This is a genomic window from Aeromonas sp. 3P, from assembly GCF_051919745.1.
Taxonomy (GTDB): domain Bacteria; phylum Pseudomonadota; class Gammaproteobacteria; order Enterobacterales; family Aeromonadaceae; genus Aeromonas; species Aeromonas veronii.
In genome coordinates, this window is sequence record NZ_JBQBED010000001.1 from 1,267,803 (window position 1) to 1,383,145 (window position 115,343).

Annotated in this window: 91 protein-coding genes and 11 pseudogenes (2 of these 102 cut by a window edge); 41 read left to right on the forward strand and 61 right to left on the reverse strand. The window is 49.8% G+C overall.

The genetic code is table 11. The annotated features are described in order from the left end of the window. Together ACTG19_RS05635 and ACTG19_RS05640 are read right to left on the reverse strand one after the other, a co-directional pair. On the reverse strand, window positions 1–71 hold the 5' portion of the coding sequence (locus ACTG19_RS05635) for a YeeE/YedE family protein (RefSeq protein WP_021231150.1). It extends 343 nt beyond the left edge of the window; 71 of the gene's 414 nt are visible here — the first part of the coding sequence; the start codon lies at window positions 69–71; the stop codon falls past the left edge of the window. After that, window positions 71–385 carry an ArsR/SmtB family transcription factor gene (locus tag ACTG19_RS05640; RefSeq protein WP_005338008.1) on the reverse strand — a complete coding sequence of 105 codons (315 nt, stop codon included), beginning with the start codon at window positions 383–385 and terminating at the stop codon, window positions 71–73. Before ACTG19_RS05640 ends, ACTG19_RS05635 begins: the two co-directional genes overlap by 1 nt. An 88-nt stretch (window positions 386–473) precedes the next feature. Here ACTG19_RS05640 and ACTG19_RS05645 point away from each other — a divergent pair, with 88 nt between their 5' ends. From ACTG19_RS05645 to ACTG19_RS05660, 4 genes are all read left to right on the forward strand, one after another. Beyond that, on the forward strand, window positions 474–659 hold the full coding sequence (locus ACTG19_RS05645) for a YgaP family membrane protein (protein ID WP_113738805.1): 186 nt from the start codon (window positions 474–476) through the stop codon (window positions 657–659). 54 nt (window positions 660–713) lie between these two features. Beyond that, complete coding sequence (locus ACTG19_RS05650; protein WP_106842554.1) at window positions 714–1,985, forward strand: NAD(P)/FAD-dependent oxidoreductase; 1,272 nt, start codon at window positions 714–716, stop codon at window positions 1,983–1,985. Between the two features lie 381 nt (window positions 1,986–2,366). After that, window positions 2,367–2,771, forward strand: coding sequence for a hypothetical protein (locus ACTG19_RS05655; protein ID WP_005359258.1), 405 nt, complete (start codon window positions 2,367–2,369; stop codon window positions 2,769–2,771). A 218-nt stretch (window positions 2,772–2,989) separates the two neighbouring features. After that, entirely contained in the window at window positions 2,990–3,718 is a 729-nt protein-coding gene (locus tag ACTG19_RS05660) for an MgtC/SapB family protein (protein ID WP_005350335.1), read from the forward strand. Between the two features lie 91 nt (window positions 3,719–3,809). On the opposite strand, the gene ACTG19_RS05665 is transcribed toward ACTG19_RS05660, so the two are convergent. The 8 genes from ACTG19_RS05665 to grpE all read right to left on the reverse strand — a co-directional run bounded on the left by ACTG19_RS05665 (window position 3,810) and on the right by grpE (window position 14,598). Next, the gene (locus ACTG19_RS05665; protein WP_058055966.1) at window positions 3,810–4,820 is read right to left on the reverse strand and encodes a LacI family DNA-binding transcriptional regulator; all 1,011 of its coding nucleotides are present in this window, start codon (window positions 4,818–4,820) and stop codon (window positions 3,810–3,812) included. Window positions 4,821–4,847: 27 nt separating this feature from the next. Next, window positions 4,848–6,263, reverse strand: coding sequence for a glycoside hydrolase family 32 protein (locus tag ACTG19_RS05670; protein ID WP_439988848.1), 1,416 nt, complete (start codon window positions 6,261–6,263; stop codon window positions 4,848–4,850). Then, window positions 6,263–7,627, reverse strand: a complete 1,365-nt coding sequence (locus ACTG19_RS05675; protein WP_439988850.1) for a sucrose-specific PTS transporter subunit IIBC — start codon at window positions 7,625–7,627, stop codon at window positions 6,263–6,265. The genes ACTG19_RS05670 and ACTG19_RS05675 overlap by 1 nt, the downstream gene beginning before the upstream one ends. 83 nt (window positions 7,628–7,710) lie before the next feature. Next, window positions 7,711–8,667, reverse strand: coding sequence for an aminoimidazole riboside kinase (locus tag ACTG19_RS05680; protein ID WP_439989593.1), 957 nt, complete (start codon window positions 8,665–8,667; stop codon window positions 7,711–7,713). 115 nt (window positions 8,668–8,782) lie between these two features. After that, window positions 8,783–10,288 carry a carbohydrate porin gene (locus tag ACTG19_RS05685; RefSeq protein ID WP_439988851.1) on the reverse strand — a complete coding sequence of 502 codons (1,506 nt, stop codon included), beginning with the start codon at window positions 10,286–10,288 and terminating at the stop codon, window positions 8,783–8,785. Window positions 10,289–10,552: 264 nt separating this feature from the next. Further along, window positions 10,553–11,695 (reverse strand): molecular chaperone DnaJ, encoded by a 1,143-nt coding sequence (dnaJ, locus tag ACTG19_RS05690; RefSeq protein WP_005338032.1) that lies wholly within the window; start codon window positions 11,693–11,695, stop codon window positions 10,553–10,555. A gap of 101 nt (window positions 11,696–11,796) precedes the next feature. Next, window positions 11,797–13,725 (reverse strand): molecular chaperone DnaK, encoded by a 1,929-nt coding sequence (gene dnaK, locus ACTG19_RS05695; RefSeq protein ID WP_219296589.1) that lies wholly within the window; start codon window positions 13,723–13,725, stop codon window positions 11,797–11,799. A gap of 297 nt (window positions 13,726–14,022) precedes the next feature. After that, on the reverse strand, window positions 14,023–14,598 hold the full coding sequence (gene grpE, locus ACTG19_RS05700; RefSeq protein WP_323935781.1) for a nucleotide exchange factor GrpE: 576 nt from the start codon (window positions 14,596–14,598) through the stop codon (window positions 14,023–14,025). Between the two features lie 290 nt (window positions 14,599–14,888). On the opposite strand from grpE, the gene nadK reads away from it, so the two are divergent. The 6 genes from nadK (at window position 14,889) to ACTG19_RS05730 (ending at window position 23,631) form a co-directional block, all read left to right on the forward strand. Continuing rightward, the gene (gene nadK / locus ACTG19_RS05705; RefSeq protein ID WP_005338038.1) at window positions 14,889–15,773 is read left to right on the forward strand and encodes an NAD(+) kinase; all 885 of its coding nucleotides are present in this window, start codon (window positions 14,889–14,891) and stop codon (window positions 15,771–15,773) included. A gap of 232 nt (window positions 15,774–16,005) precedes the next feature. Beyond that, window positions 16,006–17,670 carry a DNA repair protein RecN gene (gene recN / locus ACTG19_RS05710; protein ID WP_439988853.1) on the forward strand — a complete coding sequence of 555 codons (1,665 nt, stop codon included), beginning with the start codon at window positions 16,006–16,008 and terminating at the stop codon, window positions 17,668–17,670. 321 nt (window positions 17,671–17,991) lie between these two features. Further along, window positions 17,992–18,882 (forward strand): manganese-dependent inorganic pyrophosphatase, encoded by an 891-nt coding sequence (locus ACTG19_RS05715; protein WP_139733936.1) that lies wholly within the window; start codon window positions 17,992–17,994, stop codon window positions 18,880–18,882. A gap of 248 nt (window positions 18,883–19,130) precedes the next feature. Beyond that, on the forward strand, window positions 19,131–20,294 hold the full coding sequence (gene macA, locus ACTG19_RS05720; RefSeq protein ID WP_193859800.1) for a macrolide transporter subunit MacA: 1,164 nt from the start codon (window positions 19,131–19,133) through the stop codon (window positions 20,292–20,294). Further along, a complete protein-coding gene (locus tag ACTG19_RS05725) occupies window positions 20,291–22,264 on the forward strand; it encodes a MacB family efflux pump subunit (RefSeq protein WP_151285895.1) in 1,974 nt (657 codons plus the stop codon). Before macA ends, ACTG19_RS05725 begins: the two co-directional genes overlap by 4 nt. Window positions 22,265–22,266: 2 nt before the next feature. After that, window positions 22,267–23,631, forward strand: a complete 1,365-nt coding sequence (locus ACTG19_RS05730) for an efflux transporter outer membrane subunit (RefSeq protein WP_439988854.1) — start codon at window positions 22,267–22,269, stop codon at window positions 23,629–23,631. 537 nt (window positions 23,632–24,168) lie between these two features. Here the strand turns inward: ACTG19_RS05730 and ACTG19_RS05735 are convergent. From ACTG19_RS05735 to ACTG19_RS05785, 11 genes and pseudogenes are all read right to left on the reverse strand, one after another. Continuing rightward, window positions 24,169–24,579, reverse strand: a complete 411-nt coding sequence (locus ACTG19_RS05735; protein WP_005344269.1) for an H-NS family histone-like protein — start codon at window positions 24,577–24,579, stop codon at window positions 24,169–24,171. Between the two features lie 609 nt (window positions 24,580–25,188). Then, window positions 25,189–26,922 (reverse strand): PglL family O-oligosaccharyltransferase, encoded by a 1,734-nt coding sequence (locus tag ACTG19_RS05740; protein WP_201990491.1) that lies wholly within the window; start codon window positions 26,920–26,922, stop codon window positions 25,189–25,191. Between the two features lie 44 nt (window positions 26,923–26,966). Continuing rightward, a pseudogene (locus tag ACTG19_RS05745) lies at window positions 26,967–27,801 on the reverse strand (IS3 family transposase); the annotation flags it as partial. A gap of 2 nt (window positions 27,802–27,803) precedes the next feature. After that, window positions 27,804–29,222 carry an IS66-like element ISAs21 family transposase gene (locus ACTG19_RS05750; RefSeq protein WP_004576012.1) on the reverse strand — a complete coding sequence of 473 codons (1,419 nt, stop codon included), beginning with the start codon at window positions 29,220–29,222 and terminating at the stop codon, window positions 27,804–27,806. A 142-nt stretch (window positions 29,223–29,364) separates the two neighbouring features. Then, a pseudogene (locus ACTG19_RS05755) lies at window positions 29,365–29,883 on the reverse strand (IS30 family transposase). Window positions 29,884–30,145: 262 nt separating this feature from the next. After that, window positions 30,146–31,214, reverse strand: a pseudogene (locus tag ACTG19_RS05760) (IS110 family transposase). Window positions 31,215–31,417: 203 nt separating this feature from the next. Next, complete coding sequence (gene wecA / locus ACTG19_RS05765; protein WP_113738816.1) at window positions 31,418–32,473, reverse strand: UDP-N-acetylglucosamine--undecaprenyl-phosphate N-acetylglucosaminephosphotransferase; 1,056 nt, start codon at window positions 32,471–32,473, stop codon at window positions 31,418–31,420. Between the two features lie 15 nt (window positions 32,474–32,488). Beyond that, a complete protein-coding gene (locus ACTG19_RS05770) occupies window positions 32,489–33,604 on the reverse strand; it encodes a glycosyltransferase family 4 protein (protein WP_439988855.1) in 1,116 nt (371 codons plus the stop codon). Between the two features lie 282 nt (window positions 33,605–33,886). Then, a complete protein-coding gene (locus ACTG19_RS05775) occupies window positions 33,887–34,657 on the reverse strand; it encodes an EpsG family protein (RefSeq protein WP_439988856.1) in 771 nt (256 codons plus the stop codon). A gap of 10 nt (window positions 34,658–34,667) precedes the next feature. Next, complete coding sequence (locus ACTG19_RS05780; RefSeq protein WP_439988857.1) at window positions 34,668–35,738, reverse strand: glycosyltransferase family 4 protein; 1,071 nt, start codon at window positions 35,736–35,738, stop codon at window positions 34,668–34,670. A gap of 279 nt (window positions 35,739–36,017) precedes the next feature. Continuing rightward, window positions 36,018–36,953, reverse strand: a complete 936-nt coding sequence (locus ACTG19_RS05785) for a glycosyltransferase family 2 protein (RefSeq protein WP_439988858.1) — start codon at window positions 36,951–36,953, stop codon at window positions 36,018–36,020. A gap of 686 nt (window positions 36,954–37,639) precedes the next feature. Here ACTG19_RS05785 and ACTG19_RS05790 point away from each other — a divergent pair. Next, window positions 37,640–37,962 (forward strand): annotated as a pseudogene (locus tag ACTG19_RS05790) (IS630 family transposase); the annotation flags it as partial. A gap of 9 nt (window positions 37,963–37,971) precedes the next feature. Here the strand turns inward: ACTG19_RS05790 and ACTG19_RS05795 are convergent. After that, complete coding sequence (locus ACTG19_RS05795) at window positions 37,972–39,390, reverse strand: IS66-like element ISAs21 family transposase (protein WP_393923077.1); 1,419 nt, start codon at window positions 39,388–39,390, stop codon at window positions 37,972–37,974. A 101-nt stretch (window positions 39,391–39,491) separates the two neighbouring features. Between ACTG19_RS05795 and ACTG19_RS05800 the strand changes: the two are divergent. Then, window positions 39,492–40,132: pseudogene (locus ACTG19_RS05800) on the forward strand (IS630 family transposase); the annotation flags it as partial. Between the two features lie 149 nt (window positions 40,133–40,281). On the opposite strand, the gene ACTG19_RS05805 reads toward ACTG19_RS05800, so the two are convergent. The 12 genes from ACTG19_RS05805 to ACTG19_RS05860 form a co-directional block, all read right to left on the reverse strand. Then, window positions 40,282–41,310 carry a hypothetical protein gene (locus ACTG19_RS05805; protein ID WP_439988860.1) on the reverse strand — a complete coding sequence of 343 codons (1,029 nt, stop codon included), beginning with the start codon at window positions 41,308–41,310 and terminating at the stop codon, window positions 40,282–40,284. A 60-nt stretch (window positions 41,311–41,370) separates the two neighbouring features. Further along, window positions 41,371–42,567: a hypothetical protein gene (locus ACTG19_RS05810; protein WP_439988861.1), complete on the reverse strand. Its 1,197-nt coding sequence runs from the start codon at window positions 42,565–42,567 to the stop codon at window positions 41,371–41,373. 123 nt (window positions 42,568–42,690) lie between these two features. After that, a complete protein-coding gene (locus ACTG19_RS05815) occupies window positions 42,691–43,638 on the reverse strand; it encodes a glycosyltransferase (protein WP_439988862.1) in 948 nt (315 codons plus the stop codon). A 739-nt stretch (window positions 43,639–44,377) separates the two neighbouring features. Beyond that, the gene (locus ACTG19_RS05820) at window positions 44,378–45,091 is read right to left on the reverse strand and encodes a dTDP-4-amino-4,6-dideoxyglucose formyltransferase (RefSeq protein ID WP_439988863.1); all 714 of its coding nucleotides are present in this window, start codon (window positions 45,089–45,091) and stop codon (window positions 44,378–44,380) included. 15 nt (window positions 45,092–45,106) lie between these two features. Then, entirely contained in the window at window positions 45,107–46,222 is a 1,116-nt protein-coding gene (gene vioA / locus ACTG19_RS05825) for a dTDP-4-amino-4,6-dideoxy-D-glucose aminotransferase VioA (protein ID WP_439988864.1), read from the reverse strand. 30 nt (window positions 46,223–46,252) lie between these two features. Then, window positions 46,253–47,680, reverse strand: coding sequence for a lipopolysaccharide biosynthesis protein (locus ACTG19_RS05830; protein WP_439988865.1), 1,428 nt, complete (start codon window positions 47,678–47,680; stop codon window positions 46,253–46,255). Then, window positions 47,680–48,228: a dTDP-4-dehydrorhamnose 3,5-epimerase gene (rfbC, locus tag ACTG19_RS05835; protein ID WP_439988867.1), complete on the reverse strand. Its 549-nt coding sequence runs from the start codon at window positions 48,226–48,228 to the stop codon at window positions 47,680–47,682. The genes ACTG19_RS05830 and rfbC overlap by 1 nt, the downstream gene beginning before the upstream one ends. 62 nt (window positions 48,229–48,290) lie before the next feature. After that, window positions 48,291–49,169, reverse strand: a complete 879-nt coding sequence (gene rfbA, locus ACTG19_RS05840) for a glucose-1-phosphate thymidylyltransferase RfbA (RefSeq protein WP_439988868.1) — start codon at window positions 49,167–49,169, stop codon at window positions 48,291–48,293. Window positions 49,170–49,281: 112 nt separating this feature from the next. After that, window positions 49,282–50,169 (reverse strand): dTDP-4-dehydrorhamnose reductase, encoded by an 888-nt coding sequence (rfbD, locus tag ACTG19_RS05845; RefSeq protein WP_439988869.1) that lies wholly within the window; start codon window positions 50,167–50,169, stop codon window positions 49,282–49,284. Next, entirely contained in the window at window positions 50,169–51,275 is a 1,107-nt protein-coding gene (rfbB, locus tag ACTG19_RS05850; protein ID WP_439988870.1) for a dTDP-glucose 4,6-dehydratase, read from the reverse strand. The genes rfbD and rfbB overlap by 1 nt, the downstream gene beginning before the upstream one ends. Window positions 51,276–51,850: 575 nt before the next feature. Beyond that, the gene (locus ACTG19_RS05855; protein ID WP_184232417.1) at window positions 51,851–55,000 is read right to left on the reverse strand and encodes an efflux RND transporter permease subunit; all 3,150 of its coding nucleotides are present in this window, start codon (window positions 54,998–55,000) and stop codon (window positions 51,851–51,853) included. A 17-nt stretch (window positions 55,001–55,017) separates the two neighbouring features. Beyond that, entirely contained in the window at window positions 55,018–56,211 is a 1,194-nt protein-coding gene (locus tag ACTG19_RS05860; protein WP_021231193.1) for an efflux RND transporter periplasmic adaptor subunit, read from the reverse strand. Window positions 56,212–56,351: 140 nt separating this feature from the next. Between ACTG19_RS05860 and ACTG19_RS05865 the strand changes: the two genes are divergently transcribed. The 6 genes from ACTG19_RS05865 to ACTG19_RS05890 all read left to right on the forward strand — a co-directional run bounded on the left by ACTG19_RS05865 (window position 56,352) and on the right by ACTG19_RS05890 (window position 60,359). Then, the gene (locus tag ACTG19_RS05865; protein ID WP_005359187.1) at window positions 56,352–56,990 is read left to right on the forward strand and encodes a TetR family transcriptional regulator; all 639 of its coding nucleotides are present in this window, start codon (window positions 56,352–56,354) and stop codon (window positions 56,988–56,990) included. A 105-nt stretch (window positions 56,991–57,095) separates the two neighbouring features. After that, complete coding sequence (locus ACTG19_RS05870) at window positions 57,096–57,647, forward strand: hypothetical protein (protein WP_439988871.1); 552 nt, start codon at window positions 57,096–57,098, stop codon at window positions 57,645–57,647. Window positions 57,648–57,839: 192 nt separating this feature from the next. Beyond that, a complete protein-coding gene (locus tag ACTG19_RS05875; protein WP_439988872.1) occupies window positions 57,840–59,021 on the forward strand; it encodes a dicarboxylate/amino acid:cation symporter in 1,182 nt (393 codons plus the stop codon). Between the two features lie 223 nt (window positions 59,022–59,244). Next, entirely contained in the window at window positions 59,245–59,559 is a 315-nt protein-coding gene (locus ACTG19_RS05880) for a DUF134 domain-containing protein (protein WP_005338107.1), read from the forward strand. After that, window positions 59,556–60,131, forward strand: coding sequence for a NifB/NifX family molybdenum-iron cluster-binding protein (locus ACTG19_RS05885; protein WP_439988873.1), 576 nt, complete (start codon window positions 59,556–59,558; stop codon window positions 60,129–60,131). Before ACTG19_RS05880 ends, ACTG19_RS05885 begins: the two co-directional genes overlap by 4 nt. Window positions 60,132–60,173: 42 nt before the next feature. After that, complete coding sequence (locus ACTG19_RS05890; protein WP_076492298.1) at window positions 60,174–60,359, forward strand: hypothetical protein; 186 nt, start codon at window positions 60,174–60,176, stop codon at window positions 60,357–60,359. Window positions 60,360–60,522: 163 nt separating this feature from the next. On the opposite strand, the gene ACTG19_RS05895 is transcribed toward ACTG19_RS05890, so the two are convergent. Together ACTG19_RS05895 and ACTG19_RS05900 are read right to left on the reverse strand one after the other, a co-directional pair. Beyond that, window positions 60,523–61,647: an HD-GYP domain-containing protein gene (locus ACTG19_RS05895; RefSeq protein ID WP_439988874.1), complete on the reverse strand. Its 1,125-nt coding sequence runs from the start codon at window positions 61,645–61,647 to the stop codon at window positions 60,523–60,525. An 810-nt stretch (window positions 61,648–62,457) separates the two neighbouring features. Beyond that, entirely contained in the window at window positions 62,458–62,697 is a 240-nt protein-coding gene (locus ACTG19_RS05900; protein ID WP_042024897.1) for a hypothetical protein, read from the reverse strand. Between the two features lie 110 nt (window positions 62,698–62,807). On the opposite strand from ACTG19_RS05900, the gene ACTG19_RS05905 reads away from it, so the two are divergent. Beyond that, complete coding sequence (locus ACTG19_RS05905) at window positions 62,808–63,035, forward strand: helix-turn-helix domain-containing protein (protein ID WP_080768707.1); 228 nt, start codon at window positions 62,808–62,810, stop codon at window positions 63,033–63,035. A 17-nt stretch (window positions 63,036–63,052) separates the two neighbouring features. On the opposite strand, the gene ACTG19_RS05910 is transcribed toward ACTG19_RS05905, so the two are convergent. From ACTG19_RS05910 to istA, 3 genes and pseudogenes are all read right to left on the reverse strand, one after another. Beyond that, window positions 63,053–64,215 (reverse strand): IS3 family transposase gene (locus tag ACTG19_RS05910; protein ID WP_439988875.1). Its coding sequence is split into 2 segments (ribosomal slippage): window positions 63,053–63,960 and window positions 63,960–64,215, totalling 1,164 coding nucleotides; the frame shifts between segments, so codons are not numbered across the junction. Between the two features lie 68 nt (window positions 64,216–64,283). After that, window positions 64,284–64,550, reverse strand: a pseudogene (istB, locus tag ACTG19_RS05915) (IS21-like element ISAs29 family helper ATPase IstB); the annotation flags it as partial. A gap of 14 nt (window positions 64,551–64,564) precedes the next feature. Beyond that, window positions 64,565–66,106, reverse strand: coding sequence for an IS21-like element ISAs29 family transposase (gene istA, locus ACTG19_RS05920; protein WP_439988877.1), 1,542 nt, complete (start codon window positions 66,104–66,106; stop codon window positions 64,565–64,567). Window positions 66,107–66,232: 126 nt separating this feature from the next. Between istA and ACTG19_RS05925 the strand changes: the two genes are divergently transcribed. After that, a complete protein-coding gene (locus ACTG19_RS05925; protein ID WP_439988878.1) occupies window positions 66,233–67,144 on the forward strand; it encodes a putative bifunctional diguanylate cyclase/phosphodiesterase in 912 nt (303 codons plus the stop codon). Here the strand turns inward: ACTG19_RS05925 and ACTG19_RS05930 are convergent. Then, entirely contained in the window at window positions 67,127–68,545 is a 1,419-nt protein-coding gene (locus ACTG19_RS05930) for an IS66-like element ISAs21 family transposase (protein ID WP_004576012.1), read from the reverse strand. The genes ACTG19_RS05925 and ACTG19_RS05930 overlap by 18 nt on opposite strands. 107 nt (window positions 68,546–68,652) lie before the next feature. Here ACTG19_RS05930 and ACTG19_RS05935 point away from each other — a divergent pair, with 107 nt between their 5' ends. Then, window positions 68,653–68,895 carry an EAL domain-containing protein gene (locus ACTG19_RS05935; protein WP_439989594.1) on the forward strand — a complete coding sequence of 81 codons (243 nt, stop codon included), beginning with the start codon at window positions 68,653–68,655 and terminating at the stop codon, window positions 68,893–68,895. A 44-nt stretch (window positions 68,896–68,939) separates the two neighbouring features. Here ACTG19_RS05935 and ACTG19_RS05940 read toward each other — a convergent pair whose 3' ends face one another. From ACTG19_RS05940 to ACTG19_RS05950, 3 genes are all read right to left on the reverse strand, one after another. Then, window positions 68,940–69,896, reverse strand: a complete 957-nt coding sequence (locus ACTG19_RS05940; protein ID WP_042024868.1) for a GGDEF domain-containing protein — start codon at window positions 69,894–69,896, stop codon at window positions 68,940–68,942. A gap of 170 nt (window positions 69,897–70,066) precedes the next feature. Further along, window positions 70,067–70,429 carry a putative zinc-binding protein gene (locus ACTG19_RS05945; RefSeq protein ID WP_080768709.1) on the reverse strand — a complete coding sequence of 121 codons (363 nt, stop codon included), beginning with the start codon at window positions 70,427–70,429 and terminating at the stop codon, window positions 70,067–70,069. Between the two features lie 63 nt (window positions 70,430–70,492). Beyond that, on the reverse strand, window positions 70,493–71,074 hold the full coding sequence (locus ACTG19_RS05950) for a flavin reductase family protein (RefSeq protein ID WP_159143395.1): 582 nt from the start codon (window positions 71,072–71,074) through the stop codon (window positions 70,493–70,495). Between the two features lie 102 nt (window positions 71,075–71,176). Between ACTG19_RS05950 and ACTG19_RS05955 the strand changes: the two genes are divergently transcribed. Then, entirely contained in the window at window positions 71,177–71,599 is a 423-nt protein-coding gene (locus ACTG19_RS05955; RefSeq protein ID WP_080768711.1) for a MarR family winged helix-turn-helix transcriptional regulator, read from the forward strand. 58 nt (window positions 71,600–71,657) lie between these two features. On the opposite strand, the gene ACTG19_RS05960 is transcribed toward ACTG19_RS05955, so the two are convergent. The 6 genes from ACTG19_RS05960 to ACTG19_RS05985 all read right to left on the reverse strand — a co-directional run bounded on the left by ACTG19_RS05960 (window position 71,658) and on the right by ACTG19_RS05985 (window position 80,298). Further along, window positions 71,658–72,074, reverse strand: a complete 417-nt coding sequence (locus tag ACTG19_RS05960) for a hypothetical protein (RefSeq protein WP_155395964.1) — start codon at window positions 72,072–72,074, stop codon at window positions 71,658–71,660. 86 nt (window positions 72,075–72,160) lie between these two features. Next, the gene (narI, locus tag ACTG19_RS05965) at window positions 72,161–72,838 is read right to left on the reverse strand and encodes a respiratory nitrate reductase subunit gamma (RefSeq protein WP_042084594.1); all 678 of its coding nucleotides are present in this window, start codon (window positions 72,836–72,838) and stop codon (window positions 72,161–72,163) included. Beyond that, window positions 72,835–73,542, reverse strand: a complete 708-nt coding sequence (gene narJ / locus ACTG19_RS05970) for a nitrate reductase molybdenum cofactor assembly chaperone (protein WP_042024867.1) — start codon at window positions 73,540–73,542, stop codon at window positions 72,835–72,837. The genes narI and narJ overlap by 4 nt, the downstream gene beginning before the upstream one ends. Beyond that, entirely contained in the window at window positions 73,539–75,077 is a 1,539-nt protein-coding gene (narH, locus tag ACTG19_RS05975) for a nitrate reductase subunit beta (protein WP_042084597.1), read from the reverse strand. Before narH ends, narJ begins: the two co-directional genes overlap by 4 nt. Before the next feature lie 2 nt (window positions 75,078–75,079). Then, complete coding sequence (locus tag ACTG19_RS05980) at window positions 75,080–78,844, reverse strand: nitrate reductase subunit alpha (RefSeq protein WP_042024866.1); 3,765 nt, start codon at window positions 78,842–78,844, stop codon at window positions 75,080–75,082. A gap of 38 nt (window positions 78,845–78,882) precedes the next feature. Continuing rightward, window positions 78,883–80,298 (reverse strand): NarK family nitrate/nitrite MFS transporter, encoded by a 1,416-nt coding sequence (locus tag ACTG19_RS05985; protein WP_042024865.1) that lies wholly within the window; start codon window positions 80,296–80,298, stop codon window positions 78,883–78,885. A 448-nt stretch (window positions 80,299–80,746) separates the two neighbouring features. On the opposite strand from ACTG19_RS05985, the gene ACTG19_RS05990 reads away from it, so the two are divergent. Together ACTG19_RS05990 and narL are read left to right on the forward strand one after the other, a co-directional pair. Next, window positions 80,747–82,369: a histidine kinase gene (locus ACTG19_RS05990; protein ID WP_159143394.1), complete on the forward strand. Its 1,623-nt coding sequence runs from the start codon at window positions 80,747–80,749 to the stop codon at window positions 82,367–82,369. Between the two features lie 9 nt (window positions 82,370–82,378). Then, on the forward strand, window positions 82,379–83,056 hold the full coding sequence (narL, locus tag ACTG19_RS05995; RefSeq protein WP_017408671.1) for a two-component system response regulator NarL: 678 nt from the start codon (window positions 82,379–82,381) through the stop codon (window positions 83,054–83,056). Between the two features lie 78 nt (window positions 83,057–83,134). Here narL and ACTG19_RS06000 read toward each other — a convergent pair whose 3' ends face one another. The 4 genes from ACTG19_RS06000 to norV all read right to left on the reverse strand — a co-directional run bounded on the left by ACTG19_RS06000 (window position 83,135) and on the right by norV (window position 87,512). Next, window positions 83,135–84,352, reverse strand: a complete 1,218-nt coding sequence (locus ACTG19_RS06000; protein ID WP_080768713.1) for a 4Fe-4S binding protein — start codon at window positions 84,350–84,352, stop codon at window positions 83,135–83,137. 108 nt (window positions 84,353–84,460) lie between these two features. Then, on the reverse strand, window positions 84,461–84,802 hold the full coding sequence (locus ACTG19_RS06005; RefSeq protein ID WP_017408673.1) for a DUF1971 domain-containing protein: 342 nt from the start codon (window positions 84,800–84,802) through the stop codon (window positions 84,461–84,463). Window positions 84,803–84,864: 62 nt separating this feature from the next. Further along, complete coding sequence (gene norW / locus ACTG19_RS06010) at window positions 84,865–86,034, reverse strand: NADH:flavorubredoxin reductase NorW (RefSeq protein WP_042024864.1); 1,170 nt, start codon at window positions 86,032–86,034, stop codon at window positions 84,865–84,867. Beyond that, entirely contained in the window at window positions 86,031–87,512 is a 1,482-nt protein-coding gene (gene norV, locus ACTG19_RS06015; RefSeq protein WP_017408675.1) for an anaerobic nitric oxide reductase flavorubredoxin, read from the reverse strand. Before norV ends, norW begins: the two co-directional genes overlap by 4 nt. Before the next feature lie 170 nt (window positions 87,513–87,682). Here norV and norR point away from each other — a divergent pair, with 170 nt between their 5' ends. Together norR and ACTG19_RS06025 are read left to right on the forward strand one after the other, a co-directional pair. Continuing rightward, window positions 87,683–89,209 (forward strand): nitric oxide reductase transcriptional regulator NorR, encoded by a 1,527-nt coding sequence (gene norR, locus ACTG19_RS06020; protein ID WP_082037433.1) that lies wholly within the window; start codon window positions 87,683–87,685, stop codon window positions 89,207–89,209. 73 nt (window positions 89,210–89,282) lie between these two features. Next, a complete protein-coding gene (locus ACTG19_RS06025; RefSeq protein ID WP_080768714.1) occupies window positions 89,283–89,954 on the forward strand; it encodes a response regulator in 672 nt (223 codons plus the stop codon). 152 nt (window positions 89,955–90,106) lie between these two features. Here ACTG19_RS06025 and ACTG19_RS06030 read toward each other — a convergent pair whose 3' ends face one another. Then, window positions 90,107–90,550 (reverse strand): CopD family protein, encoded by a 444-nt coding sequence (locus ACTG19_RS06030; protein WP_042084603.1) that lies wholly within the window; start codon window positions 90,548–90,550, stop codon window positions 90,107–90,109. 308 nt (window positions 90,551–90,858) lie between these two features. Continuing rightward, entirely contained in the window at window positions 90,859–91,920 is a 1,062-nt protein-coding gene (locus tag ACTG19_RS06035) for a YeiH family protein (protein ID WP_052447232.1), read from the reverse strand. Between the two features lie 99 nt (window positions 91,921–92,019). On the opposite strand from ACTG19_RS06035, the gene ACTG19_RS06040 reads away from it, so the two are divergent. The 7 genes and pseudogenes from ACTG19_RS06040 to ACTG19_RS06070 all read left to right on the forward strand — a co-directional run bounded on the left by ACTG19_RS06040 (window position 92,020) and on the right by ACTG19_RS06070 (window position 100,724). After that, window positions 92,020–92,895, forward strand: a complete 876-nt coding sequence (locus tag ACTG19_RS06040; protein WP_080768715.1) for a LysR family transcriptional regulator — start codon at window positions 92,020–92,022, stop codon at window positions 92,893–92,895. A gap of 382 nt (window positions 92,896–93,277) precedes the next feature. Further along, window positions 93,278–94,243: pseudogene (locus ACTG19_RS06045) on the forward strand (IS5 family transposase). Between the two features lie 404 nt (window positions 94,244–94,647). Next, window positions 94,648–96,525: a methyl-accepting chemotaxis protein gene (locus tag ACTG19_RS06050; protein WP_042083552.1), complete on the forward strand. Its 1,878-nt coding sequence runs from the start codon at window positions 94,648–94,650 to the stop codon at window positions 96,523–96,525. Window positions 96,526–96,812: 287 nt separating this feature from the next. Then, window positions 96,813–97,562, forward strand: a pseudogene (locus ACTG19_RS06055) (histidine-type phosphatase); the annotation flags it as partial. Between the two features lie 72 nt (window positions 97,563–97,634). Next, window positions 97,635–98,722, forward strand: a protein-coding gene (locus tag ACTG19_RS06060; RefSeq protein ID WP_439988879.1) for an IS3-like element ISAs22 family transposase whose coding sequence is annotated in 2 segments (ribosomal slippage) — window positions 97,635–97,887 and window positions 97,887–98,722 — 1,089 coding nt in all. Because the reading frame shifts where the segments join, the coding sequence is not laid out codon by codon here. A gap of 33 nt (window positions 98,723–98,755) precedes the next feature. Continuing rightward, window positions 98,756–99,520: pseudogene (locus ACTG19_RS06065) on the forward strand (histidine-type phosphatase); the annotation flags it as partial. Between the two features lie 244 nt (window positions 99,521–99,764). After that, complete coding sequence (locus tag ACTG19_RS06070; RefSeq protein ID WP_080768679.1) at window positions 99,765–100,724, forward strand: sensor domain-containing diguanylate cyclase; 960 nt, start codon at window positions 99,765–99,767, stop codon at window positions 100,722–100,724. 115 nt (window positions 100,725–100,839) lie between these two features. On the opposite strand, the gene ACTG19_RS06075 is transcribed toward ACTG19_RS06070, so the two are convergent. Next, window positions 100,840–101,502, reverse strand: coding sequence for a response regulator (locus ACTG19_RS06075; RefSeq protein WP_080768678.1), 663 nt, complete (start codon window positions 101,500–101,502; stop codon window positions 100,840–100,842). Between the two features lie 330 nt (window positions 101,503–101,832). On the opposite strand from ACTG19_RS06075, the gene ACTG19_RS06080 reads away from it, so the two are divergent. Continuing rightward, window positions 101,833–102,795 carry an IS1595 family transposase gene (locus ACTG19_RS06080; protein ID WP_439988880.1) on the forward strand — a complete coding sequence of 321 codons (963 nt, stop codon included), beginning with the start codon at window positions 101,833–101,835 and terminating at the stop codon, window positions 102,793–102,795. 48 nt (window positions 102,796–102,843) lie between these two features. Here ACTG19_RS06080 and ACTG19_RS06085 read toward each other — a convergent pair whose 3' ends face one another. The 3 genes and pseudogenes from ACTG19_RS06085 to ACTG19_RS06095 all read right to left on the reverse strand — a co-directional run bounded on the left by ACTG19_RS06085 (window position 102,844) and on the right by ACTG19_RS06095 (window position 106,781). Further along, window positions 102,844–104,118, reverse strand: coding sequence for a substrate-binding periplasmic protein (locus ACTG19_RS06085; protein WP_127908191.1), 1,275 nt, complete (start codon window positions 104,116–104,118; stop codon window positions 102,844–102,846). 280 nt (window positions 104,119–104,398) lie between these two features. After that, a pseudogene (locus ACTG19_RS06090) lies at window positions 104,399–105,583 on the reverse strand (SulP family inorganic anion transporter); the annotation flags it as partial. Window positions 105,584–106,325: 742 nt separating this feature from the next. Next, window positions 106,326–106,781 carry an antitoxin Xre/MbcA/ParS toxin-binding domain-containing protein gene (locus ACTG19_RS06095; protein ID WP_308218861.1) on the reverse strand — a complete coding sequence of 152 codons (456 nt, stop codon included), beginning with the start codon at window positions 106,779–106,781 and terminating at the stop codon, window positions 106,326–106,328. Window positions 106,782–106,889: 108 nt separating this feature from the next. Here ACTG19_RS06095 and ACTG19_RS06100 point away from each other — a divergent pair, with 108 nt between their 5' ends. Continuing rightward, window positions 106,890–107,081, forward strand: a complete 192-nt coding sequence (locus ACTG19_RS06100; protein ID WP_042083548.1) for a hypothetical protein — start codon at window positions 106,890–106,892, stop codon at window positions 107,079–107,081. 595 nt (window positions 107,082–107,676) lie between these two features. After that, on the forward strand, window positions 107,677–108,084 hold the full coding sequence (locus ACTG19_RS06105) for an H-NS family histone-like protein (RefSeq protein ID WP_042024860.1): 408 nt from the start codon (window positions 107,677–107,679) through the stop codon (window positions 108,082–108,084). 397 nt (window positions 108,085–108,481) lie between these two features. On the opposite strand, the gene ACTG19_RS06110 is transcribed toward ACTG19_RS06105, so the two are convergent. Next, window positions 108,482–109,309 (reverse strand): Fic family protein, encoded by an 828-nt coding sequence (locus tag ACTG19_RS06110; protein ID WP_224212420.1) that lies wholly within the window; start codon window positions 109,307–109,309, stop codon window positions 108,482–108,484. Window positions 109,310–109,375: 66 nt separating this feature from the next. Beyond that, window positions 109,376–109,609, reverse strand: a pseudogene (locus ACTG19_RS06115) (DUF4172 domain-containing protein); the annotation flags it as partial. A 445-nt stretch (window positions 109,610–110,054) separates the two neighbouring features. Here ACTG19_RS06115 and ACTG19_RS06120 point away from each other — a divergent pair. The 5 genes from ACTG19_RS06120 to ACTG19_RS06140 form a co-directional block, all read left to right on the forward strand. Next, entirely contained in the window at window positions 110,055–110,630 is a 576-nt protein-coding gene (locus ACTG19_RS06120; RefSeq protein ID WP_439988881.1) for a CBASS cGAMP-activated phospholipase, read from the forward strand. Between the two features lie 64 nt (window positions 110,631–110,694). Next, the gene (locus tag ACTG19_RS06125; protein ID WP_439988606.1) at window positions 110,695–111,792 is read left to right on the forward strand and encodes an ISAs1 family transposase; all 1,098 of its coding nucleotides are present in this window, start codon (window positions 110,695–110,697) and stop codon (window positions 111,790–111,792) included. Then, entirely contained in the window at window positions 111,789–112,367 is a 579-nt protein-coding gene (locus tag ACTG19_RS06130) for a hypothetical protein (RefSeq protein ID WP_439988882.1), read from the forward strand. Before ACTG19_RS06125 ends, ACTG19_RS06130 begins: the two co-directional genes overlap by 4 nt. Then, window positions 112,364–113,662 carry a CBASS cGAMP synthase gene (locus ACTG19_RS06135; protein ID WP_042024857.1) on the forward strand — a complete coding sequence of 433 codons (1,299 nt, stop codon included), beginning with the start codon at window positions 112,364–112,366 and terminating at the stop codon, window positions 113,660–113,662. Before ACTG19_RS06130 ends, ACTG19_RS06135 begins: the two co-directional genes overlap by 4 nt. Before the next feature lie 103 nt (window positions 113,663–113,765). Beyond that, window positions 113,766–115,343: the 5' portion of a ThiF family adenylyltransferase gene (locus tag ACTG19_RS06140; RefSeq protein WP_439989595.1), read on the forward strand. It continues 42 nt past the right edge of the window; the window shows 1,578 of its 1,620 coding nt (coding positions 1–1,578); it begins with the start codon at window positions 113,766–113,768; its stop codon lies off the right edge, out of view.

Here is a 115,343-nt window from a genome sequence, read left to right on the forward strand (position 1 = left end):
ATCAGGATCAGGGCCGACAGCCCCGCCAGCATGCCACCGCCCAAAGAGAGCAGCCATTGGCTTTCCATCATCAAGATTCCTTATTTTCTGAGTGACAAAAATGGGTTTGCAGCGCCCCCAGCACATCAGCTGCCGCCTCGCTCACCAGCGAGTAGTAGATCTGCTGGGAGACCTTGCGCGAACGGATCAGGCCGTAGCGCTTCAATACCGAGAGTTGCTGGGAGAAGGCCGACTGCCCGAGTTGGCTATGGGCCAGCAGCTCCCCGACGCCCTTCTCCCCCTCCACCAGCTGGCAGAGCACCATCAGGCGTTCGGGATGAGCCAACGCCTTGAGCAGGGAGGCGGCGGCGGTCGCATGTCTGTTCATCTCGTCGAATTGGCTCATAAGAGTAAATTAGCAATTGCTGATATTTGTTCTATTGTATAAAACAACACTAAATTAGCAATATCTAAAGTAGATAAGGAGAAGGACCATGACAGTAGATAACGGAGTCAGAATCGTCGCGGGTTGCATATTGCTGCTCTCGCTGATCCTTACCACCTGGGTTCATCCGGGCTTTGTCTGGTTGAGTGCCTTTGTCGGGGTCAACCTGATCCAGAGCGCATTCACCGGTTTCTGTCCGGCAGCGATGATCCTCAAACGGATAGGATTTAAATAAACGGGTCGGATGACCCGGCTCACATGAGCGTGTAATAAACGCAGGAGGCTGAACATGGCAACGGTAATCGTCATCGGCGCGGGTCTCGGAGGCATGTCTGCCGCCTACGAACTCAAGGCCGAACTGGGCAAGCAGCATGAGGTGATCCTCATCAATGACAAGCCGGACTTTGAATTTACCCCCTCCAACCCCTGGATTGCCGTCCAGTGGCGGGAGCGCAAGGAGACCTCGATCCCCATCGAACCCCATGTGAAGAAAAAGGGGATCCGCTTTATCCATGCCGCCCTGACCGAGCTGCAACCGGCGGCGCAGCAGCTCACCCTCTCCGATGGCCAGACCCTGCGTTACGACTTTCTGGCGATCTGCACCGGCCCGGCCCTCGCCTTTGACGAGGTGACGGGGGCTGGCCCCGAATCCGGTGGCACCACCAGCGTCTGTACCCTCTCCCACGCCGAAGAGTGCCGCCACAGTGTCAGTGCCCTGGTCGATGAGCCCGGCCCTGTGATTGTCGGCGCCATGCCGGGCGCCTCCTGCTTCGGTCCCGCCTACGAGTACGCATTCATCCTCGATCGCCACCTGCGCGACAAGAAGGTGAGAAAAAATGTGCCCATGACCTTTGTCACCAGCGAGCCCTACATCGGCCATCTGGGTCTCAACGGCGTAGGTGACTCCAAGGGGATGCTGGAGAGCGAACTGCGGATGCGCGATGTGCAGTGGATCTGCAATGCCCGCACCGTGGCGGCGCAAGATGGCCAGATGACGGTGGAGGAGCTGGACGATGAGGGCAACATCAAGCGCACCCACACTCTGCCCTACAAACACGCCATGATGCTGCCCGCCTTTGTCGGCATTGCGCCGCTGCGGAGCATCGAGGGGCTGGTCAATCCCCGCGGCTTTGTCATCGTCGACGAACACCAGCGCAACCCCACCTTCCCGCAGATTTACGCCGCCGGGGTCTGCATCGCCATTGCCCCGCCGCACAAGACGCCGGTACCAACCGGGGTGCCCAAGACCGGCTATATGATTGAGGCGATGGTGCGCACCCTGAGCCACAACATCAAGGCGGAGCTCAGCGGCCAGCCGCCGGTGACCAAGGCAGTGTGGAATGCCATCTGTCTGGCAGACATGGGAGACACAGGCGCCGCCTTCGTCGCCATGCCGCAGATCCCGCCGCGCAACGTCGCCTGGTTCAAGAAAGGAAAGTGGGTCCATCTGGCCAAGATCGCCTTCGAGAAGTACTTCCTGCACAAGATGCAGGTGGGGGATACCGAGCCCATCTACGAGAAACTGATGCTCAAATACCTCGGTATCGACAAGACCGAATGACCCCGCAGACCCGGCCCTCGCCGGGTCTGCTTTTGGCGGCCCTGCGCGGCAAAAACGGGGCTTTCGATTATGTTTCAAGATGTTGCTGCGGGCAGCGCGGGGTTTACCCTGCCCGCCGCCTCGGCTATCATTCGAGCCTCTTATCAATAGCGGAGACCATCAGTGGGCAACTCATCAAGTGACAGTTGTAGACCGACCCTCATCGTCGGTACCAAGGTTGCGAGCTAGCCGCAGGTCTTTCTCTGCCGCAACTCGCAACCCTGCGAGAAGCGGAAATCCACTCCCCTCTTCTCCCTTTTTACACTTGACGTCTGGCAACCAGTGGCCAACCGCCACGGTCGCCATGCCTGCATAGTTTCTGCTTCCCACAAGGAGGCTGCTATGCGTTTTATCTCAATCAAACCGGCTGCGGATCGCGCGGTCGCAACAGGTTCTGTTGCTACCCGGGCTCACCCCCTGTTGAGCCGGCTCGGCCGTGGCATGCTGCCACGCTGGCTGGGCGGCAAACAGCGTCAGCACCACTATAGGCTGCAGATCCGCTGTGAGGATCGCGCCGATATGGAGCAGGTGCTGGATATGGTGAACCACACGTTGCAACCGGCTGGGCTGCAACCGATGCAATCGATGAAGCCGGGTCGCGGCGGCGGGCGAGAGCTGGTGCTCAACCTGCAGTGCACCCCGCCCCAGCGCCGCTATCTGGTGCAGTTTGTTCATCAGGTCGGGGTGGCACATCCGGTGCGCTGGCAACTGCGCCCGCGCATCGACTGCGATCCCGAGCTCAACTGACCGCTCATCTGCGTTAACCACAGTGAAAGGGGCCAGCCACGCTGGCCCTGCTTGTTGCGTCCTCTCCGAGCGTCAGGGCATCTGATGATGCTCGCGCCCCGGGACGCCGCGTTTTTGTTTTTCTGCTGGCCATCCGCGCAATCATCCCCTGATCCATCCGCCTCCCGGCGTTTCATCATGGATTGCGCCAAGCCAGCACTTATCGGAAGGAGTACGCCATGAAGATGTGGCAACAAATTGACATGATCTCCCTGCTCGACACCCTGGCCAGCCTCTTGCTCGCCTTTGTGCTCGGCAGTCTGGTCGGGCTGGAACGCCAGTACCGCCAACGTACCGCGGGCCTTCGCACCAACGTGCTGGTCGCCGTAGGGGCCGCCCTGTTCGTCAGTCTGGCCCAGCGCATCTATGACCTGCACGGCGGCAACTACAACGTGGTCCATGTGGTGGCCTATATCGTCTCCGGCATCGGCTTTCTCGGCGCCGGCGTCATCATGCGCGAGTCGGGCAATATCCGCGGCATCAACACCGCCGCCACCCTCTGGGGCGTAGCAGCGGTCGGCGCCGCCTGTGGCGCCGGGTTAGCCATGGAGGCCATTCTGGGCGCCCTGTTCGTGCTGGCCGCCAACACCCTGCTGCGACCGCTGGTCAACCAGATCAACCGTCGCCCGGTAGACAATACCGACACCGAAGTGACCTACAAGGTGACGGCCCTGACCCAGCGAGAGCATCAAAAAGAGGTGCTGCACTGGCTCGAGGAGATGCTGGAGCAGGCCAACTACCCCTTGAGCGAACTCGATATCGAGCCGTTTGGCGAGGGGGATCTGGAGATCTCGGCGGTGCTGCTGGCTACCTCCATCGATGGCGACGAGCTGGATGCCCTGATGGTGAAACTCGGCATCCACCCCCATATCAAGCAGGTCTTCTGGCGCACCAGTACCACCGACTGAGCTGTCGGTCAGAGTCATGGCTCCATCCGCCAACAGCAAAAAGCCCCGCCAGCAATGGCGGGGCTTTCTCATATGGATGGGCGAAGAGTGGCTAGCGGCGACTGCGCCAGCGCACCCTGGGGGTGATCACCTGGGCGGTCTGTGCGGGAGGATTGCCCGCAATCAGTTGCTGCATCAGCTCGAAGGCGGCGAGGGCCAGCGCCGGACAATCCTGCGCCACCGAGTCGATGCGCATGGGGATGCAGTCGAGCAGGTCGTGATCGTCGAAGGTGCACAGGCGCATCCCTGTCTCCATCAACCCCGCCTCGTTAAGGTAGCGCAGTACCCCTTCCAGCAGGGTAAAAGAGGCGGTAAAGAGCCCCCTTGGGGGCGCCCCCAGCTCGGCCACCAGCTCGGCCATCAGCTGATAACCGGAGCTCGGCTGATAGTCGCGATGGCGCACCCGGGCGGCATCGGCTTCAAAACCGGCGCGATGGAGCCCCAGCTCATAGCCCGCCAGCCGGTGACGACTGGGGGAGAGATCCAGCAGGCCGCCGAAGTAGTAGATCTCCTCGCCGCACTCGCTGGTCATGTCCCGCACCAGCTCGGCGGTGGCCTTGCAGGCATCGGAGATCACCATGGGCAGGCGCGACTCGCCAATATGGCGGTCGAGCTGCACCACCGGCAGGCGGTCGTGGATGCGGGCATAGATGTCATCGCTGTGGCCGCTGGAGGCGACAATCAGCCCATCCACCTGGCGGCTGATGAGGTTGTCCACCACCCGCTGCTCAAGGGCGGGATCATCCTCGGAACAGGCGATCAGCAGCTGGATGCCCGCCTCCCGGCAGTGGGCCTCGAGGGCACGGGCGATGCGGGCAAAACCGAAGTTGGTGAGATCGGGGATCACCAGCCCCCAGGTGTAGCTGCGGGTCTCGCGCAGGGAGCGGGCATGAAAGCTCGGCAGGTAGTGACACTCCTCCGCCACTGCCTGAATGCGCTTGCGGGTATCGTCGGCGATCCGGTACTCCGCACTCTTCCCATTGAGCACCAGACTGGCGGTTGCCTTGGACACCCCCGCCAGTTCGGCGATCTGGGCAATCGTGATCCGTTTCTTCTTCTCCACCTGGCCTCCCGGCTGACTAGAACCGGGCTATTGTACTAGGCATGCCGACAGCGGCCAGTGATTGAGGCAAATTTTGCAGCCATCATCGCCGTTACCTGATGATAGTTGTGGCTTTTCTCCGGGGAAGTAGCGCGCCGACAGGCTGTGACGCCCCTCATCGATGAAACACTCCAGACTGGAGCGATCGCACAGGACGGTGATCAGCCCGCCAGCCCATGGGCTGCTGCGGGTCTCCCACGCTCCGCTCTGCCAGTTCTGGCGCCGCAAGGTGATGCGCCACGGCTGCCAGCACAGCTCGGCCACGGCACCGAACCAGAGGCTCCCCTCACCACACAGATCCAGATCGAGCCAGGCCGAGTCGATGGCCAGCCCCGGAAACTCGCCAAGCGTCCCCTCAAAACGGGTCAACTCTCCCTTCAATGCCGCCAGCTCCGCCACCGGCCGCTGGCAGAGCCACTCATCCTGCCAGAACAGCTCCCGCGGGCAGCTCATCTGGTGGATCCAGCCGTAAGCGACAGTGGGTTGGCTCATCTCATTCTCCTCCGGCAGCCCCAGCCAACCGAACAGGAGGCGGCGACCCTGAGTGTCCAGGGTAGTTTGCGGCGCATAGAACTCGAAGCCCCGGTCCAGCTCGTGGAAAGCCCCGTGCTCGAAGCGCTCGCCGTCGAAGTTGCCAGAAAGCCAGCCGCACTGGTAGAGGTTGCGATAATCCTCGCCTGCCGGGGCAATCCCCTGCGGGCAGCTGATCAGCACATGACACTCCCCCAGCGGGAAGAGATCTGGGCACTCCCACATATAGCCAAACTCACCCAGCCCCCCGCGCCCGCTACCGGCGATGGGGCCCACCCGCTGCCAGCTTTGCAGGGTCTCGCTGCGATAGAGCAGCACTTCCCCCTTGTCATCCAGGGTGCGGGCCCCCAGCACCATCAACCACTGTTTACCGTCGTGCCACACCTTGGGGTCGCGCACGTGGCCGCTGTAGCCTGCGGGCAGATCCAGCACAGGCCCCAGCTTGGCAAAACCACCCTCACCGTCGGCCCGGGCCAGACACTGATAGGCGGCGCGGCTGCCATCCGGGTATTTGACATTGCCGGTGTAGATGAGGGTCAGACGCCCCTGCTCGTCTCTCACCGCCGAACCCGAATAGCAGCCGTGGCTCTCATAGGCTTCGGTGGGCAAGAGCGCCACCGGCTCGTGCTGCCAATGCAACAGATCGGTGGAGGTGACATGGCCCCAGCCCTTGTTGCGGTGCTCGCAGCCCAGCGGATTCCACTGGTAGAAGAGGTGGTAGCGCCCGTCGTGCTCGATAAAGCCGTTGGGATCGTTAAGCAGCCCCACCGGGGCTGCCAGATGCCAGCGGGGCCGATGGGGATCGGCCGCCGCCTTGAGCTGTCCGGCCAGCAGCGACCGGACAATCTGGTTGAGAAGATCGCTTTCCTTCATCACTCCACCTTGTACTTGAGCAGGTAGGATGCGGCGAAGGCGGCACCAAAGGCGATCACCAGCCCGATGATGTAGTGAATAAGGCTCATGGGCTGGACGATGGCCATGCCGGGAATACCGGTCAGCCCTACCGCCGTCATCCCCACCTTGGCCGCCACCACGTAGGCGCCGCCGCAGGCCCCGCCAAACAGACCGGCGAGGAAGGGTTTGATGTAGCGCAGGTTGACGCCAAAGATGGCCGCTTCCGTGATACCCAGCAGACAGGACATGGCCGCCGGCACGGTAATGGCCTTGATCTTCACATCACGAGTCTTGAAGTAGACCGCGAGGCAAGCCCCACCCTGTGCCACGTTGGCCATGGCCCAGATGGGCAGCAGGAAGTTGACGCCAATTTGCGGATTCGCCAGCAGCCCCGCCTCGATGGCGTGGAAGCTGTGATGGATGCCGGTGATGACGATAAGCGAGTAAGTGCCGCCAAACACCAGCCCCGCCAACCAGCCCGCCTGCTCATAGAGGGCACTCAGACCGAACGAGATGCCATCCCCCAGCACCCGACCCGCCGGGCCGATAAAGAGCAGCGCCACGAAACCGGTGATGATGACGGTGAGAAACGGCGTGAGGATCAGATCCAGCGCGTCCGGAATGCGCTTGCGCAGCTGTTTCTCCAGATGGGACATAAACCAGACCGCCAGCAGCACCGGGAAGACGGTGCCCTGATAGCCGATCATGGCGACATCGAGCCCGAAGAAATCCATGGTCTTGAAACCACCGGCCACGCCCCAGGCGTTGGTCAACGCCGGGTGGGTGAGAATACCGCCGAGGGTCGCCCCGAGATAGGGGTTGCCGCCAAACTCACGTGCTGCAGTAAAGCCGATGAGGATCGGCAGTATGATAAATGCCGCCGAGCTGAACATGTCGAGCATCACAAACAGGGCGCTGTCGGCATTGACCCAACCGTAGGTGCGCACCATGCCGAGCAGCCCCATCAGCAGACCCGAGGCGACGATGGCCGGAATGATCGGCACGAAGATGTTGGAGAGGGTTCGCGCCAACCGCTGGGCCACGTTGAGCTTGGCCGTCGCCATGTCGGTCAGTTCCGCCTTGCTGGCGGTGCCGGTACCGGTCAGCGCCACGAACTCCGCATAGACCTTGTTGACCAGACCGGTGCCGAAGATCACCTGAATTTGGCCCGCGTTGCTAAAGCACCCCTTGACCCCCTCCAGCTTGTCGATGGCGGCCTTGTTTACCTTGCTGTCATCGGCCAGCACCAACCGCAGCCGGGTGGCACAGTGGGCAGCGCTGACGATATTCTCCTTGCCCCCGAGCAGGGGCACCAGCTCCTTGGCTATCGCACTGATATTCATATTCTTCCTCTTATGACCCGCCACGCTGGCGGGCCCTTGTCACATGAGAGTAGGGGCTGTCGAGCCGGGCTTCTAGCCTCAGCTCAACGGCCGCTTGTGTCTGATCGCAAAAAGGCATCCAGTTCGGAGCGGGTCGGCAGCGCCGTCATCGCCCCCTTGGCGGTGGTGGCGAGCGCCCCGCAGCCGTGGGCCTGAGCCAGGATGGCGGGTAGCTCGGCCAGCGTCGGCAGCGACGAGCGCCCGGCCAGCGCCGCCAGCAGACCGGCGACGAAGGCATCCCCCGCCCCTGTGGTGTCGATGGGCGTCACTTTCTGCCCCACCCACTCCAGCAACTCGCCATCAAGGCGAGCCACCACCCCGGCCGCCCCTCTGGTCACCAGCACCAGCGCCGGGCCAGAGAGAGTTGCAAGCCCGGCAGCCAGATCATCCTCGCCACTCAGCAGTTGCAGCTCCTCAATGGAGAGCTTGACCACATCCGCCTGTGCAATTGCCTGACGCACCAGCGGCAGCATCTCGGCGGGGTTGCCCCACACCTCGGGGCGCAGGTTGGGGTCGAAGCAGACTCGCCCGCCTTCCGCCTTGATGGCTGCCATGGCCTGCAGGCAGCTGGTGCGCACCGGCTCGTTGGCTAGCGCGATGGAGCAAGTCAGCAACCACTGACCGGCATCGAAGCGGGGCAACTCATTTGGGGTGAGGAACTGGTCGGCACTGGGGCGCACCATAAAGGTGAAGCTGCGCTCCCCCTCGTCATCCAGTGCCACCAGCACGGTAGAGGTGCGATGGTCTGGATCGAGCCGCAGCGCACCGATATCCACCCCCTCCCCGCGCAAGGTGTCGGCCATAAAGCGGCCGAACGGATCGGCACCGACCCGGCCGATAAAGGCCGCATCGCCCCCCAGCCGTGCCACACCAACCGCCACATTGGCGGGCGCACCACCCGGACACTTGAGGTAGTGCAACGCCCCTTCCGGGATCAAGTCCACCACCGCATCCCCCATTACCCACACACGATTCGTCACCTTGCTACTCCACTGCTGCATCGGATCCACGGTCAAACCCGAACTCTGTTCTATTGGCTGGCATTATCAGCTAAACCGTTTTAGCCAACCAATAGATCTCGGCACCGGTTGCCATTTTTGTGATCGGGATAACGAACTAGAACCAGGTTTCCATCTGCACACCAAAGTTCCACTCGCCACCGGCGGTGAAGTTGCTCTGGCCCATGGCATCGTCGCTGGCGTAATTGTCGAGCTCGGAGGACCAGTCCATCCAGCTGGCGAACACCCTAAGCTCAGGCCGCTCGAAGAATCCGGCGGTTTGCGCCTTGAAGGTGGGGGCGAAGGTGAGTTTGGTGAAGTTGCCGTTCACCGCCTGGCGTCCCTTGTAACCCTTGGGGTCGAGATCCATGTACTGCCAAGCCGCCTCGTAGACCAGCTCGACGTTCTGGCTCAGCACCTGTGCCACCCGGGTATTGAAGGTGAGCCAGCGGTACTCGTCCCCTTTCACGTAGCGATCCTGACTTTGCTCGGCCAGCAGGGCCGGGGCAAAACGCCAGCGCGAGTTGAGATCGGTGGCGCCAAACACGGCGACCCGCACTGCATCGGCGTCCGGCAGCAGCTCGCTGTCAGAGCCCAGCCCCTTGACCTCGGCCCCCAGCCCATGACCGTACAGCACCGCCGCCTTGGCAAAACCGGGGTTGATGCCGAAAAAGCTCTCGCCGTGGTAGGCCAGCAGGGTGTGTGCCCCCTTGTCCGCCGCCTCGCTGCCCGCCCCCTTGTCATTGATGCGGGCGTCATTGTCCTTGGCCGAGAGACCGTTCACCATCCATTGCCAGTTGCCGACGCGGTTGTTCATGGTGAGGATGTAGCTCTCGATATCGGAGAGGCCACTGGCGCTGATGTCGCCGTAATCGCGACCATAGAGAGAGAAGTTGGCCTTCCAGCTGTCGGCCAGCTGCACGTCGTAGACGCCGCCGCCGGTACCGGCCAGGAACACCACGTCGGAATCGAGCCAGTGGATGTCAAAGTTGTCGCGGTCAAAGCGCTTGCCCGCCCACAGCACCGCATTCTTGAAGGGGCCGTCGAAGCTCGCCAGATTGCCGATCTCGGCAAACACCTGACGGGTATTGAGGCTCGAATCGCTGGCGGTCCAGTCGTTGCTGGTCTCCACCCCGTCCGCCAGCATCAGCTTGTAGCGGGCCCAGCTGCCATCCTCAAAGGTCTGGGTTTTCAGCAGGTTGGCCTCCATGTAGGTGTCATCCTCGTTGCCAAGGCGACCGACGGCCCCGCCCACCGAACCGGCTGGCGTGATGTAGGGGCCGCCGCGCCCACCGTTGCCATTGCTGTTGACCAACAGGCCCGAGCGAGCGTAACCGTGAAACTCGAAGCCCTGGGCACCAGCGGTCTTCTCATCCACCTTCTGGCTGCGGTTGTCGGCCACCTGCGCCTGCTCGCTGGCCGCGCTCGCCTTCACTTCCGCCTGACTGGCACGGCTCTCTGCTGCCTCGGCTCTCGCTTCAGCCGCCTGTACCCGTGCCTCCAGCGCCGCCAGTCTGGCCTCGACACTCTCACCTGCGATACTCGCCTGCGCCGCCCACAGCGGGCTGCTCATCCCCAATCCCAGCGCTACCGCCAGCGCCAACTTGCTCTTGAACATCATCATCTTCCTCACCTGTCATCTGTGGCCCGGACGGGCGCTGTTGTTATCGACAGACGGAGCATAGCTAAACCGCTTTAGCAAACTCAATATGACAACTAAACCGTTTCAGCAACAGTGTGAGCGGGATAACATTTGTACAGCAGGAATTGGCGGGAGTTGTGAGGAGGATCCCTCATCAGGATCCACTCAATAGGGCGGATCCTGGCTAAACGGCGGGCAAAAAAAGAGCCGGCACAAGGCCGGCTCTGTTTATTCGGGTCGCTGAAATCAGCTGGTCAGATCGTCGAAGAAGCGTTTCACCCCTTCGAAGAAGCCTTCCGATTTCGGCTTGTGGGTCTTGGCAGCGGCACCGCTGAAGGATTCGTCCAGCTGGCGCAGCAGCTCTTTCTGCTGCTCGGTGAGGTTGACCGGAGTCTCGATCACCACCTTGCACATCAGATCCCCTACCTGGCCGGAGCGTACTGACTTCACGCCCTTGCCGCGCATGCGGAACATCTTGCCGGTCTGGGTCTCCGGAGTGACCTTGAGCTTGACGCGGCCATCCAGGGTCGGTACTTCAATCTCGCCACCCAGCGCAGCTGCGGTGAAGCTGATGGGCACTTCGCAGTAGAGGTTGTTGCCGTCACGCACGAAAATTTCGTGCTCTTTGACGTGCACCTGTACGTAGAGATCCCCTGCCGGAGCTCCTGCTTCCCCCGCTTCCCCTTCGCCGGAGAGACGGATGCGATCGCCGGTATCGACGCCCGCCGGAATTTTCACCGACAGGGTCTTGGTGCGCTGGTAGCGACCTTCACCGTGACACTTGCGGCACGGATCCTTGATGATCTTGCCGCGGCCGTGACAGTGCGGACACGCCTGCTGCACCGCGAAGAAGCCCTGACGCATCTGCACCTGGCCGGAGCCGTGGCAGGTCGGGCAGGTCTGGGCACTGCTGCCGGTGTGGGCACCGGAGCCGTTACAGACTTCGCAGTGAACCAGAGTCGGCACCTTGATCTCCTTGGAGACCCCGCGCACCGCCTCTTCCAGCGTCAGCTCCATGGTGTAACGCAGGTCGGAGCCACGGGCCGGGCCACGACGGGCACCACCACGACCACCGCCGAAGATGTCACCGAATACGTCACCAAACATGTCGGCGAAGTCGGCACCGCCGCCAAAGCCACCGTGGCCACCGCCACCCTGGCTCGGGTCGACACCGGCATGGCCGTACTGGTCGTAACGGGCACGCAGGTTGGCATCGGTCAGGACCTCGTAGGCTTCCTTGACCTCTTTGAACTTCTCTTCGGATGCGGCATCACCCTGGTTACGATCAGGGTGATACTTCATGGCCAGGCGCTTGTACGCCTTCTTGATCTCGCGATCGTCGGCATCTTTCGCCACACCCAGTACTTCGTAGAAATCGCGCTTCGACATACTCATCCTGTGGTTACGCAGACGGGCGTTGGTTACCCAACGCCCGTGAATTCATTGACCAAGCCGATGGGCGAAGCGGACTTCGCCCATCTGGGTAGGGCTTACTTCTTGTCGTCTTTCACTTCTTCGAACTCTGCGTCGACTACGTCGTCGTCAGCCTTGGCAGAAGAGGAGGACTGACCGGCGTCTGCACCGGCGGCACCTTGTGCCTGAGCCTGCTGCTGGGCAATCTCCATCAGCTTCTGGGACGCTTCCAGCAGAGCCTGCTGTTTGGCTTCGATGGCAGCCTTGTCGTCACCCTTGATGGCGGTTTCCAGCTCGCTCAGAGCGGCTTCGATCTTGGTCTTGTCGTCGGCAGGCAGGGCTTCACCGGCTTCGGTGATCTGCTTGCGGACGGAGTGGACCAGACCATCAGCCTGGTTGCGGGCATGCACCAGCTCTTCGAACTTCTTGTCCTCGGCCGCGTTGGCTTCGGCTTCGCGTACCATGCGCTCGATCTCGTCATCAGACAGACCAGAGGAAGCCTGGATGGTGATCTTCTGCTCTTTGTTGGTCTCTTTGTCTTTCGCAGAGACGTGCAGGATACCGTTGGCATCGATGTCGAAGGTCACTTCGATCTGCGGCAGACCACGCGGAGCCGGACGGATGCCTTCCAGGTTGAACTGGCCCAGAGACTTGTTGTCGCTGGCGCGCTTGCGCTCACCCTGCAGCACGTGAATGGTCACGGCAGACTGGTTGTCTTCGGCAGTGGAGAACACCTGGGACTTCTTGGTCGGGATGGTGGTGTTCTTCTCGATCAGCGCAGTCATCACGCTGCCCATGGTTTCGATACCCAGAGAGAGCGGGGTAACGTCCAGCAGCAGTACGTCGGTCTTGTCACCGGACAGTACGGCACCCTGGATGGCAGCACCCATGGCCACGGCTTCGTCCGGGTTAACGTCTTTACGCGGCTCTTTGCCAAAGAACTCGGCAACGGTCTTCTGAACCAGCGGCATACGGGTCTGACCACCAACCAGGATCACGTCGTCGATCTCGCCAACTGCCAGACCGGAGTCTTTCAGGGCAACACGAACCGGCTCCAGAGAGTCCTTCACCATGTCTTCTACCAGGGATTCCAGCTTGGCGCGGGTTACCTTGATGTTCATGTGCTTCGGACCGGTGGCATCGGCAGTGATGTACGGCAGGTTGACGTCGGTCTGCTGGGCAGAAGAGAGCTCGATCTTGGCTTTCTCGGCGGCATCTTTCAGACGCTGCAGAGCCAGCTGGTCGTTGCGCAGGTCGATGCCCTGCTCACGCTTGAACTCGTCAACCAGGTAGTTGATAACGCGGTTGTCGAAGTCTTCACCACCCAGGTGGGTGTTACCATTGGTCGCCAGTACTTCGAAGGTGGTTTCGCCTTCGACTTCGTCGATCTCGATGATGGAGATATCGAAAGTACCGCCACCCAGGTCATATACGGCAACCTTGCGCTCGCCCTTGACCTTGTTCACGCCATAAGCGAAAGCAGCAGCAGTCGGCTCGTTGATGATGCGTTTTACATCCAGACCGGCGATGCGACCGGCATCCTTGGTAGCCTGACGCTGGGCGTCGTTGAAGTAGGCCGGAACAGTGATAACTGCTTCGGTTACCGGCTCGCCCAGGTAGTCTTCAGCGGTCTTCTTCATCTTTTTCAGCACTTCGGCAGAGATCTGCGGCGGTGCCATTTTCTTGCCCTTCACTTCAACCCAGGCGTCGCCGTTGTCAGCTTTGGCGATGGCATACGGCATGATTTTCAGGTCACGCTGCACTTCTTCATCTTCAAAACGACGACCGATCAGACGCTTGATGGCGAACAGGGTGTTTTTCGGGTTGGTGATGGCCTGACGCTTGGCCGGCTGACCAACCAGGATCTCGCCATCATCGGCATAGGCAATGATGGACGGAGTAGTACGATCGCCTTCTGCGTTCTCGATCACGCGAGCAGTGTCGCCATCCAGAATAGCGACGCAGGAGTTGGTAGTACCCAGGTCAATACCGATGATTTTACCCATTTGACGAATCTCCAAATACTTTGAATAAACTGGCGAGGAACTCGCCTTAATGCGTTAACGGCTAGGTGGGGGCTGCCTATCTGGCTTTCAAGCTCCCGGCATCAAATTTTTTGTGCCGCCGCGGCCTTGCTACCTATATGGGGTCGCCAGACGCAGCTTCAAGCCCCAACCCTAAAAAACCACACCCTTTGTCATGGTTGCGCGGTCACGTTGAGCCGTAAACCGGGCAAGATGAACAGGGGCTGCACTACGAAACAAAAAGCCCGCCACGGGGCGGGCTCGGGCACCCACAGCCAATCAGTCAACCGCTTTGGCGATCATCACCATGGCAGGACGGATCACCCGACCGTTGAGGTCGTAGCCCTTCTGCATCACGGCAATGACGGTGTTCGGGGCCACGTCAGCGCTCGGCACCATGCTCATCGCCTGGTGGGCGTTGGGGTCAAACGGCTGGTTGAGCGGGTCGAGCGCCACCAGACCAAACTTGGCCACGCCGCTCTGCATGGATTTCAGGGTCAGCTCGACACCTTCGATCATCGGCTTAAGGGCTTCGTTCTCCTTGTCGGCCAGTTCGATGGCACGCTCAAGGTTGTCCAGCACCGGCAGCAGTTCATTGGCGAACTTCTCCAGAGCGAATTTGTGCGCCTTCTCCACATCCAGCTCGGTACGACGGCGCAGGTTCTCCATCTCGGCGGCGGTACGCAGGGCGCGTTCACGCTCTTCCGCCGCTTTTTGGATGGCGGTTTCCAGCTGCGCTTCCAGTTCGGCAATGCGGGCCTGCTCGGCTGTCACTTCACTGTCTACATCGGTCGGCTCGACTGGCTGGGCTTCCACTTGCTCCATCGCTTCAACCTTTTGCTCTTCGTGGTTCATGACATCTCCAATTCCGGGGTTACTTATGAGGGCCCTGACGTCTGGTTGAGCGACCGGACGACAACAGACCGACTATGTTGGCGCTATTATGGGGATGCATCCCCGGCTTTCAAGGGGTAAAGGGCAATCAGGGTTGCTGAATAGCCGCAACCGTCGGTTATCCGGGTTACCGCTCACCGTTTAACCATTAGCCTCAAGGGGATAGCCAGCCCCGTCACACGGGAGAGCGTCACAAGCGGAGCAAAGCACTGTATACTGGCCCGCAATACCCATCCCAGATTTGACTGACTATGGATTCTCCGTTCAAAACCATCGCCCTGATTGGCAAACCCCACCATGAGGGGGCCAACCAGACGCTGACCGGCCTGCATCAATACCTGACCGCCCGCGGCTTTCGGGTTCTGGTGGAGAGCCGGGTCGCCCAGACCCTGAGCATCCTCGATGAAAACGTGATGGATCTGGTGCAACTGGGCCAGCAGGCCGATCTCGCCATCGTGGTCGGCGGTGACGGCAACATGCTGGGGGCGGCGCGGGTGCTGTCGCGCTTCGATGTGGCGGTGATCGGGGTCAACCGGGGCAACCTCGGCTTTCTGACCGATCTCTCGCCACAAGATTACCTGCTGCCGCTGGAGCAGGTGCTCTCCGGCCACTACAAGAGCGAACACCGCTTCCTGCTGGAAGCCTCGGTCTATCGCCACGGCGAGCGCAAGTCGAGCAATCTGGCGGTCAACGAGGCTGTGTTGCACCCGGGCAAGATCGCCCACATGATCGAGTTCGAGGTCTATATCGATGGCAGCTTTATGTATAGCCAGCGTTCGGACGGCATCATAGTGGCCACCCCGACCGGCTCGACCGCCTACTCCCTGTCGGCAGGTGGCGCCATCCTCACCCCCAAGCTCAACGCCATCACGCTGGTGCCCATGTTCCCGCATACCCTCAGCAGTCGCCCCATCGTACTCGATGCCGACAGCGAAGTACGGCTGCTGGTCTCGCCGGATAATCAGGACGATGCCATGCAGGTCAGCTGTGACGGTCAGGTGACGCTGGCGGTCCACCCGGGGGACGAAATCCTGATCAAGAAGAGCCACCACCAGCTTCATCTGGTGCATCCCCTCGACTACAGCTACTTCCACGTGCTGCGCAACAAGCTCGGCTGGGGCAGCAAGCTGTTCTAATCAGCTTTGACCGACAACGGCATTGCCAGAGAAGGGCGCCTGAATTGGCGCCCTTCTCTTTTCTGTCGTGGCAACGTCCCCTGCACTCTCATATCAGTACCGCATTTTCATAGCCATACCACACTGGCTCCCCCCTTCCTGTGTTAAAAATGGCTGCGCCCTCTTTACTGTATATAAGACCAGTATATACTGGATACATACACAGTAATGTTGACCTATACAGGATGAGACCATGCTGACCCAGCTGACCGTCAACAACTTCGCCATCGTCAAGTTTCTCGAACTCGATCTGCAACCGGGCATGACCTGCATCACAGGTGAGACCGGTGCCGGTAAATCCATCGCCATCGACGCCCTCGGTCTCTGCCTTGGAGAGCGGGCCGAAGCGGGCATGGTGCGACCCGATAGCGACAAAAGCGAGGTCAGCGCCCGCTTCCTGCTGGACAACAACCCGGCCGCCCGCGCCTGGCTCGCCACCAACGAGCTGGAAAACGAAGGTGAGTGTATCGTCCGGCGAGTCATCTCAGCCGAGGGGCGTTCACGCAGCTATATCAACGGCGTGCCTGTCCCCCTCACCCAGCTCAAGAATCTGGGCCAGCTGCTGGTCAACGTACACGGTCAGCATGCCCACCAGATGCTGCTCAAACCCGACTACCAGCTCGCTCTGCTCGACGGTTATGCCGGTCACCATCTGTTGCTCGACGAGGTACGCCAGCACTATCAGCAGTGGCGCCAGCTGCAAAACGAGCTCAACCGGCTCAAGGCCGAGCAGCAGCAGCGGGAAGCCCGTCGCCAGCTCATCGAGTATCAGGTGCAGGAGCTGGACGAATTTGCCCTGCAGCCGGGCGAGTTTGAAGAGATCGAGGAGGAGCACCAGCGGCTGGCCAACGGCACCGAATTGATGCAGGAGTGCGGCTTCTGCCTCGATCTGCTCTATGACAACGAAGAGACCACTATCGCTGGCCTGCTGCAATCAGCCGTCGATCGGGCCGAGGGGCTGGTCAGCATGGACAGCCGCCTCACCCCGGTACTGGAGATGCTGAACGAAGCACTGATCGGGGTGCAGGAGAGCCACAGCGAGCTGCGCAGCTATCTCGATCGGCTGGAGCTGGATCCCGAACGTTTCAACGAGCTGGAAGCCCGCCTCTCCAAGGCGATCAATCTGGCCCGCAAGCACCATGTCAAACCGGCAGATCTGGCTCAGTACCATCAGGAGCTGGCCTCTGATCTTGCTCGCCTCAACTCCGATGAAGAACGGTTAGAGGGGATGGAAGATGAGCTGGCTGAGGCCCGTCAGGCTTTTGTCCAGGCCGCCGAAGCCCTGAGTCAGAGCCGTCAGCGTTACGCCCAGGAGTTGGGCGCCAAGGTAACCAGCAGCATGCACGAACTGGCGATGCCCGATGGCAGCTTTGCCATCGAGGTGCGCCCCGATGCCCAGAGCAGCCTCTCTCCGCTGGGTATAGATCGGGTCGAATTTATGGTCACCACCAACCCTGGCCAACCGATCCAGCCGCTTGGCAAGGTGGCTTCGGGCGGTGAACTGTCGCGCATCAGCCTCGCCATCGTGGTGATCAGCGCCCGCAAGATCTCCACTCCGACCCTGATTTTCGATGAGGTGGATGTGGGGATCAGCGGCCCGACTGCCGCTGTGGTAGGTCGCCTGCTACGCCAGCTCGGGGAGTCCACTCAGGTGATGGTGGTCACTCACTTGCCTCAGGTGGCAGGCAACGGCCACCAGCATATGGTGGTGAGCAAGCATACCGATGGCAAAACCACCGAAACCCAAATGAGTGCCCTTGATGAGACAGCCCGTCTCAACGAGCTGGCACGCCTGCTCGGTGGCGACCAGATCACCGATAACACATTGGCCAATGCCCGCGAGCTGCTGCGTCGTTGAATCAGGCAATAAAGCCCATTTGCAGCGATGGCGACTGATAACGCTGACAGAACATGCTGACTGCACAGGCACGAACGAGTGCCATAGCCTGCACAGTCAGCAATAGCCAATAGCCAATAGCCAATAGCCAATAGCCAATAGCCAATAGCCAATAGCCAACTGTGAGAACCGAACTCGCGTCAGGATTACCGACCCAGATCAATAAAATGGCGAGTTAGGCGAAGCTGGCAGCAACATGGGCGTGGATCCGGTTGCCTTCATGTGGCGGATTTCGCATAGTGTTGCCCCCCTTTATGGGTATCCAATTGTGAGGCTTTGTCTATGATCCACGTTTTTGGTCACAAGAATCCTGATAGCGACAGTATCTGCAGTGCGCTGGTTATCACCGACTGGCTCAATGGCCAGGGCCGTCAGGCCACCCCATGGCGTCTGGGTGACCTGCGCACCGAAACCCGTTTTATTCTGGAGCAGGCTGGCGTCAGCGAACCCGAGTTGCTGACCAAAGATCTGACCGGTGAAGATGTCTGGCTGGTGGATTTCAGTGATCTGGAACAGGGCCCTGCCACACTGGCACAAGCCAATGTACTGGGTCTGGTGGATCACCACCGTCTCGGCACTCTGGTCACCCAGTCTCCGCTGGATGCGTGGATCCGAGCCGTCGGTTGCACCTGCACCATCGCCTTCGATCTGCTGAGCCAGCAAGGCACTGTAACCCGCAGCCAGGCTCGCCTGATGCTGGGTGCCATCATGAGCGACACCCTCTGTCTCACCTCGCCCACCACCACCGAGCAGGACAAGATCGCCTGCGAGCGTCTTGCACCGCTGGCCGAAGTATCGCTGGCCGAGTTCGGCCAACAGCTGCTGATGGCCAAAACCGACCTGAGCGGCCTGACTCCGGCTCAACTGCTGCAGCAGGATGAGAAGGCATTCCAAGCCGAAGGTCTGAACTTCATCATGAGCCAGATTGAAGTGGGCAGCGAACAACAGCTTGCCGACCAGATCGAAACCCTGCAGCAGGAGATGGCCCTGCGCGTGGAGAGCGAAGGGCTCGACTTCTTCGTGCTGATGGTGACTGACCTGACGGCCGCAGCCAGCCGTATCTACTTTACCGAGCACGCCAAAGTACCGGCCGAGTCCAGCTACCACCCGGGCTTTGTCAGCCGCAAGAAGCAGGGTCTGCCCTGGGTGATGGATCTGCTGGCCAAGGCCTGATCCTCCCTCGCCATCACCTATTCCAAAGCCCTGCCTCTGCCCAGGGCTTTTTCATCGCCACCACCAGTCGCACTCCCCCCTCTTGCTGACCATCTTGCTCACCACTGCGGTCTCTCGCTTACTCTTTTCACGGCTTATTGACAGTTAACGCCATAACTTTGCTTACATATTTGCGGCTGTTATTTATCAGGGCTTTGCTGCAGGATAATCGCCGCGCACAACCTTTTCCGTTTCCATTCAGGTGATCGATGAACATAACCCCCAAGCAGAGAACCCTGGCCATCACCATGCTGATCGCCGTGGTACTCCTCGGCTGGCTGCTCTGGCCCAGTCAACCACCCAAGGCGATGCTGACCGCTCAGGTTACCCGCGAGGATATTGCCCAAACTGTACTGGCCAGTGGTGTGCTGCAGGCCGTGGAGCAGGTGGATGTGGGGGCACAAGTCTCCGGTCAAGTCACCAAGCTGGCCGTCGAGGCTGGTGATCAGGTCAAGCAGGGAGACCTGCTGGCCGAGATCGATCCCCTGATTGCCCAGAACAACCTCAAGACGGCCGAGGCGGAACTTGCCAGCAACCGCGCCCAGCTCAAGATCAAGCAGGCACAACTCAAACAGAACGAGCTCGCCTGGCGGCGCCAGCAGCAGATGTTCAAGCAGGAGGCGAGTTCACGGGCCGATCTGGAGAGTGCCGAGGCACTGCTGGCGGTCACCCGCGCCGAACTGCAAAACAGCCAGGCCAATATCGACAATGCCCTGATCAAGGTTGATCGGGCCAAGACCGAGCTGGGCTACACCAAGATCCTGGCGCCGATGGATGGCACCGTTATCAGCATTGTGACCCGTCAGGGCCAGACCCTGGCTGCCAGCCAGACGGTGCCGACCGTGCTCAAGCTGGCCAACCTCGAGACCATGACGGTCAAGGCGCAGATCTCCGAAGCCGATGTCACCAAGGTCAAAGCCGGCATGCCGGTCTACTTCACCCTGATCGGCGATCCGGATACCCGCTATCAGGGTACCCTTCGCGCCGTGGAGTTAGCGCCTACCAACATCAACGATCAGGCCACCACAGGTACCACCACCAGCAATGCGGCTGTCTACTACTACGCCCTGTTCGATGTACCCAATCCCGACCATACCCTGCGGGTGGCAATGACCACCCAGGTGACCATTGTGCTCGGCGAGCGCAAGCAGGTGCTCACTGTGCCGCAAACCGCCCTCGGCAAGTCGTTGGGTGACAACGAGTATGAAGTCAGCGTGATCAAGGACGATGAGACAACCGAAACCCGCCATATCAAAACCGGTATGAAGGACGAGATCCGCATTGAAGTGATCAGCGGGCTGAGTGAGAAGGAGGAGGTGCAGCTCAATCACGGAGCCCCCGCCGACAATGATGAGATGGCGGTGATGCTATGAGTGAGCCCCTGAACCAGCTGCCGTTGATCCAGCTGAAAGGGGTCGAGCGACGCTACCAGAGCGGCGACAGCGAAGTCACCGTGCTCCACCCTCTTGACCTCACCATCACGGCAGGAGAGATGATCGCCATTGTCGGCGCGTCCGGCTCCGGCAAGTCGACCCTGATGAACCTGCTGGGTTGTCTCGATAGCCCGAGCAGCGGCCAGTATCTGTTTCGCGGTCAGGACACCGCCACCATGGATGGGTTGGCGCTGGCCCGGCTGCGCTGCCACCACTTCGGTTTTATCTTTCAGCGCTACCATCTGCTGCCCCATCTCGATGCCGCCGCCAACGTGGAGATCCCGGCCGTCTATGCCGGCACCAGTCGCCCGGATCGCCAGGCACGTGCGCGTCAGCTGCTGGGCAGACTAGGTCTGGCCGATCGCAGCCACCATACCCCGGGCCAACTCTCCGGCGGTCAGCAGCAGCGGGTCAGTATCGCCCGGGCGCTTGCCAATGGCGGCGAAGTGATCCTCGCCGATGAACCGACCGGCGCACTGGATAGCCAGAGCGGCAAGGAGGTGATGGCGATCCTCAAGGAGCTGCACGCTCAGGGCCACACCATCATTCTGGTCACCCACGATATGAACGTGGCCAGCCATGCCGACCGGATCATCACTCTCAAGGATGGTCGGATTGAACAAGATAGCGGCCCCTGCCAAACGGCCGTGTTGGCTCCAGCCACCGCTGTAGCCCCTCAAAAAATAGTGCCCACTAAAGGCGCCATGGGTCACGACTGGGATCGTTATCGGGAAGCGGGACGGATGGCGATCCATGCCATGCTCGCCCACCGGATGCGCACCTTCCTCACCATGCTCGGCATCATCATCGGCATCGCCGCCGTGGTGAGCGTGGTGGCGCTGGGGCAAGGGGCGCGCGCCAAGGTGATCGACCAGATCAATGCGATGGGCACCAACACCATCGAAATCTTCCCGGGCAAGGGATGGGGCGATGAGAAAATGGCCAGCATCCAGACCCTCAACAAGGGGGATCTCGATGCCCTGTTGGGGCAGCCCTATCTTGCGGGCGCCAGCCCCGAGATCGGCAGCTCCGGCCAGTTGCGCTATCGCAACAAGACCAACAGCGGCAATGTGACCGGTGTCGGTAACGACTATTTCAAGGTAAAGGGGATGACGCTGGTCAGTGGTCGCTTACTGGAGTGGCAAGATATCCAGCAGCGTGCTGCCGTTGCCGTGGTGGACAAGAAGAGCATCACCAGCCTGCTTGGCAAGGAGGACCCGGTCGGCAAGGTGGTACTGGTCGGCACCTTGCCGGTGCGGATTGTCGGTGTGGTTTCGCAGGAGACCGGCTTCGGCCCCACCAGCCAGTCGGTCAATATCTGGCTACCCTACAGTGCGGTGATGAGTCGCCTCATCTCGCAGCACCACTTCAGCCAGATCACTATACGAGTCAAGGACGGGGTACAACCGGCACTGGCCGAGCAGGCGGTGATCGAGCTGATCACCAAGCGCCACGGGGTGAAGGATTTCTTCACCTTCAGTAGCGACAGCATCATCAAATCGGTAGAGAAAACCACCGCCACCATGACCCTGATGGTCTCGGCCATCGCGGTGATCTCGCTGATCGTCGGCGGGGTGGGCGTGATGAACATCATGCTGGTGTCGGTGGTGGAGCGCACCCGCGAGATCGGCATTCGCATGGCAGTGGGCGCCCGCCAGTCGGATATTCTGCAGCAGTTCCTGATTGAAGCCGTGATGGTGAGCCTGCTGGGGGGGCTCTTCGGCGTCGGCCTCTCGCTCGGTATTGGCGCGCTCTTTTCACTGCTGGTGGACTCCATCAAGATGCAGTTCTCGCTCTTCTCCATCTTGATGGCCTTTGGCTGCTCGTCACTCATCGGGATCCTGTTTGGTTACCTGCCGGCACGCAATGCGGCGCGGCTCGACCCTGTTGTCGCACTGGCGAGGGAATAACAATGCACAAACTCTCCTGGCTGGCTCTCTCTATGGCTCTCAGCGGCTGCAGTCAGCACAGCACCTATCAAAGACCCGAACTGGCGATCGCCCCTGCATGGCAACAGGCAGAGGGCGCCCAACTGGCTGCGCAGGCAGGCCCATGGTGGCGGGAATTTCATGATCCCCAGCTCGACAAATTGGTCGAGGCGGTACTGGCCGCCAACCCGGACATGCATGTGGCGGCCCTCAAGCTCAAAAGCGCCAGACTGGGCGCCGAGCAGACCGATACCAACCTCACCCCCTCGGTCAATGGCACTATCGCAGCCAGTGGCAACAAGGATCTGAAAACCGGCAAAGGCACCAACAGTCTGGGCCCCTCGCTGAGCCTCAGTTACGAAGTGGATTTGTGGGGCAAGCTTGCCTCGGTGCGAGATCAGGCAAGCTGGGAGGCGGCGGCAAGCGAGCAGGATCTCGCCAGCATCCGACTCCTGCTGATCGGCAATACTCTGGAGCAATATTGGCAGCTCGGCTATCTCGGCTCTGCCATCGCACTCGGAGAACAGCAGCTGGCCAACCTGACGCGAACCAAGCAGCTGACCCAAACCAAATACCAGGCAGGCGCCATCACCCGACTCGATCTGGCGCAGGCACGCCAGCAACTGGCAGGCAAGCAGGCTGAGCTGGCCTCCCTCAAAGCGCAGCAGGAACAGGCTCGCAATGCCCTGCGTCTGTTGCTGGGCCGCAGCAGCGGGCCGCTGGAGTATGCACCCGCTTCCCTTGCAAAGCAGGCCATTCCTGAACTTGCGGTGGGTATTCCGGCCGATGTGCTGGCCCGCCGCCCCGATGTCAAAGCGGCCGAATTGCGGCTGCGCAAGACGCTAGCTAAAGGGGATGAGATCCGCACCAGCTTCTACCCCAGCCTGACCCTGACCGGCAGTGCCAGCACCGCATCCGATAGATTGGCGCAGGTGCTGCAAAATCCGGTAGGTACGCTGGGAGCCAGCCTCGCCCTTCCCTTCCTTGAATACAACCGCACCCAGCTCGCCATCGAAAGCTCAGAGCTGGATTACCAGATTGCTGAAACCGAGTTTCGCAAACAGCTCTACACCGCACTGGTGGAGGTTGAAGACAATCTGGCCGCACGCCACTATGGCCAGCAGCGACTCGATTATCTGCAGGAGCAGCTGAGTTATGCCCGGGAGGCCGAACGACTGGCCAAGGCACGCTTCCAGGCGGGTGCGACCGGCGTGCAAGCCTGGCTCGATGAGCAGAACCGACTGTGGGATGCCCAGCAGAGCCTGTTGGCCCAGCAAAAAGAGCAGCTCACCACCACTGCCAAAATCTATCGCGCCCTGGGTGGCAGCGATAGCGTGGCGCCCCGATAACGCTTCACCCGGCCATTCCCCGCTCAGCCGGCAGAGTGGGGAATGCCATCGCCATGGACCGCACAGCCCCCCCCTCGCCCACACGGCAACCGAACTCCATTGCCCATCATCAGGGGCAGTCATGGCAGCACTGCCAATTACATGCATCGGCGACCCAGAATATCCGGGCCATACCTTGAGGCTCTCTCTATACCTCACGCTCCCTGACCGGAGGTAACGATTACCGGATATTCCATCAGCAGAGAGCTCGACTCTTGCCGAGCGGCGCCCCGTGAATCGTGAGATGCATTTCCGAAGCTCATATCTGCACGACGCATACAAATAGCGATATCACGCAGTTAATCCTGCACGACAAAATTAATCGCAAACAGCGAGGGATATTGAGCAAAGTAACAGTGAAGTGAAACGACGGTAAAAAGGATACAAGCGAGGATGTAGATAGCAGAGCGGCAGAAGGCGGATTGGATAACGACGAGTAAAAAGGCAAAAAATAATGCCGCCCAAGGGCGGCATTATTCAATCTCTGAACCTGACGAATTAGATCAGGAAATCGTTCAGGTCTTTACCCAGTGCTACTTGAGCAGCAATGGCTTTCGGCATACGGCCTTGACCGGTCCAGGTTTTTTCCTGGCCATCTTCTTCGTACTTGTATTTAGCCGGACGCGGAGCACGCTTGCTCTTGGCAGCGCCAGTCGCAGCAGCCGGAGCTGCGGCAGTCGCCAACAGCTCGCGAGGATCAATACCAGCCTGCTGCAGCATTTCGGTGAATTCATTCAGCTTGCGCTGACGCTCTTCCTGTTCAGCACGCTCCTGTTCAACAGAATCGGCGCGCTCTTGGTAAACCAGGTCAAACTTCTCTTTAGCTTCCAGCAGTTGCTCAAACGGCAGTTCACGAATAGCCGCACGCAGACTGCGAATGTTCAGCAGAACTTTCAGAAACTCGTTCATTATTTCCTCACAAAAAAGTCGGTTACAGGGATAACTGTTTCAGAATAGCATGGACAATTCGCGAGAACATACAGTTTTTCTATATTAACGTTCTTTTTTTCTTAAATTTCACCATCAAGATTGAATGCTTGCCACTCTTAATAACAAACTGGCTGGAATGCAGCTCTTCTGGGTAGAGAGATGATTACCATCTTGTGTTCAAGAAACATCGGTATTTCAAGACTCATTAATTTCCAGTTCAGCATCCAGCAAAACTAACTCGGTAACCTGCTTTATAAGCATGAGCGCACATTTCTACCACACGTTCAACATCATGTGACAAGACTATGCCTATCTGTTTAGCAATGAACACATCTAGAACCTGTCCCTTCACCCGATGATGAGGGGGATACTCCCAATTGACTATCAACCCATTCGACACTTCCAACAAAATTACATATTAATCAATTGGTTGAGAGCGAAGCATGACATTTCAAATATGCTTTTCGTAGCCCGTTTGACAGTGGTATGCGTCCGAAAACAGACTGTTCGGATAGTGGCCGTCCAGAAGGTAAACAATAAAAAAGCCAGCCGTTTTTAAGGGCTGGCTTTCTATGTAGCCAAATAGCACTATTTATTTTTGGTTATATTCTTGCCTGATTTGTCAACACCAGTAATCACTGCCTGTGAAGCGGATCCAGTTAAAAGGGGCTCGGTTGGATAGAGCTTGAGCGCTTCCACTCGCATCGTATTGGCTTCCTCCCTACGACCCAATGCATTAAGCGCGATCACCATATTGGCGTATATGTTGGCACGCGGTGTATGGCGTACGAATGCCTGCCCCCACTCCAGATAAGCTTCCAGTTCGGTCTTGTTATTTGTCTGCAAACCCACCATCAGACGAACCGAGTTCACATCAAATTCCACTCGGGTCAACCAAGCCATGGGATTGACGATATCAAGTAGCAAAGTCGGCTCTTTATACCCACCCCGTTCATATTTGGTGACTACCCATGCGGTGTGAATTGCTGTGAGCATAAAGGGAACGACCAGCAGCGGGATAGCGATCGCCATAAATCGCAGTAACAGCCATAGGCGGCACTCCATATCCCACCATGATGAGCGACCATGACTCACCAAGTTACTTTCTTCGATTTCAGTGTCGATGCTATAAATTAGCGTCAGCAGCAACCACCATAGTACGATTGCATGGTAGAGAGGATATTCCATCTGGGTATGGAGCAATATCGGTGTAACCAGGGCAAGCAGCCCCATGGCATTAACAGGGGGGACTCCAATGAGGCGAAACAATAATGCACCGCCCATGATTACCATGCCGACCATGGGTGCAATCCCCCCCTCAACAGCCCAGTAGAGAAACTCGTTATGGGGGTGGTCAAGATTGTACTCAATCTGCACCATGGACGGATCCAGTACTTTATCAGCCATGTAGTGATGGAGAAAAATAGATTCAAAACTGCCATATCCCCAACCACTCCAGGGAGCCTGTGCAATTAGTTTTGCCGCATAAGACCAGTAAATAGAGCGCATACCACCAGATTGATAAATCTCTAATCCGCGCTTTGCTCCAGCCAGCCAATATTGTGATAACAGGCCAATCGCTACAGCCAAAATAACCAGACCCAATATCCGCCATAGCAGCTGCTGTCGATAAAGCTGAGGCATCAATAAAAACAGTGCTAGCAGACCGCCTAACTGCCCCACTCGGGATTGCAAAACAACGAGCAGCAGTGCTGCAGAAAGAATGACGCCATAGCGCAGCGCCATAAGCAAGCGCCCCCCCCCTCGGCGTAATTCCAGCCAGATAGCAAGAGCAAGGCCAGTTGCCATAAACGTCGCCATCACGTTTGGCTGTTGAAAGATCCCGTATGGACGATTGGCTTTGGTGTCATAACCAATCCAGTTACCTGGCGTTAAGAGGTAGAATTGCACTAGACCCAGCAATGCCTCCATCGCGATCGCAACCAGGATGAGATAGAGCAAGCGATCACGCTGTGCTTTATCAAAGCGCCATTGATAAAGTCCAAACAAAAACAGCAGGCCAGCAAACAACCCCAGTAATCGGGGAATGGCATAATCCTTGAAAGCAAACCCGGAATAGAGCATCGGAAGCAGCAGCAAGAGCGCCCCTATCCATAAACCCGCTTGTAATGGAGAAAAGACCAGACGCTGGCGTAACGTCACCTGCCAGAGCCCCAATCCGATAGCCAGCGAGGCAAACACCCACCCCCATGCGTTAAATGGCAGGTACAGCCCAGCACCACCTGGGTTGTGCATAAAAAAGTGCACACCCAACACCCAATAAAGTACACTTAAGCTGATCATAATTAGTTTTAAAGTCATAGTTGTGCTGCATCTAGTCGGTATATGCGTTAAAGGTGTAGTGGTCAACTAAATCCGGACACTTGGTTAGGTCGAACCTCGGCTTTTGCTGGCGGTATCCCGTCATTGTATTGATGTGGACGCCGCCAGTTGTAGTAATCCATCAGGTAATAACTGATATCCCGCTTCGCCTCTCGCAAGTTCATATATCCCATAGCCGGGAGCCACTCTGACTTCAGGCTTCTGAACAACCGCTCCATCGGGGCGTTATCCCAGCAGTTACCACGACGACTCATGCTCTGGGTCATGCGATAGCGCCACAGTCGTTGCCGAAATACCATATTGGCTGCCCTAGTCAGAGTGAAATAGTACACCGGATGGCAACCCCGCTGCTGATAGGCCAGCTCTGCATCAGGCTTATCAGACATCGCCCAGCCCACGACCCGCCGGGTGTGCAGGTCAAGAAGCACTGCCAGGTAATGCCAACGATCACCTGCCTAGACGTAGGTGATATCGCCACACCACACCTGATTGGGTTGCTGGACATCAAATTCGCGGGCCAGCAGGCCGTTCAGACTGTGCCACCTTATAGTGGTGTGCGCCCGGCTGTTTGGATACCAGCCCTGCTTCCTTCATCAAGTTACGTAATTTGAATCGGCCAATCTGATACCCCAACTCCCGCATCATCGGCATCAAGGCGCGGCTGCCTGCCGAGCCTCGGCTCTCTTTGAACAACCGGCGCAACTCGCTGCGTTGCTGTATCCGCTTACGGTTAATCATCCGCTTGCGAGCCAGATAGTAGTAAAAACAGGATGTTGGAACATCGAAAGCGCAGCAGACCAGGGTGATGGGGGCTTGCTCTCTTAATTGGTCTATCAGCGCGTACGTGTGAACGTAACCGTTCACCGGGACGGTGTTGACAGCACCAACTCCTCCGGGAACGGGTAGTCGGTTTTCTCGATGCAGGACCTGACAACTGCCCTCAGCCACTCCTGCGGGCAGCGGCCCAATCGCTTGGCCGTCTCCACCAACGATAGGATACGCTGCCTGAACTGCTCGCCTCGATGCGACCAGACGCCATAGCTTCCCTTGCGCCACAGCACATAGCCACGCAGCGCCCGCTCCGCTTCATTGTTGGTCAGCGCTATCTCGTCGTTTTCCATAAAACGCCATAGCATCTCATCGTCCTTGAGCAGTAACTGGCAGCGCCCACGGTAGCGCTTGGAACACAGTACACTGCCCCGCTCCAGCTGCCTTCGCCAGCTTTGCCGACATCGCTGCAACCTTCGCTGGTACTGCTCCCGGCTTAAGCAGCCTTGTTCATAGCCATGCCGGGTTCTGAACACCGTGTCAGCCAGCAGTACCAGCCGGGCTCCGATAGGCTGGTTGACGGCGTCGCTACTCTCGGCAATCGCCGCCACGTTGCGCAGCACATGCGCCCAGCACAGTTGGCGCTGGGCGCTGTCGATGAAGCGGTATCCCGCATACTGGTCGGTCACCAGCACCCCATCAAGCTCACTGCCCAGCAACCGCTTCGCTGCCTCCTGACCGCGGCCAAACGCCGTCATGAAGCAGACCGCGACCTTGCTCAGGGCCAGCCACATCCAGCGTCGCTCACCGCCCCGCTGGTGCCGGGTTTCATCGGCATGGATGATGGCGGCAGACTGCACTTGCTGTTTGATGGCTTGGTGGGTCGGGGTGAGCATGGCGCTGACCCGGCCTTGCGCTTCACTGATGGCGCCTCGGCTAAAGCTCAAACCGAAGTGCTGCTTGAGCTGCTGCTGTATCTTGCTGATGCTCTGGTGGAACTGACCACTCTGCAAAGCGATATAGCTCAGCAGATTAGCCCCCATCTGGCTGTGGCTCACCGTATCGGGCAGGGCTGCTTCACTGGTGGTGACGCACCCACGGCAGGTGCCCCGATACAGCTGATGCTCTGTCACCACATAGCTGACCTCGGGCAGGTCAAACACCTGATGAACCCGGTAGGGCTTGTCATGGGACACCACCTGCTCACCACAGCAGGCGCACTGCCGGGCAGGATAGTGTGGTATTGCCGTCAGTCGGTCGTCCTCAGGATGACGTTCACGCCGCTGCCCCTTGTGGCCAGGCTGGGCACCACGAGCCTTGCCGGAAGCGGGGCGCTTGCGCGCAGGCGGGGTCCCCGAGCCATCAGTGGAGGGGGGCTTGGAGGAGTTATTGCTGTTTTGGTTGAGGCGGTCTTCAAGCTCGGCGATGCGCGCCATCAGCTTGTAAATCAGCTCGTTGGCTTGCTCGAGGGTCAGCGGCAGGCCGGGTGGTGGCGTAATGGGTTTGCTCATGACGTGATGGTGCCAAGCTGGCGGGATCAGGCAAGGGGCAACAGTGGATCAAGGGATGATCGTCTCACTTTTTCCTGTCAATGCCATCTGGGTGAACAGTTACCGTGTGAACTAGTCCGCCATCAAGAGAGCAGTTGTAGATTCAACTTGTCAACGCAACACTCTTTTCAATAACTTCTTTTGGCGTTTTAAATTTCAGGATTTTCCTCAGTCTGCGGTTTAGTTGAGCTGCAACCGTATCCAGCTCTTGCTGGGAATATTGGGCAAGACATGTCTTTTTGGGGAAGTATTGTCGGATCAGCCCATTGGTATTTTCATTCGCCCCCCGTTGCCAGGGACTCTGGGGATCACAGAAGTAAACCTTCACCCCAGTGTTTGCAGTAAACCCCAAATGCTTGGCCAGTTCCATGCCGCGATCCCATGTCAGCGACTAATGCCGTTCACTATATTGATGGTCCCCCTCTCTCCCTAGCGGGTATGGCGTTTCCCATGACGCATGGCTGTGAGAACGACGTAGATGCTTGACAAGCAGATGGTGCAGTACGGTTTCACCGACATCCAGTGTACGGCTGGCTTCAGGGACAGAATATCCCTGGTCGAGCACTAGGGATGCGGCGTCGAGTTTGAATTCGGCAGTAAATGAGCGACGTAATCTTGTCATTGAACACCTCAGATCATGGTGGCAACTGTACCACCCAAATGGTGTCCGGGATGATTAGACCATATATGGACGCCCCAGGGTTGTGCAAGAACTGAACTGATACGGTTTGCGACCATATATCCGGCGTTATGATGAGATTAACTCCCTAGCAATGATGTCATCCGAGCCTTGCTTCCTTATCACTACACCAGTATATGCATACCCAAGTCTAATTCAGGCTGTTACAAGGACAGTACCCGTTTCTTCATCAGTGCCTGCAAACTTAGTAACGTAGATTTTCTAAGCAAATATCAAATGAATTTCCTGCAAAAGCTCTGCTCATACTGAAATCAACCGAGTCAGTTAGTACGCGCCAGATAATCCGAGTTAACTTATTTGCCAGGGCGACAGTGGCTTTCAAGAAGCCACGCCGCAATTCAATTGCCTTGATCCATCTCCCTAAACTGTCATCCCGTTTTTGCACACAACGCATCACCGCTCGAGCGCCATGGATGATCAAGGTCCTCAAGTTACGATTACCGTTCTTGGTCATGGATGAAAGCCGTTGTTTTCCACCTGAACTGTGCTGTCGAAGGACTAAGCCACACCAAGCCGAAAGCTCACGGCCGCTGGAAAACTGGGTGGCATCAACCTCACTGACCACCGCAGCGGCAATCAGTGGCCCGACGCCAGGAATGGTCAATAAGTGGTGATAGGCAACCTGCTGGCTGGACAGTTCAGCTAGTTCCTTATCCAAGACATCAATCCGTTCAGTGAGTATCTGCATATCTTCTCGTAACAGGCTCGGTAGTCGGCGAAGCGTGAAGGTTATCGTATTGTCTCCGTCTTCAAGCACTTCTGGCAGTTGTTGTTGCAGGCGTTGTAACCCAGCTGGAATAATGACCCCGTACTCGGCAAGTAATGCCCGTAGTTGGTTAGCCAGAGCTGTTCGCTGCTCAACTATGAGCTGGCGAGCACTACGTAACGCCTTGATATCTTGTTGCTCTGTAGTTTTAACTGATACGAAGTGGATCCCTGGTCGGCAAGCAGTTTCACAAATAGCTAATGCATCGTTGACATCATTCTTCTGGTGTCTTGCAAAGGCTTTGACATGCTGTGTGGGTATGAGTTTTACGTCATAGCCCATCGATATCAGTGTCCGTCCCCAGAAGTGAGATGTTGAGCAAGCTTCCATAGCAATCAGTGTTTGCGGTGGGAAACTGGCGCAACGTGTGGAGCAGTTTCTGGCGAGATATTTTACGACTCCAGGCAACAGAACCATCAGCCATCCATACACACACCTGAAAAACAGACTTAGCAATATCGATTCCAATTACTTTGATCGTGTTCATGTGGTGCTCCCCCAAGTTGAACGCTGTCAGCCTAAGTATGAAACTGACCACGCTGGGAGGGGGCCTCCATCACATCACTACAGCTTGATTTTTGGGCGACGAATTAGATCGCACAAACTGGACTGAAGTTCCTACCTCCGGTGAGCGATAATTCGTAACAGCTATTTAGATGGAAGGATATATAATACATGGAAAGATCTTAGTCATGAACGACTCCTCAGCCAAGAGATAATTTTCCATATGTGGCTCAACATTACATAATAGAACATTGAAATAAATAAAAACATTATCATAACCATAAAATCTGGTATACCACTATACTCCATAAATATACCAAAAATAGCGAGCAATGCTGCCATAAAAGAGATTAAAGCCAAAGATTTACCTGATGACAGGCCAGCTCTCAAACAAATATGATGCAAATGTTCTCTATCAGCTTTAAATGGCGATTGCTTCTTTTTTATTCTCCTTACCATTGTCGAAATCATGTCGATAAGAGGAATGGCAATCAACCATAAGGCCGTTACCGGCTTCATCTGAGAAGTTGCACCTTGTGTGCCCTGCAATAATATCCATACGATGGTGAATCCAAGCAGCATGCTTCCTGCATCACCCATAAATATTTTGCATCTGTCTTTTAGTATAAAACCAAGATTTAATAGTAAATACGGCACAGTGACGATAATAAAAAGCAAAGAGAACCATGCAAGATTGAACTGTTCATCTTCATAGTGTATGTAAAAAAGCCCTGCAAACGCGACTAGAGATAATGTCCCCAATAAACCATCAATACCATCAACCATGTTAAATGCATTTATTGCTCCCAAAACAGCCAGTATCGTAACGATGTAGCCAAGAGGTCCTAAAACCAATTCCGAACCAAAGAGTATATATCCTAGGCTTTTCAATGAAAGACCAGCACCAAAAATCATGAGACAAGAAACAATGATTTGAACAATTAATCTTATTCTATAATCTACGTCATACTTATCATCAATCACACCGATCATAACAAGTATTGAAGCACATAGAACATAAATATCAGAGTGCACTAGCAACTCTTGTTTCCACCAAAGAGCTAGCATTACTGATGTATAAATTGATAAACCACCGACTAACGGGACGTTACCTACGTGTTGTTTTCTTTGTGTGGGTTTGTCAACCAAGCCAAAAATATGTGCTAGCTTGCTAAAAAAAAGGGATAATAAAAATGACGCTGCGCCAATAAAAATAAAGAAAAATAATATGTTTGAATTCATGCTATTACCGTTACTTTACACTTGATATTTTGCTATGGTTTTTTTATAAAAATCAAAAACTATCTCGTTTGCGTACTTATTAGCCACATAGTTTCTTCCATTACGTCCGAGCAATACTAATTCAGAAGACTCCAATCCAAGAACATAAGTACACGTTTCGACTAAACTATCTACATTATTTGGCTCACAAAGGAAGCCGGTTTCCCCATTGATAACGACATCTTTACACCCTGGGGCATTTGATGCAATAACTACTTTCGACATGGCCGAAGCTTCAAGCAGCGTGCGAGGAATCCCCTCTCGATATGATGGTAATACAACACAGTTTGCTTTATTTATGAACGGTCTAACGTCATGCTCAAATGGTAAATAATCAATCACCCCTTCTTGTATCCAAGCCTCCAGCATTTCTTTTTCTATCGAATTAGGATTACCAGAATCAACATCTCCCATTAATATAAACTTACACTCTGGGAAAAAACATTTAATTCTTCTTGCTGCTTCAACAAATTCAAAAATGCCTTTATCTGAAAGCATTCTTGCAATCAAGAGAAATGAAAAACCTTCACTAAAAAATGGCTGAAAATGGATGTTTGAAAAATAATCAACATCAATCCCCTCACCAGGGAGTATTCTTGTTTTGTTCTTATCGACTAGCCTTAATGAAATAAAATAACTTTTATCATCCTCATTCAAAAACCAAACTTCATTTGAAAAGAACAATGCGACCTTATATAAGTAACGAGATATTGTTGATACTAAGTTATTATTTATAGCTATATAACCTAAGCCAGTTGTAACCGCTATATTTTTAATCCCCGCGAACCATGAGGCAATGGAGCCATAAATTATTGGCTTTATAGTATAGTTGAAGATAAGGTCTGGCTTAATTTCTTTTATTTTTAGATAAATTTTGAAAAGAAGCAATATTTCGTAGATTGGATTTATTCCTTTTCTCGAAAGATTTATATCTAATAACGTGCACCCAGGTATATCTTTAATCTTATTGAAGGAGTGATCATTTGGCGCCAAAATATAGACTTGATGCCCTAAACCAATAATATTTTTAATTAAATCCATTCTGAAGTTATAGAATGACCACATTGTATTGCCAATTAATAATATTTTCACATTTAAATACTCAAGATGTTTTTATATGGAAGCCAAAACAAGCCTGCGAATGGAGAGAAACATAGCCAAATATATAATAAAAAAAAGTATAGCGATAAAACAAATGTCACTGCGTGACGAAGATATTTAGAATCACGAATCCTATCTAAAACTAACATCAATAGAAGTGGTTGGAAATATATAAAGTACAAGTAAAATCTATCCACTAGTGTTGGATAGAAAAAAACTAGAATCATAGATATGCATGTAACTATGGCTCCACTTTTTAGTAAATCAGACTGTCTATCCGCAAACAAAAAAAAATGATGGCGATGGATTCACCATCAAATATAGACATAAGATAAAAATCCCCAGACCGACACGTAAAATTGCACCCTGCGAATAGACTAAATTTTTTATATATAGTTCTGATATATGATTCCAATAAAAAAGATATATATAAATCATCATTGCAATAAAAAACAACAACATAGAAAAAATAATTTTCTTATTATTAAGCCCTAATATAAACACAGGAATAAATGATAATGAAGACTTATGAAAAAGCACAGATAGCATAATAACCAGAAGTGATTTGTATACTTTTCCATCCAAGAAAAATGAAACCGCTAATAAGGACAATCCAATTGCTACAGACTGTCTAGTGTAACCCATTCCCACAACAACAATTAAGTATGGATATAAAACAGCTAAACACAACCATGGATATGGCTGCTTGGAACAAAAAATGAATATGCAACTAAAAAAAATAAGCGCACAGATAAAATTAACTATATATATAGTCCCGAATGTTCTTCCAACAATCCAGTTTATAGCCGCATATGCTGGGTCTGTATACCTGATTGCATCAAAAAATGAAAGCTTTGATATCTCAATAAAGAATTTATTATATAGAAGCCAGTCTCCACCAATAGACTCTCTCAATCCAATAAATAAACATAAAAAAACATAAAAAAGTATCCATGGGAACTTACCTCGCAATATTCCATTATGCCTAAATGTAAACAATGATAAAATAATATAAGGAAATATATATGCAATATAAGAACCCATGAAATAATGCTCAGTTGATTATTAATAACTCTTTTATCGACTTGTATTGCTGTTGAACACAATATATATTTTCGACCGCTGCACGTCCATTTTTTCCATACATTTCACGGAGAGCACTTGACGATATGAGCGTAGAACATGCAGAAATCCACTCCTCTTGTGTAGATGCTAGCAATCCTGATTTTGAGTCATTTACAATATCAACATTAACGCCTATTGGGGAAGCAATTACTGGAATGCCGACGGCCATATACTGAATTATTTTATATCCACACTTACCCTTTTCCCACTCACTGTCTATTAATGGCATGATCCCAATGTCCATTTTTTTAATTAGCTCCACTTCACTATCTGCAGACCATGAAACCAATTCAATATGATCATTCTTAAAATGACTTAAAATCTTATCACTAGCACCAACCACCAAGAGTTTTACAGAAAATTTTTCACAGATAGATGACAGAGCATTTTTCATTTCAATTAGATATTTCTCCGTTGATGGAGAGCCGATCCATCCGATATAAGAGACTTTATCTCTGTAATTGTAATTTGGAACTTGAGAATAACGACGGATATCAATCACTGTAGGTATAATCAAAACGTTTTTAGCACCGGATAACTTTGCTTTATCCGCCAAATTTCTATTTCCTGCAATAACTAGTGATGCATGCTTCATCACCTTTTCAATTTTATTTCCCAATAGAATCTTTTTTAAATTACCATGTTTATATTGTAGATACACCGCATCATCATAGTCAACAACAACTCTTTTCCCTATAAGGACAAAAAAACGTTCAAACCAACCAGGTAAATAGGGAAAGATTTCTTTTTCTACCCATATCGTGTCAAAAAAAACACATAATAAACAATGAAAAAAACGCCTTATATAACACCAAACAATATTGAGATATGATAGTTTTCTCTTTCCATTAAGAAATAGCATATACTTTGCGTTAAAGAACGATGTTACATAAAAATCATCATGGCCAGTAGTGATAAAAGGTAAGTATTGTAATAATCGCAGTCTTGAGCTAGCTCCTTCTACAGGGTAACGACTCATAATCATAATTTTTTTTCTCATTCTCGCCCCTAAAAATCAATCTAAATAAAACTCAAAATATTCGATAGTAAAAAACCATGAAATAAATTTATTACTATCTCCCATCAAATTATGGGTTCTTCTTATATAGAAGTAGAAAAATAAATAAGTTTTATTACCAACCTTTTATTTTTATTGATTGCACTCCTATTAAAAACGGCCGAACGAATTTCACTATGACAAATAGGCAAAACAGAAGCTTAGGGAAAACTGTATCTCAGTATCGAATTTCATTCGTTGATTTACCTATAGAAATTATGTTTATTGCCGAAATATCTTTTTATACGAAATAAAACAAAAGTATAAAAATGACTTTAAAAACCCCATCCTTAAACAATTATAGAATTTTAGTGATTCATTAATAGTTCCTCCTGTATGCAAAAATCCCTCTAACTCAGCAGCATCAACACTCTTATTTTCTTCTAACATAAATCGATTATAAATAGCCAGATTTTGCTTTTTAACATTGATATAGTGCTTTTCTAATAGGCTTAAATTATCCATTATACTTCTTGCCTTGAAAGCAGAAAGAAGAGAGTTCTGCTTTGCACCTATACAATTAGACTCATGTTGTCTATATAACATTGTTGGCTCTAGACAATAAGATGTTTGCCCAATAAGAGAGGCGACAGATATTAACCACCAATCATGCATAATGGCCTCGTCTGGGATAGGAAGCGCAATATCTAATAGCTTTCTATTGAAAATCATCGAGCATCCTGGAAATATGTTACTATACAAAATATTATTAGTTCGTGCATCTTGCGGTAGCTTTACACCTTTATAATTTAAAAATGATTCATGTATTACAGATAACTCACTATCAACGACCATTACATCCGTTGAAACTAAACAGGGGTAGTTTCCGTCCAATTTCATTATAGTATCAAGGCTAAGCTCAACTTTATGTGGTAGCCACACATCATCCTGATCACAGGTCATCACAAAGTCAGATGATGTTAAAGATAGTCCAAATGAAAAATTATTCTTCGCTCCACTTTTACCCGATGAGTTTTTATAAAGCTCTATGCGTGGATCTTTTTTAAGAGCCAATAACAAATAAGTTTTGTCTGTTGAATTATCATCAACAATAATGATTCTATTAACTTTATCTATAGATTGCTGAGACAATATTGAGTCTATCTGCTGTAGTAAATAAACTTTAGGATTAAACGTAGCTATAATGATATCTATCATACTGTAATACTCAACTTAAATACATAATGAAAATATCTTATTAGTCGCATTAAAACGACTGTGAAATATTGAATAGTAGTCACCAAGAGAGCATTACCAAAGATGTTTAAGTAGACGATGATGTATACTCTATACGAATATAACTATCGCCTTATACAGGCTTCAAACAAGTGCCTTTTCACAGTCTTTAGTGTGCCCTGCTTATTGCATCAATTCTTCCCTTTCAGGAACATGTTGAATATCTTATCCTGCCATCAACTGGTACTGATATTGTACTAATCATTGCAATTACCTAGACAATGACTCATCACTCTGTCTACATTTCTTCAACTGATCCATAGCAGGTCACCTTCCTTTTGATGCGAAAGTGTTCACCCCGCAAAAGTGTTGATGCCGTGCTCAATCTCCCCTCAGTTCTAGAGACTGCGTATTGGGATTATATAAGCTTGTAGATCTCGCAAATTTGCCTGACGGGATGCTATATAGCCGGATACTTTTGCAATCAAATACTGTTTACAGATACAGCATGTCAAGCATATGAGCTTACTGACGAAGGGGTTTACAACTACTAACTTTACTAAATGGCTGTTCCGAATAGTAGATCACCGGAGGAAGGGAACTCAGTCCAGTTTGTGCGATCTCATTAGTCGCCAAACAAAACAAGCCGCACCCAAAGGACTGAGTTGATGCCTATCCTACCCCCCCTGCCACGACCACAACGGCGCCGTATTCACAAAATCACCCATGTCACGAGTGATAAAGGACATGCTCGTCGCTTTATGGCACCTTGCTGTTACATGAAGGCCGCACGATCACTGATGTCCATCACCATACCGGCGCGGCTGGCCATGCCCCGGCCCTACCTGTCGCCAAGATTGCCACCTTACTGGTGCTGCTCATGCAGTTTTTTCCGCAAGATTTTGGTTATCAGCGCAGCCGCTGGTGTACCGAACTATTGGCCATCAAAATCAATCGGTTAACAGGCATTATGGCAGCCTCCACGCTCCGCAGTAACCGTTCACCGGGACGGTGTTGACAGCACCAACTCCTCCGGGAACGGGTAGTCGGTTTTCTCGATGCAGGACCTGACAACTGCCCTCAGCCACTCCTGCGGGCAGCGGCCCAATCGCTTGGTCGTCTCCACCAACGATAGGATACGCTGCCTGAACTGCTCGCCTCGATGCGACCAGACGCCATAGCTTCCCTTGCGCCACAGCACATAGCCACGCAGCGCCCGCTCCGCTTCATTGTTGGTCAGCGCTATCTCGTCGTTTTCCATAAAACGCCATAGCATCTCATCGTCCTTGAGCAGTAACTGGCAGCGCCCACGGTAGCGCTTGGAACACAGTACACTGCCCCGCTCCAGCTGCCTTCGCCAGCTTTGCCGACATCGCTGCAACCTTCGCTGGTACTGCTCCCGGCTTAAGCAGCCTTGTTCATAGCCATGCCGGGTTCTGAACACCGTGTCAGCCAGCAGTACCAGCCGGGCTCCGATAGGCTGGTTGACGGCGTCGCTACTCTCGGCAATCGCCGCCACGTTGCGCAGCACATGCGCCCAGCACAGTTGGCGCTGGGCGCTGTCGATGAAGCGGTATCCCGCATACTGGTCGGTCACCAGCACCCCATCAAGCTCACTGCCCAGCAACCGCTTCGCTGCCTCCTGACCGCGGCCAAACGCCGTCATGAAGCAGACCGCGACCTTGCTCAGGGCCAGCCACATCCAGCGTCGCTCACCGCCCCGCTGGTGCCGGGTTTCATCGGCATGGATGATGGCGGCAGACTGCACTTGCTGTTTGATGGCTTGGTGGGTCGGGGTGAGCATGGCGCTGACCCGGCCTTGCGCTTCACTGATGGCGCCTCGGCTAAAGCTCAAACCGAAGTGCTGCTTGAGCTGCTGCTGTATCTTGCTGATGCTCTGGTGGAACTGACCACTCTGCAAAGCGATATAGCTCAGCAGATTAGCCCCCATCTGGCTGTGGCTCACCGTATCGGGCAGGGCTGCTTCACTGGTGGTGACGCACCCACGGCAGGTGCCCCGATACAGCTGATGCTCTGTCACCACATAGCTGACCTCGGGCAGGTCAAACACCTGATGAACCCGGTAGGGCTTGTCATGGGACACCACCTGCTCACCACAGCAGGCGCACTGCCGGGCAGGATAGTGTGGTATTGCCGTCAGTCGGTCGTCCTCAGGATGACGTTCACGCCGCTGCCCCTTGTGGCCAGGCTGGGCACCACGAGCCTTGCCGGAAGCGGGGCGCTTGCGCGCAGGCGGGGTCCCCGAGCCATCAGTGGAGGGGGGCTTGGAGGAGTTATTGCTGTTTTGGTTGAGGCGGTCTTCAAGCTCGGCGATGCGCGCCATCAGCTTGTAAATCAGCTCGTTGGCTTGCTCGAGGGTCAGCGGCAGGCCGGGTGGTGGCGTAATGGGTTTGCTCATGACGTGATGGTGCCAAGCTGGCGGGATCAGGCAAGGGGCAACAGTGGATCAAGGGATGATCGTCTCACTTTTTCCTGTCAATGCCATCTGGGTGAACAGTTACGCTCCGCAGATGGTTACCTCGTATGGGACTTGTCTGGCGCAGGCCCGTGCCAACCTTGCGGATAAAAGACCCAGCCTATCAGGAGAAAATGGCGGATATCGACGCCACGCTGGCCCGTAGTGATGCCGATAATCCGGTGTTTTATGAGGATGAAGTCGATATAGACCTCAATCCAAAATTAGGGGCCAACTGGATGTTCAGAGCGCAGCAAAAGCGGGTTGTCACACCAGGACAGAACGCGAAACATTACCTAGCGGGCGTTCTCCATGCAGGCAAAGGAAGAATGCTTTACGTCAGTGGGATAAAGAAAAAGTTATCCCTGTTTTTCGCCATGCTAGAAAAGCTGCGTCTCCACTACCGACGAGCCAAAACCATCACGCTGACCCTCGATAACTACATCATTCACAAAAGCAAACAGACCGAGCGATAGTTGAAGAAAAATCCCAAGTTCTGCTTGGTGTTCCAGCCAGTTTACAACCCTTGGGTTAATCACATAGAACTGCTGTGGCACAAGTTACATGAAACTATCACGCGCAATCAACAATGTAGAGAAATGACCAGCCTGCTAGCCGAGTGAAACACTTCATGGATACCGTGTCTCCTTTCCCGGGGAATGGCTATGCCACAGCGAAGGTGTAGCACTATTATGATCAGTTATTTAGTTCAAATTGCATTAACAAAATGCGTTCACACCCTGACGAGCATCCCCTTAAAGCCACGCCTCGCTCAATTGAGCGGGGTAGCTAAAGATGAATAAGGTTCTAAATAGTGATAACCACGATTATATCTTACATCGAAAAATATATCGAATCAGAATTACAAGTCAATAACTTCAACCAATTAGAAACCTCACAAACCTCTAACACCTTACTTTCATCTAAAGTAAGAAAAGAACTTAACAAAAAATTATTTTGAACTATATTATTCGATTTAAATTCTGATAGTGAGATAATATGTCCTTTACTGACATTGAGTTCTGAAGAGTTAGCAACCACAAATACAGACCCATTATCTAAAGACTCTAAGTAACGCTGAGAATAACCTATCTGCTCACATTTAGAAATCTCAATAATAAATTTTGACCTTCTAAAAATATCATTATATTTTTCCTTGCATATCTTTTTATTAGTTATGATCTCATCTTCCTGTAAAAACTTGGAGTATAATTTAAAATAATATGAATATCCATTTACGTTAGCCCAAACAATTAAATCAGCCAATATACGCAATCTAAGGGGGGAATATACTCCAACAAAAAACAAATCATTTGATTTTAAGTTGATTTCATCTTTTTTAGATTTACTTGACAAATAAAAGTTTGGTAAAAACTTCCATCTCATAGACTGCGCATCTGCCTTGTCAAAAGAATAGACTACATCAAATACCTTAGATAAGGATATAGTAGATGGAAAATGTATTATGTTATCCCATTGATACAATGATTTACACTTGGCATTAATAGATTGAATCGCATTTTCAGATAAACCATACCCCTTTACAACAACTAAATTGTCATAAACCAGTTTAGTATTTATTTGGTTTAAAACCCATTTTTCAAACTTAGGAAATGCGTGAAAGGACAAAATGAAATCTCTAATTTTTATAAAAAAACTATTTTCATGCGGATTTCCCGCAACCAAAAAACTGATAATAAACAAAATAGATTTTTCGAAAAAACTCAATTTTCTTAATGAAAAAAAATCTGTTTCATCATAAAAAATGGCTGTTACACTCTTATACTGCTTAGATGCTTCTTTTTCCAAAATTTTTTCATAACCATTGAACTTAGGCATTATCAATATAATGTTATTATTCAATTTAATTTCCCAGTATTAATGTGGCCAACATCCCTCGTGGGGAAATATTAACTTTATTTGTTATTTTTTCGTTATGGCATTATATTTTAGTTTAATATCATTCACATTAAAAAGACATAGCAACATAGATATAAAGTAAATCTGAGCAATACCACTAGAACCAAAAAGATATATATCTTTAAAGTTACCAATTAATATCAGAAACAAGGAAAACAAATATACTGAAAAAACATCTTTATTTTTATGGCTTTGTAACAGAATTAAAAAATTAAGAAAAAGCATCAAAAGAAAACTAAGCACCCCTAAAACACCAAAATACCAAATAAGTAAAACATAACCACTATCAATACCTAATCCTAGCATAGAGAATATTCCTTCACCAAAAACCATATCAGAAGGAAATCTATACATACTTTTTAGCACATCTGATGATGCAGTACCAATCTCATTGCGCATTAATATATTAATAAATAACTCCAACGCCCAATCAATAAGATTTTTAAAACTCTCATAATAAAATAAAACAAGACAAGCTAAAAGAGATATTGAGAGTGCCAAAACCTTAATAACAAATAACTTACTTACTCTGGTCACACGAGCGGGCAAGATCAAAATTAAAGAAAGTGTGGCCAAAATTATAATGAATCCCATTCGACCTGAAAGAAAAATAGCTGAAATATTAAACACAATTAAAATCATATCAGTAATAATAAACTTGGCATTGGTATGTGACAGCTTATATTTAACATGAACCAATCCGATATAGACAATTAGACAATGAAACAATGACATAATAGACCCCCCGAATACAAATAACCCGGAACTTCTCATGCCTAATGCCAAATATTCTTCTGTTGTTTCATTGGTATCCACGATACTATATACGATTTGCTTTAATTCTGGACTTAATAGCACCAAAACGGCTATAACTGCATTTAAACTACCAATAAGATATAGATGTCTCAATACAACGTATTGATAGCCATCTTTATAATGGCTTCGATAACAAACCAATAAGAGAACTGAGCTAATAAAAATAAAAAAACCATAACAAATAAACACAAGGAGATCAAATGAATTAGTACCGTGAATCAACGGAACCAGAGCAACAAAAACAAGAAAAACTAGATAGATAAAAATCGATAAAATAATTTCCCTAGATAAAAACCGTGGGTTACTTTTGATAAAGTTAAAAATAAACAAAAGTAGTATTATCGGAAAAGACAAATTTGCAGAACCTATACCTAGAATCGACATAGGCATAACCAGCATTAATGTCACTAGAAAATATAATCCATGATAAAACATCCACTAATGCCTCGCACTGATAACGCTTTTATTAATAATAACATTATATTATAAACAATATTTTAAACTGTTTTATCTCCGACAAAAAACATTAACCTTTCTCGCAGTACATTTATCTTTTACTTTGTTAATGGCTAATACGAACAAATCTAACAATAAATATTTTAATGCTAAAGTAAAACTATAATCGGAGACTAACCTTTCAACCTCTCCATGTCTATTATATGCAAAGCCATTTCTCCTTAACAAAGCAGTTATTTTTCCATACCAAGCATTGGCTTTTATTTTAGATGATTCTTTAACACTTAACCTCGACTGTTTGATGCCATCAAGTCTCGCCTTATGAACTAAGTCTCCAACTAGTGTTGGCGTAGTTAAACATAGACTGCCATCGGCTCCTTTACGATAGAAGGCTAATGGAGTTTCAATATAACCTAAAAATCCACACCGAGATAAATTTATGTGTACATGATAGTCCACAATCAATTCTTTTACAGAAAACACTGCACCAATATCAGAAGAACGATAGACCATTGAACTATTATTAAGAAAATTGAACCTTTCCAATAAGAAACCTGTATTTATTTTATCGGGTATTCTTTCGACATTATTAAAACAACCAAATACACTACCATCCTCATTTACAACTGTTGCATTAGCATAAACTGCACTACAGTCACTATTATCAAGTAAATAGGAAATTTGTAAATCTAGTTTATTTTCGGCCCAATAATCATCAGCATCACAATGAGCAACAAACATTGTTTCAGCCTGACAATGTACATACTTAAAATTTTCAAGAGCGCCAATATTCACGGGATGACGAATATGTTTCACAAATGAATATTTTCTTTGGTATTCAGCACACACTTCTGATGTTCCATCAGTAGAGGCATCATCTGAAATAATAACTTGATATGAATAATTTGTTTTTTGTTGCACAATGCTATCCAGGCATTGTCTTATGTATTTAATTTGATTATAAGTGACAACACAAACCGTAAGGATTGCATCATTCATGATTTCTGGCCGCCTTAATTTATGCTATATATTTATTTATGTCATTTGAAGTCAAATATTTTGCGATTTATTTAATTTTTTCTTTTAACTCTCATAATTGCTCAATTTCAGTTGCCGAAGAACGATAACGGATGATGTTTGCAGAATTCACCCCAAAAATTGCACAAAGTGGTACATTATTAGTCACTAATGATTCATGAGCAACCATAACTCCATCTCCGATGCATTATTTTACATCAACGGCAATACACACATTTTTCTGATGTAAATTGATCAATGTAGAGGTAAATGATTTAATGACACATCCAATTTCATCATTATTTGAAATAGAGAAATTGATACTAAACCAATATGATGCTTGTCTCTAAATAAAATTTAGAAAAAATAAATACCACCTGCAATTAATCAATATTTACCTATTAATGAACATTGATGCAATAATTCCACAGCATCATGTTAGCCACCATGAATTTAGGTTCAGGCCCATACGCACCCCGAGTTGTCTTAATAGTATTATCTTTCTTTGATTTTTTTTATTTCACTACTTCATTTTTTAACTTTTAATTAAACGCTCTAACACTACACAGTTCTTTTGTTATTATCGATAACTGTTACATAACAATCCTCTCAACCAAAACAATTCTTACTTTCTATTTTTAGCAGGAACGTCGATACAAAAGTAAAACCTTTCATAGTATAAATCGTTCATAGAACCTAAATCCTCAATGCATATTTACCGTTATGTTATAACGACTTTTACGTATCTTTTGACACCATCATTATCAATATAATAAGCATTTTTAAAATCGCCATGGCTTAAGGCTCTAAGCATATCAATGTGCTCTCTAAAAGTACCGGTATGCTCAAGTTCCAAACAACATAACTGATTAAAGTCATAAATAGAATTATAGTTCCCAACCTCTTTAGGAGAATATGTTTTATAATCCTCAAATACAATACGTTCAAACCATTCAGAAAGTAACGCTAACTCAACATCCTGGACTTTCTCATATACATCTAGAGATGTATCACTTTCAGCTATGCAGACTTCTTGCTGAACAATTATATCGCCTGCATCCACGTCTTCATTCATGATATGAATTGTCGCACCTATTGGTAGCTTATTTATAATGGAAAAAACTTGTGGAAACCACCCTCTATTATAAGGATTTAATCCTGGATGGACATTTACACAAATGGTGTTGTTTACTATTTCTGCTGGAAAAATCTGCTTGCAGTGGAGAGAAAATATCACATCATAAGAACGTGCAAAATCTGCATCTTTGGTTTTTATATCTATCTCTACAGCACCAAGCTGCTGCATGGCAAATGGCTTTTTGTTTACTTTGGAATAACAAAAATCACAGCTAGCATTTTTAATGTTGGGGAGAATATGATCTTTCAGAAATAGAGACAACTTCGGATTGTCAGATACAACTAATACTTTTTTCATTATTTCACCTAGTAACTACATATCAAGTGTAGAAATACTGTTTATTACCAATGACTGCTCTAAATAATTCAAATCACTGTAAATAGGTAAACAAAGCACTTTTTCCGCCAAGGCATTAGCATGTGACAAATGTGTGGTATCGGCACTTGGCAACCCCCGATACATCGGCATATTGCTGATCAATGGATAAAAATAGCGGCGAGATAAAATCCCATTGGATTTCAGTTTTTCATATAACTCATCACGGCTGAGCGGGTAATTTTCCTCAACCAAGATAGGGAAGTATGAGAAGTTACTATTAGCGTTGCAGTCATGCTGATACATGGTAATACCTGTTACGTCTGCAAGCTCAGTGCGGTAACGCGCATCGATAGCTTGGCGCTGCGCCATGGCCCGATCAATATGTTTAAGTTGTACTAAACCAAAGGCCGCATTGATTTCACTCATTTTTCCGTTAATGCCTGGAGCAGTGACGGTGAGTTCATCGGCAATGCCAAAGTTCTTTAAGCGATCAATACGCTGCTTGGTTTTGGCATCTGGGCTGATTATAGCCCCACCTTCGAAAGTGTTAAATACCTTTGTCGCGTGAAAGCTTAAAATCGATAAGTCGCCCCATCTAAGTAAACTCTCACCTTTATAATTCACACCGAAGGCATGAGCTGCATCATAAATCACCTTCAGTCCGTAGTTATCCGCAATTTTTTGAATGGCTTCTACATCGCAAGGATTAGAGTAGCAATGTACCGGCATAATGGCAGTGGTACGTGGGGTAATCGCAGCCTCTATCTTGGCAGGATCAATATTAAAGGTGGCGGGATCAATATCGACAAACACCGGCTCTAAGCCATTCCACATGATCGAATGGCTGGTTGCCACAAACGAATAAGGAGTGGTGATCACCTCACCGTGAATACGCATTGCCTGCAAGGCGGTGATGAGTGCAATGGTGGCATTATTAAATAAAGAAACATGTTCAACACCGAGGTATTCCGCCAGCTTGGCTTCCAGCTCTTGGTGGAATGGACCATTGTTGGTTAACCAACGGTTGTCCCAAATTTTTTCAAGGTAAGGTACGAATTCATTTAACTCTGGTAAAAATGGCTGAGTGACTGGGATTGTTTTATTCATCATGTTACGCCCAAAGTGAAAATAATTAAACCGTTAGCGTAGAAAGGTGCTGCGTAATTGCAACAGCAACGGCTTTTGCGCCAGAACTAAATACATGCCATATACTATTAAGGCCACCCCCAAGTTAACCCCGACTTGCAACCAAGCTTGTGGGAAATATAACCCGGCCCCATACCCCAAGGTGGCTGCTACCACCACGGCTAGCCAGATGGGTAAAATATCTTTGCACTGCTGCCATTGGCTTAAATTGGTTAACTTGGCTGTGTAATAGGTATTAAGCAGCAAGGCTAAATAGGAAGTAAGAGTAAAACCGGTACACATTGCCAACACGCCATAAGGAATGCTAAACCATAATACCGTCACACCAATAACTTTTTTAATTACTTCAAGCTTTAAAAATAGATCGCTGCGACCAGTAACTTGCAATAAATTCAAGTTGATGGAATGAATTGGGTATAGCATATAGCCTAAACACAATACAGTGAGCAATTCTGCGGTTCCCTGCCACTGCTCACCTAATAGGCTGGTTAACAACGGCTTTGCAATTAAACCCAAACCAACAATTAACGGAAAAATAACTAACGCCGATAACTTTAACGTTTTCCGATAGGCCTTAGCCATTCTATCTTGGTCGTGTTGTAGCTGGCTAAACAACGGAAAAGTGACACGCTGAATAATACCCGTAAGGGTGGTAGTTGGCACACTAGCTAATTGATTGGCTTGGCTAAATTGCCCCACTATCGCAGGACTGAATTTTTTACCAATAACAATTTGATATAAATTGTTGTAGGTGACATCTAGCAAACCAGATAATAACAATTTGCTGCCATAACTAAACAAGTAGCTAAAGGAATTTTTAGTACTGTATCCACGCGGTAACCAAGGGGAAAAAAAGTTAAACAACAAGGTAGCACAACTGGCATTGAGCAATGCTTGCGTCACCAAGGCCCATACGCCATAACCATTAATTGCCAATATAATCGCTGTTGGCCCACTGATCATCACACTTAGCACCGATATTTTGGCTTGGGTTTTAAAGTCCATCTCCACATTAAGTTTAACTCGCGGGATTAACGTGAATGCATTGATCAGCACAGTTAAGCCCAATACTCTCAGCAGAGGTTGCAGCTCTGATCGCCGATAGAAATCGGCAACAAAAGGCGCACTTACATAAAGGGCAAGATAGCACAAACCTGCCATGGCAATATTGTAGTAAAAAGCTGTCACCAAGTCGATTTCAGTGCGATCTGTTTTCCGAATCAACGCCGAAGTAAAACCGCTATCGACAAACACATTGGCGATGGCAATAAACACTGCCAGCATACCCACCAAGCCAAAGGCAGTTGGCCCTAGTAATCTCGCTAAATATAAAGTAATCGCGAGCTGAATGCCTTGGGTTAGAAATCGCTCCAAGGCGCTCCATTGCAGGCCTTTTTTTGCTTTGGTTGCCAAATCTGACATTAAAAATACTCTGCCAGTTTAAAGATTGGTTGTTTTTGGTCTTTATCAGATAAGGTGAGATTCATACCTTCTACTGGCCATGCCACAGCTAGTTGCTCATCATTCCACGCGATGCCTCTATCACTGGCTACGCAATAGTAGTTAGTTGTCTTATACAAAAACTCCGCAGTGTCGCTCAAGGTAACAAAGCCATGGGCAAAGCCTTCTGGGATCCATAGTTGGCACTTGTTTTCGGCAGACAGATGCACACCAACCCACTGGCCAAAAGTGGGCGAGCATTGGCGAATATCCACCACTACATCAAACACTTCACCTGCAACACAACGCACCAGCTTGCCCTGGGCATGAGGAGGCAATTGATAGTGCAAGCCACGCAGTACCCCTTTTGACGATTTGGAGTGATTATCCTGCACAAAAGTCACCGGATATCCTACCGCCTCTTCAAACAACTTGTGGTTGAAACTCTCAAAGAAAAAGCCACGTTCATCACCAAATACTTTTGGCTCAAAAATAAGCACATCAGGAATTGCTGTCTTGATTACATTCATCTGTCTATCCACATTAAATTCGATCTTTATGGGGAGAACATCTTCCCTCTCCCCATATCACTTCAAACTTTGGCAACCATTCTCAGCAGATATTGTCCATAAGCATTCTTTGCCAGCGGTGCAGCAAGTTCACGCACCTGTTTAGCATTAATGAACTTCTGGCGATAGGCAATCTCTTCCGGACAAGCGACTTTCAACCCCTGACGGGTCTCGATGGTCTGAATAAAGTTGCTCGCTTCAATCATGCTCTCGTGGGTTCCGGTATCAAGCCAGGCATAACCACGGCCCATCATCGCCACCGACAGATTACCTTGCTCCAGATAGATACGGTTCACATCAGTGATTTCCAACTCACCACGGGGTGATGGCTTCAGGCTCTTGGCGATCGCCACCACGCTGTTGTCATAGAAATAGAGGCCGGTCACCGCATAGTTGCTCTTGGGCTCCAGTGGCTTCTCCTCCAGAGAGATAGCGGTACCCTCTTTATCAAATTCCACCACCCCATAACGCTCGGGGTCATGCACATGATAGGCAAAGACGGTAGCGCCGCTCTCTTTGGCCGCTGCTGCCGCCAACTGTTTCTGCAGATCGTGGCCGTAGAAGATGTTGTCGCCTAGCACCAGTGCACAGGGGTCTGAACCGATGAACTCTTCACCCAGAATAAAAGCTTGTGCCAACCCGTCCGGACTTGGCTGCACCTTGTATTGCAGGTTCAGTCCCCACTGGCTGCCGTCACCCAGCAATTGCTCAAAACGGGGGGTATCTTGCGGCGTACTGATGATCAAAATATCGCGAATCCCGGCCAGCATCAGGGTGCTGAGCGGGTAGTAGATCATCGGCTTGTCATAGATCGGCAGCAGCTGCTTGCTCACCGCCATGGTGACTGGATAGAGACGGGTGCCAGAGCCACCGGCCAGAATAATGCCTTTACGTTTGGTCATAATGCTTGTTTCTTATTTTTAAATTGCAAAAGAAAAGGGTGGCGTTAGGCCACTCCTTTCTGTTTTATCCCTGCCAGCCAGGGATGCATTCAACACATCCCTGGCCAGTGATTTACTTGCCCAGGATCTCGGTCAACATCCGCTCCACACCGACGGTCCACTCCGGCAGCACCAGATCAAAGGTGCGCTGGAATTTGCCGGTATCAAGACGGGAGTTATGGGGGCGTTTGGCCGGAGTCGGGAAAGCACTGGTTGGCACTGCATTGAGCTGTGTCACAGCCAGTTCAACGCCCGCCTCTCTAGCTTTGGCAAACACCAGCTGGGCGTAGTCAAACCAGGTGGTGGTGCCGGAGGCAATCAGATGGTATAGCCCGGCGACCTCGGGTTTGCTCTGCGCCACGCGGATCGCATGGGCGGTGCAATCGGCCAGCAACTCGGCACCGGTCGGGGCGCCGAACTGGTCATTGATGACTGACATCTCGTTACGCTCTTTGCCAAAACGCAGCATGGTCTTGGCAAAGTTGGCACCACGGGCGGCGTAGACCCAGCTGGTGCGGAAGATCAGGTGACGGGAGCAAATAGCGGCGCCTTGTTCTCCTGCCAGCTTGGTTTCACCGTAGACGTTGAGCGGGGCGGTTGCATCGGTTTCCACCCAGGGGCGCTCACCGCTGCCATCAAACACATAGTCGGTGGAGTAATGCACCAACCAGGCACCCAATACTTCCGCTTCTTTGGCTATAGCTGCCACACTGGTGGCGTTAAGCAGCTCGGCAAACTCACGCTCGCTTTCGGCTTTGTCGACTGCGGTATGGGCTGCAGCGTTGACAATCACATCCGGCTTGACCAGACGTACCGTGTCGGCCACCCCTGCCGGGTTGCTGAAATCGCCGCAATAGTCGGTGGAGTCAAAATCAACGGCAGTGATGCGCCCGAGCGGCGCCAGTGCGCGCTGCAGCTCCCAACCGACCTGACCATTTTTGCCAAACAGCAGAATATGCATCAGGCACGCTCCCCATCGTTCTTTTCAATCGCAGAATAGTGCTGCGCAATCCAGGACTGGTAGGCACCGCTCTTGACGTTATTGACCCACTGCTGGTTATCCAGATACCACTGCACAGTTTTGCGAATACCGGATTCAAAGGTCTCTTGCGGTTGCCAATCCAACTCGGCGCTCATCTTGCTGGCATCGATGGCATAGCGGCGATCGTGGCCGGGACGATCCGCCACATAGGTGATTTGCTCATGATAAGAGCCCACCTTCGGCACCATCTCGTCCAGCAAATCGCAAATGGTGTGTACCACCTCCAGATTCTGCTTCTCGTTATGACCGCCGATATTGTAGGTCTCCCCCACCAAGCCCGTGGTCACCACCTTGTAGAGCGCGCGCGCGTGGTCCTCCACATAGAGCCAGTCACGGATCTGGTCGCCTTTGCCATAGACCGGCAACGGCTTGTCATCCAGCGCATTGAGGATCACCAGCGGGATCAATTTCTCGGGGAAGTGGTACGGGCCGTAGTTATTGGAGCAGTTGGTGACGATGGTTGGCAGGCCGTAAGTACGGCGCCAAGCGCGAACCAGATGGTCGCTGGAGGCCTTCGAGGCGGAATAGGGGCTGCTGGGGGCGTAAGGAGTGGTTTCGGTAAAGAGCGGCAATGGTTCACCGACGGCTACTTCATCCGGATGGGGCAGATCACCATATACCTCGTCTGTGGAGATATGGTGGAAGCGGAAGGCCGCCTTGCGCACATCATCCAGACCATTCCAGTAGGTGCGGGCCGCTTCCAGCAACATATAGGTGCCGACGATATTGGTCTCGATAAAGTCAGCCGGGCCTGTGATGGAGCGATCAACATGGCTCTCGGCGGCCAGATGCATCACGGCATCCGGCTGGTGCAGGGCAAACACCCGATCCAGCTCGGCGCGATTGCAGATATCTACTTGTTCGAAGGTATAACGCTCGTTTGACGAGACATCGGCCAAGGATTCCAGATTGCCGGCATAGGTGAGTTTATCGAGATTGATAACGGAATCTTGAGTATCACGGATGATATGGCGTACAACAGCAGAGCCAATAAAGCCTGCGCCACCGGTAACAAGTATTTTCATTTATATGCGTTCTCTTGCGAGGAGTTGATATGGATGCGGTTGCGGGCTGAGCCAGAAATACAAGACCGCGCATAGGGGCCTTTTAACATCACCAGAATGTATATAGATGAGTGCTATTCAATCAAGTTAGCGAAAAATGCTATGGCTACCGCCCCTGGGTTACAGCCCCCAGTTTGCTGCTTTTAACCTGATTGTGCTTGCTGTTGGTCATCATGCCCTCCAGCATTGTTATGTTTTGATGGCGCATAACCATGTTTTCATTTCGTGTTAAAACGACGAAACAGAACTTTCATGGCAAAAAAACGCACAGTACCAGCCCGATAGAACGGCAGATTCTATCTCGATTCCAACAAGACTGCACACCAAAAAATGTTTCAGCATCTCGTTTTTGACCAAGATTCGATAGAACACCATGGGGGCTGTATGACCCCACTGAAAGTACGATTAAAAATTGAACTGAAATTGTGATTGGAACAAAAAATGGGGTAACCATGCTGGTTTCCCCATTTGTATTGTTGGTCAGATTGGTCTGACACTATCTTTTGGTAGCGCTGTTAACTGAGAAAACACAGCCATCAGTCATGTTTTGACTCATGGGCATGGGTCAGACGCGCTTCTTTGCTGCTGTGTTTGGTGAAGTAGCGCATCACCAACACAAAGAAGAGCGGTACGAAGAAGATGGCCAGCACGGTGGCACTGATCATCCCCCCCATCACGCCGGTACCGATGGCGTTGCGGCTGCTGGCACCTGCGCCGGAGCTGATCACCAGCGGCAGCACCCCGAGGATAAAGGCGAGCGAGGTCATCAGGATCGGACGCAGACGCAGGCGTGCAGCCTCCACCACGGCTTCACCCAAGCCCATCCCCTTGTCGTAGAGCTCTTTGGCAAATTCCACGATCAAAATCGCGTTCTTAGCCGACAGACCTATGGTAGTGAGCAGGCCGACCTGGAAGTAGACGTCGTTCTCCAGCCCGCGCAGGGTGGCAGCCACAATGGCCCCCAGTACCCCGAGCGGCACCACCAGCATCACCGAGAACGGAATGCTCCAGCTCTCGTAGAGGGCTGCCAGACAGAGGAAAACCACCAGCAAGGAGATGGCGTAGAGCGCAGGTGCTTGTGAACCGGCCTGACGCTCCTGGAAGGAGAGCCCGGTCCACTCGATACCCACCCCTTCCGGTAGCTGTTTCACCATCTGCTCGATGGCGGCCATCGCATCACCGGTACTCTTGCCAGGCGCCGCCTCACCGACGATCTCCATCGCCGGCACGCCGTTGTAACGCTCCAGACGGGGTGAGCCGAAGCTCCACTCGGTGCTGGCAAAGGCGGAGAAGGGCACCATCTGACCGGCACTGTTGCGCACATACCAGAGCTTGAGATCTTCCGGGTTCATCCGGAAGGGGGCATCCGCCTGCATGTAGACCTTCTTGATCCGGCCCCGGTCAACGAAGTCATTGACGTAGGACGAGCCCCAGGCGGTAGCCAGGGTGTTGTTGATGTCCGCGATGGAGAGCCCCTGCGCCAGCGCCTTCTCGTAGTCGATCTTGATATCGAGCTGCGGCGTATCTTCCATCCCGTTCGGGCGTACCCGCACCAAGGTGGGATCCTGCGCCGCCATGCCGAGCAGCTGGTTACGCGCCGCCATCAGCTTGTCGTGACCGATACCGCCACGATCCTGCAGGAAGAAGTCAAAACCGGTCGCCGTCCCCAGCTCCGGGATCGGAGGCAGGTTAAAGGCGAACACTTGCGCCTCCTTGATGCTGAACAGATAGCCCATGGCGCGGCCGATAATGGCATTGGCACTGCGATCCGGGCTCTTGCGCTCGCTCCAGTCCTTGAGCTTGATAAAGGCCATCCCCGCGTTCTGGCCACTACCGGCGAAACTGAAGCCAGATACGGTCAGTACAGAATCGACATTATCCTTCTCGTTTTTCAGGAAGTAGTCGCGCATGTCCGCCAGCACCACCTCGGTGCGCTGCTTGGTGGCCCCCACCGGCAGTTGCACCATGGACATGATGACCCCCTGATCCTCTTCCGGCAGGAAGGAGGTGGGCATCCGCATAAAGAGCACTGCCAACACCGCCAGCATGGCGCCGTAGATCAGGCTGTAGCGCACGCCCTGCTTGATCACCTTGCGCACACCGCTCTGATAGCGGTTGGTACCGGCATCAAAGGCGCGGTTGAACCAGCCAAAGAAGCCGCGCTTGGCACCAAACTCGCCATGTTTCATCGGCTTGAGCAGGGTGGCACAAAGGGCCGGTGTCAGGATCAACGCCACCAGCACCGACAGCACCATGGCCGAGACGATGGTCAGTGAGAACTGGCGATAGATGGCACCGGTCGAACCGCCGAAGAAGGCCATCGGCACGAACACGGCGGAGAGCACCAGGGCGATCCCCACCAGCGCGCCGGTGATCTGGGTCATCGACTTGCGGGTCGCTTCCAGCGGGGAGAGATCCTCCTCGCTCATCAGCCGCTCCACGTTCTCCACCACCACGATGGCGTCATCCACCAGCAGGCCGATGGCCAGCACCATACCGAACATGGTGAGGGTGTTGATGGAGAAGCCAAACGCCGCCATCACCCCGAAGGTACCGAGCAGCACCACAGGCACCGCAATGGTCGGGATCAGGGTGGCGCGGAAGTTCTGCAGGAACAGATACATGACGCAGAACACCAGGAAGATCGCCTCGATCAGGGTCTGCACCACCTCCTCGATGGAGATCTTCACAAACGGCGTGGTGTCGTAGGGGTAGACGATCTCCATGTTGGCCGGGAAGTAATCCGACAGCTCATTGAGCTTGGCACGCACCTTCTCGGCGGTATCCAGCGCGTTGGCGCCGGTCGCCAGCTTGATGGCAACCGCGGCGGTAGACTGGCCGTTGTAGAGCGCATCGGCGTCATAGCTTTCACCCGCCAGCTCGACCCGGGCCACATCTTTCAGTCGTACCTTGGAGCCATCCTGATTCACCCGCAGCAGGATGTCGTTGAACTGCTCCACGGTAGATAGGCGGGTCTGACCCATGATGGTGGCGGTGAACTGCTGATCTTCCACCGATGGTGTGCCACCCAGCTTGCCGAACGCTACCTGGGCGTTCTGCGCCTTGATGGCCGCCTGCACATCCCCCGGGGTCATCTGCACCCGGTTAAGCTTGTTGGGATCGAGCCACACCCGCATGGAGTACTGGCTGCCGAACAAGGTGATATCCCCTACCCCGTCCAGACGACTCAGAGGCTCCTTGATGTTAGAGACCACATAGTCCGCCAGGTCGTCGTTGTTCATGCTGCCATCGCTGGAGATGAAGGCCGCGACCATCAGGAAGCTGCTGGAGGTCTTCTGTACCCGGATCCCCTGCTGCTGAACCTCTTGCGGCAGCAGCGACATCGCTTGTTGCAGCTTGTTCTGCACCTGCACCTGGGCGATATCGGGATCGGTCCCCGGCTGGAAGGTGAGGGTCACCGACACTCGCCCCGCGGAGTCAGACTGGGAGGACATGTAGAGCAGGTGATCCAGCCCGGTCATGTTCTGTTCGATGATCTGGGTCACCGAGTCTTCCACCGTTTTGGCGGATGCGCCCGGATAGCTGGCAGAAATACCGACCGCGGGCGGCGCAATGCTCGGATACTGGGCGACCGGCAATTTGATGATGGCCAGGCTGCCCGCCAGCATGATCACCAGCGCGATCACCCAGGCAAAAATGGGTCTGTCTATAAAAAATCGAGCCATGAAGCGACTACTCCATCCTACTTGTTGGCCGGGGTGTTGGACGCGGCTTGAGCAGACGGTGCATCAGCACCTTGCTCAGCGGGATTGACAACGGCGCCCGGTCGTACTTTCTGCAGGCCAGCCACGATCACCCGCTCGCCGGAGGTGAGCCCTGACTCCACCACCCAGTTGCTGCCAACGACACGGCTCAGCTGCACGTTGCGCAGCTCCACCTTGTTATCAGCGGTTACCACCATCACGGTGGCTCCGCCGTTGGGGGTGCGAGTCACGGCAGTTTGCGGCACCAGCAGCCCTTGCGCCCGCTCACCCTCTTGCAGGGTGGCGCGCATAAACATGCCGGGCAGCAGCAGCTGGTGAGGGTTGGGCACAATCACCCGCAGGGTCACCATGCCGGAGGTCTCATCCACGGTCACATCGGAGAACTGCAACGAGCCCTCTTCGCCGTAAGTGGAGCCATCTTCCAGCTGGAAGGTCACCTTGGCCCCCTTCTGCTCGTCCTGAGTCAACTTGCCCTCGGCGACCAGTCGCTTGAGGCGCAGCAGATCGGCCGTGGACTGACGCACATCCACATACATGGGATCGAGCTGCTGAATGGCGGTCAGGCTGTCAGCCTGCTGGGCGGTCACCAGCGCCCCCTCGGTCACCGCGGATTTACCGATGCGGCCACTGATGGGGGCGGTGATGCGGGTGTAACCGAGATTGATCTCGGCAGTGCGCAGGGCCGCCTTGCTTGCCATGATCTCGGCCTTGGCCTGCTTCCAGCTCGCATCGGCGTCGTCATAGTCCTGACGGCTGATGGATTTGACCTTGAGCAGCTCCTGATAGCGCTGCGCCTTGAGGCGGGCACTCTGCTCGTTGGCCTCGGCCTTGGCCAGATTGGCCTTGGCGCTGGCGACTGCCGCCTGATAGACAGCCGGGTCGATCTGATAGAGCAGATCGCCCGCCTTCACATCGCTCCCCTCGGTAAAGAGGCGCTTGAGGATGATGCCGCTCACCTGCGGACGCACTTCGGCCACCCGCAACGGGGCGCTGCGGCCGGTCAACTCGGTGGTCAACATCAGCGGACCGCTCTGCAGGGTCACCACGTTGACCGCCGCGGGGGGCATGCCGCCCTGTCCCTGGGGTGCGCCCCCCTTGTCACCACAACCTGCCAGCAAGCCTGTAGCCAGCAAGGCAAGACCAACTGAACGAGCAAGAATATGTTTATGCATGAAACACCTGAGCCTTTGCCAGTCAATGAACAATCAGGGCCACATGGGCCCTGTTGGTAAATAGTCGAAAGATGAGGCAATATACATACATTCATAAATGTATGTAAGTGACTTTTTGCTTGCATGAGGCACAAATTTCGATGGCCAGACGAACCAAAGAAGAGGCGCAGCAAACACGCTGCCACATCATGAGCACGGCGCTGGATCTGTTCTGCTCTCAGGGCCTGGCCAAGACCAGCCTGACCGACATCGCCAGGGCGGCAGACCTGACCCGCGGGGCCATCTATTGGCACTTCAAGAACAAGGATGAACTCTTCATTTCGCTCTGGCAGGAGCTCTGCAGCCCCCTCGCCCACCAGCTCGATGCCTGCCTCAATCCAGATGAGCCGGATCCGCTGGGGCAACTGCGCCTCTTCTTTGAAGGGGTACTCCATAGCTTCATTCACAATCCGGCACAGCGGCAGATGTTCACCATCCTGTTCAATCTCGAATCGCTGGAAGGGGAAGCCATCTCACTGCGCGAGCATATCCGCAGCCAGTCCGCCAACTTCTTTCGGGACCTGGAGACCACCCTGGCCAATGCGGTACGGCGGGGCCAGTTGCCAGCCAACCTCAACCTGCAGCGCGCCGCCACCCTGCTCCACTGCACCCTGGATGGCTACATCATCAACTGGCTCCACTTTCCGGGGCGGATCGACCTGCAGGGCGAATCCGCCTTTATGATAGAGAGCATGTTCACCATGCTGGCCCAGCCCCACGGGCCTGCCTGCGGCCGCTAACCGGCTCCGGCAACGTCCTCACATCCAAATCGGGGACTGACCGCACGTTTTGGCAGTCAGGCCCCGATTTGTTACCCTGTGCGCCCCCTGCTTGAGGTAACCCCTGTGCCACACTCTGACGCCATCCCCGCTTCCCGGCTATTTAACGACCAGCACGCCCACGTTCGAGCTGCCTTTGTGGCGCGTCTCAAACCCGGTGCTCACCTGCTCAATGGTCAATGCGGTATGGGGGAGGATCTCTGCTGGCTGCGTGCAGAAGGGTATGTGGTCACCGCCTGTGAAGCTGTGCTGGCTGACGCCAAAGTTGCCTCGCAGCAATCCGGGCAAGCAGTGCGGGTCTGCCCGCTGGCGAAGATGCACTCGGTGCTCCCTTACGATGGCATCTGGCTAAGCCGCCCGCTTGATGACGACGCGGCCACCCTTGTCCCCCAGTTGCAACAGCTGGCGACCCTGCTCAAAGCGGGTGCTCCGCTCTGCTTCCCCCTACAGCCAAGCGGCAAGATTAGTCACGATGAGCTACAACAACTGGTCACCACATCCGGGATAGCGCTGCAACTGGCGCCGATGGAAGCCGTATCAGCCAGTACGTCAGATTCCTCAAGTCAAAACGCCAATCAGTACGTCATGTTGCTGCGTAGCGATCATCAGGCCACCTAACGGGCTAATTCATCACGGATTTCCCCGTTCAACGCCAAGCCGACAGCTAGTCGGCGATCTTGGCTTTCGACAATATTTAACTCGGTGTTAACGCAGAAAAGGCAGACATAACACGGCTTACGTGTTAAAAAGTGTGATTAATATCAAATTTTAATAACAAAACAGACAATACAACCAACTCCGGATTTCCTTATGAAACTTGTCCTGAAACTCATTGCTGGCATCCTTGCCGGTCTCTTGCTCGGTCTCTACGCCCCTGAGTGGGTGGCGCGCGTGCTGTTTACGGCCAAGACAGTGATAGGTCAGCTGATCACCTTCACCATTCCGCTCATCATTCTGTTCTTTATCATGAGCGGCATCGCCAGCCTGCCGAAAAACTCCGGCAAGCTGCTGGGCAAAACCGTGGCCCTCTCCTATTGCTCCACCATTCTGGCGGGGCTGTTCGCCTTTACCGTGGCTAGCCACCTTATCCCGCAGTTCACCACCGCCGCCGAGCCCACCACGGCCACGGCTATCGAACTTGCCTCCTACGTCAATCTGGAGATCCCGCCGCTGTTTGGCGTGATGTCGGCACTGGCCGCCGCCTTCGTGTTCGGCATCGGCATCAGCGCCACCCAGGCCACCGATCTGCGCCGGGTCGCCGATCAGGGTCGTGACATCATCGACCGCCTGCTGGCCAAGGTGATCATCCCGCTGCTGCCGTTCTATATCGCAGGGGTCTTTGTCGAAATGACAGTAGAAGGCACCGTGTTCGCTACCCTGAAAACCTTCGGCGTAGTGCTGGTGATGGCCATCCTGATGCACTGGATCTGGCTCTCCGTACTGTTCGTGGGTACCGGTCTGGCCCTTGGCCGCTCACCGGCCCAGCTCATCAAGAACATGCTGCCCGCCTACTTCACCGCGCTGGGGACCATGTCGAGCGCCGCCACCATTCCGGTCGCCCTGCAATCGAGCAAGAACAACGGCGTGAGCGACGGTATCGCCAACTTCACCGTGCCGCTGTGTGCCACCATTCACCTCTGTGGCTCCACCATTACCCTGGTCACCTGCGCCACCGCGGTGATGTTCCTCTCCGAGCATCTGGCCATTCCGGGCATCGAAACCATGCTCCCCTTCATCATGATGCTGGGGGTGATCATGATCGCCGCCCCGGGCGCCCCGGGTGGTGGCGTGATGTCGGCGCTGGGCCTGCTCACCTCCATGCTCGGTTTCGGTGAAGCCTCCATCGCCCTGATGATCGCACTCTATCTGGCGCAAGACAGCTTCGGCACCGCCTGCAACGTCACCGGTGACGGCGTGATTGCCCTGTGGGCGGATCGCTTCGCCAACGGTAGCGAGAGCGCAGCCCCCGTGGCCGAGGCCGAACAGGCGTAAGCTCGCCGGGATAGCCCGACCATCCTCTGCAAAACCGCAGGCCCGAACCATGTTCGGGCCTGCGTCGTTTCTGTCCCCTTTACTGCTTTTGTTAGTATTCCTCCTCCCCCTCTTTACCCCTCTCTACCGTGAACAGCACTGGCGCTACCCTCTGCATCAGACAAAATTATTGGCATATGCTACATATGAGCGTATAAATGGCTTATGCCAATTAGGAGCCACCATGCCAAGACCCAAGATTGCCCGCCAGATCTGTGGCCGCCCCGCCAACAGCTGCTTCAAACCCAACGGCCGCCCCATGCATCAGCTGGAACAGGTCACGCTGGCCCCTGATGAGTTCGAGGCACTGCGCCTCGTCGACCTTCAAGGAATGCAGCAGCAGGAGGCCGCCCTGGTGATGGGGGTCTCCCGCCAGACCCTGGCCAATATCCTGAAAAAAGGGCGCTACAAGGTGGTGGAGTGTCTGAGTCTGGGCAAGGCATTGATGATGCAACCCGCCGAGCCCGACCACCCAACCAGTGGAGAAGAGCCGACATGAATGCTGTCACAACCATGACCACCACCCTCTGCAACAGCGCCCTGATGCTGAGTCAGGGGTTGCTGGCTGGCCACTTTACCCGTGCCGAGCAGCTGCAAATTCTTAACCCCGAAGGGAACGTTATCGCCACCCTGCCCAATCCGGCCGCCGCCGAAGGTTGCCACGGCAAGCAAGCGCTGCTCGACGCCCTCGCCCATCATCAGGTAGGTCAGGTGGTGGTGCGCAATATCGGCGAGCGAATGCTGGGGCGCCTGCTGGCGGTCAATATCCGGGTGCTGCAGTGTCGCGCTGCCCGCCTGCCGCTGCCCGCGCTGCTAGCCCCCACCAATTTGCAACCTCTCACCGAGGCAAGGCAGGGCCGTCCGTCTCGTCGTCATCAGAGCAAGGCGACTATCCGTGCCATCCAGCCCGTCGGCGCAGGCCACCCCCATTGTCACGGTGGTTGCAACAGTGGCTCCGATCACTGTTGCGCCAGTAGTGGCAATCAGGCAGAGAGCCCACTGCAAGGCCATACTTGTTGCCACGGCAGTGAAGGCGCCAACCAGCAGGGCGGTTGCTGCCATCATCACTGATGCCATCTCTGTGCATGTCATCACCATCAAGGAGAAGAGATCATGTCCATCTGGTTGTTGAGCCTGCTCGCCTCGTTCGTGCTGATCCTGACCATGGGCACCATCATCTGGTGGCGCCAATACCAGCTTGCCCAGAAGCGGGAAGATAAAGAGGTGCGTCCCTGTGGCTGCTCCAGCGCCTGCGCGGATCACCTCTACCAGATCAGCGAGCCGACGCCCAAAAAGTAACCTGACCGCAAACGCCATAGCCACAGAGATAAAGTCGGCAAAATAAGGGCGCGTGGAATCGAGAGGCGCATAAAAGAGAGGGGGCACCTGCTGGTGCCCCCTCTCTATTTACTCCTCGTCATGCTTGAACCGCCTCTTTCCCCCTTATGCTCATCACACGCGCTCAACCCGGCTCGGCGCCGCTGGCCGCCACACTCGCAGAGCAGGCCGGATCCTGATACTGCTGATAGATGGCATAAAACTCGGCCTTGTTGTGCAGGGCTGCGGCAACGCAGGCGGGATCAAACTGGCTGCCGGCATGCTCCTCCAGATAGGCAAACGCCGTCTCGAACGGCCATGCCTTCTTGTAGGGGCGCTCGCTGGTAAGGGCATCAAACACATCGGCCACCGTCACGATGCGCGCCGCCAGCGGGATCGCCTCCCCCGCCAGCCCCAGCGGATAGCCGGTTCCGTCGAAGCGTTCGTGATGGCTGGCGATGATATTGGTCAGCATATCGGTGTGATGAATGCCATCGAGACCAAACTCGTTGATCATCAGGCTGATCATCTCACGCCCCTTGCCGGGGTGGATCTTCATGATCTCGAACTCTTCCGGGGTCAGCTTGCCCGGCTTGAGCAAAATGGCATCCGGCACCGCAATCTTGCCGATATCGTGCAGCTCGGAGAAGAGGTAGATAAACTCCACCTCCTCATCGCTCAGCCCGCAAGTCGGGGCCAGCGTCTTGGCAATCAGCCGGGAGTAGGCCGACATCCGGTGCAGATGGTTGGCGGTCTCCTCATCCCGATAGCGGCTGAACTCCCGCGCCGTGGTCAGCGCGCCGCCAAGGGTCTGGATGGAGAAAAACTCCACCGCAATGATGGCCGAGAGCGCCTGGGCATAGGCCGACAGCTCGCTGCGGATCGGCTCCTCGAAGTATCCCGGCTCCATGGCATCACAAAACAGAAAGCCAAACAGTTTGCTGTTGAACAGCAGCGGCTCGGTATAGCTGGAGGCATAACCCGCCTCCAGTACCTTGCGGCTGTGCTCCGACGCAGAGCCACGCAGGGCATCGAGATTGCCGAGCACCCGGGGCTGCTTGTGCTCCGCCAGATAACTCAGGGAGGGAACATCGCTCAGCTTCACCTCATACTGCACCAGCGACGAGGGCCCCTCGGTGCTATGGGCAAAGGTCTTGAGCTGATCGGTATGGGGATCGTAAATCGCGATGGCCACCCGACTCAGCTTGTCAAAGCGCTGCCTGAGCGTGGCATGTACGCTCTGCATTTTTTCGCCAAATGAACTTTCCATCGCCTTCTCCAACGGGTTCCCGTACTGGGAGTATAGTGACTCCCGGTGTTCTCCTCTCTGTCACCAAATCAATATTGAGAGGAAAATCAACAAAGCAGCATCCCCACAACCAACCCGCATGGCAGAGGCAATAGCCCTACCAAGGGCGCGTCATCACCGGCTGTTGGTGCGGCGCAATCTTGCCTGGTCGGAGATATTGTTCGGTTCTGCCATGCTGGCTGTATAGTTTTTGGTTAACCATTCCGGTAAAATCCGCGCCCTTAAAGAAGAGCCACCTAAGAGTGATTGAGCGATGTCCAACACAAAACAGGCCCCCAAAGTAGGATTCGTCTCCTTGGGTTGACCCAAAGCAACAAGACCAATCCATGGCTAATACTGTCAGTAAGGCTTGTGCTGGCGGGCTCCCATCACTGTACCGGTGCCGGAGTTGCAAGCTGTAGTACTGACATGTTGCTCAACACAGGATCATATATTCCGTTACCTAGGATGTGTTCGTCCGTTCAACCATCAGGATACGCCCGAACTCGCTCAGGCTGTGCTCGACCTCCTCAGCCGCATCGAGCATGGGATCCTGACTGAACGCCTAGGCTAGGATGTTATGTTGGGTTTACCGATATTAAAGAGGTGCTTAATGACGTCCGTCTCTATGGAGACTCATAAGGCGATAAAAACGCTAATTGGCGCCGGTTATAATCCAAAGAAGCTGAGGCTACGTTGGCATTACTTTACGAGGATGAGCTACAAATAAGTCCACCAATACAGCAAACCGCGAGAAAGACCCGAATGCCCTCCATCATGTCAGAGACTTGTTCACTTTCTTAGCTCCTGAGGTATCGGCCATTGCTGCTTAAAATCCATAAATTCGGCAACAAACGAAACCATAATGCTCTTAACAAATTCATCATATACGGATTGATTGATAGTGACATGTACGAATGACTCCACTCTCAAAGAATCTCCTACTGCGGCTAGGAAATCCGCATCTTGAAAGGTTAGTGTCACTGTGCCACTTTTTTGATTCTGGCTCAGAACGATCTGCTGATTGGACATTTTCCACCTCGAAATGATGCTTATATGCAGTGTCATTATATGCGTGTACTCACAGCCGTGTACAGCACGCCGTATAACGTAGACCATAGATCCTCTAGTGAGGAGATAAAATGGATTCTGACGAGTTTGAGCTGGCGATGCTCGCAACTGCATTCGGTAAAAATGTACGAGAGCTGCGGTCTGCACGAGGTATGCAACAGGAAAAACTAGCACTAATTGCTGGTATAGACCGTGGTCATATGGGAAAAATCGAACGTGGGGAAACTAGGGTAACCCTGGAAAAAGTTTATCAGATCGCCAAGGCCCTAGGGGTCTCGCCTGCATCATTGCTGCCATAACCATAGCTGTGTAGTGGTCAACTAAATCCGGACACTTGGTTAGGCCGTTCTTCGGCTTTTGCTGGCGGTATCCCGTCATTGTGTTGATGTGGACGCCGCCAGTTGTAGTAATCCATCAGGTAGTAACTGATATCCCGCTTCGCCTCTCGCAAGTTCATATATCCCATAGCCGGGAGCCACTCTGACTTCAGGCTTCTGAACAACCGTTCCATCGGGGCGTTATCCCAGCAGTTGCCACGCCGACTCATACTCTGGGTCATGCGATAGCGCCACAGTCGTTGCCGAAATGCCCCGCTGCCATATTGGCTGCCCTGGTCAGAGTGAAACAGCACGCCTGACGGACAACCTCGTTGCTGATACGCCATCTCAAGTGCTTTGATGGCAAGCTCTGCATCTGGTTTATCTGACATCGCCCAGCCCACGACCCGCCGGGTGTGCAGGTCAAGCACCGCTGCCAGGTAATGCCAACGACCACCTGCCCAGACGTAGGTGATATCGCCACACCACACCTGATTGGGTTGCTGGACATCAAATTCGCGGGCCAGCAGATTGGGAATGTCCGGTCGTTCAGACTGTGCCACCTTATAGCGGTGTGCGCCCGGCTGTTTGGATACCAGCCCGGCTTCCTTCATCAGGTTACGTACTTTGAATCGACCAATCTGATACCCCAACTCCCGCATCATCGACATCAAGGCGCGGCTGCCAGCCGAATCCCTGCTCGCTTTGAACAACCGGCGCAACTCAGAGCGCTGTTGCATGCGCTCACGGTTAATCGCCCGCCTACGGGCCAGATAATCGTAAAAACAGGAGGTGGGAACATCGAAAGCGCAGCAGACCAAGGTGATGGGGGCTTGCTCCCTTAATCGGTCTATCAGCGCGTACGTGTGAACTCGTCCGCCATCAAGAGAGCAGTAGCCTTTTTTAGAATGTCCTTTTCACGTTCGAGCCGGTTGATACGGGCTTCCAGCTCCTGAATTTTTTGCTGCTCCGGAGTCAGTGCTTTGCCGATTGGGGTTGTGCCAGTTCGTTCGGATTGCAGTTGCTGAACCCAGCGACGGAGCACGGTTTCACCGACATCCAGTGAACGGCTGGCTTCAGGGACAGAATATCCCTGGTCGAGCACCAGGGATGCAGCTTCGAGTTTGAATTCGGCAGTAAATGAGCGACGTAATCTTGTCATTGAACACCTCAGGTCATGGTGGCGACTGTACCACCTAAAATGGTGTCCGGGATGATTAGACCACTACAGTTTGCCACCTGTGACCGCTCTAGGTTGCGTGCAGACTGGTAGTCCACCTCTTGCACCGTGGCTTGGAGTTTGAGCCGCGCCTGCTTGACTAGCCGAGCTTGTTTACGTTGCTCCCGGCTCAGTTGTTCGTGTTCGACCAGCAGGCTTAGACGCTCGATGAAGGGCAGCCCTTCGTAGGTACTGGCCTGTTCCAGTTGTTGTTGCACTGCATCCGCCATGCCGGTCAGTTTCAGGTTTCTCAGGCGGGTCAGGGTTTGTTGGGTCATGGGGCGTATCCTCTTTAGTGGAAGCTCTGGGGGCCACGGATGTTCTCGTGCTCTTGCGGTAACTCTGGGTAGCTCAGCGGGCTTTCGGGCAGTTGGTCGCGGCCACTGGTCAGCACCGACTTGAGCTGTTTGAGTCGCACCAGTCCTTCCCGATTAGCCAACTGACAGCAGGCCTCGACCCGTGATGGCGGATACTCCCGGCTAAGACTCAGTAGCCCCAGGCAGAGTCGGTATGCCTGCTCGACATGGGCTTTCTCTTCCAGCCGTTCGCTCACCCAGCACAAGGTGCCCGGTCCGATATCAGCAGCCCACTGCTTGAGACGGCCTGGCGTCCAGCGTTGCTGCTTGCTGTGGCGTTCCGGCATGTGCTCCGGGATCGTGCTCATCCCCGGGATGGTTTTACGCGGATGGCTCGCGACCAGCTGTTGCTGGTGATAGACCTGAAGCAAAGTGTCGCCAGCATGGAGCTCCAGTTGCTGGCCCACATACTGGTGTGGCACCGAGTAGTGGTGCTGCTCATAGCTGACGTGATAGTCGATGTTGACCTTGACCGTTTTGATGGCGACATAGCGATAGGGATGCACCGGCAGTGGTCCCAGTGCCGGGCGGTCCAACTGCTCAAATGCGTCACGTCGGTTACCGGGCAGTTGCTTGAACGGACGCTCGTTGAGTTCGTTCAGCAAGGCACGGATGCACTGGTTGAGATCGGCAAGCGAGAAGAAGGTCTGATGGCGTAGACGGGCCAGGATCCAGCGCTCGACGATCTGCACACCCACCTCCGCCTTGGCCTTGTCCTTGGGCTTGTAAGGACGAGCTGGCATCACCGCCACCTGATAGTGCTCGGCCAACTGCTGGTAGCTGGGGTTGAGCTCGGGATCGTATCGGCAAGCCTTGCTGACACCGCTCTTGAGGTTGTCGGGGATCAGCAGTGCCGGTGTCCCGCCGAAAAACTCAAAGGCACGGACATGGCTTTGCAGCCAGTCCGGCAGTGACTGTGACCAGGTGGCCTCGGCAAAGGTGTAGTTGGACGCACCGAGCACGGCGACAAAGACTTGTGCCTGACGGACCTCACCCGTAGTCGGCGACACGATGGGCACCGTGGGCCCGCAGTAGTCGATAAAGAGCTTTTCCCCCGCCTTGTGGATCTGGCGCATGGAGCGCTTTTGCAACTGACACCAGGACTTGTAACGGTCACAGAACTGGGAGTAGCTGTAACAGCTATTGGGATAGCGCTGGGTGTACTCCTCCCAGAGCAGCTGTTTGGAGACCCCCTTGCGCTTGAGCTCCTGATGGACAGAGGGCCAATCCGGCACAACATGGCGGGCCGAGATGGTGGTATCGGCCTGCGGATAGAACAGGGCAGCCAGTCGGCCATCATCAAGATCGGTAGGTAAGGGCCAGGTAAGGCCGAGCGCCTGGGCACTTTTGAGGAGTTTCTGGATGGAGCCGACACTGACCTTGGTACAGATACTGATTTGGCGAACAGAGAGGTCAGCTTCCAGCCGCAGTCGCAGTACTTCACGAATTTTACGCATTGCAATCCTCTTGGCAGACATAGGCTCTTCCCTGGCAAAAGGGAGAGCGTATCAAAGGTTTTTAAATCAATGCGTTAAGGATGATTCCGGTGAATGTGAACAGTGATTCCGGGATGTTGAACACTGTTTCCGGAAAGGAGGAGCAAAGTGTTCAGGTTGAGCCGGAATGGTTCACATTGGTCCGGAAATGGTGTTCACGTTGAATCGGAATTGGTGTTCATGATCGGCCGGAATATGCAAGAGTTACTGGGGCAACTCCGTAAGCCTATTGAACTGGATGGTCAACGCCTTGACGTTGAGGGCAGTCTGGGGATCGCGATATTTCCAGAAGATGGTAATAACAGCAGCTTGCTAATGAGGCGAGCAGGTATGGCAATGCGTCATGCCAAACGCCGCCGTGACGGTTTCGCCTTTGCGTGCAAGATTGCAGATGAATCCCCCCATGAGCAATTAGCCTTGATTGGTGAAATGCGAGATGCCTTGATCAACGAGGAGTTTGTCGCCTTCTTTCAACCCAAGTTGGAGCTTGCGAGTGGCCTCGTCAAGGGAGCAGAAGCATTATTGAGATGGCAACACCCAACCAAAGGGTTGGTGCCACCTGGACGCTTTATTCCGTTTGCCGAGCAAACGGGATTTATCCGTGAGATCACGCCATGGTTATTAGCGCATGTGATATGTCAAGCGGCTTCCTGGCACCGAGAGGGACACGATATCGTCACGTCAGTCAACTTGTCTACGCTCGACTTGACATCCCCAGACCTAGTACCAAAGGTCATAAAGTCACTGCAAGAGAATACCTTACCTGCTCAGCTGCTTTGTCTGGAAGTCACTGAGAGCGCACTCATGGATGATCCTGATATTGCGTTACAGCATTTGAAAGAGCTTGCCAGCCTGGGGGTGAAGCTATCCATTGACGATTATGGTTCAGGGCAAGCCTCTCTCGCTTATGTGAAGAATTTACCTGTGCATGAATTGAAGATTGACCGCATTTTCGTGAGCGGTGTTGACCAGCATTTTAGAAATGCAGCTATTGGTAACCGTTCACCGGGACGGTGTTGACAGCACCAACTCCTCCGGGAACGGGTAGTCGGTTTTCTCGATGCAGGACCTGACAACTGCCCTCAGCCACTCCTGCGGGCAGCGGCCCAATCGCTTGGCCGTCTCCACCAACGATAGGATACGCTGCCTGAACTGCTCGCCTCGATGCGACCAGACGCCATAGCTTCCCTTGCGCCACAGCACATAGCCACGCAGCGCCCGCTCCGCTTCATTGTTGGTCAGCGCTATCTCGTCGTTTTCCATAAAACGCCATAGCATCTCATCGTCCTTGAGCAGTAACTGGCAGCGCCCACGGTAGCGCTTGGAACACAGTACACTGCCCCGCTCCAGCTGCCTTCGCCAGCTTTGCCGACATCGCTGCAACCTTCGCTGGTACTGCTCCCGGCTTAAGCAGCCTTGTTCATAGCCATGCCGGGTTCTGAACACCGTGTCAGCCAGCAGTACCAGCCGGGCTCCGATAGGCTGGTTGACGGCGTCGCTACTCTCGGCAATCGCCGCCACGTTGCGCAGCACATGCGCCCAGCACAGTTGGCGCTGGGCGCTGTCGATGAAGCGGTATCCCGCATACTGGTCGGTCACCAGCACCCCATCAAGCTCACTGCCCAGCAACCGCTTCGCTGCCTCCTGACCGCGGCCAAACGCCGTCATGAAGCAGACCGCGACCTTGCTCAGGGCCAGCCACATCCAGCGTCGCTCACCGCCCCGCTGGTGCCGGGTTTCATCGGCATGGATGATGGCGGCAGACTGCACTTGCTGTTTGATGGCTTGGTGGGTCGGGGTGAGCATGGCGCTGACCCGGCCTTGCGCTTCACTGATGGCGCCTCGGCTAAAGCTCAAACCGAAGTGCTGCTTGAGCTGCTGCTGTATCTTGCTGATGCTCTGGTGGAACTGACCACTCTGCAAAGCGATATAGCTCAGCAGATTAGCCCCCATCTGGCTGTGGCTCACCGTATCGGGCAGGGCTGCTTCACTGGTGGTGACGCACCCACGGCAGGTGCCCCGATACAGCTGATGCTCTGTCACCACATAGCTGACCTCGGGCAGGTCAAACACCTGATGAACCCGGTAGGGCTTGTCATGGGACACCACCTGCTCACCACAGCAGGCGCACTGCCGGGCAGGATAGTGTGGTATTGCCGTCAGTCGGTCGTCCTCAGGATGACGTTCACGCCGCTGCCCCTTGTGGCCAGGCTGGGCACCACGAGCCTTGCCGGAAGCGGGGCGCTTGCGCGCAGGCGGGGTCCCCGAGCCATCAGTGGAGGGGGGCTTGGAGGAGTTATTGCTGTTTTGGTTGAGGCGGTCTTCAAGCTCGGCGATGCGCGCCATCAGCTTGTAAATCAGCTCGTTGGCTTGCTCGAGGGTCAGCGGCAGGCCGGGTGGTGGCGTAATGGGTTTGCTCATGACGTGATGGTGCCAAGCTGGCGGGATCAGGCAAGGGGCAACAGTGGATCAAGGGATGATCGTCTCACTTTTTCCTGTCAATGCCATCTGGGTGAACAGTTACAGCTATTGTCCGCTCCACCATTTTGTTGTGTCAGGAACTGGGATTGTCAGTTGTCGCGGAGGGGGCCGAAACCCAGGAAGAACTTGCATGGTTGAGGGCCAATCATTGCGATACCGTGCAGGGCTATGTTGTCGCCAAGCCAATGCCCGCAGAGGAATTTGCTGGTTGGGTTACTGTCCATCATACTCAAAATAGGGAGGATGGTATTTTTCCTCACACAGTCGAACTGTATACAGAACAAAAATAAAGAAGTATTTACACCTTGTACTTATCACCTGAAAATTAAGCGGTTTATTTTTTTAGCTTGCATGAATACATTTCTTCATCGGCCAAGCACAGTAGACTGTCTAAATTAGGAGGGGTGAGAGCATCGTATACAACGATACCTAGTGAGCAAGAGAGTTGATAAGGCTTGCCGCTGGTGTGGTTAAAATTCTCTAGTGCATTATAAAATCTCTCTTTTATCCGTGAGCTATGTTCATGACCCGTGCCAGGTAAAAGAACAACAAACTCATCGCCACCTAAACGAGCCGAAATATCGGCATCTCTAAATACGCGACACAGTAATTCAGCCATCTGGCATAAAGCATCATCACCGACATTATGCCCATATGTATCATTGATCACTTTGAAGTGATTAAGATCTAAAAATAACAGCGTGACTGGATTTTTTACGCGAAATGCATATTTCAAACTTTTGTCGGCAAGGAGCATGAATCCACGGCGGTTGGTAATCCCCGTCAATTCATCGATTGTGGCCATCTGGACGGCTCTTAGCTCACTTTCGACCATTGATGCCAAATCTGCTAGCATGGCTTGGTCTTTATCACTCAATGACCTGGGCTTTCTGTCTATAATACAGAGGGTGCCCAGTTTCAGGCCATCTCCCACTTCCAATGGATGGCCCGCATAAAATCGGATGTGAGGCTCCCCAGTGACTAAGGGGTTGTCAAAGAATCTGGGGTCTTGAGTTGCATCTTCGACTACGAATAGCTCCTCGCCGAGGATCGCGTGACCACAAAATGAAATCTCTCGTGGTGTTTCCAGGACAGGCAATCCACAGCACGATTTGAACCACTGTCTGTTTTCATCAACTAACGAAACCAGCGCAATGGGTACATCAAACATATTACGAGCCATCCTGGTTATGCGGTCAAAACGCTCTTCTGCTGGGCTATCAAGTACAGCAAGACGGCGTAGCGCATCTAACCGCTGCTTCTCGTTATCTGGCACTACAGGGCTTTGCATCAACATCTCCTTACCGCGTTTGACGACATGATGATGTTAGTTTATATAGTAGAACGCTATGGTGGAAACCTTAATTTGTATGGGAGAGATTGATTGAATAAAAATTTATTCAAAATGAATGAAAACACACCAAAATAAGCGGCAACACTTTGTAATATCAGGTCACCATCTTATATTAATGAATTTGAAATATCCAGAGTAAGCCTATCAGCTTCATCATAATCAAAATCTGTTTTCTGAATTTTTTTTACACCGTACTCATTAAGTAAAATATGATGTTCAGGGATGATATTGTGAATTGATAAGCAACTTTTTACACACTGTAGAGGGCATCCATCGATAGCAATGATAGATCTACCCGACTTAGCTATTCGGACTAGATGCTTTACATTTCCACCAACACCAGCAATGCAGGACATTTCTGCGTCGCCTCGTTTATCTAGCTGAATAGCCATATAGTTTGCCATCTGCGCTGCACTTGAACAACCAGAGCATGAATAAACCAATGGTAAAGAACGTAAACATTCACTCATAAATCATCCTTTAAATATCATAGTCCTATAAAGATGCCCTTAATAAATAGGGCATCAGCGAAATCAATTATCAAATTTAAAGTTTCTACCAATAGTGTTGGTAATTCCGTGGTAACTCCTGAAACTATAAATTAGAGGGCTCCACAAATCCGCGTCAATAACGTCATATTTTTTAAGTAAAGATGCATCTGCATGCACATGAGTGGCTCGCAATTCAACGATAGCAAAATTATTGCGTTTTGTTATATGTTCAACTAAACACTCGACCTGAATTAAACATTCCTGGATACGAGATGGTTTAACAGTACAAGACGCCAACTCTGTAAATCTACCAAGACTAAATTTATCACCACAATAATTGAAACCTATCTTTTCAGATGGAACAGGATCCTTTCCGGTAAATTTGGCAATAGATTCAATTCTATCCGCAAGGTTGTCTGATGCAATATTCAATACGACTTCTGGACATGTCTCAATATTTTCGATAGCCTTTGAATTTAGACTAAGGCCGATGACAATATTGTTCGAAAGAGACCAACTTGATGATATTGGCGTAATGTTAGTTGTATCAGTATTATCGATGGTACTAAGTAGAATTACAGTATTTCCCCAATAAAGTGATTTTGGGTGAATTTGCTTATGCATTGCCATCTCCTTTGTAACAAAAACACTACAAAATAATATATCACAATGTGATATAATTGAACCTATTGTATTTCACCTGAGAAGTCAACAACCGAGTAAGCTATGCTAACAAAAGCTCAATTTGAGGCACTTTCTGAGTTTCGCTATCAGTTAAAGCGTTTCCTTCACTTCAGTGAAACCGCAGCCAAGGAGCTCGGACTCACTCCATTACAGTATTTATCCCTCCTACATATACAAGGATACCCAGGGCGTGACTGGGCAAGCGTGGGTGAGCTAGCTGAGAGACTGCAAATGAGTCATCACGCTACAGTGGCTTTACTAACGCGATGTGAGGAACTAGATCTCGTGGAACGACGTAAAAGTGAAAATGACAAGCGCAGAGTTGATGTACATTTGACAAATAAAGGAAGAGACTATTTACAACAATTGGCACAACAACATAAGGCAGAATTACAATCGCTACAAAATACATTCCAAGTAGCACGAATTACAGCACTGAACGAATATCATGTTCCTGATAAGTGAAAGACAACCATGAAAAGTATGAGCAAGCTAATTGCTCATACTTAATCATACAAAGACTCTAACTATACTCGACATTAAACTGCTTACAATAAAATATAACTTGTGAACAAATCTTATCGTGGTCTTCAAAAAGAATTAAGTCAATAGTTTCATTATCAGGAAGTATATTTAGTACTCTAGAGCCAGGCTTGCTTTCAACCAACTTAATTAAAGTTATTTGGTGCCATGAGAAAAATAGATGTTTTTTATGGCAATGAAACTCAATGCCGCTGAAGTTCAATTCCAGTTTTACTTTCCTTGCTATACAAATGTATCTTATATCTATAAATGCAGTAATAATGAATATTAGCAATGAAAATAAAATAGTATTGCGATATAACTCTTCAGTTATTGGCAAACCGGTCACTTCGGATACCAACAACAGCAGAGTTGGCCAGAAAATTGCAACAAAGAAAGGTTCGACTAACTTAGTCACAAACTGCTTATTTGATACGTGATATACCATACTACACCTGATAAATAGTAGTCGCAGTTTACACTGCGACTACTACCCTAATCATGTTACCGACGAGACCTTACGATCTGGATGCGTCTAGTTAAATATTCGAGCGGTACACTCCAAACGTGTACCAATCGACAGAATGGAAAGACAACAAACAAAGTCATACCTAAAATCATATGAATTTTGTAGATAAACGATACCCCTTCTAAATTTTTAGATGCCCCTGTTTGGAACGTTACAACATCTTGTGCCCAACTTACGAGCTTCATCATGACACTTCCATCAAGATGGAAAGCAGAAAATGGAATTGTCAGAAGACCAAGCGCTGCCTGGGAAACTAATAGCACTAAAATCAAAATATCCGCAGTCGATGATGTTGCTCTGATCCTTACGTTTGTCAGACGCCGCTTTAAGAGCAGATAACCACCGTACAACGTCATTGCACCAAAGATACCGCCAGCACACATCGCTATGAGTTGTTTTGATTGCAATGATAAGAATGACTCATATACCCAGTGAGGTGTCAGCAAGCCAAAAAAGTGGCCGAAGATGATACCAAGAATGCCAATGTGGAACAGTCCAGATGCCAGCCTCATATTCGAGTTATCAAGTAACTGGCTTGATCCTGCTCGCCAAGTGTACTGCCCATAATCGTAACGAACCCAACTACCAAGTAGAAAAATGGTAACTGCAATATATGGGTATATATCAAAGAAGAAGCTATGAATATAGTTCATTTGTTTGCCTCACCAATTTCAAGGTACTGTGGTACGACTGCATTCTTAAATCGGTTGCTATGAATCGATTGAATTGAACTGGGACATGATTCTCCTCCTAAAAACTTCACCTGCTCTTCCTCCCAAACAGCATCTAACGCAGCGGGTGTTGCATCATCAGCCTCTTTCATAACTTGTGTGCTTATAAGAGCGCTATCGTACTCTGTCATGGATAGATCAATTAGAACCCCAAATAGAACATGATATTTGCTTTCTCTTTTGAGTAGCCTCTCTTTAAGCAACCCCAAGATCGGAGTGATAAAACACAACCCCTCTATAATTTCAGCGTTATTTCTTGTTGAAAGGTATTCCAAGTAAACAGGAAGAAAATCCGGTAATTCTCTTTTGTTAAGAGAAAATCCTGCATCTTCATATTGCTTAAGCAGGTCTACCATTGCTTGTCCGCGATCACGCGACTCACCATGAACATGCTCAAAAAGAAGCAGAGAGGTGGAACGGCCACGGTCGAAGATATCACAATATATTTCTTGGAATGAAAGTAGAGAACGATCAAACGCATATGTTACAAAATCACATATTGATGATTTTTGTGCCGATGTCAGCTCATTACATTCAGCTATGCAATCAAAGATTTCATCCTTGTTTTCCCACAGATCAATATCTGGGTAGTCCAAGAGGATTGATATGATCTTTAAAGATTTCATTTTTTATCCTCACTTGGATTTGTAGATACATTAATGGCATTAATTCTCTGGCTATTAAACAGGTTGTACTTAGTGTCGCTACCTTTACAACCATCACCAAAGCTAAAGCCACACCCTTTAGCTTCAGGAAATGCTTCTCGTGCTAGCTCGCGATGACTGGAAGGAACTACAAAGCGGTCTTCATAGTTAGCTATAGCCAAATAACGATACATTTCCTGCGCTTGGTGTTCAGTTAAACCAACCTGCTCTAATGCGCTGGTATCCACCTTTTTATCTACAGTTTCAGCTCGCTTATAATGACGCATTGCCAACATACGATTCAGTGCACTCTTAACAGGTGCTATATCGCCAGCGGTCAACAGATTCGCCAAATACTGTAAAGGAATTCGCAAGCTAGAAATATCTGGTAGAACACCATCATCACCTAAATAGCCTGCATCTTTGGCTGATTGGATAGGGGAAAGAGGTGGTACATACCATACCATCGGTAACGTGCGATACTCTGGGTGTAATGGGAGTGCAAGCTTCCATTCCATCGCCATCTTGTACACAGGTGACTTCTGAGCAGCATCTAGAACATTTTGAGTGATGCCTTGCTTTAAGGCTTCTTCAATGATAGCAGGATCATGTGGATTTAAGAAAATCTCCAACTGCTTGTTGTATAAATCCTTGTCATTTTCAGTTGATGCTGCTTGCTCAATACGATCTGCATCATAAAGGATTACTCCCAGATATCTAATTCGTCCTACACATGTTTCAGAGCAGACGGTTGGTTGACCAGACTCAATTCTGGGGTAGCAGAAGATACATTTTTCAGATTTACCACTTTTCCAGTTAAAGTAAATCTTCTTGTAGGGGCAACCAGTAAGACACATACGCCAACCACGACATTTGTCTTGGTCAATAAGGACAATGCCATCTTCTTCACGTTTATATATTGCCCCACTAGGGCAAGTAGCCACACATGCAGGATTCAAGCAATGCTCACAAAGCCGAGGGAGATACATCATGAACGTATTTTCAAACTGTCCATACATCTCCTTTTGGATGTGGTTGAAATTGTAGTCTTGTGAACGCTTAGTGAATTCCCCGCCCAAGATTTCTTCCCAGTTTGGGCCATTGTTGATCTTGTCCATACGTTGACCAGTGATCAGTGAACGTGGACGTGCTATTGGCTGATGCGCACCTTGTTTAGCATTATGTAAATGCTCATAGTCAAAGGTGAAAGGCTCATAATAGTCATCAATAGTCGGCATGTCAGGGTTGTTAAAAATCTTGGCTAAAACGCCAATCCGGTTACCCATTCTTGGAACGATTTTTCCATTGATATTTCGAACCCAGCCACCCTTCCATTTATCCTGGTTTTCCCAATCGTTTGGATAGCCCACGCCTGGCTTGCTTTCTACGTTATTAAACCAGGCGTATTCCATTCCCTCGCGACTTGTCCATACGTTCTTACAAGTAACAGAGCAAGTATGACATCCGATGCATTTATCGAGGTTTAGCACCATTCCAATTTGCGCACGAATTTTCATTTTTACTTCTCCCCTGCCTTGTTACTGTACATATTGTCAGCCTGTGTATAGTCATTATTTTCGTCATCAAGCCATTTAACCTGATTCATGCGGCGGACGACAACAAACTCATCACGGTTAGAGCCCACTGTGCCATAATAGTTGAACCCATAAGCCTGATGTGCATATCCGCCAATCATATGAGTTGGTTTAGGGCAGACACGAGTAACGGAGTTATGAATCCCACCACGTTGTCCTGTTATTTCGGAGCCTGGAATATTCACCAGGCGCTCTTGAGCGTGATACATCATTACCATTCCAGCAGGGACGCGCTGACTCACCACTGCACGAGCAGTTAATGAACCATTGATATTAAATGCCTCTATCCAGTCGTTATCCTCAATTTTTAGATCTTTAGCATCATCTTCACTTATCCAAACAATTGGCCCACCCCGAGACAGTGTAAGCATCAACAAGTTTTCGCTGTATGTTGAGTGGATACCCCATTTCTGGTGCGGAGTGATCCAGTTCAGAGCTTTCTCTTTGTTACCGTTACCCTTCTTACCCATAATATTTTTAATAGTCTGGGTATTGATTGGTGGTCGATATGAAATGAGACTTTCGCCAAAATCACGCATCCATTGGTGATCCTGATACAGCTGTTGACGACCAGTAATGGTTCGCCATGGAATTAGCTCATGAACGTTTGTATAACCTGCGTTATACGAGACATGCTCGTCTTCCAAACCAGACCATGTTGGGCTAGATATGATTTTTCTCGGCTGAGCCTGAATGTCACGGAAACGAATTTTTTCCTCTTCCTTGTTGATAGCAAGATGTGCATGTTCTCGGCCAGTCAGCTTACTTAATGCATTCCAAGCCTTAACAGCCACATGACCATTAGTCTCTGGGGCTAAAGTAAGAATTACTTCAGCCGCATCAATTGCAGTGTCAATCTTTGGCCGCCCAGCATTCGCGCCATCATGGTGTGTGTAGTTAAGTTTTTTAAGAAGGTCTACTTCGGTTTCTGTGTTCCAATTAATACCCTTGCCACCATTTCCTTGCTTATCAAGGAGTGGACCTAACGATGTAAATCTTGCGTAGGTGTTAGGATAATCGCGCTCAACGGTCATTATATGTGGTGCAGTTTTTCCTGGAATGAGATCACATTCACCCAATTTCCAGTCTTTTACTTCAAACGCTTGGGCTATTTCTGCTGGAGAGTCATGCTGCATTGGCAATGTAACCACATCGGTTTCAACGCCAAGATGTCCTTTACAGAGCTCAGAAAACGCTTTTGCAATTGCCTTATAAATTTCCCAGTCGGATTTTGCTTCCCAGGCTGGATCTACAGCTGCTGACAATGGATGGATGAATGGATGCATATCCGAGGTATTCATATCATCTTTTTCATACCAGGTTGCAGTAGGCAACACGATGTCTGAAAACAGACAGGTACTCGACATCCGAAAATCTAGAGTCACAACGAGATCAAGCTTGCCTTGGGTTGGGGTATCTTTCCAATCAACTTCAGATGGTTTGCTATCACTGAATGAGCCGAGATCTTTTCCTTGAATGCCATGTTCTGTGCCCAACAGGTACTTGAGCATGTATTCATGACCTTTACCTGAAGACCCAAGAAGATTTGATCTCCAAATAAACATATTGCGTGGATAATGATCTTCGGGACACTCAGCAGCAAAACGAATACTGCCGTCCTTCAGCGAGTTAACCGTGAACTCTACAGGGCTTACCCCAAGCGCTTTTGCCTGTTCAGCAATACTCAGTGGATTAGTATTCAGCTGAGGGCTTGAAGGAAGCCAACCCAGCCGCTCTGCTTTCACGTTCATATCAATGAGATGCTTACTATATTTACTTGCATCAGCTAAAGGTGAAAGCAATTCTTGGGCATCTAACTTCTCATATCGCCATTGACTAGAGTGGTTATAGAAGAAAGACGTCCCATTCATGTGGCGTGGAGGCTTTTGCCAATCTAGGCCAAATGCCAACGGTTGCCAGCCCGTCTGGGGACGAAGCTTCTCTTGCCCTACGTAGTGAGCCCATCCACCACCGCTCTGTCCTACGCAACCACAGAATACCAGCATGTTAATCAAACCACGGTAATTCATATCCATGTGATACCAGTGGTTCATGCCTGCACCAACGATGATCATTGAGCGCCCATGTGTTTTGGCTGCATTGTCAGCAAACTCACGAGCGATGCGGATAATCTCATCTTGTGGTACACCCGTTATTTTTTCTGCCCAAGCGGGTGAATATGCCTTCACTTCCTTATAGGTATGTGCGCTGCTAGGGTCATCAAACCCTCTTTCTACACCATAGTTAGCCACGGTGAGATCGTAGACGGTGGTCACAAATTCTTGGCTTCCATCTGCCAACACGATGGATTTAGCTGGAATTTTTCTTCTGATAACTTCTTCTAATTCAACAGGTGTGAAATGCTCACTTTCCAATCCACCAAAATATGGGAAAGCCACCTCAACTAAATGTTGAGGTTCCTTTATTCCAACAGACAAAGTGACTGGTGTCTTGGACTGCCCAGCGGTCTCTTCAAGATTCCACTTTCCATCCTCTCCCCATCTATAGCCAATCGACCCTTGTGGCGCGACCAGATCACCAGAAACCTCATCAATCGCTATGGTCTTCCATTCAGGGTTGTTCTGTTCACCTATGTTATTGACCAAATCTGATGCTCTCAGGAAGCGTCCTGCTTCATAGCTACCATCTGGTCGTTTGGTCAATCTGACCAACATCGGAAAATCGGTATATTTCCTTGCGTAACTAACAAAATATTCATTTTTATGTTGAACGTGGAACTCGTTCAAAATGACATGGCCCATAGCCAATGCTAACGCGCTGTCTGTACCTTGTTTGGGGTTAAGCCAGTGATCACAAAGCTTAGCTACTTCAGCATAATCTGGAGTTATGGCGACAGTTTTGGTGCCTTTGTATCTAACTTCAGTAAAGAAGTGAGCATCAGGAGTACGAGTCTGAGGAATATTTGAGCCCCAGGCTATGATGTATGAGGAGTTGTACCAATCTGCTGACTCTGGTACGTCTGTTTGCTCTCCCCAAGTCATCGGTGATGCGGGAGGAAGATCACAATACCAGTCATAGAAGCTAAGGCAAGAGCCACCGATGAGCGATAAATATCTTGCACCTGCGGCATAGGAAACCATAGACATCGCTGGAATTGGTGAGAAGCCAACAACGCGATCTGGGCCGTGCTCTTTTACGGTGTAAACGTTTGCCGCTCCAATGATCTCATTAACTTCATTCCAGGTGCTACGAACAAAACCGCCTCTACCTCGGGCAGCCTTATACTTTTTGGATACATTCTGATCGGAAGCAATCGCACCCCATGCTAGAACAGGGTCTTTGTGCTTACTTTTTGCGTCTCGCCAAAGCTCAATCAACGCTTTCCTGACCATTGGGTACTTCAGTCGATTGGCGCTGTACAGATACCACGAGTAGCTTGCCCCTCTTGGGCAGCCGCGAGGCTCATGGTTTGGGAGATCTGGCCTTGTCCTAGGGTAATCAGTTTGCTGCGTTTCCCATGTAACCAAGCCGTTTTTTACATAGATTTTCCAACTACATGAACCAGTACAGTTCACGCCATGTGTTGAGCGTACAATTTTGTCATGTTGCCAGCGGTCTCTGTAACCATCTTCCCAATCTCTGTTCGTATTGTACGTTTGGCCGTGTTCACCAGAAAACTTTTCACCTAATGTCTTTAAATAGTTAAACCTGTCAAGAAACTTGCTCATTTTACTGCTCCATATGCATATGCATTAATAGTAACATTCTATTTATTGAGTTCTTTTCCATATACAAACCATGTTATTAGCCCACAAATAACATAGAAGACTAAAAAAGCTTTCATCGCATTAATTGGTGTTCCGCTGAGAGCTATTGATAAGCCGAATGCGTTTGGAATAAAGAAACCACCAATTGCACCTATTGCTGAGATGAACCCTAATGCTGTTGCTGTATCATTTGCTGATTTTTTTAAGGCTTGAGCTTCTGAATCATATCGCTGTAGATTCCTTTTTATCATCATCCCCCTAAACAAAACGGCGATCATTTGAAATGTAGAACCACTCCCAACTCCTGCGCATGAGAACAAAGCCATAAAGACAGCTAGAAAATAGGTGAAGTTGCCATGCCCTGCATCTGATGGAAGAGTTGAAAACAAAACCGCAACTAACGTAGCCATTAAGCAAAAGCTAACAAAGGTGACTTTAACACCGCCCAGCTTATCTGATAAAACGCCACCAACTGGCCTCATCAATGCGCCGAATAATGGCCCTATGAAAGCATATTTCATTATTTCAATATCAGGGAATTGAGTTTTAGCGAGCATTGCAAACCCCGCAGAGAATCCAATGAATGAACCAAAGGCAGCCAAATATAAAACACTCATAATCCAAAGATGTTTTTGTTTTAACACTACCCATTGCTCTTTAAACGAGGCTTTGGGTGCTGCAATATCATTCATAAAATGCCACGCTGCAATACTCAATATCAATATTACTGGCATCCATATTAAGGGTGCATTGCTGAGCCATATTGATGCATCAGGATTTCCTTGACCTAAACCGAAAGGGCCAAAGATATTTACAGAAATTACGATAGGTACAAGCATCTGCATGACACTGACACCCAAGTTACCTAGCCCCCCATTTAAACCAAGAGCCTTTCCTTGTTGAGTTTTTGGATAAAACAAGCTGATGTTAGCCATACTAGATGCAAAGTTGGCACCACCAAACCCACATAACAAAGAGATTATTAGAAATGTTGAATACGGCGTTGTGGTGTCTTGCAATGCAATGGTCAACCATGACATAGGTATCATAAGCAACAAGGTACTGAATGCTGTCCATCTCCGGCCACCAAAAACTGGGATCACAAATGAGTAAGGAATCCGTCCTAAAGCTCCAGTAAGTGACGGGAGTGCAGTCAGCAGAAACAGCTGGTCTGTTGTAAAGGTGAAACCAGCTAAAGGCAAGTTCATTGCTACTACGCTGAATATCATCCACACAGAGAATGAGATCAGTAGACAAGGGATAGATATCAGTAGGTTTCTTCTGGCAATATGAGAACCATTCTCAATCCAAAAGCACTTGTCATCAGGATTCCAGTCAACGAGCGTTTTGCTGTTATTTCTTTTATTTGTGTGACTGTCTTCACATCCATCTTTGTATTTTTGATATATGGACATTTTGCTCACCGGTTAGTGTTGGGGTACACAATTTCCAATAAACAATTTAAATGGATATTTTTTATTGACTTAGATCAACTGAACATATGTATTACAAATGATGAATATTTCGATAACTACCTACTACAGGGGGGGGGCGGGTTGAAATTAACCACAACAAAATCATGCACTTAGCTTCAACAAGACTTTCTTTATCATGAGCTGGCTAATGTCTGGAATATTGTAGGTATTTACTTTGAGGTATTTTTATTAGGGTATCTAAAAGGTATAAACATCAGTAGTGACAATCTTAGGAAGTGTCAAATTCGTGAACATACTATTGAAGTATTGGAAGAAACTGTCTATTACAATTTCTATAACGTCAATTATATGTACACTATGCCTCATATCTATATTTAATATGAGTGCATCGATTTATTTGTCATCAAGCATCCAAGGGAATGCATATGTGATAAATAGTATTGGTTCAATTAGAATGAAAGTCTATGCACTCCTCTCAGGAACACTGTCTGTTGATGAAAAAGTGCAAGCGGTTAATAGCGTTGAATCAATTCTGCATGATCCTTTTTTTATTAACACGGCTGAAAAGCACAACCTTAATAAAGAATACATACAACTCAACAGTTTGTGGGATCCAAAATTAAAAAACATTCTTTCCCACTTAAAATCTGGTGATGTAGCAACACCATTAAGCATTAACCGCTCTAAAGAGTTTATTAGTTTGCTACAGAAGATAATCAAAAGCATTGAGAACAAAACAGAATCTAAGATCGTAGTGATTAATGGCCTTCAAAAAGCATCTTCTTTAATTGTTATATTGTTTTCCTTCATCGCAATTTATAGCTTAAATAAGCGTTTCTTTAGACCGTGGTCAAAATTATTGTTAATGGCTAAAAACATTCAGCATGGTGATTTTAGTTCAAAATTTGATTCTGAATCACATGATTACCGCGATGAGATGTGGCAGCTTGGCAATGCATTAAACAATATGTCAGAGGTTGTTAAGCATACCTACAGCGATCTGGAACAGATGGTAGCTGAAAAAACGCATAAACTTAACTTGCAGAATTTGCATTTAGAATTCCTTTATCGCAGTTGTAGATTATTTCAAAATCAAGAATTCAACTGCAAAGTTTTAGCTCCTTTCATGAAAGAATTAATCGGATACACTGGGGCTGGAAAAATAAAAGTATATATTCATGATCCACATAAAAATTCGGTCAAACATTTATACACCTTTGGTGAGAACGTGAGGCCATTACATTGTGCCTCTATGCGTTGCTCATTATGTATTAATAATGCAGATGTCACATCCCCTATTGAGAGTGAATATAATAATAGGTTATGGAACATTGGAGATGCGCATAATGATTATGGTTACATAGAATTTTTCTTTTCAAATGAAGTCACTATATTACATGATACAGAACAATTAATATTTGCATTTTGCAACTTGCTGTCTCAATCCTTATCTCTTTACTACAAAGAGCAACAACAACAACAACTATTATTATTTAAAGAAAGAAACACAATTGCTCAAACACTTCATGATTCGATAGCACAGTCTTTATCATACTTAAAGATAAAGATTAGCCTTCTTCAAAGGGATCCAATCATCATTAGTTCTTCTCAGGTTGATAATGTTTCAGAGATGAGGTGTGAGTTAAATGAAGCTTACTCAAACATCAGAAAACTAATTTCTACTTTTAGAATTCCATATAAGAAAATCGAAACGTTAATTTTATTAAAAGATGCGATAGCAATATTTAATGACACATATGGTTTTAACATTAGGTTGGAATATAAAGATTTTTATGAAGACTATTCGCATGAGCAGGAAATACTCATACTGAACTTCTTCAATAAATTATTCGAATGTTTAAGGATAAGTATGCCTCCATCACGGATTGAGCTGCATATAAAATCCCTAGCTGAATATGTCATTATCATCCTGAAGGGTGAAGCTGAGTTCGAGGATTCAATATCGAGCTTAGTTGTTTTTCTAAAATCAGAAAATATTTCATTCATTAATGAACGGACGCAAGTGAAAATTGATCTTCACGTAGTTTGAGGAACACACATGGAAAAAGCTTTAACAACCAACGCAGATGTTTTTTCAATTTTACTAATTGATGATCATCCTGTCCTACGGAGCGGGATTAAGCAACTTTTACGTACAAATCCCTTTTTAACTATTGTAGCTGAAGCCAGTACAGGACAAGATGGTGTTCAGCTAGCATTAGATTATGAACCTGACTTAATTTTGTTAGATCTTAATATGCCTGAGTTTAGTGGTATAGACACATTAAAGTCATTACGAGCGCATAATGTATCTAGCAGAATCGTAATCTTCACAGTATCAGATTATGAAGATGATGTTTCGGATGCTATACTTGCTGGAGCAGATGGTTATCTACTCAAAGACATGGAACCTGAAGACCTGATTAGCTCGATTGAACAGGCGTGCATGGGAAAGCTTGTGATAAGCCCAAAACTAACTGCAATCCTTATTGAAAGTATGCAGTCAAGAAGAAAAAACCGCCTTAAAGACAAAAATCTCCAAGTGTTAAGCCATCGCGAAATAGATGTTTTGAAATTTATTGCTCAAGGCTTGCCTAATAAGGTTATATCAAGACGTTTATTTATTTCTGAAGGAACAGTTAAAGTTCATGTAAAAAACATTCTTAAAAAATTAAATCTTCATTCAAGAATTGAAGTTGCAGTGTGGGTTCATAATGAGAAGATTATTTTCGACTAGTAGTGATAACTATTGCGTTATTTAATCATTTGCAGAAATAAAGCGTCACCGAAAAGTGGCGCTTTAATAGCTATCACTCTAATGTGAAAGGCCAGGAAGGATTTCCAATAGATAACGGCGCTGTTCTAATGGTGTGTTGCTTGTCCAAAAATCGAAAATCACATGAGCTAGCAATGGCATTAAGAGAAGTAAAACACACAACATTGCAAGCAGTTTCTTTGCTGAAACCTTTTTATTCGCAGTACCAAAATGAATCGCATTAGCTTGTTTTGGGCATGCAGAGATACAAGTTAAACAGTTTGTACACTCAATATTTCTGACAGATATAAGTTCATTAACCTGTATCCTTGATGGACATGCTCTACTGCATTTATCACAATCGTATCCCTTGCTTCGTAAACAGCTGCTGGAAGACCTGCGAATACGTAATGGTGTCAGAAGTCCTAACAAGGCAAGCCATCCACCATAAGGGCATAGGTATCTACAGAAGCCTTGCTTGAAAAACATCGTGATACATAATACCCAGGCAACAAAAATGCCTGATATGAAGTTCAAGTTGAAAAAGAAGGCTCCCATTTTCATGTCAGCAGCTTGGTGATACTGGCTCATCAAGTACCCTGGCAGTGCAACATTTGGAACAGCAAGAATAACTATGAACATCAGAAATGATAGAACTAGACATTTCTGAGACCTGAGCAGTAGGTCTAACCATTTTGGCGGAGTCCACTCACCAGGTAGCAGCAAATTTCGAAAATGATGCAGCCATTCACCGACAACCCCAAGAGGGCAAAACCATGAGCAGAAGGCACGACCTAAAATGAGTCCAGATAAGGAAATAACCAAGACTGTGATTGTTGCAGCTGGATGGTGGTAATCAGTAATGCCCAAACTCAACAACGCCCGCAAGCCAAGACCGCCCGCTATAGGTAGAAAGCCATCTACGATATCAGGTCTAGACAGCCAAGGTAGGTCACCCTGGTGGAGTTGAAAAATATAAACGCCATACTGTATTGTTACAAATCCCCACGATATAACTAAGAAATATCTAACTAAACTACGAAGTTGTTGATCACTTGAATCATAAAATGCGGATATTAATTTATATCTATAAAGCATACCAATAGCGACAGCAAACACGATTAAACTACTTAGTGGTGGCTTGGCTGCTACCGTCAACCATACAGCAGCGGTTAGCATCATGAACAGCTGCCAAGACCAGCCTGAACGCTCATGCCACTGGAACAACAACAGATACACCAAGCCACTCAGCATGGTTATGGTTTCAATCCCACTCATCTAGCCAACTCCCATCGCAAAAACAGCCAATCATAAACAACATTACAGTTATTCATTTTGATCTGGATGGGCAGTTGGCCTAGTTTGTGGCGATGACCAGATTGTAATTTATTCTCTTGTCTTAATGAGTGGGGTGTCTGAGCTTACGTTTTCAGCCCAAAAATGGATATTGAATCTAGCATCTTCAGACAGTTCAACCCTGTGCCAATACTGAGGTGGGCTGGTTGCAAACTCTCCGGCTCGGATTACAAGCGTAATTTCAGGTATCTCCGCTGTTTCATCAGCAAAACCGTAATATGTTACCGTCCCCTCCATTACACATAACTGACCGAATACGCCAGCAGCTGTATTGTGATGGGTTAATAGAGCCTGTGGTACGTTTTCATTTGTAAAGAATGGGGTTGAACGGCGAACAACCCAATGAGCTGGTATACTATGCAGTAGCGACATGTTTTATCCTTAATAATCTATGAAATTAAGTAAGGCTGAGCATATGCTCAGCCAGCAATTATTCATCTAGAAAGAAGGCGTAGAAGTGGGAATGCAGCTCCCATTTGGTCTCCACCTACGACAAAGCCGCACATTTCACCATCCTCGCTGCGAGCTTCTGCGACCATTCCATTTTTATTCCACTTAAACTGCCATGAAAGGTCTGTACCTTTTGTTCTACCAGCTAACTGCAAAGGATATTGAAGTGTTTTTACCTTCACTAGCATTGGAGGAAGCGTTAGTGGTGTTGGCTTACCAATCAGAGTTTTAGATAATGCATTGGCACCGAGAACAATTGGCTGCAAAAAGGGGCGTAATTCACCTTTCCACTCAACGCAATCGCCAAGCGCATAAATGTGCTCACTCGATGTTCTCAGGTATTCATCCACTACAATTCCACGCCTTACAGCCAGTCCCGCATTCATCGCTAAGGATAGATTCGGTTGTAGACCTATAGCTGAAATGACAAGATCCTGTTCACTGAAACTGCTGTCAGTGAGCTCTATCGTAAAGGATTCGTTGGCATCTCCTCTTTGTATCGACTTGATACCTCGACCAAGTTTTAGGTCAACCCCCTGCTCCCGTAAGGCTTGCAGTAACGGTTGACTCAATGCAGCTGGCATTAATGTACTTAGGGGGCTGTCCGCCAGATCTACAAGCGTCACAATTCGGTCTTGGCCCACCATATCCATAGCCAACTCACAGCCGATCAAACCTGCTCCGAGTACCATAATGCGTTTTGCATTCTTAATTAATTGTTCGGCATTGGCATAATCATTTTGGCTATTGAGGGTTACCATTTTATCCGAGTTGGGAACGGGAGGCAGTATAGAACTGGCCCCAGTTGCCAGCACTAGCTGGCCATAAGAAAAATCGCCATTATTTGTGTGTACCATTTTGTTATTCGGACTAATGCTATGCACAATCGTATTAGGTGACAGAATGATACGTTGCTGTTCAGCAAATTGAGCCCCCGTCAACTTTGTCATTGCGCTGGCGGTGTAACCACGACTGACCACATGACTCAAGTCCGGTTTGTTATATTCATTGCCATTATCAGCGGTAATAAGACGGATCGGTCTTTCACCATCTAATTTACGCAAGCTTTTTACCAACTGCTGAGCGGCAAAGCCGCTACCGATGATGACTATATCCTGGCTGGAACCAGCATAATGCTCATTTAATGCGCTCATACACATGCCTCCACTGCGCATGGTTCGAATACCTCCTTGCCGATGCCGCAGCCAGGGCAAAGGAAACTCTCCGGTACAAGGCTCCAGGGAGTGCCAACCGCAACCAATTGATCCGGTTCACCTAAGGCGGGGTCATAAACCCACTGGCAGACTGTGCAAAGCATTGCTTGCTCATCGTCTACTCCGGCTACAACTGACTGGGTGGTCTCCTCTACAGGGGAGATATCAACAGTGAATGGCACTTGATGGGCTGCTTTTTCTGGGCGAGGCACCTCAATAGGATGTAACGCCCATTGACGAGCGAGCTGGCGTCCATGCTCTCGGCACTCTGCCAGTGCAGAACCATCTGGTCGCCATTTGGCTTTCAGAGAAATGCTGATATCAAAGCCTGCATCCATCAATCGGGTCTGGATACGATCTACTGCACCACCAGTCCAGCCGTAACTGCCGAATGCAGAAGCACGCTTGTTTCTAAAGCGCAGGCCAGTTATCTCCTCCAGCATGCCTGCCACCTTAGGCATCATGACGTTGTTCATTGTGGATGAGCCCACGAGTATTCCCTTGGAGCGGAACACTTGTGTCAGGATCTCGTTCTTATCGTGGCGGGCTACGTTGTAGATCTTGACTGCGACCCCAGGGTCAACTTCGTGAATACCCTGTGCGATGGCATCGGCCATCATACGGGTGTTGTTTGACATCGAGTCATAGAACAGGGTGATACGATCTTCTTGGTAGTGGTCTGCCCACTCCAGATACTTGAGAATAATTTGGGTCGGATCCTCACGCCAGACAATACCGTGGGAGGTTGCCACCATGCTTACTGGCAGGTTGAATCCAAGCACCTCTTTGATTTTAGCTGTCACAAGTGGGCTGAATGGGGTGAGGATATTTGCGTAGTACCGTTGGCACTGCTCCATCAATTCGGTTTGATCTACTTCGTCATTGAACAGATGCTCATCACAATAGTGTTGACCGAAGGCATCGTTAGAAAACAACACTGCGTCCTCAGTCATGTAGGTCATCATGCTGTCGGGCCAGTGCAGCATAGGTGTTTCAATGAACACCAGCTGCTTGCCATTACCGATGTCGAGACTGTCGCCTGTTTTGACTGGATGGAAGTTCCATTCAGGATGATGATGGTGTCCCGTGATTGAGTCGATAGCGTTGTGAGTGCAGTAAATCGGAGTGCCTGGGATACGAGCCATCAATTCGGTCAGTGCCCCTGCGTGATCTTCCTCAGCATGGTTGATCACCACATAATCGATAAGGTTAAGGTCGATCTCTGCTGCAAGGTTTTGAACGAACTCTCGGCTGAACTTATGATCGACTGTATCAATCAGCACGTTCTTCCCTTCACGGATGAGATAGCTGTTGTAGCTCGTCCCCTTGTTTGTCTTGTACTCAGTACCATGAAAATCTCGAACTTCCCAGTCCCGTTGGCCGACCCAGTGAATGTTGTTTTTGACATGAATGGTCATCTGGCAATTCCTCAGTATGTAATAGTTGGTATTTCTTGATATCAACTATTGCAGCTAACATGCCAACTCATAACTCATTGTTTTTATGAGGCTTAGTTTATTTTCTTGTTAAAATGACATAGTATTGATATTGTTTAAATGACAGCATTAATGTCATTTGGACACTAACAATGATTTCGACAGACAGTTTGGCTCGTATTGCTATAGACATACAGCTGGGGATTTCACATCAAGACAGATTCCACCGCCTTATCCAGAGTATTCGCAGCCTACTGAACTCAGATGCGTCAGCCTTGCTACGATACGAAGGAGGCCAGTTCATCCCGCTCGCCATCGATGGCTTAATGCAGGACGTATTAGGACGCCGTTTCGCCATCAAGGAGCACCCACGCATGGAGGCAATTGCCCGTGCTGGTGACGTAGTACGCTTTCCGGCAGATAGTAGCTTGCCAGACCCCTATGATGGCTTGATCCCTGATCATGCAGAATTTAAGGTGCATGCTTGTGTTGGTTTGCCTCTGTTCTCCGATCAAGTCTTGATTGGTGCATTGACCATAGATGGAATGAATCCTGCTCAGTTTGATGACATTAGCGATGAAGAGTTGCGTTTAATTGGTGCGCTAGCGGCAGCGGCGTTAAGTAACTCATTACTACTAGAGCGTTTAGCTCGCCAGAGCAGTGAGCCATTAATACCTTCAACACCAACAGGTGCAGATAGGTTCGAGATAATCGGGCATTCTCAGGCGATGCAGCAGCTAAAGCATGAGGTAGATATAGTTGCTAATACTGATTTAAACGTCCTGATTTTGGGCGAAACGGGTGTAGGTAAGGAGTTAATAGCAAAAGCTGTACATCTTGGCTCGCCACGTGCAGATCGCAAATTGGTATATCTCAATTGCGCAGCCCTACCGGAATCCGTAGCAGAGAGTGAACTATTTGGGCATGTAAAGGGAGCGTTTACAGGCGCTATTCATAATCGTGCGGGTAAATTTGAATTAGCGGATAAGGGCACGTTGTTCCTGGATGAAGTTGGTGAATTATCCTTATCATTGCAGGCAAAATTGCTACGTGTCATTCAATATGGAGACTTGCAGCGCATTGGTGATGATACCCCACTGAAAGTCAATGTACGTGTGCTTGCTGCAACGAACCGAGACTTGAAGAAAGCAGTCATCGATGGCAAGTTTCGAGCAGACCTCTATCATCGCCTGAGTGTTTTCCCTATACATGTACCAGCCTTGAGAGATAGAGAGGATGATATCTCCTTGTTGGCTGGCTACTTTTGCGAGTGCTGTCGAGTGAGTATGGGGTTAGAGCAACTGCGGATCCAACCTCAAGCACTGCATCTTTTGAAGGGCTATGACTGGCCTGGTAATGTGCGCGAACTGGAGCATGCCATTCATCGTGGTGCCGTATTGGCTAGAGCAGAGCAACGAAGTCCGGTTCTGACGCTTGCAACCCATCATTTCAGTATAGCTATGCCACCAATGCCTCAATCTAGTATAAGCCCTGCCGAAAATATTGATGGCTTCACCACTAACCAAATGGGTTTGAGAGCATCAACTGATGCATTTCAGTCTGCGCTAATTACGAAGGTGCTAGCAGATCATAATGATAATTGGGCTGCAACAGCACGAGCCTTAGATATTGATTGTGGTAATTTACACCGCCTAGCCAAGCGGTTGGGACTGAAGTAAATATCAGTATTTTTTACATTTTTGAAATTTCGATTTGAAATCAGAGCATTAATAATATAATAGAGCCCTAGTTATGGACAACATTGAATCAAACAGACCACCATCGCCACTAAAAACTTTATTGATTGATGATCATTCCATTCTACGCAGTGGAATAAAAGAGCTTTTATCTACAGATCCTGACATTAAAGTCGTTGCAGAAGCAGGTGATGGCCAACAAGGGCTAGAGCTGGCTATTACTTACGAGCCGGATGTAATAATATTAGATCTTGATATGCCCATACTGAACGGTCTTGAAACGTTAAAAAAAATAAAGGCACATGGGCTGAAATGCAAAGTCATAATTTTCACATGTTCCGACCTTGAAATGGATGTAATTGAGACTTTCAGGGCAGGAGCAGATGGATATTTGCTCAAAGACATAGAGCCATCTGATTTTATAATGTCAATAAGATCAATTTATTCTATTTCATTTGTGGCGAGCCCTTCAATATTAAAGATTTGTAATTCAGATCATTATATTAAGCAATCAAAAAAAGCAGCTAACTCGATAAATTCTTTAAGCCATAGAGAGATAGATGTGCTAAAGCTTATGTCAAACGGCTTTTCAAACAAGCTAATCGCTCAAGAATTATTTATATCTGTAGGAACAGTCAAAATTCACGTGAAAAATATACTAAAAAAATTAAGCTTGAAATCAAGAGTGGAAGTGGCAGTGTGGGCACATAATCGAACTATAAACTAGGTGTATGGGATAGCTCCCTATATTTCCTATAAAATATCACATCATATGTATGCCTTGTATTGGGTTAAGAAGAAATCACCACTTGGCATACATAATATTATGCACCAAGTGATGATTTATCTAACATTGCTTTTATTAGTTTCATTATAACTTTAATACAACCATCCTGTTCTGAATGAAACGCCTACAAAAACGAATAGGATAGATATGATTGTCACTGCTCGAATGTGCCATCCCATTAAAGCTAAATTAGACTCATTTAAATTCGGAATTACACGAAATCTAGCATTTATTGCAAAACAGGTAGTGAGTGTAAGTAATGCCAATTTAATGAGAATAACATTTGTAACCCTGTTATCAATGTTAAACCAATTTAGTACATCACTCTCAATGTTCAATGCCAGGTAAATACCCGTGACTATCTGCGTTATTAAGGCAGGCATTCCAATTCTCTCGTATACAGATTCAAAGTCTAGTAATATTTTCGTTGACGATTCCTTTAGTGCTTTAGGGAGAACTATTAGAGCGAGTATAATATGCCCGCCAGTCCAGATTGTTGCACCTAAAATATGCAAAAATAACGCAACTCCATGCATGTCAAACACCTTCGATGTTACACATTAAATTGGCATTCAGGATGTTCATTAAAGCACTTTTTGCTAATGATTTCTACTAAAAAAATTCAGTAGTTAGTAACTGATTTAATTAAAATCACAGTAAGTGTGATGCATTATTATTGATGCTCTACATCACAATGCAAGATGTCTCTGAAAGATACATCTTGCATTTGGATGCAATGTATTTAATTGCACTCTTTATTTATATTTTTATATGATGGAAAAAAATTTTATATTAAAGTGGGATTACATTATCAAATGAGATCTTTGCCATTTTCTTTTAATATTCAAAATAAAATTAATACGGCTAGATTTATAAAAAAACCACCTACACAAAGGAATAGAAATAGTATGGCAGCAAGAATCAAAGGTTTTACACCCGCTTGATGTATTGCACCAATGTGAGTACGTAATCCAAGAGCGGCCATAGCCATTGCAAGCAATATACTGTCGATATCAATCAAGTAATTGACAATGTGTGGAGGTATAATGTTAAGGGAATTTATTCCACTGGCGACAATAAATAATACCGCAAACCATGGTATAGTAATGCTATTGCTTTTATGGGACGTATCATGAGTCTCTTTACCGATGCATGTAGATAATACTATTAAAAATGGTGCGAGCATCATGACACGAATCATCTTAACAATCACGGCCGTATTTGCTGCATCCTCGCTGACACTACGGCCTGCTGCCACTACCTGTGCGACTTCATGAATTGTTGAACCAGCAAACATGCCGTATTGTTCAGCACTTATATCTAAATAGGGATAAATTAGTGGGTATAGAAACATAGCAATAGTTCCAAATACAACCACCGTAGCAACAGCAACTGAAACCTTATGAGCTTGGCCCTTGATCACAGGTTCAGCAGCCATTATCGCAGCTGCACCACAAATGGAACTTCCTGCACCAATTAGCATTGTTGTCTGTTTATCAAGTCTTAATAGTTTTGTTCCAATATAATAAGCCAAGATAAACGTACAGCTGATCATTAATATGTCTATGATAATTCCTGCCCAGCCTATCCCCTCTATTTGCTGGAAGGTTATTCTGAAGCCATAAAGAACAATGCCAACTCTAAGTAATTTATTTTTAGCATAATCTACACCTATAGCAGTATGATTTGCTACACGAGGGAAGACGGTGTTTCCAATAAAAATCCCAAATACAATAGCCAAAGTAAGCGCACTAAGGCCCATATGAGTTGCAACATCCAGTTTACTAGCTAAAATACTCATTGCGGCAATTATCGCTACGAGTATGATGCCTAGCCACCACTGGTAGCTTTTTAGGCTACTTTTCAAAAACGAATTATTATCATGTACAACAGACGAATGAGGCATTGAGTGGTCTTCTATACTTATTTACTGTGTTATAGCATTATATGCCTTGATAATTGATAATAAAAATACATAATAATTAACAATGGATAACCTACAGTTATGGTTATAAACCTACACCTTTTGCGCATTTTTTATACGGTTTCAAGTGAGGGCGGTTTTTCCAATGCAGCCACACATCTTTGTATTAGCCAGCCAGCGGTATCAAAAGCAGTTAGTGAGTTAGAGCGTCAGATAGGGCTTCCATTACTAGAAAGAGGTTCAGGTAGAAGCCGAAAAGGGATTCATTTGACTGAGCATGGGCAAGTGCTATTTGACCATGCGCATGCAATATACATGTTAGAGCGTGCTGCCATTGATGATATGCAAGCCAGAATTGGAATGAAGAAAGGGCGCTTGACAATTGGAGCAAGTAGCACAATTGCTGGGTATTGGTTTCGACCATATTTATCAAAACTTATACAACGTTTTCCTGATATTGACCTAAAAATAACTACGGGAAATACGCAGTATATAGGACAGCAGTTATTAGACTGTCAAATCGATATCGGATTGGTCGAAGGAACACTGAGTGATCCTCGCCTCTTATCATGTCATTGGCATGATGATGAGCTTTGTCTTATTACATCCCTAACATCAGATACATATGAACATGATTGGGCACAACACACTTGGTTGTTAAGAGAACCTGGTTCAGGAACGAGAGAAGCAACAGAGTTATGGTTAGAAAATCAAGGCATTATCCCTATACGGTGCATTGAATATGGTAGTACTGAAGGAATAGTCAGAGCTGTTGCTGAGGGACTAGGAGTTTCGCTGGTGTCTTCTCGGGTGGTGCGTGAATCAGGATATGCTGATGATGTTTCTGTTATGCCTATTTCTATTAGATTTCGCCCATTATTTATCGTTTTATTGAAAGACAGGCCGATTTCTCCTCTTGTAGAAAAATGTTATAATATCTTGATGAGTCAAAGTTGATATGTAATCTTCAAGCTAATAAGCGTTGTAGAATTTCCTACTCTATCTGCGTTGACGATTTTTCTAAAAGAAATAATCTATCGCATAAAGAAATCCATATTTCAATCCAAGGTGTGATTTGAGCAGGAATATATAGTCATTACTGCTATTTCAAGATCTTTTAGGTGGTTTTTTAGCTTCATGCGGACTGTAACATCTAATATGATATAAGTAGATATGTATACTTATTGGAAAGCTGCTTATAGATACTAATTTTCTATAGCTTGCATTTCTAGACTAATTCCATGTCTTAAATTCAGTATCACCGCACTTAAGGAAGGTGCGAACAAGTCCCTGATATGAGATCATGCATGTCATCTGGAGCCATGGAACAGGGTTCATCATGAGTCATCAACTTACCTTCGCCGACAGTGAATTCAGCAGTAAGCGCCGTCAGACCAGAAAAGAGATTTTCTTGTCCCGCATGGAGCAGATTCTGCCATGGCAAAACATGGTGGAAGTCATCGAGCCGTTTTACCCCAAGGCTGGTAATGGCCGGCGACCTTATCCGCTGGAAACCATGCTACGCATTCACTGCATGCAGCATTGGTACAACCTGAGCGATGGCGCGATGGAAGATGCTCTGTACGAAATCGCCTCCATGCGTCTGTTTGCCCGGTTATCCCTGGATAGCGCCTTGCCGGACCGCACCACCATCATGAATTTCCGCCACCTGCTGGAGCAGCATCAACTGGCCCGCCAATTGTTCAAGACCATCAATCGCTGGCTGGCCGAAGCAGGCGTCATGATGACTCAAGGCACCTTGGTCGATGCCACCATCATTGAGGCTCCCAGCTCGACCAAGAACAAAGAGCAGCAACGCGATCCGGAGATGCATCAGACCAAGAAAGGCAATCAGTGACACTTTGGCATGAAGGCCCACATTGGTGTCGACGCCAAGAGTGGCCTGACCCACAGCCTAGTCACCACCGCGGCCAACGAGCATGACCTCAATCAGCTGGGTAATCTGCTGCATGGAGAGGAGCAATTTGTCTCAGCCGATGCCGGCTACCAAGGGGCGCCACAGCGCGAGGATGTGGACTGGCTGATCGCCGAGCGCCCCGGCAAGGTAAGAACCTTGAAACAGCATCCACGCAAGAACAAAACGGCCATCAACATCGAATACATGAAAGCCAGCATCCGGGCCAAGGTGGAGCACCCGTTTCGCATCATCAAGCGACAGTTCGGCTTCGTGAAAGCCAGATACAAGGGGTTGCTGAAAAACGATAACCAACTGGCGATGTTATTCACGCTGGCCAACCTGTTTCGGGCGGACCAAATGATACGTCAGTGGGAGAGATCTCACTAAAAACTGGGAATAACGCCTTAAATGGCGAAGAAACGGTCTAAATAGGCTGATTCAAGGCATTTACGGGAGAAAAGATCGGCTCAAACTGAAAAAATGAAATGACTGAGTCAGCCGAGAAGAATTTCCCCGCTTATTCGCACCTTCCCTAAAGTAGCGTAAACAAGACACCGGTTTGAGGCCGGTGTCAGGTGATAACTAGATCTGTACAGCTCCGCTCAGTTCACTTGTCGCCTGACAGGGGATCTCCTGTTGGGACTTGCCCATCTGACTCTCTAGGTTGGTTGAGTCAGAGGATCAGCTCCCCGGATTCGCTGAAAATTTCGGATTTAGTCAATAACCCACTAAAATTCCACAATAATTAAATTTTTTCCTACACTCAGACTAACGCTCACAGGGATGTCACTATGAACTTATCCATTAAAAACAAGCTGGTCTTGGCTATCGGGATCATCATCCTGGTGATCACCGGCCTGCAAGTCTGGTACAACACCTCACAACTGCGCACTGAAACCCAGAGACTGGTCTGGAGCATCATTGACGAAAGCTCCATGGCCAACGTCAAGGGTATCTCCAACTGGGTCGATGCCCGCATCAGCATGGTCAGTACCACCAAGGAAGCATTCACCAAAGAAGATGAACCCATCAGCCATCTGGCCCAAGCCATGAATGCCGGTGGCTTTGAGGGGGTCTATGCCGGTACTGCTGACGGCAAGATGCTCGAGAGTACCCCCTCCGGCCTGCCAGCCGATTATGACCCCCGTCAACGCACCTGGTACAAGGATGCAGTTGCCGCCGGTAAACTGGTCATCACTGCGCCCTACGCCGATGTCTCTAACGGCAGTTTGATCGTCACCATCGCCGAGCCATTCCAGCGTGGCAACACCCAGGGGGTTATCGCCGGAGATGTCTCTATCAGCGCCCTTATCTCGGACATTCTGACGGTCACTACCGAGGGGACTTACGCCATTCTGGTCGACAGCAACGGCACCATCATCGCCCACCCCGATGCCTCCCTGAGTCTGAAACCCGCCACAACGCTAGCCCCCGAGTTGACCGCGTCTTACATCAATCAGATCGCTCATGACGGTACGATCAACGAGCTGGTGATCAGCGGTAAGAAAGAGGTCTTTGACTTTAACGCGATCCCCAACACCAATTGGTATTACGGCATGATGGTGGATGACGAAACCGCTTACCAGTCGGTACGCCGCATGGTCACCTCCTCACTTATTCAGGGGCTCATCACCATATTGATCGTGGCTGGCTTCTCCTATGTCGCCATCAACAGCTCGCTAGCGCCTCTGAAAACCCTGGGCGAGGCAATTGCCGATCTCTCCCGTGGCAACGGCGATTTGACCCGCCGCCTCAAGATCGAGCGTGAAGATGAGGTGGGCGCGGTTGCCAAACACGTCAATACCTTCATTGAGCGGCTCCATGCGATGGTGCAGGACATTTCCAACTCCTCCGGCCAACTCAACCAGCAGGCCAAGTCCTCCCACAGCATGGCGGAGAAGGCCAATGAGGGGCTGGCTCGCCAGCAAAACGAGATCACTCAGATCGCCACTGCGGTCCATGAGATGTCGGCAACTGCGGTCGATGTTGCCAGCAACGCCGAGCAAACTGCCGAAGCGGCCCGCAGCTCCTCCAGCAGTTGCGAGCATGGCAAACAGGTGATCGCCCGCAACCAGCGCTCCATCACCGATCTGGCCACCCAGGTGGAACAGGCCTCCAACATCATTCAGGAACTGGAGAAAAACGCTCAGGAGATCAACACCATCCTCTCCACCATTCAGGGCATCGCCGAGCAGACCAACCTGCTGGCGCTCAACGCCGCCATCGAAGCGGCGCGGGCCGGTGAACAGGGCCGTGGCTTTGCGGTAGTGGCCGACGAGGTGCGCGTTTTGTCACAACGTACCCACAGCTCGACTGTCGAGATCCGCAGCATGATCGAAACCCTGCAACGCAATACCCAGGGAGCGGTCAGCACCATGCATGAAGGCCAGCAACTGGCCCAGAACAGCGTGGATGACGCCAACAACGCCACCCATGCGCTGGAGCAGATCACCACTTCGATCAACCAGATCTCCGATATGGCGACCCAGATCTCCAGCGCAGCCGAAGAGCAACGGGCCGTCACCGACGAGGTAAGCCGCAACATTCAGGCGGTCAAAGATGTCTCGGACGAACTGGCAGTGGATGCAGACAGTTCGCGCCATCTCTCTGAACAACTTAAAAACATTTCGGGTGAACTGAGTAATCAGGTCGGCATGTTTCGCATATGAGTATCAATAAAGAGGACCGCCAGACACCAATGCCAGTAAATTAAGTATTCGTTTGTGTGACTAGATGTTCAAAATTCAGAATATCGAAGAACATTTCTACAATTAAAGGGTTCACTAGGCTCTAGCCCTGACCGGCAAGCAATAACAAGAGGGAGGCATCATGCCTCCCTCACTCTTTAGCACTGAACAATTAAAAAATATCCGCCTCACCAAAGTGACATCTAACTGTCATTAATGGCTCCTATGATATTTCACTTATTTTTTCATAACGATAGATAAGGATTATCATGACTTTCCCGCGCTCTTCTTATGTTGCTTTGGCCGTCTCGCTGGTCTTGCTTGGCGGCTGCCAGTCAGAGAACGAATCGTCTGCCGACAGCCAAGGCAAAACAGCCTACCAATACAGCACCAAAGCGGTCTACAGCCCGCAGCAGCAGGCAGAGAGCTACGAGCCAGCACCTCAAGGGTTCAGCCCGGTCTTTACCGAGATGGTGGCGCGCCACGGCTCACGTTCACTTTCCAGCCCGAAATATGACGTGCTGACCAAGCTGGTATGGGAAGAGGCGCAGCGTCAGGGGGCGCTCACCACCCTCGGGCTGGGGTTGGGAGGCAAGGTCGATCTGGTGACGGCCGCCAACCAGAAACTGGGCTATGGCCTACTCTCGGCGCTGGGCAAGGAGGAGCACGCCAATCTCGCTACCCGACTGGCGGTGCGGCTACCGACCCTGCTCAACAGCAGCGAGCCCCACTGCATCAAGGTGGTCACCTCGGGCAAGGACAGGGCCAACGAAAGCGCCTTCTACTTTATGGAGAGCCTCAAGCGCGACGTGAACTATGTCAGCGACTCGGCGCAGTGTTACCTCACGCAGGATGACCCCTCGAAGATCGACAAAAAGCTGGTCAACAAGTTCGAGCTCTACTTCCACAAGACTACGCCCGAGGGGGATTACGCCCACTACCTGCCCGCCTATGAGAGCTACCAGCGCTTTATCGGCGACGAGGATGCCGGGATAGCCCCGGCCCCCGAGCTGGCCAAGGGGTAATCCCCCCGAAAAACTGAGGTGCTCATAAGTAGAATTTTCTCGTATCTTGAACGCAGGAGGTTCTACATGAAAACATCACGCTTTAGCGATGCACAGATCATCGCCATCCTCAAGCAGGCCGAGTCTGGTTCACCCGTCCCTGAGCTCTGCCGTGAGCATGGCATCAGCTCCGCCACCTTCTACAAGTGGCGCTCCAAATTCGGTGGCATGGATGCCTCTCTCATGGCGCGCCTCAAAGAGCTGGAAGAGGAAAATCGTCGCCTTAAGAAGATGTATGCCGAGGAGCGCCTAAAGGCTGAGATCATCTCCGAGGCGATGGCAAAAAAGTGGTGACGCCATCTGCCCGCAGGGAGATGGCGACCAAGGCTGTGGCTCATTACGCCATTTCTATCCGTCTGGCTTGCCAGGTGTTCAAGGTGAGCGAGGGTTGCTACCGTTATCAGCCCGTGCTGGCTGATGAAAACCAGGAGATTGCCGACTGGCTACTGCGCCTCACCGCCAACCAGCGCAACTGGGGTTTCGGACTGTGCTTCCTGTACCTGCGTAACGTCAAAGGCTTTGGCTGGAACCACAAGCGGGTCTACCGGATCTATCGGGCGCTAGAGCTCAATCTGCGGATAAAACCCAAGAAGCGGCTAGTACGCGCCAAGCCGGAGCCGTTGGCAGTCCCTGACCAACCGAATCACTGTTGGTCGATGGACTTTATGCATGACCAGCTCAGCGATGGTCGTTCGGTGCGGTTGTTTAATGTGATCGATGACTTCAATCGCGAAGCACTGTGCATCGAGGTGGATTTTTCCTTGCCTGCCTCGCGAGTCAAACGGGTGCTGGAGCAGGTCATCGAGTGGCGGGGCAAACCAGCCGCAATCCGCTGTGATAATGGTCCGGAATACATCAGCGAAGAGCTCAAGCAATGGGCGCAGCAGAAGAGGATTGCGCTGAGGTATATCCAGTCAGGCAACCCGCAGCAGAATGCCTACATAGAGCGATTTAACCGCACTGTGCGTTACGACTGGTTGGGCCATTACCTGTTTGAGTCACTGAATGAGTTACAGGAATTTGCCACGAACTGGCTGTGGGTTTATAACCATGAGCGGCCCAATATGGCGCTGGGCGGCTACACGCCGAAACAGCGCTTGGCACAGGCCGCATGACCTCTACTTTTGAGTGCTCCAAAAAATGGGGGGATTACCAAGGCGCTGGATCAGCTTAAGAACCTGAGCAAGACCAAAGAGATGGCCCGCAGCATGCTGGAGCGTATCTACAGTAAGGACTTTGTCGACTATCTGGCGGGCGGTGTCGAGTTTGTCGCCGTCAACCCGGAGGATGGCGGCATGACCTATGTGCGCGACGAAGTGGATGCCGCCCTGATGCTCTACAACCTCTTTATCATCGGCCCCGGCATGATCCGCGAAGCGCAGGCACAGGGCAGCGAACCCTGGGCGCTGGAGCAGTTCCTCACTCCGGAGGAGTCGGCCTGGTTCTCCTACCTCTCCGATGCGGAAGATTTCTACGAAAAGGGGCCGAGCTTTGCCAACCAGAGCGCCCCCTACGCCATTGCCCAGCCGCTGCTCGACGGCCTGTTTGGCGAGGTGCAACGTCAGGTGGTGGAAGGCGAGCAGAGTCGACGGGCCACCCTGCGCTTTGCCCACGCCGAAGCCATTATCCCCCTCGCCGCCCTGATGAAACTGGAAGGTAGCCGTCAGGGGGCCAGCCCGGATCAGCTGTTCAGCCAGCAGAACAACGAGTGGCGCGGCGGCTGGGTCTCCCCCTATACCGCCAATATTCAGTGGGATATCTATCAGAACAGACAGCGGCAGGTGCTGGTCAAGATGCTCTACAACGAAAAAGAGATCGCCTTTAAAACCGGCTGCCAGCCCTACCAAAGCGGCAGCCACTACTACGACTTCGAGGAGCTCAAGCGCTGCTACGGCTTTAACATAACTCAGTAAGGGGTCATCAGGGGGAGACTGAGATCTCCCCTATTCTCACTTTTTTCATTAGCTTTGGCTTGGATAAGCACCAATTTTTCACACTCGTACAGGCGCTAACTTCGTGTAACGTTCAGCATCTTTATTTAGAGGGCAGAGTAATCCACTTAAATTAGACATATGTCATACAATAATCTATTTTTTTGTACTCAAAAGACTGGCATAGTACTACTGCTTCGAACAAATATGAGAAAAGATAGCAAGGATGCACACTCTTCATCAAACCTCTAAAACTCACCTCCCTCGCTTAGATGCGTTACGCCATCTTCAAGCGCTTGATTCTCCAACAGAAGAGCGTTTCATTCGTATAACTAGAATGGCTCGCAATATTTTTGATGTGCCGATAGCCCTAATCTCATTCGAAGACAATGAACGTGAGTGGGCCAAGCCTTGTTATGGTCTAAACATCCATGAACCCCTCCCTAATTTTTCTTTTTGTAAACATGGTTTTCTCAAAGAACGCATGATTGTTATTGAAGATGCTACTAAACACCCGTGTTACTATAATAATCCAATGGTTATAGGTGAGCCATACATTAGATTTTATGCTGGGCACTCATTAGTAATAACCGATGGGTTGCATATCGGTTCATTGTGTATCATAGATAGTAAGCCCAAAGTTTTTGGAGATAAAGATAGATCTTTACTCTCAGACTTGGCATTAACTGTTGAAAGCGAGTTGCGCGCAGTCCAAATGGCAACGATAGATGAATTGACTGGGCTAACTAATAGGCGAGGTTTTATTCTTCAGGCTGAACAGTGCTTGCAACATGCATTTAGAACAAAGCGGCCCCTTTCACTTTTATTTATAGATTTGAATAAATTCAAATCTATAAATGATATATATGGTCATGATGTCGGAGACGATGCATTGTGTCAAGCAGCTCGCTTAATAAATATTATATTTAGAAATGCGGATATCTGTGCTCGATTAGGTGGTGATGAATATGTGGTTTTACTCCCAGAAACTAACATTGACAATATTAACTCTATTAATCGGAGAGTAATTAAAGCCTTCGATGAGTTCAATAAACATTGTAGCAAGGCCTATACCCTATCTTGCTCTATAGGTGTTGTTAGCTATGATGCAACTACACCACCCGACCTAAACTTGTTGCTCCGTTTGGCGGATGAGGCTATGTATCGTTGTAAGCACAATTTATGAATTATAAGCTCCCTGTTAGCACATGATTAAAGAGCGCAGTTAACTAGCGTGACAATAATATGCAATAATGGAAATAACAAGACAATTCCTATTCATGTACATTTTGAAATTATAATCACTTAATAGTTCGATTATGTGCCCATACAGTAACCGCAACTCTAGATTTTAAATTTAGTTTTCTTAGAATATTCCTCACATGTATTTTTACCGTCCCGTGAGAAATAAATAATAATTTTGAAATGACTTTGTTTGAATGACCTTCAGCAAGAAGTTTTACTACATCAATTTCTCTATGACTTAATGATTTAATAATACCAATATCACTTTCTGATAATAAACTTGACATCGTTTTATTGTTTAGCTGAGGGCTTTCAACTGATGTATCTGCACATATACTCTTAATGCAGCTGATTAAATCAAGCGGTTCTATATCTTTTGAAAGATATCCATTGGCTCCGAACCTAAACGCTTCTACAACATCAATTTCCAAATCTGATTCTGTGAAGATAACAACTTTGCTTTTTATTTTCTTTGCTCTAATTTTCTTTAGCGTGTCTAATCCATTAAGTACTGGCATTTTAAGGTCAAGCAATATTAAATCTGGTTCATATTCTACTGCTAGCTCTAATCCTTCTTTACCATTGCTAGCCTCCGCGATTACGGTCATAAAGCAATCTGTTGAGAGTGTAGTTTTGACTCCTGCTCGCAATATAGAATGGTCATCTATAAGCAAGACTTTTAATGCTTGCATTTCTTCGATTGAAACTATGTTATCCATAACTACATTCTCAATGCCATGTTAGCTTCATACTACACCATGAATGCACAAAAAACTATAAATCAACCTCTTAACCTGCATGCCGGATGAGGCTATATCATAGCACATAGCTATGTATTTCTAAAATTTCGCCCTCAGTCGTTTGACTAGAAATACTAGCTATAAAATATGAGTATCAACGGCATGATTAGGATTTTAAAAATGGAGTAGCCGTTTCTCATATGCATTTCAAATAAATATTTAATGAACATGGACTTTATAATGGCTCTGTCCCAATTCCGTGTTGAAAGGCTAATCTTGAAGTAGGCCATTACCTTGAGGGCTACCATCATGGATACCCCAGCCTTTCAACACCTGTTATCCCTCTTTCCCCAGTTAACCCTGCGCCAGCGCCGTGTTGCTCAACAGGAGCTCACAGCGCCCCATGTCATTACCTCGCTCAATACCCAGTTACCGGCATGCCGCGGTTGTCCTCATTGTCAGGCCGATGCCGCCCAGCTTGCCCCTTGGGGCTGGAGCCGCGGACTACGTCGCTACCGTTGCAAACAGTGTCTGCGCACCAGCTCGGTGCTCACCAAGACGCCTCTGGCCCGGTTGCGTAAAGCCCAGTGCTGGGAAGACTACGCGCAAGCCCTCATCGAAGGACTGACCGTCCGCCAGGCGGCGATGCGTTGCGGGGTCAGCAAAAACACCGCTTTCCTCTGGCGTCATCGCTTCTTGCGCGCGATGGCAACTCATCAAGCCACTCGTGAAGAAGGTATCGTTGAGGTGGATGAGACCTTCTTCCTCGAGTCATTCAAGGGGCAACGGGGGTTGCCGCGTCCGCCACGACATCGTGGTGGTAAAGGGCGAACCCGGGGAACCGGACGGGATTATATTCCGGTGATGGTGGTGCAGGACCGTGCGGGCCACCATGCAGATTTTCAGTTGGAAGAGATGAATGCCGAGGCGGTCATCGCGGTGTTGAAGCCCCTTGTCTCGCCGGATGCCGTGCTGTGTAGCGATGGCGCGGGAGTGTATGCCAGCTTCAGCAAAGTACAGGGCGTGACGCATCAAGTGGTGCGCAATCGTCAGGGTGAGCGAGTGGCCGGTGCGTATCACATTCAGCACGTGAACGGGTATCACCATCGGCTGAAAGAGTGGATGGTACGCTTCCATGGTGTGGCGACGCACTACCTGAAGAACTACCTGGGTTGGCGCAGGATGCTGGAGCGTTACGGGAAGGGGGTGAATATCAAAGCGTGTTTGCATGAGGCGCTGGGGCACCCCATGCAACACGTAATTGGGACATAGCCTTTATAATGCCTATGACTAAATGAAATTTAGTTTCACATTACAATATTAGAGCATAATTAGAGCTTTTTCTACATTAATGCCAAATGACAGTACTCCAATTACTTGCCCTTTATACCATACAGGATAATTTAATCGACATAAAAATAACTTACTAGATGCATCAAACTCAATCGATGGCATTTTAAACCGATTATTGCTCTGGTCGAATCGCCCTAGTGAATTGATGTGTCTGTATTCATTGGCCATTTTTAGGGTTTCGATGATCTTTTCTTCATCTCCTTGCCAGTAATCAGATGTTAGGTTACTCGCAGCAGTTAAGACACCTCGCTCATCCGTCAACATGATTTCAGTTATATATGGAGTTTGAATTGTCAAACCCTTCAATGACCTTGAAATGGTTGAGTTTAGTATGTTCGTTATCCAGCTTGGTGCGAATGAGTTATTTTCTACCATAGAACGCCATAGCTGGTCTCGTTGTAATATAGCTTCTATTTTTATGTGTTTATTTTTCAAGTTTGCTAATTTCAGTGTATTGATTAACTCCTGGCTTTTCAAAAGTGAACGATACATTCTATTTACAGCAACTTCAATTGTTTCTTGTTCACTGGCGGATAAGAATAGATTTGATTGGTTGCACTCTGATATTTTACTATTAAACATATCTATAATTGACGGGTGTTCAAGTAAGACATGGTTGGCTATATACACGCCCATGGGTGCATACTTTTCAAATCGTTTATGAAGAAGTAAGTTTAAACTTATATCAGACTTATTTAATTCACGAACCACACTTTCATCTGCGAGAAATAAATCAATTCGTCGCCTCTGTAATAATTTTAATAAACTATCTGAATTATTAACTGATTGATATATGGGCATATTATTTCTTAACAGCCATGTTTCTTGGCTACTTCCTCTTAGCACGCCTATTTTACTTTTATTTAATGCGTCATGAGTTTTCCTAGATATTGACGAGAGACTAAACCAGTACCACTTATCCAAAACTATTGGCGCACTGAGTTTTGCGTATTTATTAATATTAGGCTGATCTATAGAACTGAAGAAACCACTGGAGCGCCCCATAACTAAATCTAATTCTGCGCGCTTGGGGGGAACTATCTTAAATTGATATTGAACGCCTATCTTATCCAAAACACATTTTACAGTATCCACTGCGTAACCTTTGAGGTTGCCATCCTCAACGGTTTGGTATGGAGGTGCTAGACTGGTTTCAAGGCGTAAATTAGCCGGAGTCGCGGCATAAACAACCTGCAATAATACTATTAAAACACACAGCATGGCTGTAGTAACTCTCATCACATAAGACCCATTGATAATTAGTTGTTTTTATCTGGTTTTTTGTGATCTAACTCAACATAGAATCAGAATCGAGATCACTCTTCTGAATATAGCGGCCGTTTTGATTATGGGCTAGGGCAACCGTGATTTCAGATAGTAAGTGCAATACCCTGGCCCGAGGACGGGGCTTCTCGCGCAAAAAGTGATGAGATTCAGCGGCACATTCGGTTAAATCAACCCCCTTGATGCTCGAGTGACAGATTAACTCATATCATCAGTCAAGAAATCCAGGGGCGATTCAGTCACTCTTGACCAGCATGAAGCGGGCAACCTTGTTGGCAAAGAACAGGGAGGCGAGCAGTACCCCGACAAATACCCCAAGCGCCAGGTTATGGGTAGCGACGACCACTGCCACTGTTGCGATCATCACGATATTAGTGGAGAGCGGGTGCTTCTTGAGATTACGAACCGACTCCCAGGAAAACGTCCCGATAGAGACCATGATCATCACGGCTACCAGGGCTGCCATGGGGATCTGGCGGATCCACTCATCCATGAAGACCACCATCAGGATGAGCAGGGTGCCAGCGACAAAGGTGGAGAGGCGGCCACGACCACCGGATTTGATGTTGATGATGGACTGACCAATCATGGCGCAGCCCGCCATGCCACCCATCAGGCCCGCACCAATATTGGCGATCCCCTGGCCCTTGCATTCGCGATTGCGGTCGCTGCTGGTATCCGTCAGGTCATCGACAATGGCCGCCGTCATCATGGATTCGAGCAGACCGACCACAGCCAGACCTGCGGAGTATGGGAAGATGATCGCCAGCGTCTCCAGATTGAGCGGCACTTCGGGCCACAGGAAGATGGGCAGAGTATCGGGCAGCTCGCCCATATCGCCTACAGTACGGATATCGATGCCCATGGTGATGGCGACTGCCGTCAGGATGACGATGCAGAGCAGCGGAGAAGGCACTAGCTTGCCAACCACCGGAATAAGCGGGAACAGATAGATGATGCCAAGACCAGCTGCTGTCATGGCATAGACCTGCCAGGTGACGTTGGTGAGCTCAGGCAACTGGGCCATAAAGATGAGGATCGCCAGCGCATTGACGAAGCCGGTGACCACGGAACGGGAGACAAACCGCATCAGGCTGCCCAGTTTCAGGTAACCCGCTGCGATCTGGAGTACCCCAGTAAGCAGGGTTGCTGCCAGCAGATATTGCAGGCCATGCTCTTTGACCAGGGTCACCATCAGGAGCGCCATTGCGCCTGTGGCTGCCGAGATCATGCCTGGACGACCGCCGACAAAAGCGATGACCACTGCGATACAGAAGGAGGCATAGAGGCCGACTTTGGGGTCTACACCAGCAATAATGGAGAAGGCGATGGCTTCTGGGATCAGCGCCAGGGCGACCACAATTCCGGCTAAAAGGTCACCACGGATGTTGGAGAACCATTCTTGTCTTGCACGTTCCAGCATGGGGGATTTTCTCGCTTGTTTAGGATCCATAGCACAACGCATCCATCTACTTGGGGGTCAGATGGAGTTCGGACAGGATCAGATTGTTGTATTGGGATCTAATGGGTGTAAAAAAGCGCTCTGGTTGTGATAACCAGAGTAAGGCGGCAGGAGCCGCAGAGGTAGGGGTTAAGGCGGCGTAACAGTCACGCCAGTATGCGATTTGTTCATGGGCTGCTGATGATAACAGAGAAGCGCCTGCACAGGCAGGGTTATCATGTCTAGCAAAAACATCTTTTTAATTTTCCGCCCTACAGGGCGAATATAGCCATACTCTTATTATTCCTTTACTCATATTTTCTGTTTTCTGTTTTCTGTTTTCTGTTTTCTGTTTTCTGTTTTCTGTTTTCTGTTTTCTGTTTTCTGTTTTCTGTTTTCTGTTTTCTGTTTATATGAATCTAATTTATTACTGAGTGATGGAGCATTGATGTCTTAAGCCAAGTTAAGGAACTTTAATTTATCAGTGCTCTTTAAACTTCTTTTATTTAATAAAAATAGCTTATAGGGGTAGTAAAACTGGTTTCTCTTCGCTGCGCAGCAGCGGAATGTTGAAATGGAAAAAATTAATTTATAGCTCTCATAATTAGTAAATGGACAGTTTTCCGAATTTTTCAAGTGGGGTAAATGAAATAAATTTCAAAAAATGATGAGATTGGTTGTTTTTGAAGCATTCTGTGGGGGGGCGCCTACCACAACCCTCGATTTAGTTGCACACCCCATGCTGAATCCGCCCCACCAAATGGATAACTGCCTGAACTCCCATATCTGTAGTCAACAATGTGGCTGGAGCCACGCCACCGAGGCCCCAGGCTGGTCTGTTTAGCCATGACAACGCCTTGGCAGTATCGTTCTTGTTGAGGGATAGTGCCGCATCGAGGGCCTGCACAACGCCGTATACCCTGGCACCCTGAGAGATTGATAGGGGAGCCCCAATCCTCAGCTTGCGAGCAACAGTGTGGCGGCTAATGCTTACTAAGCGGCATATCAAACCTATGTCTGCACTCATCAATTCAGCCAGTCGATGAATGCTGCCAGGAGCTACGCCAGCCACGATCCATAGATGTGCTCCTAGTGGGTCACGAGGAATACCAAGACCTTCTAGGAGACGGTTCGGAGTAACTGCGTCACTACTAGGATGATAGGTTGCATAGGGCATCATGTAGCACTCCTCATTGTACAAACACGACCTCTCATGAGCTATCCTACCCCAAACTGTCGTTTTGAGTGGAAAATTAACAACCAAATGCCCCTACATTGAGGAGGGCTGATGACCGAGTTGGTCTGTACTGAACCAGGTTTAGGCATTGAGCTGGGGACTACTTTTCAGGTTCTATCGGAGAACGGCTCTGAATGGGAAATCCTGTTGGGGAATGAATACCGAAGGGTCAACAAACGCAGCGGGCGCGTTACAGGTTGGAAAACACCTCCAAAATTTGAGTGCAAAGGCATCCAAAAATAACATATCAAATAAGTGCTCAATGCTGGTTATGCCAGTAATAATGTTGACTAGCGGCTTCACCTTTCATAGAATCAAGGCACAGGGAGATTCGCTACCCTAAGTGCGAAGTTGAAACAAGGGAGAGTCGCTACCCTGAGTGCGAAGTTGAAAAAATGCTGAAACCCTGCCTCGTTGCGGGTTTTTTTGCTTTCTGGAGACATGGATGTGTAGTGGCCTAGTCATCCAAGACTTCCTCTTAAGTTAAGAGGGGCGAAGTGTCTGGATCCTCAAGGGGCAAATCTAAAATTTCTTATCATCGACTCATTCTGTGAGCCAATGATATTGTCCTATCGGCTCATTTCGTGAGCCGAACAAGATCCTTCATCGGCTCATCTGGTGAGGTGGTCTCAACGCTCACTACCACTTGGATTTAATTTTTAGCTACATATTTTCATAGCAGATTGGAGCTAGGCCAATAAGTAGATCCAAACGCAATTTAGCTCAGGATTTTTAAATGATGCTTTTTCGAATCATCTTGGTGCCAAAAACAGTGGAGCTGATGCTGGGATTGAGAGATAATTTTCCTGATATAAAAATGTGATACATGAGGATAAAAATGAACGATTTTTTGAAAATACTGATGAATATTCGTAGTCTGCGAGCTGCATTGCGCGAGCTCTCTTTCGAGCAGCTGGTCGAAATCAGAGAAAAATTCGAAGAGATTTTTGCTGAGCGTGAGCAGCAAGAGAGCAAATTGAGAGAAGAGTCCGCTGAACGCCTGCAAAAACTGGCTGAGTTTACCGAGCTGCTGAAACAAGCGGGCATAGATCCGAGTGAGCTTGTTGGTACTGCAACCACTGCAAAAGCAGAGGGTACAGTAAAGAGCAAGCGCGCTCCTCGTCCTGCAAAATACAAATACACCGAAGACGGTCAGGAGAAAACCTGGACTGGCCAAGGTCGCATGCCCAAGACCATCGCAGAAGCAGTGGCTAATGGTCGTGCATTGGAAGAGTTTTTGATCTAGTGCTGAGAGCCCATGCCAGCTCGGCGTGGGCCTTTAATTCTATCTGTAGTAGGAGCACCGTATGGGGAGGACATTGGAGGATATGATTTCATCCGAATCACCCGAGGTTGTCCAGAGAGCCAAGGCTCTGGCCGAAGAGCAACTGGTACGTCTCAGTGTGACCAAACTGCTTTCAAATCTCGGGCCTGGTGATGTTCCTGCAATAGATCCCGATATTCTCGATAGTTTGTTATCACTCAAAAGATTAGTTGAGAGCCATGACTGTCGGTTAAGTCTATTCGTTCATATGCCTGACGGCACACATCATGGCGTCAACATTTAACTAAATAGCGTCATTTGTACACCAATCGCAGCTTTCATCTACCAGATGAAATTAACGCCCCATGGCGATGCTTTTTCAAACTCCCTCGGTGTGCAAGCGGATCTGATAGCGTGTATTGCGTCCGCCACCAGGTAATTTCTCAATGCACCCCCTACCCACCAATTCGGCCAGATGGCGTGTAGCCGTCGCCTTGCTGACTCCGGTGACTTTTTGATATTGGCTGGCGTTGATGCCATTTTCAAAACCTTGTTGGCCGCCATCCAATAAACGGTTAATAACCTTGGTTTGCTCTGGACTCAGACCATCATGACAGTGCTGCAACCAGAAATGTTTTTTGGCAAGAGAACGATCAATAACCTGTAATGCCAACTCTATGGAGTAATCCAGTGTGTCGAGGAACCAACAGATCCAGGAGGTAATATCTAGCGAGCCCCTCTGCGCTGACTCAAGCGCTCGATAGTAGTCACCCCGCAGCTCTAGAATGGCAACTGACATGGCATACAGCCGGATGCTGTGGCTGTCAGCCTGTGACAGCGCGAGATCGGTCAGTGCCCGCGTGAGCCGCCCATTGCCATCATCAACGGGATGCAGGGTCACGAACCAGAAATGGATGATTGCGGCACGAAGAAGCGGATCCATCGTGGGGTCATGCCGAGTCTGGTTAAACCAGGGGATGAACTCGGCCAGTTGATCGTCCAGAGTTGCTCTGGGCGGTGCCTCAAAATGCACGGTGGGGCGATCAACACGCCCAGAGACAACCTGCATCGGCTCATCTCCTCGCAACTGCCCTACGTTCACTGGCTGCACCGACCATTCGTTGGCGGGGAACAGCCAACGATGCCATTGGTAAAGTCGTTCAATTGTCAGTGGTTGTTCATGGTTGTCGATGGCATCCAGCATCATGGCCGCGAGCCCCTCTGAGCGCTCTGATACTGGATAGGACTGAGTTTGTGGGCTCCCTAACCGCCTAGCCAGGGATGAACGCACGGATTGTGCATTGAGGCGTTCGCCTTCGATAGCGGACGAGGCGATGATGTTAGCCAATAACGTGTCCAACGTTTGGTCGGGGTTCCCCAACCTGGAATGACTACCGATTAGAATTCCCTGCCTGCGTTGCACCTGCCGTAATCTGGGCAATATCTCGCTATCCAGCCAACGAAAATGGGGCCAGTCGGCTTGTTGCCAAATCCAAAATGGTTCCATTATTTCCTCATCCAACGTGCTAGGGTCTCAATAATGAGCCGACCTATCCCATCATTCGGCTCAACATTTGAGCTGAATATAACACATGCAGCACACTATCAGAGCAAGTAATGAGGATGCAGCTCTAGCCCGCAGAGCTTCAACATAACTACATATCTGGAATGACGTGCAATACGCATTTCATAAGCTTTTCTAGCCTCATTCATCGCCGATATATGTTGGCCTGTGCCCGCTCATACTGCACAGTGAGTGGTTCTACCAAGGCAGGTGACCCGTGGAGAAAAGACCAAAGAGTAACAGTAACTTGGAGCAGGGTTAGCTGTTATCAGAACAGTTCATTTTGGCAACAGCGCCGTAGAGTAGCCGTTACAGTGTTCTTTTTACTCTCCCCATTGAAGTGAGCACAGAATCCCCGCATATTGTGTACGGTTCTAATGGAGGCTCCATGAACGACTCTAACAAGCAATTCAAAATCCTGTCTTTGAACGGTGGAGGGGTGCGTGGTCTCTTCTCAATTACCATTTTAGCGGAACTAGAACGGGTTCTGGCTGAGCGCAACAACAATCCTGATTTGGCCATCGGTAATTACTTCGACATGATCACCGGGGCTTCCATCGGCGGAATAATTGCCATTGCTTTGGCTGATGGTCAGAAAGCTAGAGACTTGCAGGGCAAGTTTCACAAAGCAGCTCCAGATATTTTCCCTCGCCAGAGTTGGGTGCCCAATTGTGTTCGAAACATATACCAGCTAGGTAAGCTGTTGCTGAGCCCTCTCTATAAGGCTAACAACCTGGAAAAAGCAGTGACTGAGATCGTGGGAACCGGCAAGACGGTCAGATCGCTAAAACGACGCCTGCTCATCCCAACGGTCAACCTGAGCACAGGTCGCCCTTTGTTCATCAAAACCTGTCATAACTCCCTGTTCACCCGAGATGATCAATTCACCTTGGTTGATGTAGCCATGGCTACATCTGCTGCCCCCACCTACTTCCTACCTCAGGGCGGGATCGCACTTTGTTAACAAACTTTGAACTGGCAGATCGTCTGTGATCTAATCGCTCCCCTAGTCCAGAGGAGCTCAAGCCATGACACTCATTGAACATCTCACTCTCGTTGAAGAAACCCGTTCAGATATCAACCGCAAGCATGATTTGGTGGACGTGATGTTCCTCGTCATCAGCGCCATCATGGCCGGAGCTGAGGGCTGGCGTGATATCCAGACCTTCGGCGAGTCGAAAGTCGATTGGTTGCGCTTATATCGCCCCTTTACTCATGGCATTCCGCGTCGTCATACCATCGCTCGCATCCTACGGACCATCGTCGTCGAGTCCTTGCTCGAAGCCTTACTCGGTTGGGTCAATGAGCGCCGCACCCACAGCGGCAAGCCCCTCATCGCATTCGATGGCAAAGTGTTGCGCGGGGCCTATCGCAATGATGCCAAGCAGGCGCTGCAACTCGTCACCGCTTATGACACCGAAAATGGGCTGGTGCTTAGCCAAAAAGTCACCCCCTCCAAGCGTGGCGAACTCGGCACCGTCAAGGCGATGCTGGATGTCCTCAACTTGAAAGGGGCGGTAGTCACCCTGGATGCACTGCATTGCCAGCGCGAGACACTGGAGAAAATCAGTGAGAAAAATGCCCATGTGGTGGTGCAGGTGAAACACAATCAGCCCTTGCTGCGTCAGGCGGTGCAGTCCCAATTTCAGGCGCTGTTCGATGCGGGAAAAGAGAAGGTCGTGGTCGAGCACAAAGAGTGCGGCCATGGCCGGGAAGAAGCGCGCTATGTGTTTCAGTTGAAGGCCAAGTTACCGCCTGAGCTGGCCGCAAAATGGCCGACGATTCGCAGCATTATCGCCGTTGAACGGCACCGGACTATCAACGGGAAAGGCACGGTGGATACGTCCTACTATGTCAGTTCACTGTCTCACAAACATAAGCTGCTGGGTCACTATATCCGGCAGCATTGGCGGATAGAAAACAGTCAGCACTACATTCTGGACGTGGTGTTTGGTGAGGATGCGTCCCGGATAGCCATGGAGGATGCCGTGGAGAATATGGCCCTGTTTCGACGATTCGTGATGAACATTCTCACTCAGAGTCAATGTGGCGCGCCAAGCCAGCGAAACAAGTTGAAAAGAGCGGGCTGGGACGATGATTATCGGGCACAGTTATTCTTTGGTTGAAAATCAAGCAAAGTGCGCTCCCGCCCTGCTTCCTACCTCACTATATCGAGTGGCAGAGTGCGTATTTTGCCGATGGAGGCTTACTAGCAAACAATCCATCATTCGTCGCCTATCATGAAGCGCTGAATTATCTGGATGATGAGGAGTTTAAGGGTATAACAGCAAACGATATCAAAATTCTTAATATTGGAACCCTCTCCAACGATTTTTGTATCAATCCCAATAACATCTCTAGGTGGTTCCCTGGGTACTTTGGCCTTTGGGGCGGTGGAAAGGCACTCATTGAGACAGTCATGTCCTCCTCGCAGAAAATGCACGGGTTCATGGCCGGTAAGGCACTAAATCGAGAAGGCATGCCCCCTTGCTATTTCTCGCTTGATGAAACCGTGCCTGATCAACAGGCTCGAGTCATCTCGTTAGACAATGCGAGCGAAGAGTCACTGAAAGCACTTGTCGCGTGGGGAAAATCTGTAGCAACCACAGCTACTGGCAAAAAAGCACTTATCGAGACTTTCTTTAGCACGGAGGCTCCAGCCTTCATTCACCCCACCGACCGTAAGGAAGCGTCAGAATGAAATGGTCAGCACATCTATATCTTACCAATACCAATGACGGTCTCATGAAAAGACTGGAGCCTACCAGCACCGACAAGGCTTCTCTCGAGAAACTTAAGGACACGATCAGAATTCGGACAAAGGGTGTATTCACAGAAGCAAAAGATGTCGTCAAAATGCTGGCCAGCCGTTCTCGGAGCTCAACGAATATCCAACTCGTAGAAAGTGCAATTAGGAAAACCAACCTGCGCTATCTTGACAATGCAGATGTCCAGCGAGTTGTGAAACTGCTCTTGGATATGAGTGATGACGCACGCGGAGCCTTCTTGAATACAGAGCCAAGATTTTGGGTTCAAGGAAGTTACAAGTACAAAACACTGAACAAGCCATATCATAAACCGCCACAACAGATGGACATTGATGATGGTACATACATGCCTATGGATATGTTCAAAGAGCAACCGTTAGTCGGCCATGAGCTTCTTCTCCTACTTGTAGATGCATCGCTAGCATCTTTGGCAGAAGAAAACTACAACTGGAAAGCATTAAAGAAGCCTACTTGTGGACGTATTGTCATCGAAGATAGAAATGTGCATGTAGATGTGCCCATGTATGCAATCCCAAGAGATCAGTTTGAAACTCGAGAAGTGGCATTGAACTCTGTCGCAGGGATGGATTCACTGAATGAAAGTGTTCTCAGTAAGTCAGCCACTCGAAAGCTTGATGAAAATTGTGTTTACTTGGCTGTCAGAGGAAAGGATAAGTGGATTAAGTCAGATCCAGAAATCGTTGCGCGTTGGTTCAGGAGCGCAGTAGCGCGACATGGTGACCCTATGCGGCAGGTCTGTCGATACCTGAAGGCTTGGCGAGATGTGCAGTGGAAATCTCCTGAATTATCCTCCATAGCTCTTATGAAATGCGTCGTTGACACCTTTGATAATACACCTATGCCTGACACAAAAGATCATGGTGAACTTTTGTTAAAAGTAACAGAACAGTTGGCCACCAAGTTAAGGGATGGAGTGGAAAGTCCAGATGCCTCAGATGAAGGTCGCTTGTTGTTTCCCAAGGAAAAGATGGATGATAATACGGTTCAGAGCATTATCTCGAAAGCAGAGACTCTGCACGAAGAACTTAATCGAGCACTGAATAGGCTCTCAACAAAGAACGAAGTACTGAAAACTCTAAATGGACTTTTTGGTGACAGTGTTGTAAACGAAGAGCTTATCAAGCCTTGGGTTGCCATACCTGCATACCAACAACAACGACAACCTCAACGACAAAGCCAAATGACCGATTCAATGACGAGTGGTTGATAGTGACTATCCATAACTTGTTATTACATAGCGGCTTTCGATATGTCGAGAGTCGCAACATCACCGGCCTACCAATTTCTCTACGAGAGAGTGTCCAGCCTATATAAAAGCCTACCAAACACAGGCAGGCGAATTCATTATTGCTGTAGTTAGGCCAAGAGAAGATCTTAGTCGCTTGCCGGAAACTTACGTTATCAGTCGCCCTGCCAACTTAATCGGTATGGCCTTACCTCACATAAGCAGTTTCCAAAGATTATGTTTGGTGAACCAGGACACTGCCGATTGGGATCCCCAACACCCACCTGCTGTAATTACCATGTTAAACAGCCTGATCCAGCAAGCATTGGACAATGCCGTAACAGCTGGCCATCAACGGCAAGAGGAATTTCAAACCGAGTTTGTGAACTACTGGAATGGGGTCGTGGATGCTTACATTTATGGTGATGCAGGCAAGCTTTCAGGTACAAAATTCTCATACAAGTCGCTGAAAGTGGCAACCTCAGCAGATGGACAAACAGACAAAGAATATGTTGTCTTCCGCAACGCTGGGCAAAGGGATGACTGGTTTAGGTTACGAGGAGAAAAACCGGCTGTGGGCATTGATGGCGACGTGACCGTTGTCAGAGTTAACAACACTGCGATAGCACCAAGTAAATGGCCGCCTCAATCACTCAGGGAAGTCTTTGATTGGTTAAAATCTGCTGACCTCCCTGCTCATGACTCACTGGCCAATGGAATACTCACCAGGCTCACCAAGGGCAGGCAAATGGTGTTGTTCGATATTTCGAACGAAGGCATCATTGGCTTTGAAGTCTGCTTCAGTAAAGCCACCCAGACGATCCTGAAACACCGTACAACGGAACGAGCTAAATCTAGGGGAGGTAAACACAAACTAAAGCTCGGCTCTACCCTTCCTATGCTCAGATCAAAATCCGCAACGACCGCATTCTCTCGCTTAAATGTGAGCTCGATAAGCGACCAAGAGCTTCAACGGCGCAACAGACCTGTTTTCCTTGATCTTGAGAACAAGCAAATCTTGATAATTGGCTGCGGCACCATTGGTGGCTTTGCTGCTCAGCTGCTTGCCAAGGTAGGAGCAGGGCGTGGCAATACCGGTCGGCTAGTTCTCTGTGACAGTGACATTCTGTCTCCAGGCAATCTGAGTCGGCATGCTCTCCCAGCCACTTATATCGGTTGGAATAAAGCTGAGGCCCTAAGTAAGCTAATAAAGCGTGACTCTTTGGGCAATCCAAGAATAGATGTCAAACCTTATCGTTTTGAAATGAATGAAGATAATATTCGTGGCTATGATATTGTGATCGATGCTACTGGTCACGCCCCAACAAGTAAAATGCTCAGTTACTTGGCTCGAGCTTCTACCCAACGTCCTCCCTTCATCATCCACGGCTACAATGATGCTTATGGTCAAGCGTCTGTTGTTATGATCGACGATGGAAAAGCCTGTTATGAATGTGCCAAGCGTCTCGAGATCCTCAAGGAGGTCGATAGACCTGTAGCTCCTCATCGAGTTTCCTGCGGCAGCATTTTTACACCCTATGATGCTAGCGTCAGCACAATTACTGCCGCACTAATTCAAGAGGCCGTGCTGAATACTCTTCAGGATAAGCTTCCCTGGACCTATGCTCAACACTCGACAGGTAATGTAATTCATCATAAGCGT

Excerpts from the sequence above, each read along its gene's own strand:
- ACTG19_RS05640 (WP_005338008.1), bottom strand. The coding sequence starts at position 385 with ATGAGCCAATTCGACGAGATGAACAGACATGCGACCGCCGCCGCCTCC.
- ACTG19_RS05645 (WP_113738805.1), top strand. The coding sequence starts at position 474 with ATGACAGTAGATAACGGAGTCAGAATCGTCGCGGGTTGCATATTGCTG.
- ACTG19_RS05650 (WP_106842554.1), top strand. The coding sequence starts at position 714 with ATGGCAACGGTAATCGTCATCGGCGCGGGTCTCGGAGGCATGTCTGCC.
- ACTG19_RS05655 (WP_005359258.1), top strand. The coding sequence starts at position 2,367 with ATGCGTTTTATCTCAATCAAACCGGCTGCGGATCGCGCGGTCGCAACA.
- ACTG19_RS05660 (WP_005350335.1), top strand. The coding sequence starts at position 2,990 with ATGAAGATGTGGCAACAAATTGACATGATCTCCCTGCTCGACACCCTG.
- ACTG19_RS05670 (WP_439988848.1), bottom strand. The coding sequence starts at position 6,263 with ATGAAGGAAAGCGATCTTCTCAACCAGATTGTCCGGTCGCTGCTGGCC.
- ACTG19_RS05675 (WP_439988850.1), bottom strand. The coding sequence starts at position 7,627 with ATGAATATCAGTGCGATAGCCAAGGAGCTGGTGCCCCTGCTCGGGGGC.
- ACTG19_RS05680 (WP_439989593.1), bottom strand. The coding sequence starts at position 8,667 with ATGCAGCAGTGGAGTAGCAAGGTGACGAATCGTGTGTGGGTAATGGGG.
- ACTG19_RS05685 (WP_439988851.1), bottom strand. The coding sequence starts at position 10,288 with ATGATGATGTTCAAGAGCAAGTTGGCGCTGGCGGTAGCGCTGGGATTG.
- dnaJ (WP_005338032.1), bottom strand. The coding sequence starts at position 11,695 with ATGTCGAAGCGCGATTTCTACGAAGTACTGGGTGTGGCGAAAGATGCC.
- dnaK (WP_219296589.1), bottom strand. The coding sequence starts at position 13,725 with ATGGGTAAAATCATCGGTATTGACCTGGGTACTACCAACTCCTGCGTC.
- grpE (WP_323935781.1), bottom strand. The coding sequence starts at position 14,598 with ATGAACCACGAAGAGCAAAAGGTTGAAGCGATGGAGCAAGTGGAAGCC.
- nadK (WP_005338038.1), top strand. The coding sequence starts at position 14,889 with ATGGATTCTCCGTTCAAAACCATCGCCCTGATTGGCAAACCCCACCAT.
- recN (WP_439988853.1), top strand. The coding sequence starts at position 16,006 with ATGCTGACCCAGCTGACCGTCAACAACTTCGCCATCGTCAAGTTTCTC.
- ACTG19_RS05715 (WP_139733936.1), top strand. The coding sequence starts at position 17,992 with ATGATCCACGTTTTTGGTCACAAGAATCCTGATAGCGACAGTATCTGC.
- macA (WP_193859800.1), top strand. The coding sequence starts at position 19,131 with ATGAACATAACCCCCAAGCAGAGAACCCTGGCCATCACCATGCTGATC.
- ACTG19_RS05725 (WP_151285895.1), top strand. The coding sequence starts at position 20,291 with ATGAGTGAGCCCCTGAACCAGCTGCCGTTGATCCAGCTGAAAGGGGTC.
- ACTG19_RS05730 (WP_439988854.1), top strand. The coding sequence starts at position 22,267 with ATGCACAAACTCTCCTGGCTGGCTCTCTCTATGGCTCTCAGCGGCTGC.
- ACTG19_RS05735 (WP_005344269.1), bottom strand. The coding sequence starts at position 24,579 with ATGAACGAGTTTCTGAAAGTTCTGCTGAACATTCGCAGTCTGCGTGCG.
- ACTG19_RS05740 (WP_201990491.1), bottom strand. The coding sequence starts at position 26,922 with ATGACTTTAAAACTAATTATGATCAGCTTAAGTGTACTTTATTGGGTG.
- ACTG19_RS05750 (WP_004576012.1), bottom strand. The coding sequence starts at position 29,222 with ATGAGCAAACCCATTACGCCACCACCCGGCCTGCCGCTGACCCTCGAG.
- wecA (WP_113738816.1), bottom strand. The coding sequence starts at position 32,473 with ATGAATTCAAACATATTATTTTTCTTTATTTTTATTGGCGCAGCGTCA.
- ACTG19_RS05775 (WP_439988856.1), bottom strand. The coding sequence starts at position 34,657 with ATGGGTTCTTATATTGCATATATATTTCCTTATATTATTTTATCATTG.
- ACTG19_RS05780 (WP_439988857.1), bottom strand. The coding sequence starts at position 35,738 with ATGAGAAAAAAAATTATGATTATGAGTCGTTACCCTGTAGAAGGAGCT.
- ACTG19_RS05785 (WP_439988858.1), bottom strand. The coding sequence starts at position 36,953 with ATGATAGATATCATTATAGCTACGTTTAATCCTAAAGTTTATTTACTA.
- ACTG19_RS05795 (WP_393923077.1), bottom strand. The coding sequence starts at position 39,390 with ATGAGCAAACCCATTACGCCACCACCCGGCCTGCCGCTGACCCTCGAG.
- ACTG19_RS05810 (WP_439988861.1), bottom strand. The coding sequence starts at position 42,567 with ATGTCGATTCTAGGTATAGGTTCTGCAAATTTGTCTTTTCCGATAATA.
- ACTG19_RS05815 (WP_439988862.1), bottom strand. The coding sequence starts at position 43,638 with ATGAATGATGCAATCCTTACGGTTTGTGTTGTCACTTATAATCAAATT.
- ACTG19_RS05820 (WP_439988863.1), bottom strand. The coding sequence starts at position 45,091 with ATGAAAAAAGTATTAGTTGTATCTGACAATCCGAAGTTGTCTCTATTT.
- vioA (WP_439988864.1), bottom strand. The coding sequence starts at position 46,222 with ATGATGAATAAAACAATCCCAGTCACTCAGCCATTTTTACCAGAGTTA.
- ACTG19_RS05830 (WP_439988865.1), bottom strand. The coding sequence starts at position 47,680 with ATGTCAGATTTGGCAACCAAAGCAAAAAAAGGCCTGCAATGGAGCGCC.
- rfbC (WP_439988867.1), bottom strand. The coding sequence starts at position 48,228 with ATGAATGTAATCAAGACAGCAATTCCTGATGTGCTTATTTTTGAGCCA.
- rfbA (WP_439988868.1), bottom strand. The coding sequence starts at position 49,169 with ATGACCAAACGTAAAGGCATTATTCTGGCCGGTGGCTCTGGCACCCGT.
- rfbD (WP_439988869.1), bottom strand. The coding sequence starts at position 50,169 with ATGCATATTCTGCTGTTTGGCAAAAATGGTCAGGTCGGTTGGGAGCTG.
- rfbB (WP_439988870.1), bottom strand. The coding sequence starts at position 51,275 with ATGAAAATACTTGTTACCGGTGGCGCAGGCTTTATTGGCTCTGCTGTT.
- ACTG19_RS05855 (WP_184232417.1), bottom strand. The coding sequence starts at position 55,000 with ATGGCTCGATTTTTTATAGACAGACCCATTTTTGCCTGGGTGATCGCG.
- ACTG19_RS05860 (WP_021231193.1), bottom strand. The coding sequence starts at position 56,211 with ATGCATAAACATATTCTTGCTCGTTCAGTTGGTCTTGCCTTGCTGGCT.
- ACTG19_RS05865 (WP_005359187.1), top strand. The coding sequence starts at position 56,352 with ATGGCCAGACGAACCAAAGAAGAGGCGCAGCAAACACGCTGCCACATC.
- ACTG19_RS05875 (WP_439988872.1), top strand. The coding sequence starts at position 57,840 with ATGAAACTTGTCCTGAAACTCATTGCTGGCATCCTTGCCGGTCTCTTG.
- ACTG19_RS05880 (WP_005338107.1), top strand. The coding sequence starts at position 59,245 with ATGCCAAGACCCAAGATTGCCCGCCAGATCTGTGGCCGCCCCGCCAAC.
- ACTG19_RS05885 (WP_439988873.1), top strand. The coding sequence starts at position 59,556 with ATGAATGCTGTCACAACCATGACCACCACCCTCTGCAACAGCGCCCTG.
- ACTG19_RS05890 (WP_076492298.1), top strand. The coding sequence starts at position 60,174 with ATGTCCATCTGGTTGTTGAGCCTGCTCGCCTCGTTCGTGCTGATCCTG.
- ACTG19_RS05895 (WP_439988874.1), bottom strand. The coding sequence starts at position 61,647 with ATGGAAAGTTCATTTGGCGAAAAAATGCAGAGCGTACATGCCACGCTC.
- ACTG19_RS05900 (WP_042024897.1), bottom strand. The coding sequence starts at position 62,697 with ATGTCCAATCAGCAGATCGTTCTGAGCCAGAATCAAAAAAGTGGCACA.
- ACTG19_RS05905 (WP_080768707.1), top strand. The coding sequence starts at position 62,808 with ATGGATTCTGACGAGTTTGAGCTGGCGATGCTCGCAACTGCATTCGGT.
- istA (WP_439988877.1), bottom strand. The coding sequence starts at position 66,106 with ATGTCTGCCAAGAGGATTGCAATGCGTAAAATTCGTGAAGTACTGCGA.
- ACTG19_RS05930 (WP_004576012.1), bottom strand. The coding sequence starts at position 68,545 with ATGAGCAAACCCATTACGCCACCACCCGGCCTGCCGCTGACCCTCGAG.
- ACTG19_RS05940 (WP_042024868.1), bottom strand. The coding sequence starts at position 69,896 with ATGCAAAGCCCTGTAGTGCCAGATAACGAGAAGCAGCGGTTAGATGCG.
- ACTG19_RS05945 (WP_080768709.1), bottom strand. The coding sequence starts at position 70,429 with ATGAGTGAATGTTTACGTTCTTTACCATTGGTTTATTCATGCTCTGGT.
- ACTG19_RS05950 (WP_159143395.1), bottom strand. The coding sequence starts at position 71,074 with ATGCATAAGCAAATTCACCCAAAATCACTTTATTGGGGAAATACTGTA.
- ACTG19_RS05955 (WP_080768711.1), top strand. The coding sequence starts at position 71,177 with ATGCTAACAAAAGCTCAATTTGAGGCACTTTCTGAGTTTCGCTATCAG.
- narI (WP_042084594.1), bottom strand. The coding sequence starts at position 72,838 with ATGAACTATATTCATAGCTTCTTCTTTGATATATACCCATATATTGCA.
- narJ (WP_042024867.1), bottom strand. The coding sequence starts at position 73,542 with ATGAAATCTTTAAAGATCATATCAATCCTCTTGGACTACCCAGATATT.
- narH (WP_042084597.1), bottom strand. The coding sequence starts at position 75,077 with ATGAAAATTCGTGCGCAAATTGGAATGGTGCTAAACCTCGATAAATGC.
- ACTG19_RS05980 (WP_042024866.1), bottom strand. The coding sequence starts at position 78,844 with ATGAGCAAGTTTCTTGACAGGTTTAACTATTTAAAGACATTAGGTGAA.
- ACTG19_RS05985 (WP_042024865.1), bottom strand. The coding sequence starts at position 80,298 with ATGTCCATATATCAAAAATACAAAGATGGATGTGAAGACAGTCACACA.
- narL (WP_017408671.1), top strand. The coding sequence starts at position 82,379 with ATGGAAAAAGCTTTAACAACCAACGCAGATGTTTTTTCAATTTTACTA.
- ACTG19_RS06000 (WP_080768713.1), bottom strand. The coding sequence starts at position 84,352 with ATGAGTGGGATTGAAACCATAACCATGCTGAGTGGCTTGGTGTATCTG.
- ACTG19_RS06005 (WP_017408673.1), bottom strand. The coding sequence starts at position 84,802 with ATGTCGCTACTGCATAGTATACCAGCTCATTGGGTTGTTCGCCGTTCA.
- norW (WP_042024864.1), bottom strand. The coding sequence starts at position 86,034 with ATGAGCGCATTAAATGAGCATTATGCTGGTTCCAGCCAGGATATAGTC.
- norV (WP_017408675.1), bottom strand. The coding sequence starts at position 87,512 with ATGACCATTCATGTCAAAAACAACATTCACTGGGTCGGCCAACGGGAC.
- norR (WP_082037433.1), top strand. The coding sequence starts at position 87,683 with ATGATTTCGACAGACAGTTTGGCTCGTATTGCTATAGACATACAGCTG.
- ACTG19_RS06025 (WP_080768714.1), top strand. The coding sequence starts at position 89,283 with ATGGACAACATTGAATCAAACAGACCACCATCGCCACTAAAAACTTTA.
- ACTG19_RS06030 (WP_042084603.1), bottom strand. The coding sequence starts at position 90,550 with ATGCATGGAGTTGCGTTATTTTTGCATATTTTAGGTGCAACAATCTGG.
- ACTG19_RS06035 (WP_052447232.1), bottom strand. The coding sequence starts at position 91,920 with ATGCCTCATTCGTCTGTTGTACATGATAATAATTCGTTTTTGAAAAGT.
- ACTG19_RS06040 (WP_080768715.1), top strand. The coding sequence starts at position 92,020 with ATGGTTATAAACCTACACCTTTTGCGCATTTTTTATACGGTTTCAAGT.
- ACTG19_RS06050 (WP_042083552.1), top strand. The coding sequence starts at position 94,648 with ATGAACTTATCCATTAAAAACAAGCTGGTCTTGGCTATCGGGATCATC.
- ACTG19_RS06070 (WP_080768679.1), top strand. The coding sequence starts at position 99,765 with ATGCACACTCTTCATCAAACCTCTAAAACTCACCTCCCTCGCTTAGAT.
- ACTG19_RS06075 (WP_080768678.1), bottom strand. The coding sequence starts at position 101,502 with ATGGATAACATAGTTTCAATCGAAGAAATGCAAGCATTAAAAGTCTTG.
- ACTG19_RS06080 (WP_439988880.1), top strand. The coding sequence starts at position 101,833 with ATGGATACCCCAGCCTTTCAACACCTGTTATCCCTCTTTCCCCAGTTA.
- ACTG19_RS06095 (WP_308218861.1), bottom strand. The coding sequence starts at position 106,781 with ATGATGCCCTATGCAACCTATCATCCTAGTAGTGACGCAGTTACTCCG.
- ACTG19_RS06100 (WP_042083548.1), top strand. The coding sequence starts at position 106,890 with ATGACCGAGTTGGTCTGTACTGAACCAGGTTTAGGCATTGAGCTGGGG.
- ACTG19_RS06105 (WP_042024860.1), top strand. The coding sequence starts at position 107,677 with ATGAACGATTTTTTGAAAATACTGATGAATATTCGTAGTCTGCGAGCT.
- ACTG19_RS06110 (WP_224212420.1), bottom strand. The coding sequence starts at position 109,309 with ATGATGCTGGATGCCATCGACAACCATGAACAACCACTGACAATTGAA.
- ACTG19_RS06120 (WP_439988881.1), top strand. The coding sequence starts at position 110,055 with ATGAACGACTCTAACAAGCAATTCAAAATCCTGTCTTTGAACGGTGGA.
- ACTG19_RS06125 (WP_439988606.1), top strand. The coding sequence starts at position 110,695 with ATGACACTCATTGAACATCTCACTCTCGTTGAAGAAACCCGTTCAGAT.
- ACTG19_RS06135 (WP_042024857.1), top strand. The coding sequence starts at position 112,364 with ATGAAATGGTCAGCACATCTATATCTTACCAATACCAATGACGGTCTC.